Origin of the sequence: Silvania sp. (genome assembly GCF_051656365.1) — a bacterium.
In the GTDB taxonomy this organism is placed as follows: Bacteria; Pseudomonadota; Gammaproteobacteria; order Enterobacterales; family Enterobacteriaceae; genus Enterobacter; species Enterobacter hatchlandensis.
The window spans coordinates 56260-170776 of the sequence record NZ_JBOGBT010000035.1; the positions used below are offsets into that span (position 1 = coordinate 56260).

Genomic DNA, 114517 nt, shown 5'->3' on the forward strand with positions numbered 1-114517 from the left:
GGCTTGAAAATCCGACCAGCGAAGTGCTGGCAAAGTGGATCTGGGATGAGATGAAGCCGCTGGTGCCGCTGCTGAGCAGCGTGATGATCAAAGAGACATGTACAGCTGGCTGTGTTTATCGCGGCGAGTGAAAAAAAAGCCCGGATATCCGGGCTTTTTTCTGTCAGGCAATATTCAGATACTTGTGCGTCTGCATCGACAAACGCCAGTTGCGCGCGATACAGGTTTCAATGCACAGACGCGTGGCGTCGTCTTTCTGGCTGATTGGCTGCAGGGCAATGATACGCTGCTTTTCGTCGTTCAGCGTCGCCAGCAGTTCATCCAGTGCTTCAATATCACGCACGCGGCCCACCGGGTGTTTGATCTCATCGGCACGTTCCAGTGCCTGCGACAATACGTCGTACCCGCCGCGCATATTCACTTTCGGCGATACCGTCACCCAGGTGGCGTGCGAGCAGCGCACTTCGTGGGTGCCGCTGGTTTCAATCTGGCAGCTGTAGCCGTTCTTTTCCAGCAGATCCGTGAGCGAGGTTAAGTCGTGGATGCAGGGTTCCCCCCCGGTGATCACCACATGGCGGGCGGTCCAGCCCTGACGACCAATGATTGCCAGCAGATCTTCTGCACTGCCAGCGCCCCATTTATCGCTCTCTTTGGTTTTGGCCAGAATACTGAACAGCGACACTTCCCGATCTGCGAGTTTATCCCACGTATGTTTGGTATCACACCAGGCACAGCCAACCGGGCATCCCTGTAATCGAATAAAAATAGCAGGAACGCCGGTGAAGTAACCCTCGCCTTGCAGGGTCTGGAACATCTCGTTAATCGGGTACTGCATAGTCATCTCAGTTTGGGGATAAACGTTAAGTATCGCAGATCCCCGCCTAAGTATCATGCCCGATCGGTGCTTTAGGACTCAATCGCCGCCACGAAACGCGCGGTGATCTGCTGAGGACGCGTAATTGCACCACCTACCACCACCGTGTGTGCGCCTAATTCCAGGCAGCGCGCGGCCAGTTCTGGCGTGTCGACATTGCCTTCTGCCACAACCGGAACTGTCACTGTCGCCAGCACGTCGCGTAAAAATCCGCAGTCGTTTTCGCGCAGCACGCGCCCCTGTGTATCCGCCGTATAGCCGTGAAGCGTGGTGCCCACGCAGTCGAAGCCCAGCGCCTGCGCCGTTTTGGCCTCGGCAACCGTGGCGATATCGGCCATCAGCAATAACGACGGATAGCGGGTGCGGATTTGTTCAACCAGTGCAGCAAGTGACTCCCCGTGCGGACGCGGGCGGTCGGTCGCGTCGAGGGCAATGATTTCCGGCTCGACTGCCATCAGCTCGTCGATCTCTTTCATCGTCGCGGTGATAAACACCTCGCTGTCCGCATAATCACGCTTGATGATGCCGATCACCGGCAACGAGACGGTCTCTTTGATGGCGGCGATATCCACCACACTGTTAGCGCGAATGGCGACCGCCCCGCCCTGCGCCGCTGCCAGCGCCATGCGCGACATGATAAATGAACTGTGCAGCGGTTCATTTTCCAGCGCCTGACAGGAGACGATCAATTTGCCTTTCAAAACATCCAGTACCGTTTTCATTACGCTAAACTCTCTTCGACTTCGTTTTTAATGATGGTGACGTGCGGGCCGTAAATGACCTGGACCCCATTGCCGCGAACGATGACGCCGCGTGCGCCAGTCGCTTTGAGTGCCGCTTCGTCGACCTTGCTGCCGTCTTTTACCGTCACGCGCAGACGCGTGGCGCAACAGTCCACCTCTTCCAGATTGTCCCTGCCCCCTAATCCCGCAATCACCGCCGCCGCACGTTCGCTCTGGGGAAGTGTGTTTTCGACGACTGTCTCTTTCTCACGGCCCGGTGTGGCAAAACCAAAGCGGTTAATCATGAAGCGGAAGGTGAAGTAATAGAGAAAGAACCAAGGAATGCCGACCAGCGGGACGTACATCCAGTGGGTTTTGGCTTCGCCCTGAAGGACACCAAACAGGATAAAATCGATGAAACCGCCCGAGAACGTCTGCCCGATGGTGATATGCAGAATATGGGCGATCATGAACGCCAGCCCATCAAAGAACGCATGGATGACGTATAAAACCGGGGCCACGAACAGGAATGAGAATTCAATCGGCTCGGTGATCCCGGTCAGGAACGAGGTCAGCGCCGCCGAGAGCAGCAGGCCCGCGACGCGTTTTTTGTTCTCCGGTTTCGCCGTGTGATACATCGCCAGACACGCGCCCAGCAGGCCAAACATCATGGTGATAAAGCGCCCGGACATAAACCGCGAGGTGCCGATGTAAAACTGCTGGGTGTTCGGATCGGCAAGCTGCGCGAAGAAGATGCGCTGCGTGCCTTCGACCAGTTGTCCGTTGACGATTTCACTTCCGCCGAGCGCCGTGGTCCAGAACGGCAGATAGAAGATATGGTGCAGGCCAAATGGGCCGAGCATCCGCAGGATAAAGCCGTATAAGAACGTGCCGAGATAGCCGGTGGCATCCACCAGCCCACCGAGTCCAAAAATCATTTTCTGGAAATGCGGCCAGACCACCGTCATCAGCGCGCCGACCACAATCGCCGCCAGTGAGCTGATAATCGGTACAAAGCGCGAGCCGCCGAAGAAACCGAGGAACTGCGGCAACGCGATTTTGTTGAAGCGATGGTGTAACGTGCAGGTTACGAGGCCAATCACCACGCCGCCGAACACGCCGGTTTCGAGGGTCTGAATGCCGAGCGTCATCCCCTGACCGACCGCGCCGGGATTCTCATGCGCCAGCGTGCCGGTGAGGATCAACAGTGCATTAATGGTGGCATTCATCACCAGGAAGGCGAGCAGTGCCGCCAGACCGGCGGTGCCTTTGTCAGTTTTTGCCAGCCCAACGGCCACCCCTACGGCAAACAGCACTGACAGGTTGGCAAACACAATCGAACCGGCGCTGCTCATAATCGTAAATATGGCCTGAAGCCAGCCGACATCCAGGAACGGGTACGCTGTTAGCGTATTGGGGTTGGACAACGCCCCGCCAATTCCCAGCAGCAGGCCCGCTGCGGGTAATACCGCTATCGGCAGCATGAACGATTTACCGAACCGCTGCGCCTTTTCAAACCATGCCCCGGAGGAGGCACCACTGAACATTTGCATCATATTTTCATTTCCCCTGCTAATGGTGAAAATTTTTACCATATTAAATACACAAACTGAAAATTATCACCAAAAATCGGGAAGCTGATCATACTTTTTTAAAATGACTGGCATCTCTCACCCGCTTTCCGCCACACTAGCCCCAGAGAAACGCATTAAGGATCTTGCATGTCAGAAAATGAAAACCTGCTGCTGAGGCTGCGCCAGGGCCTTTCCGGATACAGTCCCACTCAGCAAAAACTGGGCGAATTCGTGTTAAACGATCCTGCAAAAGTGCTCTATCTGACGATCACCGAACTGGCACGCGAAAGTGAGACCAGCGAGGCGAGCGTGACGCGCCTGTGCCGCGCGCTGGGGTGTAAGGGATATACGGAGTTCAAAATGGCGCTGGCGCTGGACGTTCAGCGGATACAAGCGCCGAGTCGAAAAGGCGATGAGATTGATGAAGTGGTTGAAGAGTCGGTTCAGGCGTTACGCGACACCTCGCAGCTGCTCGACAGGGATATGCTACTAAAAGCGGCGCAGGAGCTGCATCAGTCGCGCTCGGTCTATATTTACGGTGTCGCGGCCAGCGCCATTATTGGCGACTATTTGCATTACAAACTGCTGCGTCTGGGAAAACCGGCTCAGCTGTTCAGCGATATGCACCGGGCGTCGATGAACGCGACGACGTTAAGCTCTGATGATCTGATTGTGGCGATTTCGAGTTCCGGTTCGACGCGCGATCTGCTGCACGTGGTGAAGCTGGCACGTAAGCGTGGCGCTAAAGTGCTGGCCTTGAGTAACACGCCACGCAGTCCGCTGGCGTCGATAAGCGATATGTTGCTGGTGGCAGCAAAACCGGAAGGGCCGCTGAGCGCGGGGGCGCTTAACGCCAAAGTGGGCGTGATGCTATTGGTGGAGCTGCTTGCGACGTCACTGATTACGCTCGACGATCGCTACGGCGATATCAGTCAGCAAACGGCGAGTGCCACCCTGCCCTTGCTGCTGTAAATCAGCCATAAAAAAACCCGCCGAAGCGGGTTTTTTCTTAAGAGTGAAAGCTCAGTAGATTACTGACCTTTGATCTCTTTGCGACCGTTGTATGGCGCTTTTTCGCCCAGCGCTTCTTCGATACGAATCAGCTGGTTGTATTTAGCAACACGGTCAGAACGGCTCATAGAACCCGTTTTGATCTGGCCAGCAGCGGTACCAACAGCCAGGTCAGCGATGGTCGCGTCTTCAGTTTCGCCTGAACGGTGAGAGATAACGGCAGTGTAGCCAGCGTCTTTCGCCATTTTGATCGCAGCCAGAGTTTCGGTCAGAGAACCGATCTGGTTGAATTTGATCAGGATGGAGTTAACGATGCCTTTCTCGATACCTTCTTTCAGGATCTTGGTGTTGGTTACGAACAGATCGTCACCCACCAGCTGGATTTTGTCGCCCAGAACTTTAGTCTGGTAAGCGAAGCCATCCCAGTCAGATTCGTCCAGACCGTCTTCGATAGAGACGATTGGGTACTGTTTGGTCAGGTCTTCCAGGAAGTGAGTGAACTCTTCGGAAGTGAAGGCTTTGTTGCCTTCGCCAGCCAGAACGTATTTACCGTCTTTGTAGAATTCAGATGCTGCACAGTCCATCGCCAGGGTGATGTCGGTGCCCAGCTCGTAGCCTGCTGCTTTAACCGCTTCAGCGATTACAGCCAGTGCTTCGGCGTTAGAGCCCAGGTTAGGTGCATAACCACCTTCGTCACCAACAGCGGTACCCATGCCTTTAGACTTCAGAACTTTAGCCAGGGTGTGGAACACTTCAGAACCCATACGGATGGCTTCTTTCAGCGTTTTCGCGCCAACAGGCTGAATCATGAACTCTTGAATATCAACGTTGTTGTCAGCGTGCTCGCCGCCGTTGATGATGTTCATCATCGGAACTGGCATGGAGTATTTGCCTGGGGTGCCGTTCAGTTCAGCGATGTGTTCGAACAGTGGCTGACCTTTAGAAGCTGCTGCTGCTTTGGCGTTTGCCAGAGACACAGCCAGGATTGCGTTCGCACCGAAGTTAGATTTGTTTTCAGTACCGTCCAGGTCGATCATGATCTTATCGATGCCAGCCTGGTCTTTGGCGTCTTTGCCAAGGATTGCCTGAGCGATTGGGCCGTTAACCGCGCCAACAGCTTTGGTTACGCCTTTACCCAGGTAACGGGATTTGTCGCCATCGCGCAGTTCCAGCGCTTCGCGGGAACCAGTAGAAGCACCTGACGGCGCAGCTGCCATACCGACGAAACCACCTTCAAGGTGAACTTCAGCTTCAACGGTAGGGTTACCACGGGAGTCGATGATTTCACGACCGATGACTTTAACGATTTTGGACATTAGATTTTCCTCAGTACAAGTTAAACTAAAACTCCAGACAAACAGCGCGTACCTTAGGTACGCGCTGCCGTTCTAACTTTTCTTACTTCGCCTGACGCTTCTGGAACTCGTTGGCGGCTTTCACAAAGCCAGCAAACAGCGGATGTCCATCACGCGGCGTGGAAGTAAATTCCGGGTGGAACTGACAGGCAACAAACCACGGGTGGTTCGGCACTTCGATGATCTCGACCAACTGATCATCCCCGGAGCGGCCCGCAATACGCAGACCGGCAGCTTCAATTTGTTTCAACAGCAGGTTGTTGACTTCATAACGGTGACGATGGCGTTCAGTGATGACCGGTGCACCGTACATCTGGCGTACCAGGCTGTCGTCAGAGACCTGACAAGCCTGAGCACCAAGACGCATTGTGCCACCCAGATCGCTCTTCTCGGTACGGACTTCGACGTTACCTTCTTCGTCGCGCCATTCAGTGATAAGCGCCACAACAGGGTACTTACAGTCTGGCACAAATTCCGTTGAGTTGGCGTTTTCCATGCCCACCACATTACGAGCAAATTCAATCAGCGCAACCTGCATACCCAGGCAAATACCGAGGTAAGGAATATTGTTTTCACGCGCATAGCGTGCGGTAGCGATCTTGCCTTCAACGCCACGGTAGCCGAAGCCACCCGGGATCAGAATAGCATCCAGATCTTTCAGAATTTCTACACCGCGGGTTTCAACATCCTGCGAATCAATCAGCTTGATGTTGACGGTTACGCGATTTTTCAGGCCACCGTGTTTCAGCGCTTCGATAACTGACTTATAGGCGTCCGGCAGTTCGATGTACTTGCCGATCATACCAATAGTCACTTCACCTGCCGGGTTCGCTTCTTCGTAAATAACCTGCTCCCATTCAGACAGGTTAGCTTCCGGACAGTTCAAGCTGAATCGTTTACAAATATAATCGTCCAGACCCTGTGATTTCAACAGGCCCGGGATTTTATAAATGGAATCGACGTCTTTCATTGAAATAACGGCTTTTTCTGGCACGTTACAGAACAATGCAATTTTCGCACGTTCGTTAGCCGGCACCGCACGATCGGAGCGGCAAACCAGGATATCAGGCTGAATACCGATAGAGAGTAATTCTTTCACGGAGTGCTGAGTTGGCTTGGTTTTCACTTCACCGGCAGCAGCCAGGTAAGGTACCAGCGTCAGGTGCATGAACAGCGCGTGTTCACGACCGATATCAACCGCCAGTTGACGAATTGCTTCGAGGAACGGCAGGGATTCGATATCACCTACGGTACCGCCGATTTCAACCAGCACCACGTCGTGACCTTCGCCACCCGCAAGGACGCGCTCTTTAATGGCATTGGTGATATGCGGGATGACCTGAACGGTTGCGCCCAGATAGTCGCCACGGCGTTCTTTACGCAGAACGTCGGAATAGATACGACCCGTAGTGAAGTTATTGCGACGGGTCATTTTGGTGCGAATGAAGCGCTCGTAGTGACCCAGGTCCAGATCGGTTTCAGCGCCGTCTTCAGTAACGAACACTTCCCCGTGTTGGATAGGACTCATGGTGCCAGGATCGACGTTGATATACGGATCCAGTTTCATCATGGTCACGTTGAGGCCACGGGCTTCAAGAATGGCTGCCAGGGAGGCTGCGGCAATGCCTTTACCCAGAGAGGATACGACCCCGCCGGTCACAAAAATATAGTTCGTTGTCATGCTGAACCTGAGAAGTTAGGGTGAAACGATGGAATAACCAGGACGGGAAAGCAGTATACCCGATCATAGCAGACGCCACAAACTTTCATTATTCCTCCTCTTCATCAGGCTCAAACAAACGCAGGGAGTGAGAAAATAGCCCCTTTGGGGTAAATGTTTTTGACGCAAATCAAGCGCTTGTCATTTAAAAAATCACACAAATTGCGCTTGATCGCAAAAACCCGTTAGAGATCATATTCCTGGCGTTTTACTTCCTGCCAGACTTCTTCCATCGCCTCGAGGTCAACGCCGGTCATTTCCAGCCCGCGCGCGGCAATGATGCGCTCCACTTCGCGGAAACGACGCTCAAACTTGAGGTTGGCTTTCTGCAGGGCGGTTTCGGCTTTTACCCCTAAATGACGCGATAAATTCACCGTCGCAAACAGCAGGTCGCCCATCTCCTCTTCCAGCTTTGCCTGATCGATGACGGCCTGCTGCGCTTCGTGCATCACTTCGTCGATCTCTTCGTGCACTTTGTCGAGCACCGGCCCGAGGGAAGTCCAGTCGAACCCCACCGTCGAGCAACGTTTCTGGATTTTATGCGCACGCATCAGCGCCGGCAGGCTGAGGGGGATATCATCCAGCGCCGAATGCTGTGCTTTTTCCGCACGCTCAGCGGTTTTGATTTGCTCCCAGCGGGTCAGCACGTCGTGACTGGTTTCTGCGGTCGCATCGCCAAAAATGTGCGGGTGGCGGCGTTCCAGTTTGTCGCTGATGGCGGCACAAATATCATTGAAATCAAAGCGCCCTTCTTCCTGGGCCATTTGCGCGTAGAACACCACCTGGAACAGCAGGTCGCCCAGTTCACCGCGCAGATCGTCAAAATCTTGACGGGAGATGGCGTCCAGCACTTCGTAGGTCTCTTCCAGAGTGTAAGGCGCGATGGTGGCGAAAGTCTGCTCTTTGTCCCATGGACAGCCGGTTTGCGGGTCGCGGAGGCGCTGCATAATGCCAAGCAGGCGGTCGATTTGGGTCATGAGTCATTCCTGATAAATAAGAAAAGCCGGGGGCGGCGACACCTGACCCGGCCTACAAAAGATGGCAATCTTATCCGCCGTGAAGACGACGGGCGTCAATCACATCCGGCACCTGGTTCAGCTTGCCGAGCACTCGGCCCAGCACCTGCAGGTTATAGATTTCAATCGTCATGTCGATGGTAGCGAGCTGCTGGCGGGTATCGCTGCGGCTGGCGACCCCCAGCACGTTCACTTTTTCGTTAGCCAGAATAGTGGTGATGTCGCGCAGCAGGCCGCTGCGATCGTTGGCCGCAACCCGCACCACCAGCGAATAGCCCGCGGAGTAGCTCTCGCCCCATACCGCATCGACAATACGTTCCGGCGCATGCGACTGTAAATCTTCCAGCTGATCGCAGTCCGCCCGGTGAATGGAGATCCCGCGCCCTTGGGTGATAAAGCCGACGATCTCGTCCCCCGGGATCGGCTGACAGCAGCGGGCAATGTGGTGCATTAAATTGCCAACGCCTTCGACCACCACCCGACCATTGTCTTTACTGCGATGCGGTGGCGTGTAGGTCTTCTGCTGCAGCAGCTTCAGCGCCGCCGCATCCTGCTCGGCTGCACTCGGTTTGTTGAACTGCGCCTGCAGGAAATTAACCATCTGGTTGAGACGAATGTCCCCACCGCCTATCGCCGCCAGCAGCTCCTCCAGCTCGTTAAAGTTGTAGCGGGGCAGCAGGAATTTCTCTGCCTCTTTCAGGTGGATGCCCAGGTGCTCCAGCTCATTGTCGAGGATCTGGCGACCCGCAAGGATGTTTTTGTCACGGTCCTGCTTACGGAACCAGGCGTGAATTTTAGAGCGTCCGCGGCTGGTAGTGACGTAGCCCAGGTTCGGGTTCAGCCAGTCACGGCTGGGGTTCGGCTGTTTCTGAGTGATGATTTCTATCTGATCGCCCATCTGCAGCTGGTAGGTGAACGGCACGATGCGCCCACCGATTTTAGCCCCGATGCAGCGGTGCCCCACATCGCTGTGGATGTGGTAGGCGAAGTCGAGCGGCGTCGAGCCCGCCGGAAGATCGACGACATCACCCTTTGGCGTAAAGACGTAAACCCGGTCGTCAAAGACCTGGCTGCGCACTTCGTCAAGCATTTCGCCGGAGTCGGCCATCTCTTCCTGCCACGCAATCAGCTTGCGCAGCCAGGCAATACGATCTTCGTGGCCGGAACGCGCGCCGCTGGAGGTGCCCTCTTTGTACTTCCAGTGCGCAGCAACACCCAGCTCGGACTCTTCGTGCATCTGTTTGGTACGGATCTGGATTTCAACCGTTTTGCCGCCCGGCCCCAGCACCACGGTATGGATCGACTGATAGCCGTTCGGTTTTGGGTTCGCCACGTAGTCGTCAAACTCGTCCGGCAGGTGGCGGAAATGGGTATGCACGATGCCCAGCGCGGCATAGCAGTCCTGCAACCGTTCGGCCACAATTCGCACCGCACGCACGTCAAACAGCTCATCAAAGGCCAAATGCTTCTTCTGCATTTTGCGCCAGATGCTGTAGATGTGTTTCGGGCGGCCATAGACTTCTGCTCGCACGTTTTCTTCTTTCATCGCCTTGCGCAATCCACCGACGAATTCGTCGATGTAATGCTCCCGGTCGATACGGCGTTCGTGCAGCAGTTTCGCAATGCGCTTGTATTCCGCCGGATGCAGATAGCGGAAGCAGTAATCTTCCAGCTCCCATTTCAGCTGCCCGATCCCTAAGCGGTTCGCCAGCGGCGCGTAAATATTGGTGCACTCTTTGGCCGCCAGCACGCGCTCATCTTCCGGCGCGTCTTTCACTTCGCGCAGATGGGCCACGCGCTCCGCGAGCTTGATCACCACGCAGCGGAAATCGTCCACCATTGCCAGCAGCATACGGCGGACGTTATCCACCTGTTCAGCGGAGACGGAATCCGTATGCGCGGCTTTCAGCTGGCGAATGGCCGCCATATCTCGCACGCCGTGGATCAGTGCGACCACAGATTTGCCGACGCTCTCACGCAGAACGTCTTCGCTGACCACATCTGCATCAGCCAGCGGGAACAGGAGCGCCGCCTGCAGCGTTTCAATGTCCATATTGAGCATGGAGAGGATTTCGACCATCTCCACACCGCGCCACAGCAGCAGATCCGCATCGGGATGCCCCTGGGTAGTGCGCAAACAGTAGGCCCAGGTTTCGGTTAAACGTTCACACGACTGCTGGCTGGAAATTCCCAGACTGGCGATCCATTTTTGTGGGTCAAACTCTCCAGCTTTATTGAGATGTGCACTTCTTACCGCAACCATCGTCCTCTCCTTTAGGGACCCGTGCCTGTCGAATTCGACAAGCCGAAATTCATCAGTTAAGCGTGAACAACGCCATTGATTCCAGATGCCCAGTGTGCGGGAACATATCCAGCATTGCCAGACGCTGAATCTGGTAACCCGCGGCTAATAATGACTCACTGTCCCGGGACAGCGTCGCCGGATTACAGGAAACATAGACCACACGTTTTGGCGCGAGTTTAATAATATGCTGCATCACGCCAGGGGCACCGGCACGCGCCGGATCCAAAAGGATTTTATCAAAGCCGTGCTTCGCCCAGGGCTGCTGAGTGACATCCTCTTCCAGATTCTCGTGAAAAAATGTCACATTGTGCAGCGCATTGTGAACCGCGTTGTCACGCCCTTTCTCCACCAGCGCCGCCACGCCTTCGACCCCGACCACGCTTTGCGCTCGTTTTGCCAGCGGCAGGGTAAAATTGCCCATCCCGCAGAACAGATCCAGCACCCGGTCGTCTGGCTGAATATCCAGCCAGTCCAGCGCCGTCGCCACCATCTGCTGGTTAACGCCATCGTTGACCTGAATGAAATCGCGCGGACTGAACGATAAGCGTAGCCCGTCTGAATCGTACCAGGGCGCTTCACTTGTTACGTGCTCAAGTATGTCGCTTTGCGGGGCGAGATACAGCGCGAGGTCATGAGAATGCGAAAAGCGTTCCAGTTTTTCGCGATCGCGGGCAGAAAGTGGCGCGGTGTGGCGTAGGACCATCATCGGGCCGCCGTTCGCCAGCACCAGTTCAACGTGCCCCAAATGGCGAACGCCCTGCAGCTCAGAAAGGCATGCGCGCACCTCTGGCAGCAATGCCTCAAGACGGGGCACCAGAATGGGGCACTGTTTGATATCGACAATCTCGCTGGCGTTAGCCTTGCGAAAGCCCATCTCCAGACGCGCGGTTTTCGGCAGGTAATTCAGGCTCAGGCGCGCCCGGCGGCGGTAGCCCCAGGGGTCACCGGCGATAATCTCATTAACGTCATGCTTCATCAGTCGCGCGAGGGCGCGGCTTTTACTGCGCTCCTGCAGCGCAACGCTGGCATGCTGCTGCTGGCAGCCGCCGCAAACGCCAAAGTGTGCGCAGCGTGGTTTAACGCGTTCCGGGCTATCATTAAGCCGGCGTTTGACCTGCCCGCGCGCGTACTGCCGTTTCTCTTCCGTCAGGGTGATTTCAGCTCGCTCATCCGGCAGCAGGCCGGGAATAAACAAGGCCTTACCGTCATGGCGCGCCACGCCCTGACCGAAGGGATCGAGGTCGGTGACATCAACAGTTATGATCTGACGCGTCGTCACGCGTCGCTTTGCAGAGTAGAATTGCGCCATTACCGGGTATTTTCTCAAATGAACATATTGACTCTAATTGTCCCATAACGGAACTCCATGACCAACTACAGCCTGCGTGCGCGCATGATGATTTTGATCCTCGCCCCTACCGTACTCATTGGTTTGCTGCTGAGCACCTTCTTTGTGGTTCACCGTTATAACGACCTGCAACGCCAGTTAGAGGATGCGGGGGCCAGCATTATTGAACCGCTGGCCGTCTCCAGTGAATACGGCATGACCCTGCAAAACCGGGAGTCTATTGGCCAGCTCATCAGCGTTTTGCACCGTCGCCACTCGGATATTGTGCGCGCCATCACCGTCTATGACCAAAATAATCGCCTGTTTGTCACGTCCAATACCCACATCGACCCCGGTACGATGAAGATCCCCGACGGCATGGCGTTTCCCAGGCGTCTGAGCGTTATCCATCAGGGCGACAGGATGATCCTGCGCACGCCGATCACCTCGGAAAGCTATTCACCTGATGAATCAGCCAGTTCAGATGCCAAGCCCGACAACAATATGCTGGGATATGTGGCGCTGGAGTTGGATCTCAAGTCCGTGCGCCTGCAGCAGTACAAAGAAATTTTTATCTCCACCGTCATGATGCTGTTCTGTATCGGCATTGCGCTGATCTTTGGTTGGCGACTGATGCGCGATGTTACCAGCCCGATCCGCAACATGGTGAATACCGTCGACCGGATCCGTCGGGGCCAGCTCGACAGCCGCGTTGAAGGCTTTATGCTCGGCGAACTGGATATGCTGAAAAACGGCATCAACTCGATGGCGATGTCGCTGGCGGCGTACCATGAAGAGATGCAGCATAACGTCGATCAGGCCACCTCCGACCTGCGTGAAACCCTGGAGCAGATGGAGATCCAAAACGTCGAGCTGGATCTGGCCAAAAAGCGTGCCCAGGAAGCGGCGCGCATAAAATCAGAGTTTTTGGCGAACATGTCCCACGAACTGCGCACCCCGCTAAATGGGGTAATTGGCTTTACCCGTCTGACCCTGAAAACCGAACTGAATCCAACCCAGCGCGACCACCTGCATACCATTGAACGCTCGGCCAATAACCTGCTGGCGATCATCAATGACGTGCTCGATTTCTCCAAGCTGGAGGCAGGCAAGCTGATTCTGGAAAGCATCCCGTTCCCGCTGCGTAATACGCTGGATGAAGTGGTGACCCTGCTGGCGCACTCCTCCCACGACAAGGGGCTGGAGCTGACGCTGAACATCAAAAATGACGTGCCGGATAACGTAATAGGCGATCCGCTGCGCCTGCAGCAGGTGATCACCAACCTGGTAGGGAACGCCATCAAATTCACCGAAAGCGGCAACATTGACGTGCTGGTTGAAAAGCGCGCCCTCAGCAATACCAAGGTGCAGATTGAGGTGCAGATCCGCGACACCGGGATTGGCATCCCGGAACGCGATCAGTCCCGGCTGTTCCAGGCCTTCCGCCAGGCGGACGCCAGCATTTCGCGCCGTCACGGCGGTACCGGACTGGGGCTGGTGATCACTCAAAAGCTGGTGAAAGAGATGGGCGGGGATATCTCCTTCCACAGCCAGCCCAACCGGGGGTCGACCTTCTGGTTCCACATCAATCTTGACCTGAACCCGAACGTGCTGACCGATCGCCCGGCGATGGATTGCCTGCAGGGTAAACGGCTGGCCTACATCGAACCCAACGCCGCAGCGGCGCAGAGTACGCTGGATGTATTGAGCACCACACCGCTGGACGTGGTCTACAGCCCGGCGTTTTCCGCCCTGCCGGTGGAGCATTACGACATTCTGCTGATGGGGATCCCGGTGACCTTTACCGGCGAGCTGACCATGCAGCAGGAACGGCTGGCAAAAGCGGCCTCGATGACCGATTACCTGCTGCTGGCGCTGCCGTGCCACGCGCAGATAAACGCCGAAGAGCTTAAGCATGACGGCGCAGCAGCGTGCCTGCTTAAACCGCTGACCGCCACGCGCCTGTTACCGACGCTGACGGAATATTGCCGCCTGAACCACTACGTTGCGCCAATTGTCAGCAATGAAAGCAAACTGCCGATGACCGTGATGGCAGTGGATGACAACCCCGCCAACCTGAAACTTATCGGCGTTCTGCTTGAGGATCAGGTGCAGCACGTCGAGCTGTGTGAGAGCGGCCTGCAGGCGGTTGAACGTGCCCGACAGACGCAGTTTGACCTGATTCTGATGGATATTCAGATGCCCGGCATGGACGGTATTCGTGCCTGCGAGCTGATTCGCCAGCTCCCGCACCAACAGCAAACCCCGGTTATCGCCGTGACCGCGCATGCCATGGCGGGCCAGAAAGAGAAGCTGTTGAGCGCCGGGATGAACGACTATCTGGCAAAACCGATTGAGGAAGGGAAGCTGCACAACCTGCTGCTGCGCTATAAGCCGGGCCCGGTGACGGGCAACTGGATTGCGCCTTCCGAGACGCCAGAGGCCCCTGCCAACACCAGCGAGACACTCGACTGGCAGCTGGCTTTACGCCAGGCGGCGGGAAAACCGGACCTGGCCCGGGAGATGCTGCAGATGCTGATCGCCTTCCTGCCGGAGATCCGCAATAAAGTGGAAGAACAGCTGGTCGGAGAAAAACCGGAAGGACTCACCGACGCGATCCATAAGCTGCACGGTAGCTGCGGCTACAGCGGCGTCCCGCGCCTGAAAAACCTGTGCCAGTTGCTGGAACAACAGCTGCGCTCGGGAACGCCGGAAAGCGAGCTGGAGCCGGAGTTTCTGGAGTTGCTGGATGAGATGAATAATGTCACGCGGGAAGCGATGAAGGTGCTGAGGGCGTAACAACCCTCTCCCATCGGGGAAAGGGTGATCGTGTGGATATCGGCCTTCGTTAAACCTCCATCCCCACTTTCAATACCGCGGCAATATTTCTGGCCGCCATCCGCACGTTTTCAGCCGCGTCTTCCAACGCCTCCTCCAGCGTGCAGACGGTATAGATCACGCTAAAGACCGCGTCGATACCGTGTTCGTGAACGACGCCAACGTCTGCTGTCAGGCTACCCGCGAGGCCAATCACCGGTTTGTTGTAGCGTTTGGCAATTTTTGCCACCCCGACCGGAACTTTGCCATGAACGGTCTGGCTGTCGATTCGCCCTTCGCCGGTGATCACCAGATCGGCATCGGCTACCTGGCTGTCCAGGTCGAGCGCATCGGTAACAATTTCAATACCCTGGCGCAGCTGCGCGCCGCAGAATGCGTATAGCGCTGCCCCCATTCCGCCTGCCGCTCCGCCGCCTTCCAGTTTGAGCACTTCAACGTCGAGGTCGCGGGCAATGATCTGCGCATAGTGCGCCAGTGCGCGATCGAGACGTTCGATCATCTCCGGCGTGGCCCCTTTTTGCGGCCCGAATATCGCACTCGCCCCGCTTTCACCGGTCAGGGGATTAGTGACGTCACAGGCGACTTCAATCCGACACTCTGCCAGCCGTTTATCCAGCCCGCTGATGTCGATACGCGCCAGCTTTTCCAGCTCGCTGCCGCCAGGGCCGATTGGCTCACCCCGTTCATCCAGCAACGCGGCACCCAGCGCCTGCACCATGCCTGCGCCGCCGTCATTGGTGGCGCTGCCACCAATGCCGATAATAATGTGTTTAACACCCGCATCCAGCGCATGGCGGATCAGCTCGCCGGTTCCCCAGGAGGTGGTGATCAGTGGATTGCGTTGGGCAGGAACCACCAGCTCCAGACCGCTGGCCGCCGCCATCTCGATAAAGGCGCTTTTCTGGTCCCCGGAGCGGCCATAAAAACCGTCAACATGCTCGCCCAGCGGCCCGGTTACGCGCACCTGAATAATCTGCCCCTGCGTGGCGGCCACCATCGCTTCTACGGTGCCTTCGCCCCCGTCAGCAACCGGCAGTTTGACGTACTCTGCCGTAGGGAAAATCTCGCAAAACCCCTCTTCTATCGCCGTCGCCACTGCCAGGGCGCTCAAACTTTCCTTGTAGGAGTCCGGTGCGATAACAATTTTCATAAGCCGTCCTTACGCATGTTGACTACCCTAAGCATACACCCGGAACGAAAGAGAAAATGCCAGCTCCCGCAGGAACCGGCACTCGTCTTAGCGCACCATGCAAGGGCGCTTGTTGTTGAATGTCCACTCCGGAATCAGGTACTGCATCGCCATCGCATCATCGCGCGCGCCCAGACCGTGCTGCAGATACAGCTCGTGCGCCTTCATTACCTGATCCATATCCAGCTCAACGCCAAGGCCAGGAGTGGTTGGCACCTGCACCATGCCGCCTTTGATTTCGAACGGCTGTTTGGTCAGACGCTGGTTGCCTTCCTGCCAGATCCAGTGGGTGTCAATCGCGGTGATGTTGCCCGGTGCGGCAGCCGCCACATGGGTAAACATCGCCAGCGAGATATCAAAGTGGTTGTTGGAGTGGGAGCCCCAGGTCAGGCCGAACTCGTGACACATCTGCGCCACGCGTACCGAGCCCTGCATAGTCCAGAAGTGCGGGTCCGCCAGCGGAATGTCGACTGACTGCAGCGACAGCGTATGGCCCATTTGACGCCAGTCGGTGGCGATCATGTTGGTCGCGGTCGGCAGGCCGGTGGCGCGACGGAATTCCGCCATCACTTCACGCCCGGAGAAACCCTGCTCAGCGCCACACGGATCCTCTGCGTAGGCCAGCACGCCTTTCAGCTGTTTACCGATCCGAATCGCCTCTTCCAGCGACCAGGCACCGTTTGGATCCAGCGTCACGCGCGCCTGCGGGAAGCGCTTCGCCAGCGCGACAATCGATTCGGCCTCTTCTTCACCGGCCAGCACACCGCCCTTCAGTTTGAAATCGTTAAAGCCGTACTTTTCATAGGCCGCTTCCGCCAGACGCACCACTGAATCCGGGGTCATCGCCTCTTCATGGCGCAGGCGATACCAGTCGCACGCCTCATCCGGCTGGCTCTGATACGGCAGCGGGGTCAGCTTGCGGTTGCCGACGAAGAACAGGTAGCCCAGCATCTCGACTTCAGTGCGCTGCTGCCCGTCACCCAGCAGCGAAGCCACGTTTACGCCCAGGTGCTGACCCAGCAGGTCGAGCATTGCAGCTTCAATACCGGTGACCACGTGAATGGTGGTGCGCAGGTCAAAGGTTTGCAGCCCGCGTCCACCCGCATCGCGGTCGGCGAATTCGCCGCGCACCGCATTGAGGATATTTTTGTAGGCACCCAGGGTTTTACCGACTACCAGCGGGATGGCATCTTCCAGCGTTTTGCGGATCTTCTCGCCGCCCGGGATTTCACCCACGCCGGTATGACCGGAGTTGTCTTTGATAATGACAATGTTACGGGTGAAGAACGGGGCGTGCGCGCCACTCAGGTTCATTAGCATGCTGTCATGGCCGGCAACCGGGATAATCTGCATGGAGGTGACAACAGGCGTAGTAAATGTGCTCATAATTCAATCCTTTAATCAGTGACGACCGAACACCGGGCGTTTACGGTCAAATGTCCAGCCGGGAATAAGGTACTGCATCGGGCCTGCGTCATTACGCGCGCCGCCAGGCAGCTTCTTGTACGCTTCATGCGCTTTGTGGATCTGATCCCAGTCGAGTTCCACGCCAAGCCCCGGTGCATCCGGTACGGCGATCTTGCCGTCTTTTATTTCCAGCGGGTTTTTAGTCAGGCGCGCTTCGCCTTCCTGCCAGATCCAGTGGGTATCAATGGCGGTCGGCGTGCCTGGCGCGGCAGCGCCAACATGGGTGAACATCGCCAGCGAAATATCAAAGTGGTTATTGGAGTGACAACCCCAGGTTAAGCCCCAGTCGTCGCACAGCTGCGCTACACGAACCGCACCGGAGAGCGTCCAGAAATGCGGATCCGCCAGCGGAATATCTACCGAGTTAAGCATGACCGCATGACCCATCTCACGCCAGTTCGTGGCGATCATGTTGGTTGCCACCGGCAGACCGGTGGCACGGCGGAACTCCGCCATCACCTCACGCCCAGAGAATCCCTGCTCTGCGCCGCACGGATCTTCGGCGTAGGTCAGGACATCGCCCAGGCCTTTGCACAGCGCGATGGCTTCATCCAACAGCCAGGCCCCGTTTGGGTCGACGGTAATGCGGGCATCCGGGAAGCGTTTTTTCAGGGCGCGGGCGCTGTCGATCTCCTGCTCGCCCGGCAGAACGCCGCCTTTCAGTTTGAAATCTTTAAAGCCGTAGCGATCCTGCGCTGCTTCAGCCAGACGGACCACCGCCTCGCTGGAGAGGGCTTCCTGGTGACGCAGACGATACCAGTCGTGGCTGCCAGGGGAGCGGTCCAGATACGGTAAGTCGGTTTTGGTGCGATCGCCCAGGTAGAACAGATAACCGAGGACGGTGACTGCATCGCGCTGCTTGCCGGGACCGAGCAGTTCGCACACCGGTACGTTCAGTGCTTTGCCAAGCAGGTCGAGCAGCGCAGCTTCCAGCGCCGCCACGGCGTTAACCCGCAGTTCAAATGTCCAGGCACCTTTACCAAAGGTATCGAAATCGGCGGACTGATTGCCTTTGTGGACGCGCTGCACCACTTTGTTCAGGCGGGCCACTTCCTGGCCGACTACCTGCGGGATGGCATCCACCAGCGTCTGGTAAATCACCTCTCCGCCAGGGGCTTCACCCACGCCGGTATTCCCGGCGTTGTCTGTCAGTACGACGATATTGCGGGTAAACCAGGCGTTATGTGCGCCGCCGATATTCAGCAGCATGCTGTCCTGACCGGCGACCGGAATCACCTTCATTTCCGTCACAACGGGACTCGATTGCATACTCATCATGAGCGCTCCACAACAGGTTTCAGCTCGATACGTTTGATATCACCCACCAGCACCAGATAGCTCAGTACCGCCACCAGGGCATGAATACCGACGTAGATCAGCGCGCCATTGAACGATCCGGTGGTGCCGACGATGTAGCCAATCGCAATCGGGGTCACGATACCGGACACGTTACCGAACATGTTGAACAGACCGCCGCTTAAGCCGCTGATCTCTTTCGGCGCAGTATCTGCCATCACCGCCCAACCCAGCGCACCGATACCTTTACCGAAGAAGGCCATCGCCATAAAGCCGATAATCATCCACTCGGCGTCAACGTAGTTACACACCACCATCGACATGGAGAGCAGCATACCGAGCACGATCGGCGTTTTACGCGCAATATTCAGTGAACCGGTACGACGCATCAGCCAGTCGGAAATCACCCCACCGAGCACGCCACCGATAAAGCCGCAGATGGCCGGAACCGAGGCAACAAATCCGGCTTTCAGAATTGACATGCCGCGAGCCTGCACCAGATAGACCGGGAACCAGGTGATGAAGAAGTAGGTTAATGCGTTGATGCAGTACTGGCCGAGATAGATCCCCACCATCATGCGGGAACCCACCAGCTGTTTAATTTGACCCCATTTCTGACTGAACGGGACTTTCTCTTTACTGCCGGCCTGGTCCATGTTGATCAGCGCGCCACCGGCGGCGATGTAGTCAAGCTCTTTCTGGTTTACGCCAGGGTGCTGGTTAGGTTCGTGGATCACTTTCAGCCAGACGAAGCTGATGATAATGCCCAGACCACCCATGAAGAAGAACACGTGCGACCAACCCACTTCGTGCGTCAGCCAACCCATGATAGGGGCGAAGATCACCGTGGCGAAGTACTGTGCGGAGTTAAAAATGGAAACTGCCGTTCCCCTCTCCTGCGCCGGGAACCAGGCCGCGACAATGCGACTGTTGCCCGGGAAGGACGGCGCTTCTGCCAGCCCTACGAGGAAGCGCAGCGTAAAGAGCGCAACGATGATGCCAAAGCCGTTAAAGATATCAACGAAGCCCTGCAGCAGGGTGAACATGGACCAGATAAAGATGGACCAGAAATAGACGCGTTTTGAACCGAAGCGATCCAGTAACCAACCGCCCGGGATTTGGCCAATAACATAGGCCCATGAGAATGCGGAGAAAACGTAACCCATCCCAACCGCATCCAGACCGATATCTTTTGCCATTTCTGAACCGGCAATCGACAGCGTGGCGCGGTCGCCATAGTTGAAGGATGTGACGATAAACAGCATCACCACAATCCAGTAGCGAGCATTTGTGCGCTTTTCAGCGCTGCTTGCAGCCTGGCTTAATGTACTCATTATTGCACTCCTGAATCATAGCTTTTTCGCTACGTTCATTCTGAACAACGCGACCTGTAGGGTACTCAGAATGACGTGTTTGTGTTTTTTGCAGTTTTCAACGTTAAGGTCGTATCGCCTTGCTTACTGCATTTTTATTAACTGGCGAGAAAAGTATAAGAAAGGAACAAGGCCACCCTCACCGTGCAACAACACAACATTGGTACAGTCATGTTCAGTTGTTTATGGCAAAAGCCCAGGCCAATGGAAGAGACTTCACGGAAATGAAAACTGCATGGCAGTAAGCGGCAGGCGAGCTGCAGGGAATCTCGGGAGTGTGAATCAGGTCGCTTGACGCAGTGAAAATGCCTGCTAATGCCCCTGATTACGATAGGGATTTGAGGGCGATTGCCCAAAGCTAACTCGATTCAGTGACCTTACACTTTATGCAAGGTCGTTTTGTTAACTGGCAACGGGCTCTGGCCCCCCGCATCCGGGAGGGCCAGAGCTTATTTTAACAACGTACCCCAGTTTTCTACCCAGGGATTGGATTCGCTTTCCGGCTCTGGGTGTTCAGAGGCATCAATCATCAGCATTTCACCCACGCGCTGGGCGCTTTGCTCTTGCAGCAGGGCATCGAACTGCTTACCGCCGCCGCAGAAATTCGCGTAGGTGCTGTCGCCAAGGGCGATGATGCCGTAGCGCGTCTCGGGCTGATAGCCGAGCGTAGTTTTGATGCTCTCAAACAGCGGCACGATACTGTCTGGCAGATCGCCCTGTCCGGTTGTCGAGGTGACCACCAGTACATAGTCGCTCTGGTATTTTTGCCAGTCGGCCAGATCTGAATCTTCATAGACCGTGGCTTTATGCCCCATTCCCGCGAGAATGGCTTCGGCCTCTTCTGCCACCAGCAGCGCATTGCCATACATCGTACCGACAAAAATTCCGACTACAGCCATGTTTTACTCCCTGATTAGACGCGATTACCGATCATCCTGAACGTTGGCGACTTCAAACTCAACCCTTTCATTTTCGGGGAGTTGCCCGCACCAGCCAAACTGTGACAGCGCCTGCATCCACACCGCGTCCAGCCCGGCGCGAATGATCAGCGGCTCGTTGGTAAACGGATGCGTCAGGCTCAGCTGGCTGGCGTGCAGCATCAGGCGATTGCAGCCAAAATGCTCTGCGGCACTGCGATTCTGCCGCAGGTCGCCGTGTTTGCTGTCGCCGATAATCGGGTGGCGCAGATGCGTCAGATGACGACGCAGCTGATGCTTGCGGCCGGTCTTCGGTTCCAGTTCAACCAGGCTGTAGCGCGAGGTCGGGAACTTGCTGACGGCGACCGGCATTTCGGTGGTCGCCAGGCCGCGATAATCCGTCACCGCAGGCTGCGGGCCTTTGTCATCACGAGCAAATTTATCGGCGATTTTATCCAGCTCTTCGACCAGCGGATAATCCAGCGTTGCCGCATCGGTCAACCAGCCGCGGGTGATGGCATGGTAGCGTTTCTGGATCTGGTGCTGTTCAAACTGCTGCGACAAGCGTCGACCGGCCTCGCTAGACAGCCCCATCAGCAGCACGCCAGATGTGGGTCTGTCGAGCCGATGGGCAGTAAAAACGTGCTGACCAATCTGATCGCGCACGGTCTGCATCACCACCACTTTTTCATCCCGATCAAGCCAGCTACGGTGAACCAGCCAGCCTGAGGGTTTGTTGACGGCGACTAGCCACTCGTCCTGGTAAAGGATTTCGATCATGACGGCTCGCCAAATAACGCATCCAGCGCCAGCAGTTCCGCTAACACGACATCGCGGGCCGGGTGGGCGGCATCCAGCGCCATTTCATAATAGGGGGCAATGGCAAAGCCGTTTGGCAGCGGGTGACCGCCGTCAATTAAGGCGTGCATGCGGGGGATGAGCACCCACTGCAGCCATTCAAACGGCTCCAGGGTATCCATGCAGAAGGGTTGCGTACTCTCAAATGCGTCAGGCTGCGGCGCCGTCACTTGCCACAGTTGATGATCGCGCAATAGAGCTTCGAGTGCGTGCAGCTGTGCGCGCACGCTGTCGGGATGCGTCATGGAAAACCTCAACTGAAAAACTGAACGGCGCGCAGCATAGCAAAGACCGCGCAGAAATAAAAAAAAGGGAGCACTGTAAAAACAGTGCTCCCGGTTCGTTTCGCAGCAATCCAGCTACTTTTGGTGCTCCCTGCTCGTCCGTGACAACTTTTCCTCTGACCCGAAGGTCTGGTCTTCCCTCGACCGCTGCTTCCTGCACACATCATCCTGATGTGTCTGTTTCATCCTGAAACGTCCTGGTCTTCCTGACCCACCGGACATCCGTACCGGCTCTCATTCTCCTTCCTGGAGGTGTCCTTTAACGCGTCCTGCGTTATCCTCTTGCTTCTTCCTGAAGCCTTCCTTGTTGCGCCTTCCTGACGTATCCAAATTAAGAAACGCCATCATCCTGATGTTCGTTTCTTGCGTCGCTGTCCTGTCGACAGACATAGAATCCCTTATTCCGCTTCGTCTTACAAGGTACCCTGTAAGCCAAATTAAAGTGATAACGCAAGCCATCCACGCGCAGCAAAAAAATAATTCATTGATATTATTGATTATTATTAGATTAAGATTGATGTGACGTTCGATTTATTGCGTCGATCTCTCACAGTCTTTGTAAGAGATCTCTCACAAGCACAGTAGTATTCTGGATTACACGACGGGATGAAGGTGGTTGAGGAAATCCGCAAGAGAATCAGAGAGTACCTGGCGGGTTCGCGTACCAATCGTCTCTTTGAGGACCTCGCCCGTAAGATTACAGACGGAGATAATATCCAGTTCGCTGTCCAGCGTGGCGATGAAGAACGTCGGCGACAGCTTCAGGCGTTTTTGCGTGACCAGATGCCCGATCAGGTTCTCCTGCACGCGCAGGAAATCGTCTTCGCTCCAGGTTTGCAGCAGCATCAGCGTTTCATTTTCGAAGCGAGCGCACATATCCCCGGCAAACTGTGTGGTATAGAACGCGATTACGGCTGGTTGTACCACAATATTCATCGCGCGTTCAATTGGCTTTACATTCTGCTCTGCCGTAAACGGCTGCGGCTGCCAGATGACACTGTCTGTGGAGGCGGTAATAATGCACGGCGAAGGGATGCCGGACAGCGCTTCGCTCTGGGGCCAGGTTCCTTTTTGTTCATGCCATGCGTCGCAATAGCGCGCGGTAAACGCCTTCAAAGCCGCAGCAGTCTCTTTATCCACCGGTTTCTCTCTTTATATAAGCCAGGATACACTCAGCCGTATAGTTTACCTTTAAAGTGACAATGAAACATGTCTTACGAAAACCATGATGCCTTATCGGGCTTAACGCTGGGCAAAACCACTGCCTACCGTGATACCTACGATGCCAGCCTGCTGCAGGGCGTCCCGCGCAGCCTCAATCGCGATCCTCTGGGCCTGAAAGCCGATGCCCTGCCCTTCCACGGCGGCGATATCTGGACCCTGTATGAACTCTCCTGGCTGAACGCCCGCGGCTTACCGCAGGTGGCGGTGGGTCACGTTGAACTCGATTACACCAGCATCAACCTGGTGGAGTCCAAGAGCTTTAAACTGTACCTCAACAGCTTTAACCAGACCCGCTTTGACAGCTGGGAAGCGGTTCAGCGTACGCTGGAGCGCGATTTACGTTCCTGTGCACAAGGCAACGTAACGGTGGCGCTGTATCGTGTTGATGAACTGGAAGGTCAGCCTATCGCCCACTTCCACGGCACCTGCATTGACGAGCAGGATATTGCGATCGACAACTACCAGTTTGACACCGCCTGGCTGGAAAATGCCGCCAGCGGCAAAGTGGTGGAAGAGACGCTGGTCAGTCACCTGCTGAAATCCAACTGTCTGATCACCCATCAGCCCGACTGGGGTTCGGTACAAATCCAGTATCGCGGGGCAAAAATCGACCGCGAAAAGCTGCTGCGCTATCTGGTCTCTTTCCGTAACCATAATGAATTCCACGAGCAGTGCGTCGAGCGCATCTTCAATGACATTCTGCAGTTCTGCCAGCCAGAATGCCTGAGCGTCTACGCGCGCTATACCCGACGCGGCGGGCTGGACATCAATCCATGGCGCAGCAATACCGATTTCGTACCGGCAACCGGCCGTTTAGTGCGTCAGTAACAGAAATAATTTCACAATATGCGCGGTAGCTTCCGCGCTTTGGGTTGTGAAAGGTCATAAGCCAGGGCTATTGTAATCAACAGGGAAAGACGATAAACGTCCCATAAGGAGCTCACTTGATTACACATATTAGCCCGCTTGGCTCAATGGATATGTTGTCGCAGCTGGAAGTGGACATGCTCAAGAGCACGGCCAGCAGCGATCTTTATCAACTGTTTCGCAACTGTTCACTTGCCGTTCTGAACTCCGGCAGCCTGACCGACAACAGCAAAGAGCTGCTGTCCCGCTTTGAAAGCTTCGATATTAATGTCCTGCGCCGGGAACGTGGCGTGAAGCTGGAGCTGATCAACCCGCCAGAAGATGCCTTTGTCGACGGACGCATCATCCGTGCGCTGCAGGCCAACCTGTTTGCGGTGCTGCGCGATATCCTGTTTGTTAACGGCCAAATCAGCAATGCCGGGCGTTTCCAGCATCTGGATCTGGACAGCTCAGTCCACATCACCAACCTGGTGTTCTCCATTCTGCGTAACGCGCGTGCCCTACACGTAGGGGAAGCACCGAACACCGTCGTCTGCTGGGGCGGGCACTCCATTAACGAAAACGAATATCTGTACGCCCGTCGCGTAGGGACCCAGCTGGGCCTGCGCGAGCTGAATATCTGCACGGGCTGCGGCCCCGGCGCGATGGAAGCGCCAATGAAAGGTGCGGCGGTTGGCCACGCTCAGCAGCGCTATAAAGAAGGGCGCTTCATTGGCATGACCGAGCCGTCGATCATTGCCGCTGAGCCGCCTAATCCGCTGGTCAACGAACTGATCATCATGCCGGACATCGAGAAGCGTCTGGAGGCGTTCGTGCGTATCGCTCACGGGATTATCATCTTCCCTGGCGGCGTGGGTACGGCGGAAGAGCTGCTGTATCTGCTGGGTATTTTGATGCATCCGGCCAACAAGGACCAGGTACTGCCGCTGATCCTGACCGGCCCGAAAGAGAGCGCCGACTACTTCCGCGTGATGGATGAGTTTATCGTCCACACCCTGGGGGAAGCCGCACGTCGTCACTATCGCATTATCATCGATGACCCGGCAGAAGTTGCACGTCTGATGAAAAAGGCCATGCCGCAGGTGAAAGAGAACCGCCGCGACACCGGGGATGCCTACAGCTTTAACTGGTCAATCCGTATCTCCCCGGATCTGCAAATCCCGTTTGAACCGTCGCACGAGAACATGGCGAACCTGAAACTGTATCCCGATCAGCCCGTTGAAGTGCTCGCCGCCGATCTGCGTCGCGCGTTCTCCGGCATTGTGGCGGGTAACGTTAAAGAGGTGGGCATCCAGGCCATTGAAGAGTTCGGCCCGTATAAAATTCATGGCGACCCCGAGATGATGCGGCGCATGGACGATCTGCTGCAGGGCTTCGTCGCTCAGCACCGTATGAAGCTGCCAGGCTCTGCCTATATCCCTTGTTACGAGATTTGCGCGTAGTCTTTTAAGCCCGGCGCATCAGCCGGGCTAACAATCCTCTCTTCCACAGCCGGGTAAGGCCTTTTCGCCGCCCGGCTTATTTATTCCTGTCAGCCACATAGCCCGCCATTCAATATAATTTTCACTTATGTTTTTGCTATTTCATAACACAACGCAAACGATTACCTCACAATTGAAACCGTGTCTTATCATCCCTGAACGCCAGATACCGCCAAAAAACACTATAAATGAGCATCTTTACAGCGTAAGTCACCTATCTTTAAGGGCGCTCTATCTCATCGCATGTCGTTAATGGTAGCCTTCGCGACCATTAATTTGCCATGACGTTTCCTTAGCAGACAAATGGTCTAAATATATCCACATCAAAAGTGGATTATCGCATTTGGGATCACGATCACTGATAGATCCATTACGAAAATGTATCTTTCCGCCCGCCAAAAGAGACGGGTAAAAATTATATAAAAACCGTCACTGAACGAATTTCATATTACCGTCAGGCCGTTTTTCATCGGATTTGACTTGAAACCTGACATTTAGCTACTTCCTGGAGACACAATGGAAACCACCCAAACCAGCACCGTTGCTTCGATTGAATCCCGAAGCGGATGGCGTAAATCAGATACCATGTGGATGCTTGGCCTGTACGGTACAGCAATCGGCGCTGGTGTTCTTTTCCTGCCTATTAACGCGGGCGTTGGCGGATTAATTCCGCTGATTATCATGGCGATTATCGCTTTCCCGATGACCTACTTTGCACACCGCGGTCTGACCCGTTTTGTGCTGTCCGGTAAAAACCCGGGTGAAGACATCACCGAAGTTGTTGAAGAACATTTCGGTATCGGCGCAGGTAAACTGATTACCCTGCTCTACTTCTTCGCGATTTACCCGATTCTATTGGTGTACAGCGTCGCCATCACCAACACGGTGGATAGCTTCATGACCCACCAGCTGGGAATGACCCCACCACCGCGCGCCATTCTGTCGCTGATCCTGATCGTCGGCATGATGACCATCGTGCGCTTCGGTGAGCAGATGATCGTGAAAGCGATGAGCGTGCTGGTGTTCCCGTTCGTTATCGCCCTGATGGTGCTGGCGTGCTACCTGATCCCACAGTGGAACGGTGCGGCGCTGGATACCCTCTCCTTCAGCAGCGCATCAGCAACCGGTAACGGCCTGCTGATGACCCTGTGGCTGGCGATCCCGGTTATGGTGTTCTCCTTCAACCACTCCCCGATCATCTCCTCCTTCGCGGTCGCAAAGCGTGAAGAGTACGGTCAGGGCGCAGAGAAGAAGTGCTCCAGCATCCTGGCACGCGCTCACATCATGATGGTAATTACCGTTATGTTCTTCGTCTTCAGCTGTGTACTGAGCCTGTCCCCGGCGGACCTGGCAGCAGCTAAAGCCCAGAACATCTCGATTCTTTCTTACCTGGCGAACCACTTTAATGCACCGGTGATTGCCTGGATGGCACCGATCATCGCCATTATCGCGATTACTAAATCCTTCCTCGGCCACTACCTGGGCGCACGTGAAGGCTTTAACGGCATGGTGATTAAATCCCTGCGCGGTAAAGGCAAAAGCATTGAAATCAGCAAACTGAACAAAATCACCGCGCTGTTTATGCTGCTGACCACCTGGGCAGTGGCGACCATGAACCCGAGCATCCTCGGCATGATCGAAACCCTGGGCGGTCCGATTATCGCGATGATCCTGTTCCTGATGCCGATGTACGCGATTCAGAAAGTACCCGCGATGCGTAAATACAGCGGCCATATCAGCAACGTCTTCGTTGTGATTATGGGTCTGATTGCCATCTCCGCTATCTTCTTCTCACTGTTCGCTTAATTCCTCTCGCGCCGTCTTCGGACGGCGCACCCTTCTCTACACACGGAAAGCAAGAGACGCATCATGATTAGCGTTTTCGATATTTTTAAAATCGGCATTGGTCCTTCCAGCTCGCATACCGTCGGGCCAATGAAAGCCGGTAAACTCTTCACGGATGATCTCATTTCACGCGGCATTTTGCGCGATACCACCCGCGTGGTGGTTGATGTCTATGGCTCCCTGTCGCTCACCGGCAAAGGCCACCATACCGATATCGCCATCATTATGGGGCTGGCGGGCAACCTGCCGGATACCGTTGATATTGACGCGATCCCTGATTTTATCCAGGACGTGAATACCCATGGCCGACTGCTGCTGGCCAAAGGCGAACATGAAGTTGAATTCCCGGTTGATCGCTGCATGAATTTTCATGCTGATAATCTGTCGCTGCACGAAAACGGGATGCGGATCACCGCCCTGGCCGGCGACAAAGCGATTTACAGCCAGACTTATTACTCCATCGGCGGTGGGTTTATCGTCGATGAAGAACACTTTGGTCAGAGCAACAGCGCGCCTGTGGCGGTGCCGTACCCGTATAAATCGGCGGCAGACCTCCAGCGCCATTGCCAGGAAAGCGGCCTGTCGCTCTCCGGCCTGATGATGAAAAACGAACTGGCGCTGCACAGTAAAGAAGCGCTGGAACAGCACTTTGCTAACGTCTGGGATGTGATGCGCGGCGGTATTGAACGCGGTATCACCACCGAGGGCGTTCTGCCGGGCAAACTGCGCGTCCCGCGTCGTGCGGCAGCGCTGCGCCGGATGCTGGTCAGCAGCGACAAAACCACCAGCGATCCCATGGCGGTCGTGGACTGGATCAACATGTTCGCGCTGGCCGTCAACGAAGAGAACGCTGCGGGTGGCCGCGTGGTCACCGCGCCAACAAACGGCGCCTGCGGTATCGTTCCAGCGGTGCTGGCCTATTACGACAAGTTCATTCGCGAAGTCAACGCCAACTCACTGGCACGCTACATGCTGGTTACCAGCGCCATCGGCTCGCTGTACAAGATGAATGCCTCTATTTCAGGCGCAGAAGTCGGTTGCCAGGGTGAAGTGGGCGTGGCGTGTTCCATGGCGGCGGCTGGCCTTGCTGAGCTGCTGGGCGGTAGCCCGATGCAGGTCTGCATTGCCGCAGAAATTGGCATGGAGCATAACCTCGGTCTGACCTGCGATCCGGTCGCGGGTCAGGTACAGGTACCGTGCATCGAACGTAACGCGATTGCTTCGGTGAAGGCAGTCAATGCTGCACGTATGGCCCTGCGCCGTACCAGCGAGCCGCGCGTCTGCCTCGATAAAGTCATCGAAACCATGTACGAAACCGGGAAAGACATGAACGCCAAATACCGCGAAACCTCTCGCGGCGGTCTGGCGATGAAAGTGGTCACCTGCGATTAAGTCCAACAGGAGCTTCGTTTTGCGAGGCTCCTTCTCGTTCTTCCCGCCTCTCGTAGTTTCATCCCGCCGACGGTGTTACCCTTCATCCACTGGATTTAAGAGGGATTATCTGTGGCTGTTCATCTACTTATTGTCGACGCGCTGAATTTAATTCGCCGTATCCACGCGGTACAGGGCACGCCCTGCAAAGATACTTGCCTGAACGCGCTGGAACAGCTTATTCGCCACAGTCAGCCCACCCACGTGGTGGCGGTGTTCGATGACGAGGCGCGTAATACCGGCTGGCGCCATCAGCGTTTAGCGGACTACAAGGCCGGACGCGCGCCGATGCCGGAAGATCTGCATGCCGAAATGCCGGTCATCCGCGCGGCCTTTGAGCAGCGCGGCGTGCCCTGCTGGGGCGCACAGGGCAACGAAGCCGACGACCTCGCCGCCACGCTGGCGGTAAAAATCGCCGGTGCCGGGCATCAGGCCACAATCGTCTCCACCGACAAGGGCTACTGTCAGCTGCTCTCACCGACCATCCGCATCCGCGATTATTTCCAGAAGCGCTGGCTGGATGCCCCCTTTATCGCCGCCGAATTTGGCGTATCACCCCAGCAGCTGCCGGACTACTGGGGTCTGGCGGGGATCAGCAGCTCAAAAGTACCGGGCGTAGCGGGCATTGGCCCGAAAAGCGCCGCGCAGCTACTGAAGGATTTTCAGGATCTGGAGGGGATTTACGCGCGACTGGATGAAGTGCCAGAAAAGTGGCGCAAAAAACTGGAGGCGCACAAAGAGATGGCCTTTATCTGCCGCGACGTGGCACGACTACAGACTGATTTACAGCTCGACGGGAATTTACAGCAGCTGCGTTTAGCGCGGTAATTTTGGCCCGGTGGCGCTACGCTTCCCGGGCCCGGGAGATACATCCCTCTTCGTCAAAGAAGAGGGTTAACACTATCTCTCGTCGCGACGTCCGCCTGTGGCAGCCCACCAGCGGCGAACATGCACGGTCACCTCTTCGCGGTCGTGATAGAGCTGGCGCGCCTGAATGACCACGTTAATACCGTGTTCATCCATCTGCTCCTGAATGTAAGCCAGGTTCTGAGAGACTTCCTCATAGCGTTTTTTCATTGGCAGCTTGAGGTTAAAAATGGTCTCGCGACACCAGCCATTGACCAGCCAGGAGGCCATCAGTGCCGCCACTTTCGCGGGTTTTTCTACCATGTCGCACACCATCCAGGCGATGTTGTTGCGCGTTGGACGGTAGCGGAAGCCATCTTCACGCAGCCAGGTCACCTGCCCGGTATCCATCAGGCTTTGCGCAATAGGGCCGTTATCAACGGAAGAGACCCACATGTTGCGTTTCACCAGCTGATAGGTCCAGCCGCCAGGACAGGCGCCCAGATCCACCGCATGCATCCCGTTTGCCAGGCGCTCATCCCACTCGTCGGCAGGAATAAAAATGTGGAACGCCTCCTCCAGCTTAAGGGTGGAGCGGCTCGGCGCATCAGAAGGGAACTTCAGACGCGGGATCCCCATATAAAACGGCGAGTTGTTGTTGGTGTACGAGTAGCCGGTGTAGCAACAGCCAGGCGCAATAAAGAACACATGCACGACCGGGCGCTTTGGCGTTTCGTAATTGGTGAGAACGCCGACGTCACGCAGTGCGGCACGCAGTGGCACGGTGAACTTGCGGCAGAACTTCATCAGCTCTTTGCTTTCGTTGGTATCGGCAACTTCAACGCGCAGATCGCCACCTTTCTCCACCACACCCTGCAACATACCAACAATCGGCGTGATGCGATCTTCCGGCGGAAGATCCTTCAGCAGTTCACCCGCAACAAACATCTGGCGAGCAAAAATCAGCGAGCTAAACGGCAATTCGCGAACCAGTTTGTCCGCGTCCTCTACCTGATAGCATTCGAAAACGACATAGCCAGCATTCTCTTTGACGCGGGCAAAACCAAACACCTCGCGCTGCGTGGCTTTATCCGTGATTTCCGCGGCACACTCTTTTTCAAAACCCGGGCGACAATATAAGACAACTTTATTCATGAACAACGCCCTTGCGTTTAAGACGGAAAGAACCGATTAACATTAATACCCACCCGACCAGGAAGCTGACGCCGCCGACCGGGGTAACAAACGCCCACAGGCGTAAATGTGACAGCGCAAGGCAGTACAGGCTACCGCTGAACAGCACGGTACCCAGCGCCATAAATACGCTGCTCCAGTAAAACCAGATACTGATGCGACGCTGCATCGCCACGGCCAGTCCGAAGATGGCCAGCGTATGAAACGCCTGATATTCCAGGCCGGTGTGGATCCAACCCATCTCCACAACGCCCAACGATTTTCGTAAGACATGTGCGCCAAAAGCCCCCAGCGCAACAAAAATAAAGCCACTGACTGCGGCAAAAATCAGCATAAAACGGCTGGTCATGTGTCTGTCCTAAAGTAGTGCGCGTCCTGCACGCAAAAGAGAGTATTACTCGTAGCGAAAGCGAAATTTTTCCTGCTCGTTTGCCGCCCTGGCCAGGATCCACTGGCGAAACGCGGCTATTTTACCCAGTTCTGCCTGACTGTCATGACAAACCAGATAAAACGCATTCTTACTGACCAGAACATCATTAAAAGGACACACCAGGCGCCCTGCTTCTATTTCGGACTGCGACATCACGTTATTCGCCAGCGCAACGCCCTGACCGTGGATAGCCGCCTGCAGCACCATCGCACTATGGCTAAAGATCGGCCCCTGCTGCACGTTGATATGATTCAGGCCCAGCTGGCGGGTATAGGTTTGCCAGTCACGACGAGAAGCATCGTGCAACAGCGTATGCTGCGCCAGATCGGCCGGCGTTTTTAACGCCTTCTCACCCGTTAACAGTAGCGGTGAACAGACCGGCAGCAAATATTCTGCGTACAATTTTTCGACACGCAGGCCAGGCCAGTTGCCACGACCATAGAAAATGGCCACGTCGACGTCGTCTGCCAGCTTGTCTTCCTGGCGGTCGACAGCCTGGATTCGAACGTCGATCCCCGGATAAGCTGAGTTAAAGCTTGAGAGTCTTGGCACCAGCCACTGGATGGCAAAACTGGGCAATAAACTGACCGTCAGCGCGCCTTTTGCGCTCCGCGCCTGAAGCTTGCGGGTCGCGTCGGTTAGCTGGGAAAAGATCTCTTTGATATCCTGGAAATAGCTCTGCCCCTCTTCCGTCAAAAGGAGGGAACGATTGCGGCGGCGGAACAGCTTGAGGCCCAGGAAATCCTCGAGAGACTTGATTTGATGGCTGACTGCGGCCTGAGTCACAAAAAGCTCATCAGCCGCGCGCGTGAAGCTTAAATGACGCGCAGCAGCATCAAATACACGTAATGCATTCAGTGGTGGTAATCGCTTTGACATGGTTATCTGGCTTAGATGTTAACGGCTTTTAACAAACAGGAAACAACGTTTAACCTATTAGTTTTTTTTATCTGAGCCATTATAATTTGTCCGTTGAGGAACTACCAGCAAATACCTATAGTGGCGGCACTTCCTGAGCCGGAACGAAAAGCTTTTATTGGAATGCGTGTTCTGATGAGCTTTTGGCTTACGGTTGTGATGTTGTGTTGTTGTGTTTGCAATTGGTCTGCGATTCAGACCTCGGTAGCAACGCTACCAATTTTTCACTTCCTGTACATTTACCCTGTCTGTCCATAGTGATTAATGTAGCACCGCCCAATTGCGGTGCTTTTTTTTGGCTGCTATTCCATTAATGTTCCAGTTCAACCATCTCTTTTACATCACCACGGTTGATTTGCTGTTTATTCCCGTTCGCATCTTTATACGAGATCATCCCGGTTTCATTGTCGGTTTGCGGCTTACCGTCTGCAACAATGGCACGACCGTCGTTGGTATGCATCACGTAGTTAGGGCTTGAACAAGCGCTCAGGGCAAAGGTAAACATACAGGCAGAAACAATAGCGATAGACTTTTTCATGTTCTTCTCCTTCAGCAATTAATGCTATATGAACCATGTTTAAAACAGGCTAAGACATTCTCCTGACTCTATTTCAGCATAACCTGCTTCCTCCGTACCGCTTGCACAAACAGACAATTCCGATAGAGATCAACCTCCTTGCCCTGCTGCTCAATTTGCGCGACGATCTAATGACGATAAAGAGGAATTCCATGAACGCATTCAGCCCTGCCCATTTTCGCGCGCAGTTTCCGGCGCTGGCCGATGCCGGTGTCTATCTTGATAGTGCCGCGACGGCACTCAAGCCGCAGGCGGTCATTGACGCGACGCACCAGTTTTACAGCCTAAGCGCAGGCAATGTTCATCGCAGTCAGTTTGCCGAGGCGCAACGCTTAACCGCGCGCTACGAAGCGGCGCGCGATCAGGTCGCCAGCCTGCTAAATGCCAAAAGCGGCAAGAACATTGTCTGGACGCGGGGCACCACCGAAGCCATCAATATGGTAGCCCAGTGCTACGCCCGCCCGCGCCTGCAGCCGGGCGACGAGATTATCGTCAGCGAGGCGGAACACCACGCGAACCTGGTGCCGTGGCTGATGGTGGCCGAACAGACCGGTGCCCGGGTGGTGAAGCTCCCCTTGGGCGCAGACCGCCTTGCCGATGTCGCCCGCCTGCCCGAGTTGATCACCCCGCGCAGCCGTATCCTCGCACTGGGGCAGATGTCCAACGTCACCGGCGGCTGCCCGGATCTTGCCCGCGCCATTAGCATCGCCCACGCCCATGGCATGGTGGTGATGGTGGACGGCGCGCAAGGGGTGGTGCACTTCCCGGCGGACGTGCAGCAGCTGGATATCGACTTCTACGCGTTCTCCGGGCATAAGCTGTACGGTCCGACCGGTATCGGGGCACTGTACGGGAAAGCGGAACTGCTGGAACAGATGACGCCGTGGCTCGGCGGCGGCAAGATGATCGCTGAAGTGAGCTTCGACGGGTTTAAAACCCAGGACGTGCCCTATCGCCTGGAAGCAGGCACGCCGAACGTCGCCGGGGTGATTGGCCTGAGCGCGGCGCTGGAGTGGCTGGCGGATATCGATCTGCAGCAGGCTGAGAGCTGGAGCCGCGGGCTGGCGACGCTTGCCGAAGACGCCCTGCAAAAACGCCCCGGTTTTCGCTCTTTTCGCGTGCAGGATTCGAGCCTGCTGGCGTTCGATTTTGCGGGTGTCCATCACAGCGACATGGTGACCCTGCTGGCGGAGTACGGCATTGCCCTGCGCGCCGGTCAGCACTGTGCTCAGCCGCTGCTGGCGGCACTCGGCGTCAACGGGACGCTGCGCGTCTCGTTTGCTCCTTATAACACCCAAAGCGATGTCGATGCGCTGGTTGCCGCCGTCGATCGCGCCCTTGCCCTACTGGTGGATGAATGACAAGCCCAACTCTGGCCGGACACCCGTTCGGCACCGTCATCACTGAAGAGACGTTAAAACACACCTTCGCCCCGCTGAATCAGTGGGAAGACAAATATCGCCAGCTGATCCTGTTGGGCAAACAGCTGCCTGCCCTTTCCGATGAACTGAAAGCGCAGGCAAAAGAGATCCCCGGCTGCGAAAACCGCGTCTGGCTTGGCGTCACGCCTGTAGGGGATAAGCTGCACTTCTTCGGTGACAGTGAAGGACGGATTGTTCGCGGGTTACTGGCGGTTCTGCTGACGGCTGTCGAGGGGAAAACGGCGGCGCAGCTGCTGGCCGAAAGCCCGCTGGCGCTGTTTGATGAACTGGGATTACGCGGTCAGCTGAGCGCCTCGCGCAGCCAGGGGCTGGCTGCGCTGAGTGAGGCAGTGCTGGAGGCGGCGCGTCAGGCCTGACGCTCGGCCTTCGCCATCATCTTTTTCAGGGCGTGAGATACCGCAATAAAGCCAAACGTCGCGGTCACCATGGTGGCCGCGCCAAAACCGGAGGCACAGTCCATCCGCTTTGGCCCTTCAGCCGTGCTCTTCATGGCGCACACCGAGCCGTCCGCCTGCGGATAAACCAGCGCTTCGGTTGAGAAGACACAGTCCACGCCCAGCTTGCCTTTGCTGTTTTTCACCACCCCAAAGTCGCTCTTCAGCCGCTCGCGCAGTTTGGCCGCCAGCGGATCCTGAATCGTCTTCGCCAGATCGGCCACCTGGATCTGCGTCGGATCAATCTGTCCGCCCGCACCACCGGTGGTCACCAGCGGAACTTTGTTGCGACGACACCAGGCGATCAGTGCCGCTTTAGGCCGCACGCTGTCGATGGCGTCGATCACATAGCTGTAGCCTGCGCCCATATACTGCGCCACGTTCTCGGCGGTGACAAAATCGTCGATCACCGTCACCCGGCATTCCGGGTTGATCTGACGGATGCGTTCCGCCATCACCTCAGACTTGGCCAGCCCGACGCTGTCACGCAGGGCATGAATTTGACGGTTAGTGTTGGTGACGCAGACGTCGTCCATGTCGATTAACGTAATGGCGCCGATCCCGGTACGTGCCAGCGCTTCCGCCGCCCATGAGCCCACGCCGCCAATCCCGACCACGCAAACGTGCGCCCCGGCAAACAGCTGCAGGGCTTTTTCACCATATAAACGCGCGGTGCCACCAAAACGCTGGCGCCAGGCTTCGCTCATTACCACAGACATAAGACCTCAGATGTAAAAAGGGTGAGAGTTTCCTCTCACCCCAGCCCTCTGTTAATAAGAGGGAGGAAAACAGTGCCGAAATATTATCATACTCAGCCGCTAAAAACGCTGCCTGCCCCCGGCGCGGTTTTCAGCACCCAGACGCGTCCATAGTGGTTATACCAACCCGCGCGGTGGCCTGCATCCGGGCCAATCCCCTGGTAGATGTCAAAGTGCTGGCCTTTGATTGCGCCGCCGACGTCCAGCGCCACCATCAGGCGCAGCTCGTACTGGCCGGAGAATTTACCGTTGTGATCCAGCGTAGGCACTTCTGCCAGCAGGGTGGTGCCCGGCGGGATCACGGTCTTGTCAGAGGCTACCGACGCTCGGCCAATCAGCGGTACGGCACTCGCGCCCTTCACCGGGGCAAAGTTTTGCGGCTTAAAGAAGACGAAGGACGGGTTTTGCTCCAGCAGCTCGCGCACTTCATATTCGCTGTGCTTTTCGCCCCACTCGCGGATCGCCTGCATCGACATGTCTTCTCGCTTCACTTCGCCACGGTCGATCAGCACCTTGCCGATGCTGCGATAGGCGTGGCCGTTCTTACCGGAGTAGCTAAAGAAGTTAAGCGGGCTGCCGTCGCCAAAATCAATATAGCCGCTGCCCTGCACATCCATAATGAAGTTATCCATCAGCGAGTTGCTGTAGGCGAGGATGTAAGTCTCATTCAGCGCACCGGAGTAAATCTCGGCACGGGACGGCAGACGACCGCGTTTTGGCGGCATGCGGTAGATGGGATACTTGAACTCACCCTGTGCGGTATGGCGCGCCTGCACCACCGGAGTGTAGTAGCCGGTGAACTGGACATTACCGTAGTTATCGGTGCCTTCCATCTGCCACGCATCGAGACCGTACTGGCGCATGGTGCGGGTATCGCCCCCGGCACGCAGCCAATCCTGCACAGCATTATAGATAGCGTTCTGCGAACCATACAGCCGTGGTGAGGCGCTGCGGATCTGACTCACCTGTTCCGCATAGTCGCCGCCATTGATTGGCGCGCCCACGGCGTCAGGCTGATTCACTAAAGAGAAAGGCTGGGTGAATTTCCCATCTTTATATTGCTGACCGCGATCGGTCGGTTTGGAGGAACAGGCTGCAAGCATTGCTACCAGTGCGCCCGTCATCAGATACTTCGCCCAACGTCCTTTCATTGTCTCTCGTCTTTAAGTTGCCCGTTTCTGCGAAATGAAGATAACAAACCGGCAGGGGTATTGAAATGCGATTACATCCCCTTAGCTAAATTTTGCGCAATAAACGCTCTGATTGTTGCCAAATTGTTCAAACAAAGCTTAATTTGATGAATATTACCAAAAAGGGTTGCAACAAAAAGTCATCCGAGTATAGTGCGCATCCACGGACGCGGGGTGGAGCAGCCTGGTAGCTCGTCGGGCTCATAACCCGAAGGTCGTCAGTTCAAATCTGGCCCCCGCAACCAATTAAAATTTGATGAAGTATTTTTCTACAGAGTAGAAAGACGGACGCGGGGTGGAGCAGCCTGGTAGCTCGTCGGGCTCATAACCCGAAGGTCGTCGGTTCAAATCCGGCCCCCGCAACCAATACTTCTAAAAACAAATAACACCCTCAAGGGTGTTTTTTTGTATCTGCAGTTTGTCATTTTACCGGGCGTTAACCCGGCATCCTGATTATCCTCTTCTGGCTAACGTCGCCCCGTCAGAGAAGTATGCCTTTATCCCCGCCAGAATCGACTCCGCCACTTCCTGCTGGAACGCCGCCGTTTTGAGCTTACGCTCCTCTTCCACGTTACTGATAAACGCCGTTTCGACCAGAATCGACGGGATATCCGGCGCTTTCAGCACCGCAAACCCCGCCTGCTCGACGCTGTTCTTATGCAGTTTATTCACCCTGCCCAGTTTACCCAGCACCGCTTTACCAAACTTCAGGCTGTCGGTGATGGTCAGGGACTGCACCATATCGAACAGGGTGTGATCGACATAGCGATCGCCGCTCTTACTGACGCCACCGATCAGGTCAGAGGCGTTCTGCGAATCTGCCAGCAGTTTTGCAGCCGTACTGGTTGCCCCTTTGGTCGACAGCGCAAACACCGACGATCCGCTGGGCTGACGGCTGGTAAAGGCGTCCGCATGAATAGAGACGAACAGATCCGCGCGCTGCTTTTGCGCTTTGGCAACGCGCACCTTCAGCGGAATAAAGACGTCTTCGTTGCGCGTCATGTAGGCGCGCATGTTGCTTTCTCTGTCGATCAACGCCTTCAGGCGGCGGCCGATCTGCAGCACCACGTCTTTTTCACGCGTATGGTATTTGCCCACCGCACCGGAGTCTTCCCCGCCGTGACCAGGATCGAGCATGATCACAATCGGGCGATCGCGTCCGGCTTTCCCCGGCTTCGGACCGCTTTGTGCAGGCGGAACCTGCTTTTCGAGATCGCCTTTGTTGTAATCTTCGAGCAAGGCCAGAAGCGGATCCTGAATATCCGTCGCGTTCGCCGGATAGAGATCCATCACCAGACGCTCTTTAAAACCGGCTACCGGCGCAAGAGCGAACAGTTGCGGCTTCACGTTCTGCTTCAGTTCAAACACCATCCGCACGGTATTCGGATCAAACTGCCCGACGCGCGCTGACTTGATGTAAGGATCGTCACCACGGATCTGCGCACTCATGCCTTTCAGAACCGAGTTCAGATTTACGCCTTCAATATCCACCACCACGCGCTCAGGATTGCTCAGCGCGAACTGCTTATAGTTCAGGATCCGGTTTGACTCGACCGTGACGCGGGTATAGGTCGACGATGGCCAGACGCGTACCGCTACCACCTGACTGACGGCAGCAAGCCCCACCTGACTTACGCTAAGTAACCACATGGCCCCGGCCCCTTGTAACAGGCGGCGACGACTTAATGCTTTACTGGATCCCGACATGCTTCTCCCGAGCAAAGATATCGAATAAATTCTCATTACGTCCAAATTGACCGAAAACTTTAACGAATGATGCATAAGCTGTCACCCAGAAAAGGGTAAACAATCATACGTTAACCTACGGTTTGGTCTGATTTTCTTTGTTACGGCAAAAAGTTTGGCTTGCGCGCAAGGCGATATTCGAATAAAAATACAAAAATTACGAATAAACATTCATTAAAGGGGTTGTGCCGTGGTGAAGGAACGTCGAATCGAACTGGTCCAGGGTTTTCGCCATTCTGTTCCCTATATCAATACCCATCGGGGAAAAACGTTTGTCATCATGCTGGGTGGCGAAGCCATTGAGCATGAAAACTTCTCCAGCATAGTTAATGATATCGGCCTGCTGCACAGCCTGGGTATTCGCCTTGTGGTGGTGTATGGCGCCCGTCCGCAGATTGAAGCCAATCTGTCCGTTCATCAACACGAACCCCTTTACCATAAACACACCCGCGTCACCGATGCCAAAACGCTGGAGCTGGTTAAGCAGGCTGCCGGTCTGCTGCAGCTGGATATTACTGCGCGGCTGTCGATGAGCCTGAATAACACCCCGCTGCAGGGGGCGCACATCAACGTGGTCAGCGGCAATTTTATTATTGCGCAGCCGCTTGGCGTCGACGACGGTGTAGATTACTGCCACAGCGGGCGTATTCGTCGTATTGATGAAGAAGCCATCCACCGCCAGCTGGACGGCGGTGCGATTGTGCTGACCGGCCCGGTCGCGGTCTCTGTCACCGGCGAAAGCTTTAACCTCACGTCGGAAGAGATTGCCACCCAGCTGGCCATCAAACTGAAGGCTGAGAAAATGATCGGCTTCTGCTCCTCGCAGGGGGTAATCAACGAGCTGGGGAATATCGTCTCTGAGCTGTTCCCTAACGAAGCCCAGGCGCGGGTAGAAGCGCTGGAAGAACAAGGGGATTACTACTCCGGCACGGTGCGTTTCCTGCGCGGTGCGGTCAAAGCCTGCCGCAGCGGCGTGCGCCGCAGCCATTTGATCAGCTACCAGGAAGATGGCGCCCTGCTGCAGGAGCTGTTCTCCCGCGACGGTATCGGTACCCAGATTGTGATGGAGAGCGCCGAGCAGATCCGTCGTGCCACCATCAATGACATCGGCGGGATCCTCGAGCTTATTCGCCCGCTGGAGCAGCAGGGGATCCTGGTACGTCGCTCGCGCGAGCAGCTGGAGATGGAGATCGACAAGTTCACGATCATTCAGCGCGACAATCTCACCATCGCCTGTGCAGCGCTGTACCCCTTCCCGGAAGAGAAGATTGGTGAAATGGCCTGCGTGGCCGTACATCCGGACTACCGCAGCTCATCGCGCGGCGAGGTGCTGCTGGAGCGGATCGCCGTTCAGGCGCGCCAGCAGGGCCTGAGCAAGCTGTTTGTGCTCACCACCCGCAGCATCCACTGGTTCCAGGAACGCGGTTTCTCGCCGGTGGATATCGATTCCCTGCCGGAATCCAAAAAAGAGATGTACAACTATCAGCGCCGCTCAAAGGTGCTGATGGCGGATTTAAGCTAACTCGCCGTCACCGCTCAGGCCGGGCATACGCCCGGCTTTTGACTGACTCACATCGCTTCAAAAATGGCACTCAGGCCGCTACGCCGCTCCGTACGGGTGACAACAGCCTGCGCCAGCACGCCTTCGTCGGCATACAGTGACAGCCGCTGACGGGCGCGGGTGATAGCGGTGTACACCAGCTCCCGCGTCACCACGGGTGACATTTGTACCGGCAGGATCAGCGCCGCATGATCGAACTCAGAACCCTGAGATTTGTGGACCGTCATCGCCCAGGCGGTTTCATGCTCCGGCAGACGGCTGGGTTGGACGGACTTGACGCTGCCGTCCGGCATCTGGAACCACACGCGCAATCCCTGACCTCTCTCCAGCGCAATCCCGATATCGCCGTTGAACAGCCCCAGCGCGCTGTCGTTGCGCGAAATCATCACCGGCCGCCCCTCAAACCAGCGAGAATACGGCTGATGGCTGATCCGGCGTTTTTGCACCAGCACCTGCTCCAGCTTCTCATTGAGCCCGGCGACGCCAAAGGGCCCATCGCGCAGGGCGCACAGCAGCTGGTAGCGTCCGAATGCGGTCAGCACCTCTTCCGCAGGCGCCTGCTGGTGGACGGTGTCAAGAAAATGCCGGTAGCCCAGCAGAGCATCCTCGAGCATCGCCATATACTCTTCGCCACTCTGCAGCTGCTTTTTCTCGATATCGTTGAATCCGCCGTCAAACACCGCACGCATGGCCTGTCGATCGCCGCGGTTCACCGCTGCCGCCAGCTTGCCGATACCGGAATCGCTGCCAAAACGGTAGCTTTTTTGCAGCAGGCACAGGCTGTCGCGCAGCGCACCCGCCACCGGGCTGACGTTGCCTTCCATCTGACACCCGGTCAGCTCAGACAGCTCCTGTGCGCGCTGGGCGGTAAAGCCCGCGCTGGCCCAGGTACAGATATCACCCAGCACCGCCCCCGCTTCTACGGAGGCCAGCTGATCGCGATCGCCGAGGAAAATCACCCTTGCATGGGGCGGTAAAGCGTCGATCAGGCGCGACATCATCGTCAGGTCGATCATCGAGGCTTCGTCCACCACCAGCACGTCCAGATGCAGCGGATTCCCGGCATGGTAGCGCAGACGCTGGCTGCCGGGCTGCGCGCCGAGGAGACGGTGCAGCGTGCTGGCCTCGGCCGGGAACAGCTTGCGCTGTCCGTCGGTCAGGGGCAGCGTTTGCAGCGCCCCGCCCAGCGACTGCGTTAAGCGCGCGGCAGCTTTCCCGGTAGGGGCAGCCAGCCTGATGCGGCACCGCCCTTCCCCCGCCATCTGGATCAGCGCCGCCAGCAGCCTGGCGACGGTGGTGGTTTTGCCGGTTCCCGGCCCGCCGGAGATCACCGAGATACGGCGGGTTAACGCCACCGCCGCCGCTACCTTTTGCCAGTTGACGGCTTCGTCAGAGGCAAACAGCGCGTTCAGGGTGCGCTGCATTTCGCGACTGTCATGCACCAGCGGCTGGTTGGCCTCGCTAAAGAACCCGGCCACCGCCCGTTCGTAGCGCCACATCCGGTTGAGATAGAGCCTGTCGCCAATCAGCACCAGCGGCGTGGGCAACTCGCCGTTACTGACCGCCGGCGAGCGCAGCAGCGTCTGGGGCCAGTCCAGCGAGTCGTCGTGCAGCGCAAAACAGGCCTGCAGTAGCGCAGGGGTTTTCGCCTCTGCCCGCAGCTGCGACAGCGGCAGGCAGACATGCCCTTCTCCCGCATCGCGACTTAACAGCGCCGCCGCCAGCATCACGGCGGGTTCATCGTTACCCGCCACCATCATTGCGAATTGAACGTCCAGGCGACGCAGCACCCTCTGTTCTACGGCTTCCAGTAGCAGTTTCTGCATCGTCATTGCGCAAGCTCCTCTTTGCTGGCGGCAAATAGCCTGTCCATGCGATCAATTAACACTACATCCGGACGGGTGGCAAAGCACCCTGCGCCCGGCGCGCTGCCGTCCACCCCGCGTAAAAAGAGGTAGATAACGCCGCCGAAATGCCGCTGATAGTCGTAGTCAGCAATGCGGTGACGCAGGTAGCGGTGCAGCGCCAGGGTATAGAGCTGATATTGCAGATCATAGCGGTGGGACTGCATCGCTTTGGCCATCGCCTGCGGGGTATAAGACTCGCTGTCTGCCCCCAGCCAGTTGGATTTGTAGTCCAGCAGGTAGTAGCGGCCGTTGTGACGGAACACCAGGTCAATAAAGCCTTTCAGCATCCCGCGCACCTGGCGGAAATCGAGCGGTGGGCACTCCTGTGAGAGTGGATCGTGCTCGCGGATCAGGGCATCCAGCGCATCGGCGGTCAACGGCCCGGCGATGGGCAGATAAAACTCCATCTCCACCTGCTTGTCCGCTTCGCGAAGCTGGTTCAGAGCGATCCCCTCTTCGTTGAGCGGTGCCTGCAGAATCTGGTTTACCCACCCGGTCAGGACGGGCTCCCAGCGGACGTCATAGCCGCCTTTTTGCAGCATCTCCAGCATCCACTCGGGGTCGACTGGTTGCGTAAAATCGAGTTCCTCAAACAGGCTGTGTAAAAAGGTGCCCGGCGACGCGCCACGCGGGAACTGGTGCGGGGTCAGCGCCGGCTCCGGGGCCACGTCGCCAACGCCTGCGGCATCGACGTCGAGCCGCGGCATCAGATCCTGGGCGACGCTGTGCCCGTGCTGCTGCAGGCCGGAATAGCTGGTCACCCGCCAGTCATCGTACAGCACGCGGGCAATCTGCCGCGCCTGCAGATCCGGGGTTAGCGGCGCCGGCATCTGCCAGCGGGCGGTGTCGGCGACCCCGGCCACCTGCAGCGCAATGTGCTCATTGCACAGGGTTTGCAGACACTGACGCAGGCCCACCGCGTCTTTCGGCTCGCCCTGCTGGATCAGCCGCCCGAGCGCGCTCAGATGGAAATCGCTCTCGCCAGATTTGTCGCCGCGACGGCGAAACAGCGGCGCGACACCTAAGCTGCAATGCCATACGGATCGCGTCAGCGCTACGTACAGCAGGCGTAGGTCTTCCGCCAGCCGTTCGGCTTCGGCAAGCTCTACGCTGTCGTCGGCCTGGCTTAAGTCAAGCACTGCTTCGAAGGTTTTGCGATCGTGATAAAAGGCCTGGTCCTGTACGCGGTAATTGGCGATAAACGGCAGCCACACCAGCGGATACTCCAGCCCTTTCGATTTATGGACGGTGACGATTTTGACCAGATGTTTGTCGCTTTCAAGGCGCATCTGCTGGCTGGAGGCGTTGCTGTTCGGATCGGCGATATGCTGCGCCAGCCAGCGCACCAGAGCATGCTCGCTCTCCAGCTGGGTTCCTGCCTCCTGCAACAGTTCGCTGATGTGCAAAATATCGGTCAGTCGGCGTTCGCCCCCGGCTGTGGCCAGCATGTTTTCGGCGATGTTGCGCCGGGTCATAATGTCACGCAGCATCGCCATTACCCCGCGCTTCTGCCAGCGCTCGCGGTAGCGGGTAAACTCTTCCACCGCCTCATCCCACAGTTCTTCACTGTTATTGAGGGTGTCGATGTCGAGCGCGGTCAGGCCGAGCATCGAGCTTGCCAGCGCGCTGCGCAACGTGCTTTCGCGCTCGGGTGCCAGCACCGCCTGCAGCAGCCAGAGCATCTCCTGCGCTTCCAGGGTTTCAAACACGCTGTCGCGATTGGAGAGATACACCGACGGAATGTGCAGCAGGGTCAGCGCGTCACGCACCAGCCCCGCTTCCAGACGGCTGCGCACCAGCACCGTAATGTCAGACGCCTTCACCGGCTGGGCTTCATCGCCCCGGTAGAGGATTGCGTCGCCGCGTACGCCCGCACTCAGCCAGTCGCGGATTTGCGCCGCGCAGTGCTGGGCCATAAAGGTTTGATAATCTCCGACGCCGCAGCCTTCGCCTTCCATCAGCCAGACGTTCATCGCGGGCTGTGTTTTGCCGTGCAGTTCAAAGCGCAGTCCGGCATTTCTGGCGGCGAATTTGACCGGCTGAAAGGGGATTTCACGGAACATAAAGGCATCGTTCATCTGTGAAAACAGGCTGTTCACGCTCTCGACCATTCCCGGTGCCGAGCGCCAGTTGGTGTCGAGGGTGTAATGGGCCGCAACTTCGCCACGCGCCTTCATGTAGGTAAAGATATCCGCGCCGCGAAACGCATAGATAGCCTGTTTGGGATCGCCAATCAGCAGCAGCGCGGTGTCCGGCTGCTGGCGCCATATACGGCGGAAAATACGGTACTGCTGGGGATCGGTATCCTGAAATTCATCAATCATCGCCACCGGGAAACGGCCCCGGATCGCCGCCGCCAGCGCGTCACCGTTTTCACTGTTCAGGGCGGCATCGAGGCGGCTCAACATATCGTCAAAGCCCAGCTCGCCGCGACGACGTTTTTCACGCGCGACGGCTTCACGGATCTCCGCCAGCGCGCGGGTGATCATCAGATCGTTGAGGGTCAGCGGCTCAGCCAGCAGGGTGTCGATAGCGGAAAACAAAGGATGTTCCGGCACCACGCCACCCGCTTTGGTGCGTTCCGCCAGGAAGGTCTGGGAGAACTTTTCCAGCGCGTCGGGCAGCTGATAGCTGTGCTTCTCCTCCTGCGCCCAGGCGGTAATACGTTCGACATATTTTGCCTGATTACCACGGTTAAACTTGCGCCGATCGATGGCGGAATTTTCGATAACGGCGTCGATTTCGCCCACGCTTTCAGACCACTTTTGTTTCATCCCGGCGATGAGAGCGACGATCTTCTCATGGCGGGAGGCCAGCGTTTCATCCGCCGGTGGTGGCGATTTGATGACGGGAGCTTCCCCCTGCAGATAGCGATCGATGGCCCGGAGCAGCGCTTCCGGGCCTTTCCACTGATTGTGAACCGCTTCGGCAATATCGCGCGGCAGCGGGTAGCAGTGGCGACGCCAGAAGTCCGCACAGGCCTGATAGCGTAAGGCTGACTCGTCTTCAATCAGCTGCTGCTCAAACAGCATCCCGGACTCGAAGGCATTGAGGCTGAGCATGCGCTGGCAGAAACCGTGGATAGTGAACACCGCGGCCTCATCCATCTGCCGTTCGGCCAGCAGCAGCCATGCCGCCGCCTGCTGTTTATCGACGATCTCATCCAGCAGACGGGCATATAAGGGGTTATCGGTGCTTTGCCGTAGACAGGCGATGCGCAGCTCATGAATGTTGGCGCGAATACGCCCGCGCAGCTCTTCTGTTGCGGCTTCGGTGAAGGTCACCACCAGCAGCTCTTCCACGCTCAGAGGGCGGGAAAAGGCTGCGCTGTCGCCCAGTTTGAGCAACAGTCGCAGATAGAGTGCTGCGATGGTAAAGGTTTTTCCGGTTCCCGCTGAGGCCTCTATCAATCGTTCCCCCTGTAACGGTAAACGTAGGGGGTCAAGGGACTCAGCGGTATCGGTCATTCGTTCTTACTCCTGGGCATAGATTGCTGCAATTCACTCACGCTCTTCCAGACGGTCCAGCCTTTCGGTTGGGTATCGGTGGCTTGCTTACTCTGGCTACCGGACACCTGCGACAGGATAGCCATCCCCTGCGGGGCAACCACCGCCTGATGGAAGAAGTCGGCCACTTTCTGCGGCGTGAGCTGTTTGATCTCGGCCACTACTTTATCACGCGAATCGAAGCGCATATTACCCCGATCAAAATCTTTGCTGATCCTTGAGGCCTCTTCACCCAGGGTTTGTGGCGGCTGAGTGACCTGGGTAATGACGGCCTGCTGGATCTGAGCAAATTCTTCAGGTTTTAAGGCTCTCAGCTTCGCTTCTGCCTGCGGGAAGAAGGCCTGGAAACGCTCCCAGAGATAGGCTGGCTGCTTATCGCTGCTTTGCAGCAGGAAGCCCATTCCCCACTGGCGACCAACGTTCATGGAGAAGGCGAACACCGCATAGCCGAGCTGCTCTTCGGTGCGCAACTGGTTGTAGAACCACGGCTGAACGATTTGCCCCAGCACTGCGCTGTACGCCGAGCTGGCATATTCGTCATAGCCCGTTGGGACAAACACCGCCGCCAGCGCAGAATCGGTGCTGCTGCCTGCTTTATCGAAAATGACGTTCTGCTGTTTATCCACCAGCACGTCCTCGTTACGGCACCATTCGTTACCGTTGGCACCCAGCTGGCTGCGGACGTTTTGCGCCAGCGTTTTGGCCTGATCTTCGCTCATGTTACCGACGACCAAAAACTCCGGTCTGGCGTTGGTTTTCAGGGCTGCCCGATACGCCATCACCTCTTGCAGCGTGATGGAAGGCAGCAGCGCCCGGCGCTCTTCGCGCTGGAAGTAAGGAATTTGCGACAGCATCTGCACCGGCATAATGGCCTGGTCGAAGGCTTTACCCTTCTCGGCAGAGTCCATCATCTGGGTATACCAGGATTTCGCCTGCGCCAGCTGATCGTCGGTTGCGGTGTAGCTGAAATACCCATTCAGCAGCGCCTCGAACAGCTGCGGTAAACGCTGAGTGTAGCCGTTGGCATTGAGCATCAGGCCATTGTTGGCATTGGTGGAGAAACTGATCCCACCTACCGCCGCCTGGTTGCTGAGCTGATCCAGCGCGATCCCGGCCAGGTAGTCGTTCAGGGCAAACAGCACCTGATTTTTGGCGCTATCCATCGCCTGTGGATTACGCAGCACCATGCTGACGTTGGCTTTCGGTTCGCTGGCAAAATAGCGGCTCGGGGTGTAAACCACGCGCAGGTTGGACTCATCCACAATCAGCTGCGGCTGCGGATAGTCTTTCACAGGTTTAATCAGCGTGAAGTCTTCCGGAATATAGGGGTTCAGTTCCGGCAGCTTGAGCGCAATCCCGGCGGCTTTCTGCTGCCAGTCGGCGAAGGTGTTTTCGCTGATTTTGTCCACCTGATACTCGGCATTCACAAAGTAGGCGGTTTTGTTATGCGGTTCGTTCGGGCTGATGTACCAGATACGCGCATTCTGCGGCGTCATCATTGCCAGACGAGCTTTTACAGCGTCGGCATCATACCGATCCGCAATGTTAACGGCATCCAAAGTATGCGCGACCGGCACGCGGATCATGGTGTCAGCCAGCCACTCGACATAGTCCATATCGCGGGTGATTGACGGGTAGCGGAAGTCGAGATCCAGCACGTGCGCCAGCTCGTCAAAGTAGCGTTTATCCACGCCTTTTTCACGCAGCAGCGAGAGATAGCTGAAAATGGCCGCGACAACTTCATCCCGGTGAGCCAGCCCTTTGTCGGTTAAGGTGGCGGAGATCGCCAGTACGCCGCTGTTGCCGTTGACAACAGGATCGGAGTCGGCGCGAATGCCTTCCACCAGCCCCTGATTTTGCAGCCAGTCAGAGAGCGTGTCAGGGCTACGGTTGCCGATCAGGTAGTTCACCAGTTCATCGGTTTTACTGCGGAACTGGGCGGTGTTGTTATCAATACGAAACTCGACGCGCAGCACCTTGCGCGGCATCGCAGGAACGTAATGAATGATTAAGCCTTTCTGCGCATCAGTCACCACCGGTACGGTGGTTTCCGGTTTGGCGATATCTTTATTCGGCACCCGGCCGTAGGTCTGGGCTGCAAGCGTTGCCAGCTCAGGCAGCGGTTTGTTGCTGTACACCACGGCCTTCATCAGGTTGGCGGAGTAATACTTGTCGCGGAAGGTATGCAGCGCGTCGAGAACCGGGCTGTCAGGTTTGTCGCTCAGCGTCTCGAGATTACCACCGGAAAAACGCGAGCCAGGGTGCGCCGGGTTAATGGTTTCTGCACTGACCTGGGCCATGCGCATCCCGTCCCGGGTGCGAGCCATGGTCAGCTCGGCGTTAACGGCATTACGTTCGCGATCGGCATATTTTTTATCCAGCAGCGGTGCGGCAATGGCGTCCGCAAGGCGATCGACTGCGCCTTCCAGCGCATCGTTTTCCACTTCCAGATAAAAGGCAGTACGGTACGGCGCGGTGCTGGCGTTATGGCTGCCACCGTGCATTTTTAAAAATTCGGCAAGGCTGTCAGGCTGCGGATACTTCTTTGAGCCCATCAGCGTCATGTGCTCAAGATAGTGCGCAAGGCCAGGATGAGAGTCAGGATCTTCCAGCGAACCGACCGGCACGACCAGCGCCGACAGAGATTTAACGGCCTGTGGATCGGACACCAGCAGCACGATCATCCCGTTATCAAGACGGATCGCCTGATACTCACGGGTATCTTTATCGCTTTTGCGAATCGTTTCCTGAACGGGTTGCCAACCGGTGTTTGCCTGACTGAGGGGTGCCCAAAGGGCGACGAACAAAACCAACGTTTTCAATAAGGTGCTGCCTGACATTCACTACCTCTTCATCATGGACATCATCATTAACACACTTCGTGCCGGGCAAGCCAGCATCTCTTAATGGCGGTACATCAGTCCATGACAAGATGGGCATCATAAATGAATGCCCAAATCTGCGCAATTTTTATACAGACGTCAGGACGATTTAAATCTATACAACGGTAACAGGTAGCGCCGGGCCTCATCGGTGATGGCATCGAAGTATTCTGGCTCAAGGGTTCGCCACAGGCGTTGATACCAGACATCCTCTCCTTCTCCGCGCACCATCATGTTACCTTCGTAGGCCTGCAAAAATTTACTGCGCGCTTTTTGCAGAGTGGCCTCATCCGTTAACATGGCATCATTCGTGGCGTCATAACAGGCTTTAATCCACGCCCCCCCACTTTCTGGCAGCAACAGCAGCGGTTTATTCATCCCCTGCTTAAAGCCTTCGATAAACAGCGAGAGATGCTCCATCGCCTGCACGGCGGGCAGCGCCGGGAAACGCCATTCACCGTCTTTGCGCACGAACAACCGGCTTTCACCTTCACCGCCGCTCGCACAGTAGACAAGGTGTTCCAGCCAAAGTTGCAGACCTTGTGAAACGCTGAGCATCGATGGCCGCCAGCGCAGCAGCCCGTCCGCCTGCACATGCTGCAGCCAACCCGTCAGATTGATACCGTTGCAGTGAAGATCGATCTCCATGCTTTTGCCCGGCTGGCGGCACTCAATCACCCTGCCGGCCAGCGCTTGCATCTCCTGACACTGGGCATCCCAGGCGATTTCACCAAAGGCACCGTAAGGGAGCTGACCCGCCGCACGATAGCGACGGAACAGCACCTGCGCGTCTTCCTCCTCCACCAGCGCATTCAGCAACTGCTGGTTGAGCTGATAGCGGCTTAACCCCTCGAGAGTAAACGGCTCTTCATCCGGGATCTCGCTCTCTTCAGAGCGGAAGTTAACCTGCAGGCGCATCTGGAAAAAAGCGCGCACCGGGTGGGCCCAGAAGCGCTGGAGCTGCTCAAAGGCCAGGGTATCAACCTGCCGCGGCGCCAGGGTCTGGATAAAATCGCTGTGGGCTACCCCTTCTCGCTTCGCCGCCGGGAGCCACTCCCGGGCGTAGCTCTGCTGCTCGTTGTGCTCATAGTTCACGGCATCAAACGGCATCCGGCTGTGACAGCAGGTGATATGCGCTTTCACCCGCCGTTCACTTTCATCACAGTTAAGCGCTTCGTCGCCCGGCAGGTAATGGCTTTGTCCAATATAGTCGACCAGCTCCTGTACCAGCACCGAGGGGAAACGCTCACTGTTATCCTGAATAGAGCGTCCGATATAGCTGATGTACAGTTGCTGCTGGGCGGAGATCAGCGCCTCGAGGAACAGGTAGCGATCATCATCCCGACGGCTACGATCCCCACGCTGCGGTTTTTGACTCATTAAATCAAAGCCCAGCGGTGCCAGCGCACGCGGGTAGACCCCGTCGTTCATGCCCAACAGGCAGACGACCTTAAAGGGAATAGAGCGCATTGGCATCAGGGTGCAGATATTGACCGGCCCGGCCAGGAAGCGCTGGCTGATCCGCTCCTGATCGAGGCGCTGGGTGAGTTCATCCCGCAGCAGCGACAGCGGGATCGCTTCGCCATAATGCGACGAGAGCCCCTCTTCGATAATGGCCTGCCACTGCTGCTCAATGAGCGCCATCGCGGCTTCGGTTTCCTGATCCGGCAGGAAAAAGTCATTCAGCATCTCGCGGCAGACCGGCAGCCAGGCCTCAAGCGGCCGCGTCTGCATTAGCTCCCGTCGCCAGCGGTTAAGCTGCATCAACAGCGAGGCCAGATGCCCCACCAGCTCGGCAATTAACCCGCTGGATTCGTCATACGGCAGGACGGCATTCCATTCGCCCTGACTGCTCTCCATGGCGTAGCCGAGCAGCATGCGCGTCAGGCCAAACTGCCAGGTGTGCTGGCCGGTAACGGGCAGTTCAAACTCCTGCACGTTGTCGTCATCCATCCCCCAGCGCACGCCCGACTCGTTGACCCACTGGCGCAGGTAGCGCAGGGCGTCTTCATCAATATCAAAGCGGGCCGCCAGTACCGGAACATCCAGCAGCGCCAGCACGTCTTCAGGAACAAAGCGGCTGTCCGGCAGGGAAAGCAGGCTGACAAAGGCCTGCAGCGCCGGATGCGACTGGCGCGCACGCCGGTCCGATATCGCAAACGGCAGATAGCGATCGCCGGTGGCGCTGCCGAACACGGCCTGAATATAGGGGCTGTAGCTGTCGATATCGGCCACCATCACCACGATATCGCGCGGCGTGAGCTCAGGATCGTCTTCCAGCATCGCCAGCAGTTTGTCATGCAGCACTTCGACTTCGCGCTGCGGGCTGTGACAAAGGTGCAGCGTCACGCTGCGATCGTCGGGGTCCAGCAGGCGTTTGCTGTCGCTGCGGGCGAACTCCTTCGCATTGATGCCCTCCACCGAGCGCTTCTCAAGATCCAGAATATCCAGCTGCACGTTATGCAACAGGCTGTCCGGGGTGATCTCGGCAAAGGCATCCACATCCCCTTCACCGGAAGCGGTCAGTTCGGAGAGCATGTAAATATAGTCGCGCCCCAGCTTTCCCCACGAGGCCAGCAGTGGGTTAGGTAAGTTTTGCACACCCGCGTCGTCAAAGAGCTGCTCCGCCGTACTGCTGTCTTTAAACAGCGGCACCGTGCGCTCATCAAACAGGCGGCGACGCTGGCGCGTCACAATCCGGGAGAGCCAGCGGGCATCCTGAATATCGCCCCAGTAATGGCGGCAGGGGTTGGTGAACAGAATATGGATATCAATGTGTCTGCCCAGCGCATTCAGCGCCTTCAGGTAGACCGGCGGCAAAGCGGAGATGCCGCAGATAAAGACCCTCGACGGCAACCCGGCGGGCGTCTCGGTTGCTGTGTCCAGCGTGCTGATAAAACGATCGTAGAGATTTGCACGGTGCCACTGGGGCTGGCCCAGCTTTTCGGTGTGTTCGACCAGCGCCTTCCACAGCGGTGCCTGCCAGATTTGAGCCTGGTCGAGGCCATCGATCAGTTCGCCTGCTTCCCAGCGCGTCAGCCATTCCGGGCGATAGACCAGATACTGGTCATAGAGATCCGCCGTCCGCGACGCCAGTTGGAACAGCTTCCGCTTGTCGGTATCGTCGTTAAGGTAGTGGCGCAGCATGGTGAATTCATCCTGCGGCAGCATCTCAGGCAGTAGCGACATCAGCTTCCAGCTCATGCTCTGCTTGTTGAATGCGCTCTGTTTCGGGATCTCCGGCAGCACGCGGACAAACATATCCCAGATAAAGCTGGCGGGCAGCGGGAAGTCGATATTGGCGGCAATACCAAACTTTTGCGAAAGGGACATCTGCAGCCACTGCGCCATACCGGTGCTCTGAACCAGGATCATTTCCGGTTCAAAGGGATCGTCGAGCCTCTGTTGCTCGACAATAAATTCCATCAGCGCTTCCAGCACGTCCAGACGGTTTGAGTGGTAGACCCTTAACATCGCTGCTCCCAACTACTGGCTAACCGGGCAGTGCAGGCGTGTCATCTGACCCCGCCGACCCAGAGGAGAAATAAGTGTGACCGAGATGCTGACACATCCGGCCTGTGTTGTCTGCATTCGGTTCACCTGCCAGCCCGCGGGGAGTTCTGCGGGCGTGAGCTGCGACTGATTCCAGACCTGACGCCAGACCTGGCGGTACTGCTCCAGCGCCACGAACCGGCTGGCTAAAACACGATGATAGCCCGCAAGCGCAGTGACCACGATAACCATTAGCATCATGGCGAGTAACACTTCCACGATGCTAAACCCCTGCTGTTTCGCTACGGTTGCTGACACAGCGCACTCTCCTTAAGCGGGCAAAAGTCACTCCAGCCGTGCGGCAAAAAGACAACACCCTCGGCGCTCACCTCCCCCAGCCGCCACAGCGTGATGCCACCACTGCTGGTGATAAGCACGGCGCGCTGCGCCAGGATACGCAGGCAGGCGCGCCACGGCTGCTGCGGATGCTGCTGGCACGCCGCGTCCGCATCCGTCGGCCAGGGAAGCGTTCTGCCCCACTCCAGCGCCGACTGGGCTGTCGCCTGATGGTAAAGGGCCTCGCTGTCGGCCCTGACAATGCGCATCAGGGCATCAAGCTGCTGGTTGAGTCCGGTCAGCATCAGGCTGCCCAGCATTAATAGCAGGAGCACCAGCGCCAGCGACGACATTCCCTGCTGGCGGCTCATAAGTTAAACCCGGTGACACGATGATGCGCTTCAAGGTTACCGCCACGCGCTCCTTTAAAAGAGGCACCCAACGCGATGCTTAACTCTGGCGCGAACCCCGCCCGCATGATGCGCTGCACCTTAAAATGCACCACGGTGAGCCTGGCGGGATCGGTCACTCTCTCCCATCCCTTGCCGCTGCACTGCGTAGCGCCCCGTAGCGTCTCCAGTGCGCCATCGTTGAGGCGAAACCCCGTCTGTTCCGCAGCGGTTGGGGGCGTCGTCTCCCAGCGGCCATTGCTGTTCTCGTCCCACTGCACAATGATGCATTCGCCGCCCTGAGCAATCTTTAGCGCCTCGCCCTGGCACTCGCCCGCGCAGTAGCCCGCCCGCTGCAGGTGCTTACCGATGCCGGCCATCCGCAGCCAGACCTCCTCTTCACGTTCCTGCTGCTGCGTCTGTAGCAGTATCGCTCGCTGCAAACCGGGTAAAAACCGCGCCGCGCTCATCAGCAGGACGCTGCTTATCGCCATCGCTATCAGGACTTCGGTCAGTGAAAATCCCTGCTGGGTTACTGGCATGCGAATCCTCCCTTGCCGTTGCACATGCGGATGCGCCCCCAGGACGAGACGATAATCAGCCATTCGCCGGCCTGGCTTTGCAGGCGAATTCGCCCCGCCCAGGCGGTATCCCGCAGGCCATAAAACCCCAGCGCGGGCGTAATCTCGGTGATGTGAATATCCGGCCACAGCGGGATGAGCGCAAAGGCGCTGTCGGCCTGACACGTGGGGATATCGGTTTTGAGCAGACACCACTGCTGGCCGTCCTGCTTTAGCGCCACGACGTGATCCCGATTATGTCGCCAGGCGTCGTTGCGCAGCACTACAAGAAAATCCCGCACCTGGCGCGCCGTCTGCCAGAGTTGCTGCTGTTGCTGCCAGCGTCGCCAGCCGTACAGACCCGTCGCGCTGAGCGTAACGATGAGTGCGACGGCGACCAGCATTTCAATGAGCGTAAAGCCCTTTTCCTTTTTCATGACGCCAGTGTGACGGGGCAAGAACAGCAATTCGAGGCGCAGTTCAGAGATTGTCGAGGCGGGTTCAGCACTTTCTTGCGGTTTGCAGCGCGTTGCGTATAAGCCGGAAACAGGCTCGCAAAACCATAATTTGGGCATAAAAAAACCGGCACACAAGGTGCCGGTTATGTCAGGCTTGCGATATCAGATGGCCACAGGGGCTTTGATGCCCGGATGCGGGTCGTAGCCCTCGATGTCGAAGTCTTCAAAGCGGTAGTCGAAAATGGATTCCGGCTTACGCTTAATGACCAGCTTGGGCAGCGCACGCGGCTCGCGGGACAGCTGAAGATGGGTCTGTTCCATATGGTTGCTGTACAGGTGGGTATCCCCGCCGGTCCAGACAAAATCACCCACTTCCAGCTCGCACTGCTGAGCCATCATATGCACCAGCAGTGCATAGCTGGCGATGTTGAACGGTAGGCCGAGGAACACATCGCAGGAGCGCTGGTACAGCTGACAGGAGAGCTTGCCATCCGCCACATAGAACTGGAAAAACGCGTGGCACGGTGCCAGCGCCATTTTGTCCAGCTCGCCCACATTCCAGGCAGAAACGATAATACGGCGCGAGTCCGGATCGTTTTTCAGCTGGTTCACCACGGTGGTGATCTGGTCGATATGGCGGCCATCCGGCGTTGGCCAGGCGCGCCACTGCTTGCCGTAGACCGGGCCCAGATCGCCATTATCGTCTGCCCACTCGTCCCAGATAGAGACGTTGTTCTCACGCAGGTACGCGATGTTGGTATCGCCCTGCAGGAACCAAAGCAGCTCATGAATGATTGAGCGTAAATGGCAGCGCTTGGTTGTCACCAGCGGAAAGCCATCCTGCAGGTTGAAGCGCATCTGGTGGCCAAAAATGGAAGTCGTACCGGTACCGGTGCGGTCATTTTTTGCCGTGCCCTCATCGAGCACTTTTTGCATCAGTTCAAGATACTGTTTCATGATGACTCAGGAGACCTGTTGCTGTGGACGACGGTACGCCCAGACCATCATCGCGATACCCGCGACAATCATCGGAATAGAGAGGATCTGCCCCATGCTGATGTACTGTACCCATTCACCAGTGAATTGCTGATCCGGCTGGCGGAAGAATTCCACGATGATACGGAAGGCACCGTAGCCAATCAGGAACAAGCCAGATACCGAGCCCGTCGGACGCGGTTTGCGGATAAACAGGTTCAGAATGATAAACAGTACCACCCCTTCCAGCGCCATCTCGTACAGCTGTGACATATGACGCGGCAGGGCACCGTAGGTGTCGAACAGCGACTGCCACTCAGGATGTGAAGGTAGCAGAGCAAGATCTTCGGCACGCGACTGCGGGAACAGCATGGTAAACGGCACGCTCGGATCGACGCGGCCCCACAGCTCCCCGTTGATAAAGTTACCCAGACGACCAGCTCCCAGCCCGAACGGGATCAATGGCGCAATAAAATCAGCCACCTGGAAGAAGGTACGTTTGGTGCGTTTCGCGAAGATCATCATCACCAGGATGACGCCAATCAGGCCGCCGTGGAAGGACATGCCGCCATCCCAGACGCGGAACAGATAGAGCGGATCGCTCATGAACACCGGGAAGTTGTAGAACAGCACATAGCCGATGCGCCCACCGAGGAAGACGCCGAGGAAGCCTGCGTACAGCAGGTTTTCTACTTCGTCTTTGGTCCAGCCGCTGCCAGGGCGTTTGGCGCGACGGCCTGCCAGCCACATAGCAAAGACGAACCCGACCAGATACATCAGGCCATACCAGTGAAGCGCTACGGGTCCAATTGAGAAAATGACCGGATCGAATTCCGGAAAATGCAGATAGCCACTGTTCATCTGTCACCACAAGATGTTGATATTCCGCTGAAAGTGGACAGCGGTAGAGACGTGCGCGAGGGGTTGCCTGCGCTCCAAAGTTGCGAATCATAGCACAAGCGGGCGGGGAGGATGCGCCCGAGATGTAAAAGATGTGTATAGAGACGTCGCACGTTTGTATCCCTCAGCCCAGCGCTGAGGGATACCCGTTGTTAACGCCCGCCGCGGATCAAACCGCCCATTCCGCGACGCTCCATAAAGGCCGCCACCTGGTGGCGTACTTCGGTTGCCAGCTGGGCTTCCAGACTGCGGGTCGCCAGCAGCTGCGCCTCTTCTAAATCAATGTGGCGCAGCAGGTACTTCACGCGGGCCACGGAGCGACCGTTCATGGACAGATGATGGAAACCGAGGCCAATCAGGATCGCCACGCACATGGAGTCCCCCGCCATCTCGCCGCACAGGCGCAGGTCGATGCCGTGGGTTTGCGCCTCGCGGGCAATCATCGCCAGCGCCCGCAGCATCGCCGGGTGCAGGCTATCGTAAATGCTCGCCACGCGGGTGTTGTTGCGATCCACCGCCAGCATGTACTGGGTCAGGTCGTTGGTGCCCACCGAGATAAAGTCAACGCGATTGGCCAGCTGTGGCAGCATAAAGACCATCGACGGGACTTCGAGCATCACCCCCAGCCGGGGTTTTGGAATCTCGTAGCCGATCATCTCTTCGACTTCGCGCCCGGCACGTTCGATCAGTCGTCGGGCTTCGTCGATTTCGTCAATGCTGGTCACCATCGGCAACAGAATGCTGAGGTTCCCGGTCGCGGCATTGGCGCGCAGCATGGCGCGCACCTGAATAAGAAAGATCTCCGGCTGATCGAGGGTGATGCGAATGCCGCGCCAGCCCAGACAGGGGTTTTCTTCGCTGATCGGCATGTACGGCAGTTGCTTATCCGCGCCCACGTCCAGGGTACGCAGCGTCACCGGCTTGTCGTTGAACATCTGCAACATGCCCTGATACTGCGCTACCTGCTCCTCTTCCGAGGGGAAGCCGCTCTGCAGCATAAACGGGATTTCGGTGCGGTAAAGACCGATGCCATCGATGCGCCCGCCAAGCTTCTCTTCATGCGCCGGACTGAGACCGGCATTGAGCATCACTTTGATCCGCTCGCCGCTTTTCAGCGCCGCAGGCTGATTAACATCGTCTTCTGCCAGACGGCTCAGCTCGTTCTCTTCGCTGATAAGTCGCTGGTACTCCTGCAGCAGAACCGGCTCAGGATCGACCAGCAGCTCACCGCGATAGCCGTCCACCACCAGCGTGCGGTGGTGCAAGGCCGACGGCTGGATATCCGCCCCCATGACGGTCGGGATCCCCAGCGCGCGCACCATAATGGCGGCGTGCGAGTTGGCCGCACCGTCGCGAACCACAATCCCGGCAAGTCTGTCCTGCGGCAGTTCCGCAAGGGTGGTGGCCGAAAGCTCATCGGCCACCAGCACAAAGCGCGGCGGCCAGGTGTTCGGCCCCTGAATGGTGTCATCGAGATGGAACAGCAGGCGCTGGCCCAGCGTGCGCAGGTCTCCGGCACGCTCTTTAAGATAACCGTCGGTTAAGGTGGCAAACTGCTCAGCGAATTTCTCAATGCTCTTTTTGACTGCCCACTCGGCAACCGACCCGTTATCCACTTCGGTAAACAGCTCTCGACGCAGTCGGGCATCAGAAAGCAGGTGGGAGTAGAGATCGAAAATGGCGGCGGTTTCTTTCTGCGCACCGGCGGCAAAACGTTTGCTGTAGCGGCGAAACTCGTTAGCCGCCTCTTCCAGCGCACCGGTAAGACGCTCGCGTTCAAGCGCAGTATCCAGCGTGGACGCTTCGTAAACCTGTTCCATCAGCGGCAGGGTGGCATCCATCCAACCTTCGGCAATCGCCACGCCGGGCGACGCGGGCAAGGCACGAATACGCGTCTGTCGGTACTGACCAAACAGCGCCGTTAACTGAGACTGGGAGAGGATCGCCGCCATTTGCGTGGCCAGCGTAACGAGGAAAGACTCTTCACTTTCATCGTATTGCCGCAATTCACGCTGCTGGACCACCAGCACGCCAAGCAGCTGGCGGCGCTGGATAATCGGCACGCCAAGGAACGCCCGAAAGCGTTCTTCTCTTACTGCAGGAATATATTTAAAGCTGGGGTGCTTCTGTGCATCGGCAAGGTTGATGGGTTCAGCCAGACGCCCGACCAGGCCCACTACGCCTTCATCAAAGGCGAGCGCAACGGTACGACCGCGCGGTTTTTTCAGTCCGCGCGTCGCCATCAGGTAATAGCATCTGCGGTCATGGTCGGCCAGATAAACCGAACAGACTTCGGTTTCCATTGCAAGGCAGATGTCAGTGACCAGAATATCCAGCGCCTCGTTGAGCCGTGGAGCACTGGCCACCTTCTCGACTATTTCGCGCAGGCGGGTGAGCATAATGTGCGTAGCTTAACCTCTTTTACGTCGCCAGGCAGGTGCGCTCTGTGGTTTAGGAGGGGCCTCCTGAAGCATCATCACAGCACTTGCGAACTCTTTCATCACCCTGCGGTAAACGTCGCGCTTAAACGACACGACCTGACGAACGGGATACCAGTAGCTAACCCAGCGCCAGCCATCGAATTCAGGCGTGCTGCTGGTTTGCATATTGATATCCGCATCGCTGCTCACCAATTGCAGAAGAAACCACTTCTGTTTCTGGCCGATACATACCGGCTTTGTGTCCCAACGCACCAAACGCTTCGGTAACTTGTAACGCAACCAGTTGCGGGTCGAAGCCAGAATGCGGACATCCTTACGGCTTAAGCCAACTTCTTCGAACAGCTCCCGATACATCGCTTGCTCTGCGGACTCTCCCGGGTTAATTCCCCCTTGGGGAAATTGCCAGGAGTGCTGACCATATCGCCGGGCCCACATAACCTGCCCCTGGCGATTACAAATTACGATACCTACGTTCGGGCGGTAGCCATCGTCATCAATCACCGGACTACCTCAAACTAAACCTGATATATGAATGATTGTTTCACACTCCAGTGAGGCGGTAAACCACTCTCTTACGGGCCTGGAGCCGAATAACATTTGAATAACTCACAATTATCATCAGAGTTATAAACAGATGAGCGGTCGGATGCGCAATTTTATTCACTTTTTCTGTGGATAGAGTTGTGAAGAAGTTCGTGATTACCGATGGACAACCTAAACTGCCCCGGATAATGCAGAATTTTCTTATCTTAATAAAATTCTATATTTCATTTAGTTAGCGTTATAAAATTGCAACAAACAACGTATAGTGTGATACAGGTCACTCTTAAGATCTGCGCGTTGATGAAAGATCGAGCAGCGTCGGTTTTATCCACAGATTGTGCCAATAAGTTAGTCACATTTTGTCGAGTTTTTCGATTTTCATCGCACGTCAAGGCTGTAAATGGAAACAGTAGTGGGGGTTATTCCCAGTTATCCCACTTTTCTGTGGATAAGTAGGTGTAAGATCCTGTTTATTGCCAGTGACCAGATTTGAACAACCTGAAGCTCAACCGCTAGCCCGCCACAAAGTTTGACTTAAAAATATAGATAAATCATCAACCTGGCACAAGCAAAAAGAAAAAGTTAAACTCTCTCTGTGCGGTGGAAAACTACCGGTCATTTTTTAACCAACGGATACATTATCATGCTTCCCCTCGTCCCGATGTCCTCACCTCCTGAAACGGAAGCGGCTTTACTGCAGCAGGCACAACGTCTGGCGGGTTACTCGCTGGGAGAACTTGCCGCACTCGCCGGCCTGCCGATCCCGGCGGATCTTAAGCGCGATAAAGGCTGGATAGGCGTGCTGCTGGAACTGTGGCTCGGGGCCAGCGCAGGCAGCAAACCCGAGCAGGACTTTGCCGCCCTGGGCGTGGAGCTGAAAACCATCCCGGTCGACAGCCAGGGCCGACCGCTGGAGACAACGTTTGTCTGCGTAGCGCCGCTCACTGGCAATACGGGGATCACCTGGGAAAGCAGTCATGTGCGGCATAAGCTCAAGCGCGTACTGTGGATGCCGGTCGAAGGTGATCGTGCGATCCCGCTGGCGGCGAGGCGCGTCGGTGCACCGTTAATCTGGAGCCCGAATGAGGAAGAGGATCGTCAGCTGCGGCTGGACTGGGAAGAGTTGATGGACATGATTGTGCTCGGTCAGGTTGAGCGCATCACGGCCCGCCACGGTGAAGTGCTGCAGCTTCGGCCAAAGGCGGCAAACAGCAAAGCCCTCACCGAGGCAATTGGCGCACGCGGCGAGTCGATTTTAACCCTTCCGCGCGGTTTTTATTTGAAAAAGAACTTCACGGGTGCCCTGTTAGCACGTCACTTTTTGCTGAATACCTGATTTTTGGCGCGATTTGTGATGTTTTTAACAGAATCGTCGGCTTTTTAAGATTTTCCCTCTTTCGGGAAACCCGCTCAGCAGTTATTACTACACTAAGATCTAACACGAACCAGGTGAGGTGATAAAAATGAAAAAATGGGCAGTGATAATCTCGGCTGTTGGTTTAGCGTTTGCCGTTTCTGGTTGTAGTAGCGATTATGTTATGGCGACCAAAGATGGTCGCATGATCCTGACCGACGGCAAACCCCAAGTCGACGATGATACCGGTCTGGTCAGCTACCGCGATCAGCAAGGTAATAATATGCAGATCAACCGCGATGATGTGTCGCAAATTATCGAACGATAATGCGTAAGGTCAGCGGCTGGCTGGCCTTTTGATTTTTCTCTTCCCCTTTTGCTTCCCCTCTGCCATGTTTATATCCCGCTGTCGGGAGGTTCCTGACGCCGTTAACATGTCCAATAAGGAAGCCGGCTATGCATTATCACCGTATCCCCCATAGTTCTCTTGAGATAAGCCAGCTGGGGTTGGGCACGATGACATTCGGTGAACAAAATAGCGAAGCCGATGCCCATGAACAACTCGATTACGCCGTCAGCCAGGGCATCAACCTGATCGACGTCGCTGAAATGTACCCCGTGCCGCCGCGCCCGGAGACCCAGGGATTAACCGAGACCTACGTCGGCAACTGGCTGGCGAAACGCGGCAACCGCGAAAAGCTGATTGTTGCCTCTAAGGTCAGCGGCCCTTCCCGCCTTAATGACACCGGTATCCGCCCGAATCAGATCCTCGATCGCAAGAACATCCGTGCAGCGCTGGATGACAGCCTGAAGCGCCTGCAGACCGATTATCTCGACCTCTATCAGGTGCACTGGCCGCAGCGTCCAACCAACTGCTTTGGCAAGCTGGGCTACAGCTGGAGCGACGGCGCGCCGGTGGTGACGCTGCTGGAAACCCTGGAAGCGCTGACCGAATGCCAGCGCGCCGGGAAGATTCGCTACATTGGCGTCTCTAACGAAACGGCCTTTGGGGTGATGCGCTATCTGCATCTGGCGGATAAGCACGACCTGCCGCGCATCGTGACCATCCAGAATCCTTACAGCCTGCTGAACCGCAGCTATGAGGTGGCGCTGTCGGAAGTTACGCAGTATGAAGGCGTTGAGTTGCTGGCGTACTCCTGCCTGGGCTTTGGCACGCTGACCGGTAAGTACCTCAACGGCGCACAGCCTGCAGGGGCGCGTAATACGCTATTCAGCCGCTTCACCCGCTACAGCGGTGAGCAGACGCAGAAAGCGGTGGCGGCCTATGTGGATATCGCCAAACGCCACGGGCTCGATCCAGCGCAGATGGCGCTGGCCTTTGTCCGTCGTCAGCCGTTTGTGGCCAGCACCCTGCTGGGCGCAACCACTCTGGAACAGCTGAAAACCAACGTGGAAAGCCTGCATCTGACGCTAAGCGAAGAGGTGTTAGCGGAGATTGAAGCGGTGCATCAGGTGTATACCTATCCAGCTCCCTGATAAAAGCAAAAAGGCAACGTCAGTTGCCTTTTTTACTGTTTGCGCCCTCTCCCGTGGGAGAGGGTTAGGGTGAGGGCATCAAGCCGCACATGACGTTTACCGACGTCGCTGCCATAGCCACAGCGCCGCGATCGCCAGCGCAAACAGCCCACCGAATCCGACGCCAATGCCCACTACCGGCACACCCACTTTCACGGCCAGCGAGTAAACGCCCAGCATCAGCAGCATGGCGGCGTTCTCACCCAGGTTTTGCACCGCAATGGCATTGCCTGCCCCGACGGTATGCTTGCCGCGCTCCTGCAGCAGAGCGTTAAGCGGTACCACGAAGAACCCGCCGAGGATCCCCATCAGGAACAGCAGCGCATACGCCGGTAACAGCGCGTGCTGCAACGAGAACAGCAGCACCACCACGCCAATCAGCACCCCGGCTGGCATGCAGCGGGCGACCGTTTGCAGCGTCACCAGCTTTGCCGCCGCACCCGCACCGACGACGATCCCCACCGCTACCATCGCATTAAGATAGGTTGGCGTGGCGTTGTCCGTGATCCCCAGCACCGTCGGCACCCACAGCACCAGCAGGAAGCGCAGCGTGACCCCCGCCCCCCAGAACATGCTGGTGCCAATCAGTGAGAAGCGGGTTTCGCCGTTATGCCACAGCACCCGGCAGGCGTTGAAGAAGCTGGCGGTCATGGGGGTGAAGCGCCAGGACTGACCCGGACGTGCCGCCGGCAGCTTAGGAATAAACAGGTTCGCCACCACTGCCCCGGCATAAACCACGGCGCACACGCCCAGCGCGGCCAGCACATGCCAGTCAGCCAGGATGCCGCCAGCCATCGAGCCCAGCAGGATCGCCGCAATGGTCGACGACTCCATCAGACCGTTAGCTTTAACCAGCTTATCGCCAGTAGTGAGTTCCCCCAGGATGCCATACTTGGCAGGTGAATAGGCCGCAGCCCCGATCCCCACCAGCGTGTAGCCGATAAACGGGTTCACCCCGACGCAGATACTGGCTGCCCCCAGCAGCTTCAGGCTGTTGGCGAACATCATCACCCGGCCTTTGGCAAAGCTGTCCGCCACCTGGCCGACAAAGGGGGCGAAGACGATATAAGCCCCAACAAACACCATCTGCAGGATCGGCTGGCTCCAGTCCGGGTACAACTGCGACTTCAGCAGCGCCAGGGTGGCAAACAGCAGCGCGTTATCGCCAAAGGCCGAAAGGAACTGCGCGGCGGTAACCGCCATCATCCCCTTCGACCAGATGGAGGTGTTAGTGGGTGCTGACTCACTCATGATGCGACTCCGCCTGTTCAACCATGCCTTTCAGGGTGACAAAATCCGGTTTGCCGCTGCCCAGCAGCGGAAGTTGCTTCAGATAGCGAATATCGCGCGGTACGGCCAGCTCCGGGATACCGTGCTCGCGCGCCCGCTGGAGCAGCTGCTCGCGCGTAAGCTCGCTGTCGGTGGTAAACAGCACCAGCGCCTCGCCTTTACTGGCATCGGCTTTTATCGCTGTCGCGTGCATTTTGTCAGCCGATACCGACAGCGCCAGCTGCTCGACCATCTCCAGCGACACCATCTCGCCCGCGATTTTGGCAAAGCGTTTAGCCCGGCCCTGGATCTGCACGTAGCCCTGATCGTCGAAGCGCACGATATCGCCGGTGTCATACCAGCCGGTTTCCACCTCTCCCTGGGCGTTTTCCGCCGTTGGCGCTTCCAGCACCCCGGGGTTTTCCACCCGCAGATAGCCGTTCATCACGTTCGGGCCTTTCAGCTGCAGGCGACCGCCCTCTTCAATACCCGGCACTTCCAGCAGCCGCGCGTCCATTCCCGGTAAAATACGCCCGACCGTGCCGGGCTTCGCCGCCATCGGCACGTTAATAGAGACCACCGGCGCGCACTCGGTCACGCCGTAGCCTTCCAGAATGCGCAGGCCAAACTTGTCCTGCCAAAGCTGACGGGTGCTCTCCTGCAGTTTTTCCGCTCCGGCCACCACGTAGCGCACACGGTGGAAGTCATACGCATTGGCAAAGCGCGCATAATGGCCCAGGAAGGTGGAGGTGCCAAAAATCACCGTACAGTTACGGTCATAGGTCAGCTCCGGCACAATGCGGTAGTGCAGCGGGCTGGGATAGAGAAACACTTCCGCACCGGTCAGCAGTGGAGTGAGAAGCCCCACCGTCAGGCCGAAGGAGTGGAACAGCGGCAGCGCCGACATAAAGCGATCGTCGGCGGTAAAGTCGGCGATGGTTTTAATCTGTTCGACGTTAGCCAGCAGGCTTTTGTGGCTGTGCACGACCCCCTTCGGGTTCCCTTCGGAGCCGGAGGTAAAGAGGATAATGGCCGCATCTTCCGGCTGCTGTTTTACCTGCGCCAGGTGCGGGGCCAGAAGGTGGGCAAAGATCCACAGCTTGTCACCGGTGGTGACCTCGGCTTTGAGATCTTCCAGGAACACCCAGCGTACCTGGGTCAGCTGTTCCGGCAGGTGCCAGAGCTTGCCTTTATCGAGGAACGTGCGTGAGGTAAAGACCGTGTTGATCTGCGCGGCAGTAATGGCGCTGCTCAGCCCTTTTACCCCGGCGGTGTAGTTCAGCATCGCCGGGATGCGCCCGCGTGAAACGGCGCCAAAAATCACCGCCGCGCTGATGCCCGCAGTGGGCAGCATCAGGCCAATCTTTTCGCCCTGCTGGCTGTATTTTTCAAGAATACGCCCGACAAACAAGGTCTTGGTCAGCAGCTTGCGGTAGGTGTCGGGAGCGAAGTTAATGTCGTCGATGCAGTGTTTCTTTGCACCAAAGCGGGACATCGCCGTCAGCAACGACTCGTACAGCGTTTCGCGTGGGCGCACCGCCATTCGGGCTTCCATCATAATCTGATGCAACATTTCACCGGCGATTTTACGCCGATCGCGGGCGCGGGGCGCTTCGGGCATCGGCAACGACGTTGGCGGCAGCAGATGCAGGGTAATGCGCGGAAACAGGCGCTGTTTCACTCGCCCTTTCAGGCGGCTGAAGTGGGTCAACTCGGCCCCTTCGATGCGCAGCGGCACCACCGTAGCGCCAGATTTCGCCGCCACAAAACCCGCTCCGTCATAAATTTTCATCAGCGAGCCGGTTACCGAAATCCGCCCTTCGGGGAAGATCACTACCGGACGCCCCTGCTCGATCAGGCGCACCAGATGTTTGATCATCATTGGCCTGGTGGGATCGAGCGGAACAAAATCAATCAACTTCGTTAACCAACGCATGTACCACTGCTGGCTGACGGAGGTATAGACCGCAAACACCGGGCGCACGGGCAAAAATAGCGCCAGCAGGATGCCATCAATAAACGAAACGTGGTTGGGGGTAATAAGAACGCGATCGGCGTGTAATGACCGGGTGTCGCCAGTCAGACGCACACGAAAGAGAATACGGAACAGCGTGCGGAAGAACCCAAATAGCATTTCAACTCCCTGTGCCAGTCAATTTATCGGGTTGCGGAAAATTGTGGCAGATTACACGAGAAGTGTAGCAGGGGCGACAGCTGTGTTCAGACAAAAAAAAACCTGCGCATCTGCGCAGGTTGGTGCAAGTGATGAGTACGCAGTACGTACTAAGAATTCTCACCAATCAATACCTCTGGGATCTTGATTGTGGCGTTTGCCCCCTCACTTCTCCAGCGGGAAAAAGCAACAGCCTGAGGCAAAGTGTAACTAATGATTCCGATTAACATTCTTCTGTTACGCTTCGCTGTGTAACGATTACACGCTTTCCTATGGGGTGCATCACGTTTGTGAATTGCCCCTCGGCCGCAAGCTTGAATACACCTCGCTTTTCCGCAACACTAGTTGGTGTGTAAACGCTTACCCCAAAGAGAAGGTATCGAATGGCGACAATTAAGGATGTGGCCCGGCTGGCTGGTGTTTCTGTCGCCACTGTTTCGCGTGTCATCAATGACTCACCGAAGGCCAGCGAGACATCCCGCAAGGCGGTGCTCACCGCCATGGAATCGCTCAACTATCATCCCAATGCCAACGCCCGCGCCCTCGCTCAACAGTCCACCGACACCGTCGGGTTAGTGGTCGGGGATGTCTCGGATCCGTTTTTCGGCGCAATGGTCAAAGCCGTAGAGCAGGTCGCCTATCAGACCGGCAATTTTCTGCTGATCGGCAACGGCTATCACAACGAACAGAAAGAGCGTCAGGCCATTGAGCAGTTGATTCGCCACCGCTGTGCGGCGCTGGTGGTGCATGCTAAAAAGCTGACGGATGAAGAGCTGGTGCATCTGATGAAGCAGATCCCCGGCATGGTGATTATCAACCGCATAATCCCCGGCTACGAACAGCGCTGCGTGGCGCTTGATGACCGCTACGGTGCCTGGCTCGCCACCCGCCATCTGATCCAGCAGGGGCATACCCGCATCGGCTATCTGTGCTCGAATCACCCCATTTCCGACGCCGACGATCGCCTGCAGGGCTACTATGATGCCCTGCGCGAAAACGGCCTGCCCTGTAATGACCGACTGGTGACCTACGGTGAACCCGATGAGAGCGGCGGCGAACAGGCCATGACGGAACTGCTGGGACGCGGACGTAACTTTAGCGCCGTCGCCTGTTACAACGACTCGATGGCGGCCGGGGCGATGGGGGTGTTGAACGACAATGGCATTGATATTCCGGGTGAGATTTCGCTGATTGGCTTCGATGACATTCTGATTTCTCGCTATGTGCGTCCACGCCTGACGACCGTGCGTTACCCGATTGTCACTATGGCAACTCAGGCCGCCGAGTTAGCGCTGTCACTGGCCGATAAGCGCCTGCCGCCGGACGTGACGCATATCTTCAGCCCGACGCTGGTGCGCCGTCACTCGGTCACGCCACCGGCGGAATCCGCCAGCGAATAGCGGTAAAGATGGACTGTTTTGTTCGGGTACTCCAGCGCATCGCCGATGTAGTGCCAGCCGTAACCTTCATAAAAATTGCGACAGGCCGACCAGAGATGCAGGTCGCGATGCCCGGCCTCGGCGGCATACGCCTGCACGTGTCGCTGCAGCTGCCCTGCCAGCCCTTTTCCACGCGCCTGTTCATCCACGTACAGCGCCGCCAGCCACGGGAAGAGATCCTGGCGGGTGATCAGATCGCAGCGCCAGAGTCCCACCGTGCCGAGCAGGCGCTCGCCCTCGGTGGCGATAAAGGTCAGCGGCAGCGCACCCGGGGTCTGACTGTGGGCCACTACGCTTGCAAAAAACTCACGCGGCAGTCCGTCACCAAACGCCTGCCACTGCCAGTCGATGACCTGTTCAGCGTGTTGGGGCGCCCTGTATAGCGGTTGAATATTCACACCAGTTTGCCCTGGAAAATAGGTACGGATTCAAACAGGTAGCCGTCAAAATCCGGGGCATCTTCGTCAGACAGCTCCAGCAGGCTCTTTTTCACGTTTTCCAGATGTTGCCACATCGCCTGCCAGGCCCCCATCACGTCGCGACGGCGCAGCGCAGCCAGAATGGTCTGCCTGTCGCCCAACCACTTCAGGCGATACGCCCGGCTGGCAATATGCACGTTAAACTGTTGCCACAGCGGGCTGCTGTCCATGTGGTGCCAGACGCTTTCGACGGTCGCCAGCAGCATCTGATTCTGCGTGGCCCCCGCCAGCACCAGGTGGAACATCTTGTTGTTGTCCTGGCTGTTGTCGTTGGCGGCGATGGCGCGCTGCTCCTGCTCGATGATGCGACGCAGATTGTCGATATCCGCGCGGGTCGCCATTTTGGCGGCAAAGGCGGCAATATTGCTTTCGAGCAGCTGGCGCGCCTGCAGGATTTCAAACGGGCCGACGTCGCTTTTTAACAGGCGCTCTTCCTCGTTCTCGTGCTCCTCGGGGATACGCATGACGTATACGCCGGAACCCTGGCGGATGTCCACGGTACCCTGCAGTTCGAGCATCAACAGCGCTTCACGCACGATGGTGCGGCTGACGCCGTAGGTTTCCGCCATATTGCGTTCCGGCGGCAGGCGTGAGCCCACGGGATAGTGCCCCTGGATGATTTGGTCGCGAAGATCCTCGCCTATCTCCTGGTACTGTTTCTTTTCCGCCGGGACGACTGCCTTATCCACGTTATCACCTGTGCTGTGAGTTAATGCGCAGGCCGGGCATCCTCCCGGCCAGTGTGGGCGCTATGTTACCAGAACCGCCGCAATCTTCGCCTACTTCCATTCGTCATCGACGTTCAGGGTCAGCATGCGCTCATCGCGCAACTGGCGGAACCAGCTGGCCGATTTTTTGGCCCGCCGGGCGCGGTTGTTATCAAGGTCGATTTCAATCAGGCCGTAGCGGTTTTTAAAGGCATTCATCGGCGAGACGTTATCGGTAAAGGCCCATAGCATATAGCCGTGGCAGTTGGCCCCCTCCTCACGCGCCAGCAGCGTATAAAACAGATGCTCGCTGATAAAGTTGATGCGGTAGTCGTCGGCAATTACCCCGTCGCTATTGCGGTACTGCGCTTCGTTTTCGACCCCCATTCCGCTTTCGGCCACAAACCAGTCGATGTTGCGATAGTCGTTTTTAATCCGCATCGCCATGTCGTAAATAATGCGCGGGGCAATCTCCCAGCCGCGCGACGGATTCATCCGCCTGCCCGGCAGCTCAAACGGCTCATAGTAGTACGCCGGGTGGAACGGCGTCTCAGGATGCCAGGCGCGGGACGGGGCTTTAACCCGGTGCGGGTAATAGAGGTTAATCCCCAGCTCGTCGACGGTGTTATCGGCGATCAGCGCCAGCTCATCGTCGTTGTAGTCCCACTGCACCTGATGTTTATCCAGCAGGGTAAACAGTTCCTGCGGGTAGCGCCCGTGCACCAGCGGATCGAGGAACACCCGGTTGTAGAACAGATCGTAGATCTCCGCTGCCTTTACATCGTGAGCGGCGCGGGAACGGGGATACGTGACTTCCGGGTTAAGGATGCAGCCCACGCTGCCTGCGTAGCCTTTGTCGCGGAACAGCTTCACTACCTTCGCCGTCGCCAGCACCTTATGGTGATTCCACTGCATCCAGGTACCGGTGTTCTGCTCGTACGGCCAGCGCAGCGCATCCAAATAAACCCGGGTCTGCACCACAATCGGCTCGTTAAAGGTAAACCAGCGCTTCACCAGGTGATGATAGCGGGCAAAGACCTGTTCGGCGTAGCGGGTGAACAGCTCGACCACGTGCTTCGACGCCCAGCCACCGTAGGTGTCCAGCAGCGTGCCCGGCAGCTCGTAGTGCTCAAGGCAGATCATCGGCTCAATGCCCTGACGCTGCATCTCGGCGAACAGGGCGTCGTAATAGGCGGCGTACTCCTCATCCACCGTCGCGGTTTCATAGTCGGTGAGAAAACGCGACCAGTTGATCGAGGTGCGATAGTGGGTCAGCCCGGCCTGCTTCATCAGGGCCACGTCTTCACGAAAACGGTTGATGAAATCGGTGGCCACCGCCGGGCCATAGCCGTTATGCCAGACCTGACGATCGTTTTTGTACCACTGGTCGATCCATGAATCCTGTCCTGCTTTCTTGCCGCTCCAGCCCTCGGTTTGCCAGGCGGAGGCGGCTGCCCCGAGGATGAAATCCTCAGGGATGGTTATCTGTTTTATGCTCATACGTTATTCGTCGCCTGTTGGTTTTGCGCCTGCAGTGCTGCCTGCTCGGCACGGCGTGAAGCGATCTTCACAAACGGCAGATAGATAAGGACGGCGGTGATGATGCAGATACCCTGCGTGACCACCGCGCCCATTGAGCCCGCGGTAGAGAGCCAGGCGTTAATCAGCGGCGGCGTGGTCCAGGGCACCATCACCACCGCCTTCCCGGCAAAGCCGGTAACGGTGGCGAAGTAGCCGATAGAGCCGGTGACCAGCGGGGTGATGATGAACGGGATCGCCAGAATCGGGTTGAGCATGATTGGCATACCGAAAATCACCGGTTCGTTGATGTTAAATATACCAGGGCCGATGGAGAGCTTGGCGATCTCCTTCATCTCTTTACGCCTGGTGCCAATCATTACCGCAATCAGCAGGCCGATGGTTAAGCCCGAGCCGCCGATGCTCATGTACACATCCCAGAACGGCATGGTGATGATGTTCGGGATCTCTTTGCCCTGCTCAAAAGCGCTCATGTTGACGGTGATGGCCCCCAGCAGCAGCGGCTCGCGGATCGGTTTGATCATCTGGTTGCCATGAATGCCGATCACCCAGAACAGCTGGGCAACAAACATCAGCAGCAGGATGCCCGGCAGGCTTTGCACCACGCGCTCCAGCGGCTGTTGCACGACCTGGTATACCGCATCGTACAGATACATGCCGGTTGCCTGGTGGAAGACAAAACCAAAGGTGGCGATGGCGGTGGTGGTAATAATGGCCGGGATCAGCGCCGAGAACGAGGCCGCCACGTTTGGCGGTACGGTGTCAGGCATTCTGATTTTCAGGCCCGGACGCCCCTCGAGCCAGCAGTAAATTTCCACCGACAGGATGGCGATAAACATCCCGAGGAACAGGCTGCGGGTGTCGGAGAACTGGCGCATCAGCACATCTTTAACCATGTGCATTTCACCATCGACCATCATCTCGACGGTGGTTGGCGTGACGCAGATAAAACAGATCACCGCCAGCAGGCCGGGGAACAGCGACTTGATGCCGTTAATGCGCCCCAGCTCAATGCCGATCAAGAACACCGCGCCGATATTAAGGAAGTTCAGCGTGGCGTAGTTGAGCGCACTGGTGATCGGCTTTAAGGTGGCCAGAAACGAGAGCGATTCAAAGCTGGCTAAGCCGTTTTTCGGATCCAGCACCATGTTGGAGATCAGCACCGAGAACGCGCCCACGATGATGACCGGCATTAAGGTGATGAAGGCAGATTTTATCGCCATGATATAGCGATAACTGTTGAACGTAGTGGCGAAACTGCCCAGCGAATTGATCAGTTTTTCCTGTAATGCCATCGGGTAATACCTCAGTAAAAGGGCTTTTTATTGGGATAAGGTGGACAGCCTGCTTCTATTGGCATACCAAAAATAGCTTCTGATGATAATTTGTTCTGTGATTAAGCTCTCAACGCGGAAAGAGGTATTCCAGAGTGTGATTTACCGCCACTTTGGTATGCCACTTTCACCCACAACGATCGCCGTAGCCAAAAAGCGTGATCCTGATGGGGGTTTTGCCCTTCCCGCCCGGCTTATGCGCCAGACCGTCTGTGATAAACTGCCGGGCATAACGGGGAAGCAGGAATAATCAATGGCAACAATGCTGGATGTCTCACTGCGCGCGGGCGTGTCGAAAGCCACGGTGTCGCGCGTACTGAACGGCACGGGTCAGGTCAAAGAGAGTACGCGTCAGCAGGTCTTTCGCGCGATGGAAGAGCTGGGCTATCGCCCTAATTTCCTGGCGCGCTCGCTGGCGAACCGCACCAGCAACAGCATTGGGCTGGTGGTGTCGACCTTCAACGGTTTTTACTTTGGCCGCCTGCTGCAGCAGGCTTCTCGCCAGACCGAATCACACGGTAAGCAGCTGATTGTCACCGACGGGCACGATACCCCGGAGCGGGAAGAAGAAGCCGTGCAGATTCTGGCCGATCGCCAGTGCGACGCCATTGTGCTGTATACCCGCTTTATGAGCGAAAAGGCGATCATGAAGCTTATCAACAGCGTCTCGATGCCGCTGGTGGTGATCAACCGCGACGTCAGCCAGGCGCGAGAGCGCTGCGTGTTCTTCGAGCAGCAGGACGCCGCCTTTAAAGCGGTGGAGTACCTGATTAGCCAGGGCCATCGGGAGATCGCCTGCATGACCGTCCCCATCCACACCCCGACCGGCAAGGCGCGCCTGATGGGCTACCGCCAGGCGCTGGAAAAACATGCCATTGCCTGGGATGAGAGCCGGGTGAAGTATGGCGATGCGGGCATGACCCGAGGGTATGAGCTGTGTCAGGAGCTGCTTAACGAAAAGGTGTCGTTCAGTGCGCTGTTTGCCTGCAACGATGATATGGCGCTGGGGGCCTCAAAGGCGCTGCACCAGGCCGGGCTGCACATTCCGCAGGACGTGTCGCTGTTTGGTTTTGACGATGCGCCGTGCGCGAAGTGGCTGGAGCCTGCTCTGTCGACGGTCTATCTGCCGATCGACAATATGATCACTACCGCTATCGATCAGGCGATTCGGCTGGCGAGCAGTCAGCCGATCGAGGCGATCCCGCCCTTCACCGGCACGCTGGTATTACGCGATTCGGTGGCGACGGGACCCTGGTTTTCTCAGAACAGTTCGAGGGCGAGCAGTTCCTGAATGGTCTGGCGACGGCGAATCAGACGCGCCGCGCCGTTATCGAACAGCACTTCCGGCAGCAGCGGTCGGCTGTTGTAGTTCGAGGACATGGACGCCCCGTACGCGCCGGTATCGTGCAGCACCAGATAATCCCCCGGCGCAACCGCTGGCAGGGCGCGGGTTTCCACTTTTCCGCCTTCCTGCTGGGTAAAGACATCCCCGGATTCGCACAGCGGACCCGCCACTACGGTTTCTACGCGCGGTGCCTGGGTTAAATCACGACCGTCGGCGGCCAGCGCCGAAATGTGGTGATAGCTGCCGTACATTGACGGGCGCATCAGATCGTTAAAGCCCGCGTCGATCAGCACGAAGTGACGGCTGCCCATCGCCTTCACGCTGCGCACCTGTGACACCAGCACGCCCGATTCAGCCACCAGGAAACGACCCGGCTCGATCTCCAGTTTCACCGCATGACCCAGGTGGGCGGCGATTTTGTCGCGCGCGCCGTTCCACAGGCCATAGTAGTGATCGGTGTCGATCGCCTCTTCCCCTTCGCGATACGGGATCGATAAGCCACCGCCTGCGGAGATCGCCTCCAGATCCTGGCCAAACTCAATCACCTGGCGCACCATCGCACCGCATACCTGCTCAAGATGGCCGTAATCCACGCCGGAGCCGATATGCATGTGAATGCCCACCAGCGTCAGGTTATAGCGTTGCAGCACCTCCAGCGCCGCCGGCAGGTCGCTGTACCAGATCCCGTGCTTGCTGTTTTCGCCGCCAGTATTGGTTTTTTGACTGTGGCCGTGACCAAAGCCTGGGTTAACGCGCAGCCAGACGCGATGGCCCGGTGACACCTGACCCAGCTGCTCGAGCATATCCACCGAACCGGCATTCACCGGGATCTGCAGTTCATGGACCCGGGCCAGCGTCGCGCTGTCGATCAGATCGGCGGTAAAGACAATTGCATCGCCGTCGATCTTTGGATCGTATCCGGCGGCCAGCGCGCGCTCGATTTCACCCAGCGACACGGAATCCACCTTCACGCCCTGCTCGCGCATCAGGCGCAGAATGTGGATGTTAGAGCAGGCTTTCTGGGCAAAACGCACTACGTCGAACTGATGCAGGGCCGCAATTTTCTCGCGGATAATCTGTGCGTCGTACACCCACACCGGGCAGCCAAACTCAGCAGGCAGGCGCAGCAGATTGTCGGCATTCAGGTCGGTGTCGGTATTGTTCAGCGGGCGTGGCATGGTGCTCTCCGGGAGGCTATTTTTTTATGATTACGCCACAGTGCGAAGGGAATAAAAAATATCGTTTTATCGCCAGTCTATGCAAAAATGATATGGATTACGCTCAGACAGGTTGCGACTATGCCCGCTGTAAACTTACGCCACATTGAGATTTTCCACGCCGTGATGACCGCCGGTAATCTGACCGAAGCCGCACGCCTGCTGCACACTTCGCAGCCAACGGTAAGCCGCGAGCTGGCGCGCTTTGAAAAGGTTATCGGGTTGACCCTGTTTGAGCGCACGCGCGGACGCCTGCATCCCACGGTTCAGGGGCTGCGGCTGTTCGAAGAGGTACAGCGATCCTGGTACGGGCTGGACCGCATCGTCAGCGCCGCCGACAGCCTGCGCGAGTTTCGCCAGGGCGAGCTGTCCGTCGTCTGCCTGCCGGTCTTTTCCCAGTCGTTTTTACCCGCCCTGTTGCAGCCGTTTCTGGCCCGCTATCCGGACGTGAACCTGACGATTGTGCCCCAGGAGTCGCCCCTGCTGGAGGAGTGGCTCTCGGCCCAGCGCCATGATTTAGGCCTGACCGAAACCCTCGCGACCCCGGCGGGTACCACACGTCACGAGCTGCTGTCGCTGGATGAAGTCTGTGTTTTACCCGCCGGGCATAAGCTTGCGGAAAAAGCGGTGCTGACCCCGGCGGATTTTCACGGCGAGAACTACATCAGCCTGTCGCGCACCGACAGCTACCGGCAGCTGCTGGACTCGCTGTTTGCCGAGCATCAGATTAAACGACGGATGGTGGTGGAGACCCATAGCGCGGCGTCCATCTGCGCGATGGTGCGGGCCGGGGTGGGGATTTCGGTGGTGAATCCGCTGACGGCGCTGGATTATGCCGACAGCGGGATCGTTGCCCGCCGGTTCAGTATTTCGGTGCCGTTCACGGTCAGCCTGATCCGCCCCCTGCACCGCCCGGCCTCGGCGCTGGTCGACACCTTTAGCCAGCATCTGCAAGCGGGTCTTGGTGCCTTTACCCGCCCGCTGGAACAGCTGTTAGCGTGAGAGCATAAACTCCACCGCATCGGCGGCGTGGATCGCGGCCGTATCAAACACCGGGATCGGGCTTTCCACCGCCGGGACCAGCAGGCCAATTTCTGTGCAGCCGAAGATCACCCCTTCTGCTCCTTGATCCGCGAGCTGCTGGATCACCTCGAGGTAATAACGGCGCGAGGCGTCGCTGAAGGTGCCGAGGCACAGCTCGTCGAAGATAACCTGATTGATGCGCGCCCGGTCGGCTTCGTCTGGTATCAGGGTTTCAATGGCAAACTGCGACGTCAACCGCCCGCGGTAGAAATCCTGCTCCATGGTGTAGCGGGTACCCAGCAGCGCTACGCGAGTCATGCCGGTGGCGGTAATGGCCCGGCCGGTAGCATCCGCGATATGCAGGAACGGCAGCGAACAGCGCGACTCAATCTGTTCCGCCACTTTGTGCATGGTGTTGGTACAGAGCAAAATACCCTCCGCCCCTGCCCCCTGTAACCCCAGCGCGGCACTGGCGAGGATCTCCCCGGCTTTATCCCAGTCACCGCTGGACTGGCAGGCTTCAATCTCGTGAAAATCGACGCTGTGTAGAATCAGGCTTGCCGAATGCAGCCCGCCCAGACGTTGTTTTATCCCTTCGTTAATCAGACGATAATAAGGAATGGTGGATTCCCAGCTCATTCCTCCCAGCAGGCCGATCGTTTTCATCTCTTTCTCCGTTGCGGTTTTCCCCAGTGAAGCAAACTTGTGATCGAGTTTCCAGTTCTCTGTTTCCACATTTCCTTTTACCCGCGTCTGGGATAAATTAAATGAAACATCGTTTCACTATAAAAAGGACACAGGCATGTTTATTTTCCACAAAGAGACCTCTCTGGAAGATCTCGGCAATGGCGTTTCACGTCGAATTCTGGCGCATGACGGCAAAATGATGGCGGTAGAAGTCAATTTTGAACAAGGCGCAGTAGGCCCGATGCATAACCACCCGCACGAGCAGCTGACCTATGTTTTATCCGGCGAATTCGAATTCACCATCGGTGAAGAGAAGCACGTTGTCACCGCTGGCGATACGCTGTACAAGCAGCCGCATATCATGCACGGCTGCGTGTGCCTGAAGCCCGGTACGCTGCTGGATACCTTTACCCCGGTTCGCGAAGACTTCCTGAAATAAAAAATCAGGCGATGCGCAGGCATCGCCTTTTTGGCCTCTGACCATAGCCACTCATCATTCCGCTGAACAACAATTCAAGTTACTAATCATTTCGTTGCTACTTATTCTGATGTTACCAATTTGCTACCAATATTAGTCGTTTGTAACTGTTGGCCATAACTCCCAGAATACATGGGCTCTGGCCGTTGTTTTTACCGGTTTTTTTTCAGTGCCTTTCCCCACACACCGCTAAAAATGCCACGCATCTCACCTTATTGAAACGCCGTTTCGACCTCGATCACATTTCCACTATTTATAGAATGACGCCGATTGAAATCAGAATAAAATAAATTAAAACGATGTTTTACAATTTGAAAACGATGGTTCATAAGTTTTAAAAAATTGCGACACCGGGCAAATTTCCGTTTTAAACCATTAATTACCAGGTAGGTATGTATGAATGAAAACAAGATGCTGGGGCTGGCGTGGATATCACCCTACATAATAGGGCTGATACTCTTTACCGCCTTCCCCTTCGTATCATCTTTCTTTCTCAGTTTTACTGATTACGACTTGATGAGCCCGCCGGTATTTAACGGCATTGAGAACTATCGCTACATGTTTACAGAAGACACCCTCTTCTGGAAATCCATGGGCGTGACCTTTGCATATGTCTTTTTAACCATCCCGTTAAAACTGGCATTTGCACTGGGCATTGCGTTTGTTCTGAACTTTAAACTGCGCGGCATCGGCTTCTTCCGTACCGCTTACTACATTCCGTCGATCCTCGGCAGCTCCGTCGCCATTGCCGTTCTGTGGCGCGCCCTGTTTGCGATTGATGGCCTGCTTAACAGCTTCCTTGCCGTGTTTGGTTTTGACGCGGTGAACTGGCTTGGCGAACCGTCTCTGGCGCTGATGTCCGTCACCCTGCTGCGCGTCTGGCAGTTTGGTTCTGCGATGGTGATCTTCCTGGCCGCGCTGCAAAACGTACCGCAGTCTCAGTACGAAGCCGCGATGATCGACGGTGCATCCAAATGGCAGATGTTCATGAAAGTGACCGTGCCGCTGATTACGCCGGTTATCTTCTTCAACTTCATCATGCAGACCACGCAGGCGTTCCAGGAATTTACCGGACCTTATGTTATTACCGGCGGTGGACCAACTTACTCCACTTACCTGTTCTCGCTGTACATCTACGACACCGCATTCAAGTACTTTGATATGGGTTACGGCGCCGCACTGGCCTGGATCCTGTTCCTGGTAGTCGCTGTCTTTGCCGCTATCGCCTTCAAGTCTTCGAAATACTGGGTGTTCTACTCCGCCGATAAGGGAGGCAAAAATGGCTGATATTCAACAACTCTCCGAGGCGAGAAGCATCGCAGAACGTGAAGTGGCGCGCACGCTGCGCCGTGAAAAAATCAACGCCGGTATTCGCTATGTGATCCTGCTGTTTGTGGGTCTGCTGATGCTCTATCCGCTGGTGTGGATGTTCTCGGCGTCGTTCAAACCGAACCACGAGATCTTCACTACCCTGGGGCTGTGGCCTGCACATGCCACCTGGGACGGCTTTATCAACGGCTGGAAAACCGGTACCGAGTACAACTTCGGTCATTACATGCTGAACACCTTCAAGTATGTGATCCCGAAAGTGATCCTGACCATTATCTCCTCCACCATCGTGGCGTACGGTTTTGCCCGCTTCGAGATCCCATGGAAGAAATTCTGGTTCGCGACGCTGATTACCACCATGTTGCTGCCAAGTACCGTACTGCTGATCCCACAGTACCTGATGTTCCGTGAAATGGGCATGCTCAACAGCTACATGCCACTGTACCTGCCGCTGGCGTTTGCCACCCAAGGGTTCTTCGTCTTCATGCTGATTCAGTTCCTGCGCGGCGTACCGCGTGACATGGAAGAAGCGGCGCAGATCGACGGCTGTAACTCTATCCAGGTGCTGTGGTACGTGGTGGTGCCGATTCTGAAACCGGCCATCATCTCTGTCGCACTGTTCCAGTTCATGTGGTCTATGAACGACTTTATCGGGCCGCTGATTTATGTCTACAGCGTGGATAAATACCCGATTGCACTGGCTCTGAAAATGTCCATCGACGTCACCGAAGGTGCCCCGTGGAACGAAATTCTGGCAATGGCGAGCATCTCCATTCTGCCATCTATCATTGTCTTCTTCCTGGCACAGCGCTACTTCGTACAGGGCGTAACCAGCAGCGGAATTAAAGGTTAAGAGGGAAATATCATGGCTGAAGTTATCTTCAACAAACTGGAAAAGGTTTACTCCAACGGCTTCAAAGCGGTACATGCTATCGACCTGAAAATCGCTGAAGGTGAATTCATGGTGATTGTCGGTCCGTCCGGCTGCGCCAAATCCACTACCCTGCGTATGCTGGCCGGCCTGGAAACCATCAGCGGCGGCGAAGTCCGCATTGGCGACAAAATCGTCAACAACCTCGCGCCAAAAGAGCGCGGGATTGCGATGGTGTTCCAGAACTATGCGCTGTATCCGCACATGACAGTACGTGAAAACCTGGCCTTTGGTCTGAAGCTGAGCAAGCTGCCAAAAGCGCAGATCGAAGCGCAGGTTAACGAAGCGGCCAAAATCCTTGAACTGGATGAGCTGCTGGATCGTCTGCCGCGCCAGCTCTCCGGTGGTCAGGCGCAGCGTGTGGCCGTAGGCCGTGCGATTGTGAAAAAGCCAGACGTGTTCCTGTTCGATGAACCCCTGTCGAACCTGGATGCGAAGCTGCGCGCCTCGATGCGTATTCGTATCTCTGACCTGCACAAGCAGCTGAAAGCCTCCGGCAAACCGGCGACGACCGTGTACGTAACGCACGACCAGACCGAAGCGATGACCATGGGCGATCGCATCTGCGTGATGAAGCTCGGCCATATCATGCAGGTGGATACCCCGGACAACCTGTACCACCGACCAAAAAACATGTTCGTTGCCGGCTTTATCGGCTCCCCAGAAATGAACATCCGCGCCACCAGACTGGTGCAGCAGGACGGTCAGCTGTCTCTGACCATTGGCAACCAGACCATGCCGTTAAGCGCAGAGCTGAAAGAGAAAGTCGCCAGCTACGCCGATAAAGACATGTTCTACGGCATTCGCCCGGACTTTGTGTCGATCTCCGATGAGCCATTCGCACAAGGCGGCTGCAGCGGCGAGATGGTTCGCGCCGAAAACATGGGACACGAATTCTTCGTTTACCTGAAAGTTGGCGAGTACGAACTGACTGCCCGAATTCCTTCCGATGAAGCTAAGCCGATGATTAACAAAGGCCTTCACCGTAAGGTGTACTTTACGTTCGACATGCATAAGTGTCATATCTTTGACGCGAAAACTGAACAGAACATCTCTCTCTAACTGGAGTTATAAAAATGAAAAAAGTGCTTTTAAGCGCAGCAATCTCCGCCACTCTGGGCCTTACTGCTTTGCCATCGATGGCGCAAGATGTTGATTTACGTATGTCCTGGTGGGGCGGCAACGGCCGTCACCAGGTCACACTGAAAGCGCTGGAAGAGTTCCACAAACAGAACCCGGATATCACCGTGAAAGCGGAATATACCGGCTGGGATGGTCACTTATCTCGCCTGACCACCCAGATTGCGGGTGGCACCGAGCCGGACGTGATGCAGACTAACTGGAACTGGCTGCCGATCTTCTCCAAAACCGGCGACGGCTTCTACGACCTGAACAAAATGAAGGACGTGATCGACCTGAGCCAGTTCGATCCGAAAGAGCTGCAGTCCACCACCGTTGACGGCAAGCTGAACGGGATCCCAATCTCCGTGACCGCGCGCGTGTTCTACTTCAACGATGAAGCGTGGAAAAAAGCGGGCGTTGAATACCCGAAAACCTGGGATGAGCTGAAAGCCGCCGGTAAAGCCTTCGAAGGCAAGCTGGGCAAACAGTACTACCCGGTGGTGCTGGAGCACCAGGATACGCTGGCGCTGCTGAACTCTTACATGATTCAGAAGTACAACGTGCCTGCGGTCGACGAGAAAGCGAAAAAACTCGCCTGGAGCAAAGAGCAGTGGGTTGAGTTCTTCCAGACCTATAAATCACTGGTTGATAGCCACGTGATGCCGGACACCAAGTACTATGCGTCGTTCGGTAAGAGCAACATGTACGAGATGAAGCCGTGGATCGAGGGTGAATGGGGCGGTACCTACATGTGGAACTCCACCATCAAAAAATACTCCGACAACCTCAAGCCGCCGGCTAAGCTGGAGCTGGGCAGCTATCCAATGCTGCCGGGCGCTACCGACGCGGGTCTGTTCTTTAAACCTGCGCAGATGCTCTCCATTGGTAAATCGACTAAAAACCCGGAAGCTGCAGCGAAAGTGATTAACTTCCTGCTGAACAGCAAAGAAGGCGTTGAGACCCTGGGTCTGGAGCGTGGCGTACCGCTGAGCAAAGTGGCGGTGAAATACCTGACTGAAAGCGGCGCCATCAAAGAGAGCGATCCGGCGGTTGCGGGCCTGCGTCTGGCGCAGTCTCTGCCAACCAAACTTTCCGTATCGCCATACTTTGACGATCCGCAGATCGTTGCCCAGTTCGGTACCTCTCTGCAGTACATCGACTACGGCCAGAAAACCGTGGAAGAAGCCGCAGCCGACTTCCAGCGTCAGGCTGAACGTATCCTGAAACGCGCAATGCGCTAATTACGGTCTTATATCAATACCCTGGCGCTTCGGCGGCGGGGTATTTTTTTATCTGAAGGGTCACAAAAGGACTGAAAAATGAAAGGCAAAATCATCCCGCTGTCATTTCGCACGCGTCAGGACAGCATTACCGGACACGACGTTATACGGATGACGCCCCCGCACATTATTTGTCACCGCAACTACTTCTATCAGAAATGTTTTACCCGTGATGGCGGCAAGCTGATTTTTGGCGGCGCGTTTGAAGGCCACTGGAACTACTACCTGCTGGATATCGCCAAACAACAAGCCACCCAGCTGACCGACGGTGCCGGGGACAATACCTTTGGCGGCTTCCTCTCGGCTGACGATCAATCGCTCTGGTACGTAAAAGAGAGTCATCAGCTCAGGCGCGTCAGTCTCGACACCCTGGAAGAGCACGTGGTGTATGAGGTCGACAGCGACTGGGTCGCCTACGGCACCTGGGTGGCGAACAGCGATTGCACAAAGCTGGTGGGCATTGAGATCAAAAAAAGCGACTGGCAGCCGCTCACCGACTGGCGCAAGTTCCGCGATTTTTACTTCACCAACCCGGAATGCCGCTTAATCAATATCGATCTGCAAACCGGTGAACGTCGGGTGATGCTGCAGGAAAAACGCTGGCTCGGGCACCCGATTTACCGTCCGTTCGACGACAATACGGTGGCGTTTTGCCACGAAGGCCCCCGCGATGCGATTGATGCGCGGATGTGGCTGATTAACGAAGACGGCAGCAACCTGCGTAAGGTGCGCCAGCACGCGGCGGGCGAAAGTTTTACCCACGAATTCTGGGTGCCGGACGGGTCTGCGCTTTATTACGTGGCGCACAAAGAGAACGATCCACAGCGCTACCTGTTCAGCGCCGATCCGCAGACGCTGGAAAACCGCCAGCTGATGGCGATCCCGCCCTGCTCCCATCTGATGAGTAACCACGACGGTTCGCTGATTGTCGGCGATGGCGCTCCGCACAACACCGGTGATATCAGCCTGAACGATCCGTTTATCTGGGTGTTCGACATCAACAAGGGTACGCAAACTGCGGTGTGTCAGCATAACACCAGCTGGAAAGTGCTCGACGGCGATCGTCAGGTGACGCACCCGCACCCGTCGTTCTCGCCGGACAATAAGTGGGTGCTGTATACGTCGGATGAAGAAGGGATGCCTGCGCTGTACCTCGTTGCGGTCTGATGCCCTCACCATGCCCTCTCCCACGGGGTTGACCAATCCCCAGTAATTTTGAATCTTAAAGCAACGGAATAACGACAAGAGAATAAATCACTTACAGCAATACCCTGGTCCGGCTGAAAATCGCCGAAGCGTTTCCTGTAGGCCGGGGCGAGGCGCATGCTCCCCCTCACCCCAACCCTCTCCCTGAATGGAGAGGGGGCCTACCGTACCAATTTTTTTGTGGGGGGCCCTCAGCCCACGGGGAGAGGGTCGTCCTGGCAATCCGCTACAGGCCGATATCGCGTAACTTCTCCCCGCTCATTAGCTTGCGTTCGATGTGTTCCAGCGTCACGCCTTTGGTTTCTGGAACCAGCCAGAAGGTGATCCCGATAAATACCACGTTCAGCACGGTATAAAGCCAGAAGGTTCCCGCTGCGCCGATAGAATCCAGCAAGGTCAGGAATGTGGCTCCGATGATCATGTTCGACACCCAGTTGGTGGTGGTGGAACAGGTGATCCCGAAGTCACGGCATTTTAATGGCTGAATTTCAGAGCACAGGATCCACACCACCGGGGCGGCACTCATGGCGTAACCCGCAATGCACATCATCGTCATCCCCACGGACAGCCAGGATAGGCTGCTGGAGGCGGTACCGTTAGCAAACTGCATCAGGCAATACCCGAGGATCAGCGTCCCCAGCGCCATCACGCTAAACCCAATTTTGAGCGCGGGCTTACGGCCCGCTTTATCGACGGTAAACACCGCAATAAAGGTGGCGAACATAAAGGTCAGCCCGACCACCAGCGTAGCGACCATCTGCTGTTCGGTGGTGGTGAAACCGGCCATTTTGAAGATGCGTGGCGCGTAATACATGATGATGTTCATACCGGTAAACTGCTGCATCGCCTGCAACAGCATGCCGAGAAATACCGCCCGGCGCACGTTGCGGTTGATTTTGAACAACGCCCAGCCGCCCTGCTTCAGCTTGAGGCTTTCGCGGATCTCGTTCAGCTCTTCACGCGCTTTCTCAGAGGTATCGCGCAGCATCCGCAGCACTTCTTCCGCCTCGACGTGACGCCCTTTTTGCGCCAGCCAGCGTGGGCTGTTGGGTAAAAAGATGACCAGCACAATCAGCAATACCGCCGGCAGCGCCAGCACGCCCAGCATCGCGCGCCAGTTGCCGCTGTAGCTGAAATACGTATCCGAAAGAAAGGCCAGCACGATTCCCAACGTCACCATCAGCTGGTACATGCTGATCATTTTGCCGCGCACGTTCTCGCTCGCCATCTCCGAGAGATAAAGCGGTGCGGTGTAGGAGGCAATCCCCACGGCCACGCCGAGCAGCACGCGCGAAAGCAGTAACGCCTCAACCCCGGTGGCAAACGCAGAGCCCAACGAGCCGGCCACAAACAGAATGGCGCCCACCATCAGGCTGTATTTTCGGCCCAGACGGAATGAGAGCCAGCCATTGAACAAGGCCCCCAATGCCGCGCCCAGCATCATACTGCTCACCACCCACTCCTGCAGGCGGTTGCTTAACGTAAAGTGATCGGTAATAAAAGGCAGCGCACCGGCAATGACGCCGATGTCCAGCCCAAACAGTAAACCGGCCACCGCAGCGGAAATGGAAACAAACTGGTTCATCCTTCGGGTATCGCGAAGGGCGCGGGGCATAAAAGTAGCGTTGCTGATAGATGTCATATTTTCCTGCCTGAACAGCGTAAGACGTTAAACGAAATTACGAGAAAGCCAGAGAAAGTGTCAGGGCGTAAAACGTGAAGATATGGATTTATTGGCTGGCAGGTGTCGTTCTGTGATGGACATTACAATTTCAACTCAGGATGAATTTTCACCACTATTTGTTAATCACCTAATTTATAAACAATATATTTGTGATGAAGGTCATTTTACTAAAACACCTATGGATTTTTCTCTTTCCATCATATGGACAATGAATAATTGCGGGCAAAAAAAACCTCCGCCCGTGGGCAGAGGTCTTTCGGCAGGGGCGAGAATTAACGCGCCAGCCAGCCACCGTCAACCGCTACGGTGTAGCCGTTGATGTAGTCAGACGCGCTGGAGGCCAGGAATACCACCGGCCCCATCAGGTCACTTGGCAGACCCCAACGACCCGCAGGGATACGCTCAAGGATTGCCGCACTGCGCTCTTCGTCAGCACGCAGCTGCTGGGTGTTATTGGTCGCCATGTAGCCCGGTGCGATCGCATTCACGTTAATGTTGTGCTGCGCCCACTCGTTCGCCATCAGACGGGTTACGCCCATTACGCCGCTTTTAGATGCGGTGTAAGACGGAACGCGGATGCCGCCCTGGTAGGAGAGCATGGACGCGATGTTGATGATCTTGCCGCCGTTGCCCTGCGCGATGAAGTGCTTCGCAGCAGCCTGCGCCATGAAGAACACGCTTTTGATGTTCAGGTTCATCACGTCGTCCCAGTCTTTCTCGCTGAAGTTGATCGCGTCGTCACGACGGATCAGGCCAGCGTTGTTGACCAGAATGTCGATATGACCGAATTCAGCCACCGCGCGCTCCAGCAGTTCAGGGATCGCGTCGATTTTACGCAGGTCAGCGGTCAGGCTCAGGAAACGACGGCCCAGCGCGGTCACGCGCTCGATGGTCTCCTGCGGCTCAACGATGTTGATACCGACGATGTCACAGCCCGCTTCGGCCAGACCCACTGCCATACCCTGGCCCAGACCGGTATCACAACCCGTAACGACCGCAACTTTACCCTGCAGAGAAAATGCATCCAGAATCATTTTTGTTCCTTAGTCTTTCAGCGCCTGAACGAACAGGCAAGTTTATGCTTAACTGTCCGCGACTAGCGCAGATCCTTGACGGCCACGTGGTCCATATCATCGAAGACCTGGTTTTCGCCAACCATGCCCCAGATGAAGGTATAGGCACGCGTACCTACGCCTGAGTGAATTGACCAGCTTGGGGAGATGACCGCCTGCTCGTTATGCATAACGATATGGCGCGTCTCCTGCGGCTGACCCATCATATGGAATACACAGGCGTCTTCTTCCATATTGAAGTAGAAGTACACTTCCATGCGGCGCTCATGGGTATGGCACGGCATGGTGTTCCACAGGTTGCCCGGATCCAGCTCGGTCAGACCCATGCTGAGCTGGCAGGTTTCCAGCACATCAGGAACGAAGTATTTGTTGATGGTGCGGCGGTTGCTGGTGAGGTTGTCACCCAGCGTGACCGGAGAAACATCCGCAGGGGTCACTTTTTTGGTCGGATAGGTGGTGTGTGCCGGGGCGCAGTTATAGTAGAACTTCGCTGGCTTGCTGCTATCGACGCTGGCAAAGACCACTTCCTGCGCGCCTTTACCCACATACAGGGCATCGCGTGCGCCGATTTCATAGCACTGACCGTCAACGGTGATGGTGCCCGGGCCGCCGATATTAATCACACCCAGCTCGCGACGCTCCAGGAAGAAGCTGACGCCAAGCTGTTTGCCCACTTCGCCACCGACAGAAACCGTTTTGGCCACCGGCATGATGCCGCCGACAATGATGCGGTCAATGTGGCTGTACACCATGGTGTACTCATCCGCGACAAACACTTTCTCGACTAAAAACTCATTACGCAGCCCCTGGGTATCCAGCGTTTTCGCATGCGCACTGTGGATGCTTTGTCTGACTTCCACATTAACCTCCAGAATTAATCGGCCTTAACGACCAGGATAATTTACAAAACGACGTTCCGTTTTCTTGATGGACACATATTATCTGCTGTGAAATAGGTTTTCAATTACATTTAAAACGTTGTTTCACTTTTTCTGTTTGTTATTGTCAAAAATGCAGTTCGGATCACGATTGTTAGGGGATTGACGAACAGCCTCCACGATTGATACTTAATGGGTAGCTTAAAATAACAATTAAAAACAGCATCTTATAAAAATCATCAAAAATGTCCTTGGGGAACACTTTTATGAAGTCTGCTAAAAAAACATTCCGCTGAAGACTGGCTTTTCCTTCAGAAGTGCGCCACCAGTCACACACATTGAAACGATGTTTTGATATTTTAACACCCAGTTTTTAAACTCATATTTTATCGATCGGACCGCAGGGCGATCCCTGCCGTCGAATTCAAGGAGTGCATCATGGCAAAAGGTATGCGGGTCAAACTGAACTATGACGTCAGCCGCGATCCGGATACAGGCGTGGAAATTACCCGCCTGACCCCCCCTGAAGTAACCTGTCACCGTAACTACTTCTATCAGAAGTGTTTTTTTAACGATGGCAGCCATCTGCTTTTCGCCGGGGAATTCGACGGTCACTGGAACTACTATCTTCTCGACGTGAATAAAGCTGAAGCGGTGCAGTTGACCGAAGGCTCAGGCGACAACACTTTTGGCGGCTTCCTGTCCCCGGATGATAAATCGCTCTACTACGTTAAGAATGATCGCACCCTGCTGGAAGTCAATCTCACCACTCTGGTTGAGCGCGAAGTGTATCGCGTCAGCGATGAGTGGGTCGGCTATGGCACCTGGGTGGCAAACAGCGACTGCACCAAGCTGGTGGGGATCGAAATTGCGAAAAGCGACTGGACGCCGCTGAACGACTGGAAAATCTTCCACGACTTCTTCCATAAAGGCCCGCACTGTCGTCTGCTGCGCGTAGATCTGCAGACCGGTGAAAGCAGCGTGATCCATGAAGAGAAAAACTGGCTCGGCCACCCGATCTACCGTCCGTTTGACGACAGCACCGTCGCGTTCTGCCATGAAGGCCCGCACGATCTGGTCGACGCGCGCATGTGGATGGTGAATGAAGACGGTAGCAACGTGCGTAAAGTGAAAGAGCACGCGGAAGGCGAAAGCTGCACCCATGAATTCTGGGTGCCGAACGGCTCATCGCTGATGTACGTTTCGTACCTGAAGGGTCAGCAAGGCCGCACTATTTACAGTTTCAATCCGGACACCGGTGTTAACAAAGCCGTTATGCAGATGCCAGCCTGTTCTCACCTGATGAGTAACTTCGACGGCACGATGCTGGTGGGCGATGGTTCCGGTACGCCGGTGGATGTGAAAGACACCAGCGGTTACACCATCGATAACGACCCGTATTTGTACGCCTTCGATGTGGCGAAGGAAGCTTACTTCCGCATCGCCCGTCACGATACCTCCTGGGCAACGGTGGCCAATAGCCGCCAGGTGACCCATCCGCATCCATCCTTTACCCCGGATGATAAAGCGGTTCTGTTTAGTTCCGATAAAGACGGCAAGCCTGCGCTCTATATCGCGAAACTTCCTGAGCAACCTGAACTGTTGCGTGAGTAATAAAAGTTTGTGTTTCTGTAACTGGCCTTGCCCTCCTTTATGGAGGGCTTTTTTTTGGCCTGCGCTCCCTGACAAATAATGAAGACAGTAACAGGAAGGGCATATATTGCGGGCATAAAAAAAACCGGCTCATCTGAGCCGGTTAATCCCGGAGAGGTATGACTTTTTATTAGAAGGAATACGCTACGCCGACACGGAAACGGGTTTGACGCTCGTCGGTGGTTTTCACACCCACGTTACCCACTTCGGTATACGGGGACCAGTTCTTATCCAGTTTGTACGCCAGCTTGACGTTATATTCCTGGGAGTAATCTTTGTTGTTATTACGGATGTTGCCTTCGGAACTTTTCGCGTAAACATAGTTCAGCTCGGTACGGAAGTCGCCCATCACCCAACCTACCCACGCATCGCCGCGGTTAACTTTGTCATCTTCTCTGTCAGGAGTAGAAGGATAACGGGTGTATTCATAGCGGTAACGACCGGAAATGTAGAAACCATTGTCGAAGCTGTATTGCGCTTGCAGGAAGGGTTTATAAATTGTATTGCTCTCTTTACTTTCGACCGTAAAGCCCGGAGTCAGAGAGATATTTTTGTCTGCTTTCCAGCGCCAGCTGATCTGATCTTCGTGGCCGTTACCTACCATATCTGAGAACGGCTGGTCAGTTTTATCGCCACCCGATTTCCATTTAGCTTCGACAGAGAAGCCAAAACCATTATCAAAACGATGCGATACCGACACGCGGTCGGCGTTGGTGCCAGTATCGATGTATTCGTGACGCAGATCGACGGTTACAGCTTGAGCTGCGAAAGATGCGCCAATAAGTGAAGCGAGGACCAGAGATTTCTTAAACATGAAAAACCCTCAATTAAAATTACGTTTCGTTTTTATGGAACTGCATTTTATTTTTTAATAAACGTAATTTTAGTGATCCTGATCGAAATTATTTGTTTCATTTTTTTTGGCAAGGCAGGGCGTGACTGTCATCAACAAAAGAGGGGTCTTAAGGGGGATTAAAACGATCGCGATCACACAAATCCATTATTCAAATGAGAGTGATTACGTTTAGAATTAATAGAAATCTTAAGAATGTACTGAGAGAGGTAAAAATATGACAGGGGTCACAAAAGAATAAGCCTCCATAAATGGAGGCTTATATTTTGATGTATATCAACGCAAATTATCGTTCTATTGCCAGCGCCACGCCCTGCCCGCCGCCAATACACAGCGTCGCCAGCCCTTTGCGGGCATCGCGTTTTATCATCTCATGCACCAGTGAAACGAGGATCCTGCACCCTGATGCGCCGATCGGATGCCCCAGGGCAATGGCTCCGCCGTTAACGTTCACCCGGCGTTCATCCCACTCCAGCATTTTGCCCACCGACAGCGCCTGTGCGGCAAAGGCTTCATTCACTTCAATCAGATCGACATCCGCCAGCTGCCAGCCTGCCCGCTCCAGACAGCGGCGGGTTGCATACACCGGGGCGATCCCCATTAAGGCCGGATCCACCCCGACGCTGGCGAAAGCTTTGATGCGCGCCAGCACCGGTAAATTCAGCGCTTCGGCTTTGCTTTCACTCATCATCATCACCGCGGCTGCCCCGTCATTAATAGAAGAGGCGTTGCCGGCAGTCACCGAGCCGGTCAGTTCAAAGGCCGGGTTCAGCAGCGCCAGCCCTTCGGCGCTGGCATCCGTGCGCGGCTGCTCATCGGTATCTACCAGCTGAGCCTCGCCACCCGGCTTTTGCGCACTCACCGGCACGATCTCATCGCGAAAGCGACCCGAATCGATGGCAGCACGCGCTTTATGCTGCGAGCTCAGGGCATAAGCATCCTGCAGCTCGCGGGTGATGCCATATTCCCGCGCCAGGTTTTCGGCCGTGACGCCCATATGGTAATCGTTGAACGCATCCCATAAACCGTCGTGCACCAGGCTGTCGATCAGCTGGCTGTTGCCGAGCTGCGCCCCGGTGCGGCTGTCGGTCAGGACATGCGGGGCGCGGCTCATGTTCTCCTGGCCCCCGGCAATGACCACATCCGCTTCCCCGCACTGGATCGCCTGCGTTGCCAGGTGCAGCGCCTTCAGGCCGGATCCGCAGACGTCGTTAATGGTAATGGCAGAGACGGTGTTAGGCAGTCCGCCTTTCAGCGCGGCCTGGCGGGCAGGGTTTTGCCCGGCGCCTGCTGTCAGCACCTGGCCCAGAATCACCTCATCGATCTCGTGTGCTTCGATCCCGCTGCGCTCCACCAGCGCCCGGAGCACCACGCTGCCGAGATCGACTGCCGAGTGACGCGCCAGCGCCCCCTGGAAACAGCCGATGGCGGTGCGCAAGGCACCCACTATCACCACCTCTTTCATCTCTACCTCTGCGCAAAATGACACCGGCCATAGTAGAGGATTGTTATCAACAATTTGTGTAATTGTTTAAAATAAGTGAGTTTTATCACAAAGGATCCGCCGTCGGCGAAGCGGCATGAGAGGTACGGCTTTATTTTATTGGCGAGAGGGTTTGCTTTATCACGCCTTAACGATAAGTTAAGAGATGCAAACACGCGTTTACACTGGAGTAACAAATGTCCGACTGTATCATTCCAGAAATAAAAGAATCAGAAGAAGAAATCATCGCTATTCGTCGTTATTTACACGCCAATCCTGAATTAAGCCTCGAAGAGTTTAATACCAGTAATCTGGTCGCTCGCCAGCTTGAAGGCTGGGGATATCAGGTGACCCGGGATATTGGCAAAACCGGCGTTGTCGGTTCCCTCAGCAAAGGCGATGGCAAGAAATCCATCGGCCTGCGTGCCGATATGGATGCCCTGCCGATCCTCGAAGCCACCAATTTACCCTGGGCCAGCACCGTGCCCGGTAAAATGCACGCCTGCGGTCACGACGGTCATACCTCTATTTTACTGGCCGCCGCCAAATATATTGCCTCTGACAGCTGTCAGTTTAACGGCACCGTGCACCTTATTTTCCAGCCTGCCGAAGAAGCAATTGGCGGGGCTGATTTAATGATTAAAGAGGGGCTGTTTGACCGCTTCCCCTGTGACCGTATTTTTGCCCTGCACAATATGCCTTACCTGCCGACCGGTAAATTTGGCTTCTATGAAGGCAACTTTATGGCCTCTGCCGATACCGTAAAAATTACCCTGCAGGGTTACGGCGGTCACGGCGCCCATCCGGAACGCACCGTCGATCCGATTGTCACCGGCGCGGCATTGATCATGTCCCTGCAAAGCATTGTGGCGCGTAACGTGCCGCCGGGAGAGACCGCGGTGGTGACCGTCGGCACCTTCCAGGCTGGTATCGCCTCTAACGTGATCCCTGACAGCGCAGTGATGGAGCTGACGGTGCGTTCAATGAAGCCAGAGATCCGCGAGTTGCTGATCCGCCGTATTCAGGAGATCACCGACTTCACCGCCCGCAGCTACGGGGCCACCAGCGAAATCGAAATCTATGACTCCTATCCGGTGCTGGTGAACGATGCAGAGCAGACGGCGTTTGCCCGCCAGCTGGCCATCGAGTTCTTCGGTCAGGATGCAGTCCTCGACAGCGTTTCGCCGTCCAACGGCAGCGAAGATTTCGCCTTTATGCTCCAGCAGCGTCCGGGCAGCTATTTCTTACTCGGCAACGGGGAGAAAGGCGAAAAAGGCGGCTGCATGGTGCATAACCCTGGCTACGACTTTAATGACGAAATCATCACCACCGGGGCCTCATTCTTTGCCCGTTTAGTTGAAAACTATTGCCGTTAAGACAGGGACATATAATGAAAAAATATCTTTTACCGCTGGTGGCATTAATGGCGGCGTCATCCGCTTTCGCAGGCGAGATCAAAGAGCTGCGCTTTGGCGTGGATCCAACCTTTGCCCCTTTTGAATCCAAAAATCCGCAGGGCGAGGTGGTCGGTTTTGATATCGATCTGGGCAATGCGATCTGTAAGCAGCTGCAGGCGAAATGCGTCTGGGTTGAAAGTAACTTCGACGGCATTATTCCGTCGCTGAAAGCGCGTAAGTTTGATGCCATCCTCTCCGGGATGTATATCACCGAGAAGCGCAAAGAGCAGATTGCCTTCAGCGATAAGATTTATAGCGGCCCTGCCTTCCTGGTGGCGCGTAAAGATAGCCTGCCGGGCAACAGCGTCGATCAGCTGAAGGGCAAGACGATTGGCGTGGAGCAAGGTTCCGCCCAGGAAACCTATGCCAACCAGCAGTGGCGCGGCCAGGGTGTCAACGTGGTGGCTTATCAGGGCGCTGACCAGGTGATTCGGGATCTTGAGTCCGGGCGTATCGACGGGGCCGTACTCTCCGGCGTGATGGCGGAATACAGCTTCCTGAGCCAGCCGCAGGGCAAAGCGTTTGCCTTTGTCGGCGGCGCGCTGCAGGACGATGCCCTGTTTGGTGCCGGAGCGGCCATTGGCCTGCGCAAAGAGGATGACAAGCTGCGTCAGGAGTTGAACGGCGCGCTCGCCGCGATCCTCGCAGACGGAACCTACAAAAAGCTCGCCTCGCAGTACTTTAGCTTCGATATTTATACTGGCAAGTAATGACACTCCGCCCTTCAGCCTTTGAAGGGCGGAGATTTCCAGTGCTGCGTTAAAGCGGGCGAGTATCCATTTAACGGATCCTGCTCAGGAAACGGCAGCGCAACGATACGCGCCAGCATTGCCGGTGTCGCAGCCTGCTTACAGAGATCGGCATCCGTCCCCGGCGGATAAGCCCCCACCACCAAAAAATCGCGCGTTGCCGATAAACGACAGTGCCCGGTGCCCGCAGGCAATAAAAGTGCGTCCCCCGCTTCTACCTCGATCACTTCTCCTCCTGGCCCACCCATCAGCAGGCGCGCCGCCCCCTGGGCAATACCTAAAACTTCATGAGCAGTAGAGTGGTAATGGTGATAGTCGAAAACCCCGTTGCGCCACTGGGGCGGCCAGCCGTTATTGGCAAATCGGTGTTCAAACCGGCTTGCAATATCGCCATCCGGTATCGCCCCTTTATAGATCAATACCGGCAAATGGGGATTATTCGGCATCCAGTCCCGGGCTGAAAGCATCAGCGTCTGTGGCGTAATCGTATTTTTAGCGCCCATGGGTCTTCTCCGTCGATCAACACACGTTGTTAAGTGTAGATCGTGTTGACGGTGGTCTTGATCACAACGGATCCGCCTTGTGCTGCAGATAGTGCCGCAGCCAGTTTCCGGCCGTCCCCGGCGGGGAGCGTTTATTCCACACCAGATCGATCGCTACCGATCGCGGCCAGCCCGGCACGTTGAGCTGCACCAGCGTTTTTGTCGGGGCAAACTCCTCCACCAGCGCGCAGGGCAGCGCGCACCAGCCGAAGCCCTGCACCGCCATGCTGAGCAGCATCAGATAGTTGGGCGCCGACCACACTGGCCCCTGCGCCAGCACCGGCTCGCGTTCCATATAGGTGTTCAGCCGCAGCTCGCGCCAGCCGTGCAGTTCATCGGCTGCTGTCTGCCTTTGCGCCGCCAGCGGATGGCCCACCGAAGTATAAATCGCCATATGGGTCTGCATCGGCAGGCGGATCGCAGCGATGTCGGTGGGATAACTTTCCCGCGCCTCGGTCAGGCCGATGTGCGCCCGCCCTTTTTGCAGCAGGTCGATGACATCTTCTTCTTCGCCGACCAGGCATTCGAATTCGGTGTGGGGAAAGCGCTCATCAAAGCGGAACAGCAGATCTTCCAGTACATCCGGGTGCAGCGTATCCGAGAGCACAAAGGTCAGCCGCGCTTCGGTCTCTTCGCTGAGCGACACCGCCAGCTCATCCAGCCGCGCGCTGGCCGCCAGAATCGACTGAACGTAGCCCAGCACCTGCTTGCCCTGGGCAGTGAGCACCGGCTGGCGGGCGCTGCGATCGAACAGCACAAAGCCGAGATCGTCTTCCAGATGGGCGATGGCAGTGCTGATAGTGGACTGGCTTTTACGCAGGCGGCGAGCGGCAGCGGAGAAAGAGCCTGCCGCCACCGTTTCAACAAACGCGGTTAACGCTTCGGGTGAGTAGCGCATGAGGTATCTACTTTATCGATGGAATCTAACTTTTATATATCAGTTTTATCGATAAAAATAGCACCAGATTTTGCCCATCCCGGCAAGTTAATGAGGTATCAGAGTATGCAGCACAACGACATTCAGCGCAGAAAACTGCCGGAACGCATCTTCCACGCCGTCTGTTTTGAGGGGATTGCCACGGCAATCCTCGCCCCGACCACCGCCTGGCTAATGCAGCGCCCGATCCTGGAGATGGGCGCGTTAACGATTATTCTCGCCACCACGGCGATGATCTGGAACATCATCTACAACGCCGGTTTCGACAGAGTGTGGCCACGACATAAAGTGGCCCGCACCGCGAAAGTCCGCGCCCTGCACGCCCTCGGCTTTGAAGTCGGGTTTATTTTTATCGGCGTCAGCATCGTGTCGATGGTGCTGGGGGTAAGCCTGCTGCAGGCCTTTACCCTCGAGATCGGTTTCTTTATTTTCTTCCTGCCGTACACCATGTTCTATAACTGGGCCTACGACACCCTGCGCGATCGCCTGATGGCGCGACGCCAGCAGCAGCGGACGATCGCTGACTAATCTTCCCGGCCGGAAATCCTTTCCGGCCCTCCCCTCACAGCGTCAACTGCGCCATGCGCTCAGCATTATGGTAAAATAGCCTCCTTTTTTGTTGGTTTTATAGTTGATACGTTTCTCTCATGTCGAAAATCTGGTCTAAAGAAGAGACCCTCTGGAGCTTTGCCCTTTACGGCACTGCCGTGGGCGCAGGAACGTTGTTTCTGCCTATCCAGCTGGGGTCCGCAGGCGCTATCGTCCTGCTCATCACTGCCCTCGTGGCATACCCACTCACCTACTGGCCCCACAAAGCGTTATGCCAGTTCATCCTCTGTGCAAAGACAAAGGCCAGTGAAGGGATCACCGGGGCGGTCACCCACTATTACGGGAAGACCATCGGGAATCTGATCACTACGCTCTACTTTGTCGCCTTTTTTGTAGTGGTGTTAATTTATGCCGTGGCAATCACCAACTCGCTGACCGAACAGCTGGCCAAACACATGACGGTGGATACTACCGTGAGGGTGCTGGTCAGCCTGGGCGTGGTGCTGACGTTGAATCTGATCTTCTTAATGGGGCGGCATATCACCATTCGGGTGATGGGCTTTTTGGTCTTCCCGCTGATTGCGTACTTCCTGCTGGTGTCGCTGTACCTCACCGGCAGCTGGCAGCCTTCGCTACTCACCAGCCAGATGACGTTCGATCAGCACACCCTGCACCAGGTATGGGTCTCGATTCCGGTGATGGTCTTTGCCTTCAGCCACACCCCGATTATTTCGACCTTTGCCGTCGACCGCCGGGAGAAGTACGGCGATGCCGCCATGGGTAAATGCACCCGCATCATGAAGGTGGCGTACCTGATCATCTGCCTGAGCGTGCTGTTCTTTGTCTTTAGCTGCCTGCTGTCGATCCCGCCGTCGTATATCATCGCGGCCAAAGACGAAGGGGTGACGATCCTCTCTGCGCTGTCGATGATGCCCTCCTCCCCGGCCTGGCTTGGGATCTCCGGCATTGTGGTGGCGATTGTCGCAATGTCGAAGTCGTTTCTCGGCACCTACTTTGGCGTGATTGAAGGGGCGACGGAGATCGTGAAATCCTCGTTGAATCAGGTGGGGGTCAAGAAAAGCCGGGCCTTCAACCGGGCGGTGTCGATTATCGGAGTTTCACTGATCACCTTTGCGGTGTGCTGCATTAATCCCAACGCCATCTCGATGATTTACGCCATCAGCGGGCCACTTATCGCCATGATCCTGTTCATCATGCCGACGCTGTCGACGTATCTGATCCCGGCCCTGAAGCCTTATCGATCCATCGGCAACGTGCTGACGCTGATTGTCGGGATAATGTGCGTGTCGGTGATGTTTATCGCTTGAGATGGTACAGCACATGAAGCGCAAGGCGGTGCTCAGGGGGAAGCGACGGATGCAGAAAATAGCTCTGTTTGGTCATCCCCAGGCGCAGCATTAACGATTCGGAAGAGACGTTGTGGATGGAGGTAAATGAAACCACCTCATTCAGCCGCAGTTCCTGAAAGGCAAAGGCCAGGCAGGCCGTTGCCGCTTCGCAGGCAAACCCCTTGTGCCAGAATGGTTTCGCCAGACGCCAGCCAATTTCGGTACAGGGCGAAAAGGGAAAACGATCGGGTTGATGATGCAGCCCGACCGTACCGAGAAAGGTTCCGCTGACCTTCTCCTCCATGGCCCAGAATCCCCAGCCGTTAAGATCAATGAGTGCGCTAAAACGTTCTGCCAGCGCATCGCTCTCTTCCCGGCTCAGGGGAGCGGGGAAGCACCCCATCACCTCCGGATCGCTGTTCAGGGCGGCAAAGGGTACCCGATCCTCTGGTCGCCATTGCCGCAGCCGCACGCGGGGTGTTTCAGGCGCGGATATCATCATATTCGCGGGTCTTATCAAATTCGTGTTTTGCAAACGGGCACAGGGGAATGATTTTGCGATTTTCTGCACGCATCTTTTCCACCACCTTCGCCACCAGCAGCTTACCTACCCCCTGCCCTTTCAGGCTCTCATCAACATCCGTATGCTCAATAATGCTGAGGTGCTCGCCGGTGGGAACAAAGACAATCTCCGCAACCTGATTGCCGTCGGCGTCGTTCACGTAATACTTATTATGGCCTTCCTGAATTTCCATAGTGTCTCGCTTATTTGTGGCGGTATTTGAGTGCGCCGCTCGGGCAGGTGTCAATCACACGTACAACGGTTTCAACATCCACTTCATCCGGGATGATCCAGGGTTTACGTTTCAGATTGAATAGCTTACCGCTGCCGCGCACGCAATTACCCGCATGCTGACAGATACCGGTATTAAAGTAGACGTCAATTTTTTCACCGGTATAGGCCCGGTATCCTGCGTCCAGGAGATCGTTATCCATGACATTGCCTCTGTCGTTTTTTTACGTTCGCAGTAAGCATAGCCCTTTGCTTTGGGAAATCGGAAATGAAATTTAAAAATAAACAACAATTACCTGTGATGTCTTTATTCACGTTGGATAATGAGGGGTTACTTTTAACAGAGATACAAGTTGTCCATGAAACACCTTTCGCCACTCATTATAGTGCTGAGTTTAACGTCGCTAATCGGGTGCAGCACGCCGGCACCGAATAAAGTCGTGCAGATTAATGCTCTGCAAATTCCGTTTATTCTCCCAGGTACACATACATTACCGGCATCACATACCGCCTTACTGTATAAAAGCAATAAACAGGATATTGATTCTCTTACTGGTGCGCTTAAAAAACAGTATCTACAGGATGTTAAAACCAAAGATATTTTTGCCCAGGATAGCGATATACAGCCCGTCTACGCTTCCCTTTCAAAACTTGAGGCGTTAGGCATGATTAATCAGCAGTACCTGAAAGAGCAGAATGAAGTTGGGTTGCAGCAAATTCACCTTGTGTTGAACCCCATTATTCGCGGTTAAAAAAAGGCCCGACATCGCAATGCCGGGCCTGTTTAAATAGCGAGGTTTTTTACTTGTCGGTAATTTCTACCACCACACGACGATCCGGAGACAAGCACCCAATCAGCGCATTGCCGCTCTGACCATTACACTGTGACCCCGTTACCGACTCACTTTCGCCGCGGCCTTCTGCGGAGACGTTTTGTGCCGGAATGCCCAAAGAAACCAGCTCATCGGCAACAGCTTGCGCACGGCGCGAGGAGAGTTGCTGATTGTAGTCAGACGCGCCGAGGCGATCGCTGTAGCCAACAACTACTGCCGACTTGCCGTCAGCAGGCTGTAAGCCAGGGCTGTTATACAGCTGACGAATGGCAGCATGCCCTTCGCTGGTGAGGGTGGCGGAGTCATAGCCGAACATTACATCGGACTTAAGATTAAAGTGCTGCGGCGCGGGAGCCGGTGCCACAACAGCCGCAGGCGTCGCGACAACGGGGGTATCGTCATGCTGGCCGAAACGGTAAGTCAGCCCGGCCGTGACCGAACTGACGTCGCTACTTACACCGATCTGGTTGGCATTACCCACGTTGCTCACCCACTGATACTCAACGCGGCCTGCCCAGTTTTTATTAAAGGCATACTCGGTACCGACGGCCGCCAGCGGGCGCACGCCGGTTTCAAAGCGGTTATGGCCGCTGACGTCAGATTCTGCGCGGTAGCCCATCGCCCCGGCGCGACCATACAGGTCCCAATTTGGCGTTACGGCATAGCTGGCTTTCAGGGACATCTGAATACCCTGACTTTTCATTCTGGCGCCAGAGCCACCTTGATGACCGTTGATCTGCATATTCCCTAAATAGTCGTAACCACCTTCAACCGCCAGCCATGGGTTAATCTGGTAGCCGGTATAAATACCGCCGCCCACATTATCGCGATCGATATCAAAATGGTTTGTGCCGCTATTGTTTTCGCGTGCTTTTGCACCGGTGTTGGTATCGAAATAGTGCGACCAACCGAATTTTGCACCGCTGTACCAGGTGCCGGCATCACCCGCAGCAAAAGCGGCGGTGGTTGTGAAAGCATTCGCAATAATTAGCGCAACAATCGTCTTCTTCATAATAATCCCGTTTACACTTACCGTAGACAAATTTATTGATATATTTCAGTCGGCAAACGATATAGCGAAACGCAGACGAGGTTAATGCAAATTCTGTTTAATTTTAAATTTCCCTTCAGAACGACTCGGGCAAGGCTTTTAGTTCCTGCAGATATCCGCCGCGCTTAAAGGTGATATATTCTCCACGCTTCAGGGCCGACAGCACATTTAATATACTGCTGCGTGAAAGGAGGGTTCGGTCCTGAATATAATCCAGAATGGATATTCGCATCCGGGCCTCTTCCGGCAAAGTCATCATCTCCAGCAGGTGGCTACGTATCACCGAATAGGTCCGCTGCTGCATCACTAAAGCATCGCGGTAAAACAGATAAGCAGTATGGTAAGAGAGCACGGCTGCAGCGTCTTCCCATAATCCTTGCTGGCGAAAGCATTCCACCGCCTGTTCTGCATCGACACGCAGTATGGTCGATTCAGATTCCGCGCGCAGAATATGCCCTTTCGTCGGCTGGATCATCTCCGCAATGCCAAACAGATGCGAGTCGTAGACCGTGACAATTAGCAGGCCATCGGAAGCGCGCAGGATCGACAGCGCCCCCTGCAAAAACAGGTACAGCTGCGGGCGGCCTTTATGGGTCCACGTCATTCTTTTACGCGGAACAACCTTCATTTTTTCAGCAATCGGCTCAAGCACGGCAGTTAAACGCTGCACGGACGCTTCCGGACGGATGGGGGGAATGAGATGCATAACATGACCTGATAGCAGGGGGTAATAGCCAGTATAGTCCAGTTATATCTGCTGGTTACAAGATGCAGGATGTAATGAAGAGTGACAAGGATGTCAGTGAGTGAGATAGAAAAGCTGGAGCGGCGAAGGGCCTAGAACAAACCACAATAAACTCAGGCATAGAGCCAAACCATGTGTTTTAAAAATTAGTTCTATACACTTTCCTATACACACTCGATCGCTGCTTGGCGGTTTTTCGGCTCTAAAACCGGCTCTCCCTTCCCCACAGTCGCTCTTAAATTCCACACTCATGCAAAACGTAAGGCTTCCCAGTATCGCCAACCTTTATTTTTGAATTCTCTATATAAGCAGAAAAACACCGTTTTTCATGGGATAACGGGATAACTTCAAAATAAACAAATACTATCAATAAGTTAAGCAGAAAATCTTATCCCAAGGTTATCCCAGTTATCCCAAAACAGCACCGATTATCCCAGCCTTATGTCGATGCGTACGGCTATTGGGCAATGTTTTGAGTGCTGCCTTAGTAGCGCAAGTAACATTTAATTGAAATCCAACGAATAGGCGTACAAAAACGCATTTATGTTTTCTCCCAAAAGCGCCCCTCAAAGGTTCAGGAAATTCTGATCACTTTATTTTCTGGACTGATCAGTGAAAATTTAATGACTCGTCTTTGCGCCGGTTATTCCTTTGGAATCCTTACCTGGTGCGGGTTGTCAGGTTTTTGTATTAAGAAATGCGGCCAATTGACGAAGTGATCACATGCATTTTGATCACTTCCATTTTGATCACATGATCAGGCACTTTTTTGATCATCTGATCAAAAGTGCGGATGATTCGTTGCTCTTATGAAAGGTGAGTTAGCGGCAGTCGCGCGCAAGTTTGGCAATGGTAGTAATTCTACTTTGCGCGGCGCCATCGTTTATCCTCCTGCTGGTGGTCATCAGCGTCGTAGCCAGCCAAGTGAAATTGTTCACTGGCTGGCGCTGGTATGAATGGGCTTCGGCAACTATGCGTTACGCTTGAATACTGGAGTAGCGACCTATGACTCCCTCCTACTGCGGCGCTTCGATTACCCCGTTCGCCAGCAACCGGAGCAATCCCATATCTCCCCCCATTGCGCTGGTATTGTAATAGCTCTTCTTGAACAAAAGGGGAGTAAGAAGCTATGGGATTTGAGCAAGAGTCTTCGGTCACTAATTTGATCGTTAACCCAGGAAAGTGGGTTTCAGAAGCACAATTGATGGCCCTTAAAGGCATCAAAAAAGGCACCCTGAAAAAGGCAAGAGCGCAAACCTTCCTGGAAGGTCGCGAGTACAGACACGTGTCATCTGACGGTCAACCTTGGGATAACAGCCCATGCTTTTACAATATCGAAGAGATTGACCATTGGATCGAGCGGCAATCTATGGCTCGCCCAAGTAGGAAAGCCAGAGAGTCTTTTTGATGGTAACCACCTTTCGGTGGCAACCTGCCTGGCAACCTCACGTTTGGCAACCGGCGCTTTGCCGGATAGGTTTGGAACCCACGCCAGTGGAAACCTGGCGTTCTGGTTACCACAGCTGGTTACTGGTGCTGGTTTAGTACTGATCACCTCGCGCGCCGCGGTGCTGGTTTGTTCCATCGATATGCTGGGCCGGTCATCATTTCGCGGTACCGCCGAGATAATGCCGCCCCCTCTTCAAGTTGGCGCTTCAGTTCCCGCAGTTCTACCGGTTCGAGCTGATGACCGTCATGCTCGAGCTTGGCGATGGTCAGTAACTCTATTTCGCGTGGCGTCATGAATTCTCTCCCTACTGATGGTGCTCAGCATTGTAATGCCCGCCAGGAGATACTTCACTGGCTGGAGCTGTTCTGCATAAATGCTGACGGCTTCGCGGTAGGTCGCAGGGAATCCTTCACGCGGCCATACACACTCAAAATCCTTGCTTCTTCAGCTTATCGATTAACCGCACCGGCCCATTTCCATTGCCGCGGCGGGCTGTATTCAATCGCTGATTTTTTTTGGAAGGAGAAACGTAAATAGCATCTGGGCTTACTTTGTATTCTCTCCCATGAATTTCCGGCGCCGGGTAGATACACCCATCCCGAGCCCAGCGGCGCAAGGTTGATAATGACGGTGGGGTTTCATAAACACGGGATGCCCATTCCTGAAGATTTAGTAGTTTTGCCAAGAGAGCCTCACTTTTGCATTTGTAGAGATCATGATGCGGCGCAGAATATGGCTCAACTTTATACAGAAGGTAGCTCGTTAATTGTGCTCGTTGCAGTATTTTTGCTGTTAACCTCTTTTTGTTAACCGGCGTTTCGGTGGAAACTTGTTTGGAAACCTCTCGTTTGGCAACTGCTTTATCCGGCTGCCGGACCGGTGACCAACTAAAGGCATCCAACCCACCCCTTGCCGTTCTGGTGGATACCTGTGTGGATACCTCACGTTTGGATACCGGCATCTGATATTCCGGTATCAAACTCCCAAAAAGTGAGAGTTTGCCTGGCACCACCCTCCACACATCCGGCAGACTGGCTCGCACTGGTAAACAGGCCTAACCCTGCGAACCTGAGTGCGAACCTGCAGCTGCGAACCACCGAAGATGCGTTACCCTGGCTGGTGGCCACACTGGATATTCATTAGGCCCGCCGCAACCATAACAATTCATAACAGGCGCTGCGCACTAACAATGACTAACAGGGTGACGCGAAGCCCTAGTTTCCCCTAGCGGATAGCTGCGCACCTTAAGTTATCTGAAGCCCCCTCGATAGCCCTTTGCGCAGTAGCAATGTCAGCTTTTGTCACCCCTTCATGGGGTAAGGCAGAATTGCGCAGTTTGCAGATTACTGCGCAGTGCGCAATTTTGCGCAGCTCTTTGCGCAGATTTAGGGGGCTCTCTCTGGCGTAATATTGGGCCACCAGCCCTTATCTGATGGGCGTTGTCGGGGTGATCTCAGCAGGGATGGCGGCATCGTGCTGCGCAGTTTGAGTGGCAGGAATCGTCAGGTGGTGCGCAGCGCAAAATGCGCAATTTCGCTGCGTACCTGTTTGCGTACCGCGCACCGTATTTTTGACGAGAATAACTGGCCTTTAGACCTTAAGCCTCTTCTGGCGCGGCTTTGAAGTAAGTGAGGCATTTAAACTCGTCAAGAACAGTCAAATATTTAGAGTGCTCGACAGTGCGTACCTTACTGCGTACCGCCATCCTGCGTACCAGCATCAGCCCGGCGCTTTTCCTCCAGCCAGCGGCGATATCCCTCACGCTGCCTAGCCTTCCCCTCCTCCGTTCTGGCGCCAGTGCTCATGCCGCCGTGAAACTTACAGCGCCCATTGGCATGAATATCCGTGCGTTTGCAGGGAGTGCCGGCTCTCGTCATGGCTTCGCACTTCATACCCTGTAAATCGTCAGGGAACTGGCGCAGCGGCGGCCTGGCGGCATAATCAAAGCCTGATGCTTCCCATACCTTGTGCTCGGCTGCGCGCTGTTCATCAAGGGCTTTTCTTCTTGCTAATTTATGGGCTCGTTCTTCCACGCAGGTTCCTCGACTTAATAAGCCACCAGCAAACACTGGCAGCTTTGTCTATTCAGATGTCCTCACTAATGATGCCGGCCGATATGATGGCGCCGCCAATCTCACGCTCGCCATAAAGCAGCGCTACCGGATTGCCCATCGCCAGGGTATTCACTGAGCCGCCAAAGGCGTAAGAGGGTTTGTTATCGGGATCGTCGCGCCCTTGCAGGCCTTTGGGTTGTGGTGAGAGCATTTGGAATACACCACCCGCCATCATACTAACGCCTGCCATAATCAAATATGGGGACGCACCTGCAAGAGGTGTGAAGCTCAATATAGCACCGGCAACAACCAAAACCGCCCCCAGTATGGTCTGAAAGACCCCTGCTTTCTTCGAACCCTCCATAACCGGCGCAATGCGAATGTCGTTATCGCCGCCGAGGTTCCGGTAGTCTTCGACACCAATATTCCGCTTCCCGCGAAACACCGCGAACGTCATGCCGTTCTTTTTGGCGTTATAGAGGTATTGCTCCAGTCCATCAAAGTTAATACACAGGGCTTTCACCGCCTCTGCCGATGTCTGAACTGCCAGCTTGTGAACGCGCCCAAAACGCGCACCGAGTGCGCCATAAAGACGGATCGTCGTTAGTCTTGCCATATTGTTTTACCTTAGTTAACCGTCTGCTGACTGGCCTGCTTCGCTGGGTCAGCATCAGCCAGAAAAGTGAAATTAGCGAGTGATGTTCCGCCCTGGCCGATCACATCAAGTTTAAATGCGGTGATCTCGTCCGGGTATGTCATGCAAAGCCGCTCGAGCTCGGCGAGTAGTTTTTTAAGTTGTTCGGTCATATCTCAATATCTCCGTTGATAGAGCCACCAGCGCGCATCACTGTGCATTGCTGGTGGCGTATACCTAATCAAGCCCTGGCTTTATCGTTATAAATCTGACCGCCATTTCTCAGAGCGCGGCGGATCCCTTCGCTAACCTCATATTTGATTCTGTCACCAAGTGCTTTATCCAAAGCCGCGGCGTTTGAAGATGATGAGGTCTGCGAAGTCGAGTTCCCTTTGTTATCGACGTATATATCCACGTTTATCTGTGGAGAGTTCCCTCCGCTACCCTGCGCTCTTACACCCAATCGACCTGCTGAATCACGCGTAAGCGGCATAATCGCTTCCGGGCCCGCCTCACCAAACACGCCGCCTTTAGCGAACTTAGACGCCCCCTGGAAGGTGAAGTGTTGCGGTGAATCGTAGATCCCGTTGACATACTGGTGAAGTCCTGGCGATTCGAGTACGGCACCATTCGCAAAAAGACTTGTCCCGGAGTTTGCTGCATTGGCATAGGCCCCGCCCGGTGTGGTACCGCCGCCAGCAGCTCCATTTATCCAGCCCAGGGCCTGCTGGATGCCATAGACGATCAGCAGCCGGCTGGTTACATCCGTGATCATCTTGAGTATCGAGCGGGCAAACTGTTTGAAGTTTGCCGTTCCTGTGGTCGCAAGGTCAGATAGCATGTCGGATAAGCCGCTAAACGTTGCCCCAGCAACACTTCGCACGTTCTCATAGGTGTTTGTGGCTGAGTCGGCGTAATCTGCCCAAGCGCGTTTGGCACCAGCCTGCCAGTCCTGCCGCAGTTCGTCCTCTTTACGGTAGGTCTCTTCCTGATCCGCGAGAACCTTCCTCTGGGCCTCTGGGTTAAAGGCATAGGCTTCAGTCAGGCGCTGGCGGGTTGCCGCCCGTTCAGCCTCCCTCGCAGAGGTTCCTTGTGCGGACGCAGCAATCTCGGCCTGTTTAGCAGCCTGCTGCTGCCCAAATTTGATTGCCTGATCAGCCAGGGTGTTTAGCTTCTGCTGTTTGGCAATCTGATCGCCCAACCCGGCGTTTATGTCAGCCTGGGAGAGGAGCCTTTCTCTGCTGGCCAGCAATGACTTCTCATCGAGGGTAAGCGCCCGCCCTTTAGGGTCGTTCGCGGCGGCCTCGAGGATGGTGATTTTCGAGATCAGCTCCCACTGCTGCTTACGCTGCTGGCTGATCACGTCGTTTATATCGCGGTGTTCCTGCAGGGTTTTCAGTTGAGCCTGCAGCGTAAGAGTCTCTGCGCTCGAGCTGTCAAAACCACGATCGCCGGCAGAAACCTTAATTGCCGGTGTCTTAGCCGTTTTGGCGCTCTTATACATCTCGTCGATGCCTTTGCGCGCCCGGGCGATATCGGCATCTGACCAGAGGGTTACGCGTTGCGCCTCTGGTGCGAGCTGGGTCGCTTTTGCCTGCCGGGCATTTTCGGCAATCAGTTTGTTGAGGCGAGCCACTGCCTGCGAGTGTTTCTCTGTGGTGGTGGTACCGGCATCAAGGTATTTGTTCAGCTCCTGCTGGCCAGCTATCGCTGCTTCATTGGCTTCCTTAGTCTTACTAACGGATGCGGCATATCCCTCTTGGGATCGCGTGACAAACTCCATCGTTTTGATGTTTTCGATCAGGGCAGATTTGTCCACCATCATCGAGTTGTTCTTGAAACGCCCCCAAATACCCTCTTTGCTGTTTGCTTCAATCTCAGCAAGAATGTCTTTCATAGTCTGCAGCTTAGAAATATCACTATTGCGGCCAACGTTCAAAAGCTCATCCCACATGCTTTTCGCAGCGCTGCCCACCCTGTTTATTGCCCGCTCAATAATCCCCATATTGTCGAGAATTTGGGTGCTACGCTGCTGCTCAGCCTGACTGTAGGCTTTGGCAGCGGCCTCCGCCGCGCCCTCTTTGTCTCCCCGGCGCTCCAGCGATGAAATGTATTCGTACTGGCTGGCAGTCAGGTAGTGCATGGTGGAGTTCAGCTCTTCGGAAGCCTTGGTAGGACTGGCGTAAAGCTTCTGGAAATTCTTCACCGTGGCGTCCACGGACTGGCCCGTTGCCCGCTCCATTGCCATTGCCGCGCGGGTAACTGATTCGAGCTGTTCAGGCTTGAACGTACCAGCACCAGCAACCTGTGCGAGTGCGCGGGCCACTGCCGATACCTTCCCGCTGGCTCCGCCAATCTTGAGCGCCATATCCGCGAGCTGCCCGGCAGATTCAGCTGAATAGCGCCCGGTCAGTATCAACTGCTTGTTGAACTCCGTGGCCTCCTGTGCTCCCTGATACCAGGCGGTTGCCAGCGCCCCCGCGCCAACGGCCAGCGCACCGATCCCAAGTGTCGCCGGTGTAAGGGCTCCCGCCAGTGTGCGGAGATAACTTCCGACACCTGACACCGCTCCTTTCACACTACCAAACTGGTCTTTAATCTGCCCGCCCTGCTGGAGCAGGATCAGGAACGGAGACTGACCACCAGCCAGCTGAGTAGCAATATCAGTGAATTGTGCGGGAAGGGTACGCAAAGCGGCATTATATTGGCCGATAGAGATACCAGCCCGCTGCGCGGCCAGTTCCTGCCGGGATAGAGCCTGCGGCATGGCATCGGCGATCCCGGTCAGTTTCCGGCGTGTGTCCTCCAACTGCTGATTGAAGTGCTCGAACTGCGCGCCGTTGATGCGCCCGGCTTCGAAGTGTGCCACCAACTGCGCGTACTGCTCATCCAGCGAGTTGAACGCTCGGATCGTCGGGTCGATGGATCCCAGCAGGTTCTTCAGCGCCGCGGACTGCTTCTCTGCGGCTTGGGTAGCGGCCAGCTCTATCTGGGCGCGCGCTGCCGCCTCGCCGGTATCGGTTAATTTCAGGCGGGTTTGATCAAGGAGTTTTTGATAATGCTCGTACTCTTCGCTATCCAGCCAGCCTTTGCTGAATACGGCCTTTAGGTGATCCTGCTTATCTTCCAGCCTGCCAAGCGCGGCAACGGTCGGGTCGATGCTCTCCAGGAGGCCTTTAATTTCCTGGTGCTGGGCCCGAAGGGCTTCAGCCCCTTCTTTCGCAGAGGGCTTAACTCGTTTCGTCGCATCTGCCAGAGCGTCAGCGCCAGCCACGGCGCTGGCCGCCGCCTGGCCGAGTTTATCCAGTTCATTGCTGGCCGTTTTCAGATCGGATACGTCGGCCCGGAGAGTGATTGAAGCTATTTGGTCTGTCATCAGACCTCCTGTTAATGATATCGGTCACGAACGCCTGACCAGGCGGCCGGTGCTGCCGATCCGATTCTATGACCATGTGCCTGGCTGACTGCCTGTCCCCACGCCTGCAGCACATCATTGAGTGCGCCGGGATAGTTATCCGCAAACAGCCGGGCCGTATCCGCGTTAAACGGCATATCGGCCTCCCAGTCTGCAATCATGAAAAGCAGCGCTTCGGCGGTGGTGGGGGTGGGTTGATTCGGAGCGGCATGGAGTTCGGCAAGGGAGGGGATCTTAAACGTCAAAGTAAGCGGGGCGGGTTCGCCGCCCGGCTTAGTGACGTAGACGGCTTTTTTCACCGTCTCCATGACTGCTGCCCCAGCGTTGTTTTGATCAGGTCGTTCACAGCCTGATTTACGACATCGACATTGGCTGTGCTGCTTTCCACCTGGATATAACTGCGATCCCCCACTGACACGTTGAGGTTTTCCAGCTTCTTGCCCAGGGCATCCGGTAACTCGCCGCCGAAACGGTGATTAATGGCGGCCACCAGCTCGGTGCGGAATGCTTCGCTTTTATTGATGCCATGTCCCTGCCAGAGATGGCGCTGATCTACCTGAATATCTAATTTCATACGTAACCTTCCTGTTTGAGAATTTTTTCCATCAGCCCGCGCGCAATAGCGTTAAGAGTCGGGGCCACGTTGAGAGGGGATTTGCTGCGCTCGCCGTCCTGTATGCGCTTGATGACTTCCATCTGCTCTTTGGTAAGCAGGATGGGTTTGAAGTTCGGGTTGTACGCCATAACTGACCTCACTGTATATTTATCAGGGTCAATAATATTTCATAAAACGCAACACAACCACAATTCATTGCGAAAATCGGCACAATAGGCACAAAAAAAAGCCACCTGCTGGTGGCTCGATTTCACGCTACTTCAGAAATATTTTTTGAGCTCAGTCATGAAAGGCTCACGGACTCCGCTTGGTAACTGATTCTTAACACTATCAATATCTGTCCATGTATGATTCCAAACTTCTGCAGGATCCATTCCCGGGTGCGCTAGTTTTAATTTCTCCGCGAGGGTTTTAACTGCCCCACCATTAACTGAAAACCCAGATGAGCCATCCCTTACAAAGAACTCATCAAAACTCATATCTGTTGCTTTGAATTCTGCAGCTCGCTTACTGGCGATGGTTTCGGCGACCATACTCCCGCAGTGCTTACACTTGATAGCTTCGCTCTGGATCAGCTCCGCGCAAAACGGGCATTTCACCAGCCCGGCTGCAGAAGATGAACCTTTGCCAAAAATCAGCATGAGAACGCCCACCAGCACGATCAGCCCACCAATAATGATGTGGTTTTGCCGTGAAGCCATCAGGCCGATATTGTTCACCCTGCCATATCCGGTATCAACGCTGACATCGATGTTTAACGCCACCACTACCCAGAGAACGCCGATCACCAGCGCGAAAAAACCCAGCTTTTTCATTTTGTTTGCCCTGCTGTGAAAGAATACACGCATCATATCAGGGGGATTTTGCACCCCCTATGCAATTTTTATTTCCCGTCAGCTATCCAGATCCGCGGTCCCGCCCACCAGGTTAAGCAGGATGTCGTCGAGCTCTTCCCTCGCTTCGCGCCGTTCGCTGGCCAGCAACCATTTCAGCACGTCCACGGCCTCGCGCTGGTGGCGGGGCCGGAGAGTTATCAGCTTTTTATCCAGCCAGTCCTCCCGGTCGCTGACCTCCTGCCGATGCTCCGCGCCGTACTGCCAGCCCAGCTCCTTGCTGGCGGTGTGGCGCATCTCATACAGCCAGTTCCAGTATTCGAACTCACGCACCACGTCAGAAAGGGTATGCGGATCGGGCAGAACGTCGCAAAAACCGCTGTGCGCTTCGCTGCGGGCATTCTCAACCTCAAAATAGCGATCTGCGCCGGATATGGAGTTGCTGGGCGCCTCCTCCTCAGTCATGCCAAAGCTGTCACCCACCAGCAGCGCCGACTGGTCAATCAGCAGTTCTGCGGCCACCGGCTCCATAGCGGCATCATAGCTGCCGTAATGCGCCCTTACCTGGCGGGCGCAGTCGATGTTGCTTCTGGCCAGACTGAGGAAGTGCTGCGGGTTATCCATAAACAGCGTGCCGAACGCCACGTTTAGCAGGTCTGTGCCATTGAGCACCAGCCAGTCCCGGTACCGCTTCTCTGCGTCCTTCGGTTTGATGTTCAGCTTCTGCAGGGCTTCCTCGGCGGCGGCCAGGTGCGCCGGTTCGTTCAGCCGGATCACCTCCAGTACCCAAAGATAGGCGTCGGTCTGCTTATGCCCGGTTACCACTTTCTGCGGCGGTAGCGGCTTCACAGTCGCCAGTTCGCTGCTGTGTATCGGGGCCGGGATGGTGAACAGCGCCGCGTGGGCTGGGTTGTCATCAAACAGGCCGCTGCGTTTGCAGACGGCGCGCACCGTAGTGGTTTTGATGCCCAGCTCACCAGCAATACGGCCATAACCCAGGCCCCGGAGTTTAAGGCGGATGATCTCCGCCTTTTGCTCTGTAGTTAGGCGCATCCTGATACCCCCTTTTTTTTCGTGGCTGCCAGGGTAACAAGTGCCCGTTGCTGTTGCTCCACCGTCACTTCCCCGGCGGGATCCCCGGCAAGGTTATAGCGCGGCCCACCAGCGGCCAGCGCTTTCAGATAGGATGTGCGCCGGGTGTAGATGGCGATGGCGGCCCGCACCCTGGCCCCGCCGGTAATGCCCCGGGCGCGCATGTCGGCGGCTATCAGTTCGGCAGCACCCACCACCAGCGGGCGCGGCGCGTCCAGATTGAATGCTGTAGGCCAGTGAGTAATCAGCAGCTCCATCTTTTTGCGGTTGTACCGACTGCGCTTTGTGCCTGCTGCTGCGCCAGCGCCTGCATGAGCCGCTTTCTCTGCTGAGTCCGTGTTACGGGGTGGTTTTGCCGCTGCGCCTGTTGTGGCGCGTTTCAGGCTCAATACCGGGCGTTTCTGTTCTTCCATTTTCGGCATCCTCAGAAGGGGATCTGATCGTTGTAGGGCTGGCTCTGGTCATAATCGTCGTAGCCCTGCGCTGGTGGTCGCGGTTCCTGCGCGCGGCGCAGCGCGTCGGTTGCCTGCCCCTGCTGGCCTTTCTTCCCGCCCGGGCGCGCCGTTCTGGCGCTGATCACGCTGTCGGCGATCACCTGATACCCGGTCTGTGTGCCGCCGTCGTTACCCGTCCACTGGTTCACCTGCATATTGCCTGCCACGCTCACCAAGTCGCCCTTCTGGTGCTTTGCCAGCGCCTCGGCCTGTCTGCCGAACGCGGTAATCGCCAGCCAGAAAGTGGCCTCGCCGTTCTCTGCTTTCTGACACGGCAGCGTCACCGCCATGCGGGTAAACGCCATCGGGTTGCCATTGCCGGTGGTGCGGCTCTGTACATCCGCTACCAGCCGACCGTATGCTGAAATTTGTGCTGTCATGGGTGAAATCCTCACGCTAAAGAGATAAACCGGCACGTTTCAGGCTGTTATGCGGGATAACCTGGGATAACTCTGGGATAAACTCATAAGCATTAAACTCCTGTTATATAAGTAATCTCTTGTCAGTTATCCCGCTATCCCACTTATCCCAGCCATTTACGCACGTATAAGGGAATTGCTACTGGCTGGATTAATCCTCTTCGACATCCACCAGCACAACAAACCTTTGCTGCGTGCCGTTAATGCTGATGGTTCTACTATCCAGCCGCCCCTTCTCTTTCCGAACGAGCATGCCGGCATCTTCCAGCGCCTCGCCCCCCAGTTTTTTCTGGATACCGCAGAGGATCTCCACCTCAAACACGGAAGGGATGATGTGGTACTCCTTACGCCCGTCCTCCCGGCGACCATCCACCAGATACCCGGCAAGGTTCTGGATACGCTGTGCGTGGGTCTGATCCATATTCCCGTTAACCTTGCTGGTGGTGTAAGGCTGGAATCGTGAGAGGCCATAACGCTGGATGAAGTCACGCGCACGCGTAACCACCTGGTGCTTTTCACGATTGCCCAGGCCATAGCTTTCCAGCCAGTCATTAAAGCTCCGGCGAACGGCGGCACTGCACGCACTGGCGCACCACCCGGTTAATGGTGCTGACAACGTGGCGGCAGCATCCAGCAGGGCAAATCGCGTGGCCACACGTTTAACCTGCGGCGACGCGCCTACGGGCAGACTGTTTATCCACTCTTCTTCTCGAGCATTCACCATCCGGATGGCGGATTCTTTATCCGCTGCCAGGAGTGCGATCCACTCGCGCCCGACAGCACCGCAGTAGCGGGCCGCTTCACGCTTAATGGCACGGGAATGCTGATCGCCATCATCCATGCCGTTGAATTCCACCGTATCCACGAAGGGTACACTGACCAGGCGCACCAGTTGCCCGGCTTTAGGGCTGATCCCGCTTTTCAGCATGAAGGTTTCGAAATCCTCTTCGCCGGTACTAAGTGCGGCCACCGTCCATCGCAGCACGGCGCGGTTACCGCCTTCTTTGGCCCCTTGTACTTTGCCCACACCGTTAAAAAGCGTGTATGCGCTGGTGGATACCTGCCGGGCATCACCGCCCTGGCCGATCTCGTCGATAGGCAAAAAACCGTCATTGCGCGATGCGGCTTCCACCGTCATCCCATAGGCGGTAGTAAACCAGGAGAGTTTCAGCATGTCAGGCACACCATAGATGCTCGATGCGGCCTCGACCGTCGTGGTCTTACCTGCCGATGACTGCGCAAACAGGTGAATGCCGAAGCAGGATCCGCCCGCCAGTGAGTTGAGAGGGGCGGCTAATGCCACTAGCGCACCCAGCATCATCGACTGATTGCCTCGCATCAGTGCCGCCACGTTCTCACGCCACTGCTTTGCGTTGCCACGCACTACATAGCCCGCCACCGCCGATGTTCCACCACTGAACGCAACCGGCATATCAGGCTGTCCGACAATCTCCCCGTCTGGCATGACGTAAGCACCGCAGTGCCAGCCGGCGGTTTGCGTGATAGTCCATTGAGTACGTTCACCATGCCGCTGCAGGTAATCACCCAGGATATCGAGCAGGGATTTGCGGGTCGTAATATTTACCCCGCGGGATCGCAACCTGGCCCATCCTGCAGGCTGCCCGACCTCACGGCGTGGTACCGCCTCAAACATTACTGCGGCGCTGCCCTCTGGCCGGAGCCGGATTACCAGATAGCTTTCACGTCCGTCCTGGCCGATCCCTACCGTCGCCAGCTCATCGCACAACCACGTTTCTTTCTCGTCGGTCTCTCCGGTATCCCGGTTATATTTCGGCTCAACCCAGTACAGGCCGCCATGCCGAAGACTCACATAAGGCTTTTGCACGTTTGGTTTATGCCTGGTATGAGAGCCAATCTCAATTATTTCCGCTGGCACAGTCACTTTTTCTCCTTGCGGCAGGTATAGCGATTCGTTGAATGTTGCGCTGGCTGACTGGAGACCATCACGCTGGCGCAGATCATCCCAGTCGGCCTTTTCTTCGCCCGGCGGTAGCGCCACCTGTCCGGAGACGAGTTCAGCGGCGCGTTCTGCGCTGATTCGTCCGGTGTTCACCATGGATTTCCCCTGCTCATCCAGTTCTCCCGGCGCGTGCCAGTCGTTATCCGCGGCAATGACGATCTGTGCCTGCGGGTATTGCTGGCGCATCACCTGCGCCACGGGCAGCAGATTCCCGGCGTCAATCGCCACCACCGCCAGCGCGTCGGGGCGCATCAGGTGAACAGACAGGACGGTTGCGAGCCCTTCACCGATAATCACTGTCTGCGGCGAATGAGCGGGGTTAATGACGTGATATGCCCCCTTTTTCGCCGAACCGGTAAGCAGACGTTTTTCACCATCAGCCGTAATGGTCTGCGCGGCAGCTGTTGCGCCGGATTCATTCACCAGGGTCAGTACCAGGGCCCCATCAGGCAGGATCGGATAGGTAAACCCGGGCAGCCCCTTGCCAGCCAGGTAAGCGGATTCAGCAGGTTGTGCCTGCGCCGTCAGCGCCGTCAGCTTAGAAGAGAAGCGCGCCGTGCGCGCCGCCTGCTCCAGGGCTTGCTGCTGCGCCAGCGCCGCCCGGCGTTCTGCCTGGTCCTTTTGCTGCTGGGCACCACCCTGGCTGGTGGAATTGCGTACGTCCTGCACGTTCATCCCCAGCGCATCAGCCACCAGCTGAGCGGCCCGGGTGGCGTCACAGCTGTTCACTTTTTTCACCAGCTCCAGTCCGTCCCCGGCACCGCAGTTATTACAGAAGTGCGCACCACGCCCGTCATCATCGAATCGGAAACGGTCTTTACCACCACAGGCAGGGCATGCAACCTGCGCACGGGGCGAGGCGGGAACGTCGATTCCCATCAGCGAAAGAACATCAGGCCAGCGCCCGGCAGCGGCATCGGATACCTGCCGGATCATGTCGATACTACGCATGGAAAATGCCTCCTTTCGACAGGCTGTCGCTCATATCCCGCAGCATATCCAGCCAGATTTCATGGCCCCATTGGGTCAGCAAACCATTAGCCAGGCAGCCGGTCAGCAGCTCCGTGGCCACCGCCTCCCAGTGGGTGTATTCCTGTTCAATCGGAGAGAGCATCCAGCTATCCACCAGCAACAGAATCCCGCTTTCACCGTCAGTTACCGCCACGTGGACGATCTGCCCGTTCACTGGCAGGGGAAACCACTCACCGCCATTCTCCTGGCGCAAACGCAGAAGAACCGCAGCAGCAAACTCGTTAACCAGCATGGTCAGGCGCGCATTGTGGGCTGTACGCTTCACTTGGTTTCCTCCGGCGGGGTGATCGTATAGCCGCAGCGTTTGAGGAACTGGACCATACCTGCAGGGGTAATCAGCACTTCCTCTTCAGAAAGCGGGCGAGCGGACGCTATGCCGTTGTTGGTATAAAGCTGCCAGCGGCTACCAGCCGGGAAGCTGGCAACGGTCGCAGCATCAGCGCGACGTACGAGATCGTAAATGTCGTTCATTCGCCGAACCCCGCATCGTTCAGGTTATCCCAGACGGTATGGGCCAGCCGGCGGCTGAGGGAAAGCAGTGTTTTGAGGTCGGTTTCATCTACCTTATCGCTGACCATTTCAGTGGCGATCAGCAGCGCGCACAGCTCTGTAGTGGTTTCGATTGTGTTCTGTCGCTCGGTTCTGTTCACGCTGCCACCTCCTGGCGGATGCGTCCGGCGAAGAAACAGACGTGATCGCGCGCCAGGGTACGGCGTGCTTCTCGTTCAGATACAGCAGAGATATGGTGAATAACAGGTTTGATTGTCGGGCAATCGCGGCGAACTGCGGCGATAATCCAGATAAATTGCGGATTCTGGGTAGGGGTAGTAGCCATCATGATGGCAGCCTCCTTGTACTTAATTAAGGAGTCACCACCAGAGTTTCCACGCTCGAGGGTGGTGACACTGACAGGGGTGGAAATACCGGCGTACAAGGGAACCGGCCAGCCTTTCGGCTGCCCTATCAGCGCCACCATAGAAGAATATCGACCCTGTTGGGCAATATAGAAATATGCTGGGGCTGCGACAATAAAAAAGACGCTCATGGCGTCTACAGTCGCCTTGTACAAATTCGGGTTTCCACGCCCGGCACCAGATTTTGCTGGCGCGGGATAACCATACACTTGTCGTATTGACACAGGCAAGCCCTTTTTGTGCATGGGGTGCATATTGTGGTTCACGGCATTATTCATCGGCTTCGCCCTCAACTTCCGGCAGTTGCGGCTGGTGGTCACGCCAGAGCTGCGCTTCCTCATGGCCCAAGTTCTCCTTCTCCTTCCGGCACGCCTGCATGTCGTGGCCACGCTTACTCGCCTTGCGGGTGTACTTCGCTTTGCGGCGCGTGAAGTCATTCAGGAACGCGAACGGCACTCCGTAGGAACCTGTTTTACGGATGGATGGGATCACTTGGCGGAATACCCAGTTACTGAACCGGTGCGCGAACGTGCCCGGCGTAGTGGCTTTGCGGCTCCTGGAGATCAGTTTGTAGAAACCGGATTCTGCCACAGCGTTTACCACCGGATTACCCGGGCCAGCATGAATACCCTGAATTGAAGTTAGGGTATTCTCATCGCTGTCCAGAGCCGCTACAGCTTTCGAAGGGTTGCCGATCTCCAGCGCCTTGCATACGTCCGCCGCAACAAACCATGGCTCCCCATCGATTTTGACGATCCGCACTTTGGCACCCTCAAACCTGATCACTGAAATATCGCTTTCACCAGCCCGGTAAATATCCTTCTGGCTGGCTTCAGAGTGAGCGAGGTCCTGACCGGCTAAGGTCATATTATTTTTCATCAGGATTTTCCTTATTCGGTGACGTTGTCCGGGTACAGTTTCAGAATGTCTTCAACGTCCAGCTGGTTAAGCGGCTGGTGGCCATTAATAACTGCGCTGGCATTAACCAGGGCGATCACCTTCTGCACGTCTGCGCGCTTAATGAAGCGGTAACGGAAATGGCTGCCAATACCATCAGGGTTAGCTTCGTCGATACGCTCAAATTGCATATCGAGGCGACGCTCCAGATCCGTAAGGTAATTCCGGCCAGAGGATAGGCGACAATGCCGCAGGATTTCATTTTCAGTGATGCCGTCAGCGCCAGAACGCAGAATCAGCAAACGGGCTTTATGCTTCTTAGGCACTGGCTTTGAATAGAGCGAATGGCTATCATGACCACCAGCAATATTAATTTGCGCATCAGGTACAGGTTTGTTTTGTTCACTATGACGCTCGGTAGCACGGGCGTTTTTTATTTCCATTACGCCACCTCGCCACGAGATTCAGCGATACGCTGATTTACCCACTCATCAATTTCACTCTCTACGAACGCGATAGCGCGAGAGCCAATTTTAATGGAGGAAGGGAAGCGCTTCTCACTAATCAAGCGATAGATCCACGCCTTACTGTAACCAGTGCGGCGCTGAACTTCAGGAAGGCGTATGAGTGACTTAGACATATTTACCTCGTGACGTCTATGGTGGTGTACGAGGCATATTTCAGCAGAACAAATCTTTCTAATGTGGAAGTTTCAAAAATTTAAATGGAAGTAAGATGAGTTCACTTTTGGAAGTATGTTTACTGAATTGGAAGCATGTTTATTGAACTGGAAGCGATCTGCACCGCTTGGCAGACTGTTTTGGAAGTGACAATCGCCAAGCGCCTGCAGATGGAAGTCATGAATCTGGTAATTTGGAAGTATGCTGCTTTAGCGCGTCTCGAACTAAGTTTTCTAGTGCTCTCCCAGTCACATCCACCCCCGCCCCAAATCGATTAATCGCTTGCGCGGCCCCACGTGCTACAGCCGACACATTGAGTTCGCCACCTCGCTTAAAGCTTTCACCAGATTTGCTTAATGCGATCGCCATTCCAGCAATCATCATTAAGGCTGTATCTCTTCCTTTAAAGTTATCCCACTCACAGGACTGTTCGGGGATATCAACAAATTCCTGATGATGTGATTGTGATG

107 protein-coding genes, 2 tRNA genes and 1 pseudogene (2 of these 110 running past the window's edge) are annotated in these 114517 nt (G+C 56.0%); 33 read left to right on the plus strand and 77 right to left on the minus strand.

Going from position 1 to position 114517, the window contains the following annotated elements:
- Positions 1–131, plus strand: the 3' portion of a protein-coding gene (gene queD / locus ACRDD5_RS06455) for a 6-carboxytetrahydropterin synthase QueD (protein ID WP_438676255.1). Its footprint begins 232 nt before the window's first position; the window shows 131 of its 363 coding nt (coding positions 233–363); the start codon falls outside the window, past its left edge; the stop codon is at positions 129–131.
- A gap of 32 nt (positions 132–163) precedes the next feature.
- Here queD and queE read toward each other — a convergent pair whose 3' ends face one another.
- The 3 genes from queE to ACRDD5_RS06470 form a co-directional block, all read right to left on the minus strand.
- Positions 164–835, minus strand: a complete 672-nt coding sequence (gene queE / locus ACRDD5_RS06460) for a 7-carboxy-7-deazaguanine synthase QueE (RefSeq protein WP_438676256.1) — start codon at positions 833–835, stop codon at positions 164–166.
- Between the two features lie 71 nt (positions 836–906).
- Positions 907–1596 carry an N-acetylmannosamine-6-phosphate 2-epimerase gene (locus tag ACRDD5_RS06465; protein WP_438676257.1) on the minus strand — a complete coding sequence of 230 codons (690 nt, stop codon included), beginning with the start codon at positions 1594–1596 and terminating at the stop codon, positions 907–909.
- Positions 1596–3152 (minus strand): PTS transporter subunit EIIC, encoded by a 1557-nt coding sequence (locus tag ACRDD5_RS06470; protein WP_271281695.1) that lies wholly within the window; start codon positions 3150–3152, stop codon positions 1596–1598. The genes ACRDD5_RS06465 and ACRDD5_RS06470 overlap by 1 nt, the downstream gene beginning before the upstream one ends.
- Positions 3153–3317: 165 nt before the next feature.
- Here ACRDD5_RS06470 and ACRDD5_RS06475 point away from each other — a divergent pair, with 165 nt between their 5' ends.
- A complete protein-coding gene (locus ACRDD5_RS06475) occupies positions 3318–4142 on the plus strand; it encodes a MurR/RpiR family transcriptional regulator (RefSeq protein ID WP_438676258.1) in 825 nt (274 codons plus the stop codon).
- Between the two features lie 59 nt (positions 4143–4201).
- On the opposite strand, the gene eno is transcribed toward ACRDD5_RS06475, so the two are convergent.
- The 5 genes from eno to rlmD all read right to left on the minus strand — a co-directional run bounded on the left by eno (position 4202) and on the right by rlmD (position 11886).
- Complete coding sequence (eno, locus tag ACRDD5_RS06480; protein WP_271281693.1) at positions 4202–5497, minus strand: phosphopyruvate hydratase; 1296 nt, start codon at positions 5495–5497, stop codon at positions 4202–4204.
- An 82-nt stretch (positions 5498–5579) separates the two neighbouring features.
- Positions 5580–7217 carry a glutamine hydrolyzing CTP synthase gene (gene pyrG, locus ACRDD5_RS06485; protein WP_271281692.1) on the minus strand — a complete coding sequence of 546 codons (1638 nt, stop codon included), beginning with the start codon at positions 7215–7217 and terminating at the stop codon, positions 5580–5582.
- 224 nt (positions 7218–7441) lie between these two features.
- On the minus strand, positions 7442–8233 hold the full coding sequence (gene mazG, locus ACRDD5_RS06490) for a nucleoside triphosphate pyrophosphohydrolase (RefSeq protein WP_271281691.1): 792 nt from the start codon (positions 8231–8233) through the stop codon (positions 7442–7444).
- Positions 8234–8303: 70 nt separating this feature from the next.
- On the minus strand, positions 8304–10535 hold the full coding sequence (relA, locus tag ACRDD5_RS06495; protein ID WP_438676259.1) for a GTP diphosphokinase: 2232 nt from the start codon (positions 10533–10535) through the stop codon (positions 8304–8306).
- 52 nt (positions 10536–10587) lie between these two features.
- Entirely contained in the window at positions 10588–11886 is a 1299-nt protein-coding gene (gene rlmD, locus ACRDD5_RS06500) for a 23S rRNA (uracil(1939)-C(5))-methyltransferase RlmD (RefSeq protein ID WP_438676260.1), read from the minus strand.
- Positions 11887–11943: 57 nt separating this feature from the next.
- Here rlmD and barA point away from each other — a divergent pair, with 57 nt between their 5' ends.
- A complete protein-coding gene (barA, locus tag ACRDD5_RS06505; protein WP_271281688.1) occupies positions 11944–14703 on the plus strand; it encodes a two-component sensor histidine kinase BarA in 2760 nt (919 codons plus the stop codon).
- 49 nt (positions 14704–14752) lie between these two features.
- Here the strand turns inward: barA and ACRDD5_RS06510 are convergent, their stop codons facing one another.
- The 8 genes from ACRDD5_RS06510 to syd form a co-directional block, all read right to left on the minus strand.
- Complete coding sequence (locus ACRDD5_RS06510) at positions 14753–15892, minus strand: glycerate kinase (RefSeq protein WP_271281687.1); 1140 nt, start codon at positions 15890–15892, stop codon at positions 14753–14755.
- Positions 15893–15979: 87 nt separating this feature from the next.
- On the minus strand, positions 15980–17320 hold the full coding sequence (gene gudD, locus ACRDD5_RS06515; protein ID WP_438676318.1) for a glucarate dehydratase: 1341 nt from the start codon (positions 17318–17320) through the stop codon (positions 15980–15982).
- A gap of 12 nt (positions 17321–17332) precedes the next feature.
- The gene (locus ACRDD5_RS06520) at positions 17333–18673 is read right to left on the minus strand and encodes an enolase C-terminal domain-like protein (protein ID WP_438676319.1); all 1341 of its coding nucleotides are present in this window, start codon (positions 18671–18673) and stop codon (positions 17333–17335) included.
- Entirely contained in the window at positions 18673–20028 is a 1356-nt protein-coding gene (locus tag ACRDD5_RS06525) for an MFS transporter (RefSeq protein WP_271281686.1), read from the minus strand. The genes ACRDD5_RS06520 and ACRDD5_RS06525 overlap by 1 nt, the downstream gene beginning before the upstream one ends.
- 488 nt (positions 20029–20516) lie before the next feature.
- The gene (locus ACRDD5_RS06530) at positions 20517–20966 is read right to left on the minus strand and encodes a flavodoxin (protein WP_271281685.1); all 450 of its coding nucleotides are present in this window, start codon (positions 20964–20966) and stop codon (positions 20517–20519) included.
- A 24-nt stretch (positions 20967–20990) separates the two neighbouring features.
- Positions 20991–21764, minus strand: coding sequence for a tRNA pseudouridine(65) synthase TruC (gene truC, locus ACRDD5_RS06535; RefSeq protein WP_438676261.1), 774 nt, complete (start codon positions 21762–21764; stop codon positions 20991–20993).
- Positions 21761–22087 (minus strand): YqcC family protein, encoded by a 327-nt coding sequence (locus tag ACRDD5_RS06540; protein ID WP_271281683.1) that lies wholly within the window; start codon positions 22085–22087, stop codon positions 21761–21763. The genes truC and ACRDD5_RS06540 overlap by 4 nt, the downstream gene beginning before the upstream one ends.
- A 633-nt stretch (positions 22088–22720) precedes the next feature.
- Positions 22721–23266, minus strand: a complete 546-nt coding sequence (gene syd / locus ACRDD5_RS06545) for a SecY-interacting protein (protein ID WP_438676262.1) — start codon at positions 23264–23266, stop codon at positions 22721–22723.
- 69 nt (positions 23267–23335) lie between these two features.
- On the opposite strand from syd, the gene queF reads away from it, so the two are divergent.
- From queF to xni, 5 genes are all read left to right on the plus strand, one after another.
- Positions 23336–24178 (plus strand): NADPH-dependent 7-cyano-7-deazaguanine reductase QueF, encoded by an 843-nt coding sequence (queF, locus tag ACRDD5_RS06550; RefSeq protein WP_271281681.1) that lies wholly within the window; start codon positions 23336–23338, stop codon positions 24176–24178.
- 116 nt (positions 24179–24294) lie between these two features.
- Positions 24295–25659 (plus strand): nucleotide 5'-monophosphate nucleosidase PpnN, encoded by a 1365-nt coding sequence (ppnN, locus tag ACRDD5_RS06555; protein ID WP_438676263.1) that lies wholly within the window; start codon positions 24295–24297, stop codon positions 25657–25659.
- Between the two features lie 555 nt (positions 25660–26214).
- Positions 26215–27504, plus strand: coding sequence for an HAAAP family serine/threonine permease (locus tag ACRDD5_RS06560; protein WP_271281679.1), 1290 nt, complete (start codon positions 26215–26217; stop codon positions 27502–27504).
- Between the two features lie 63 nt (positions 27505–27567).
- Complete coding sequence (locus tag ACRDD5_RS06565; RefSeq protein WP_271281678.1) at positions 27568–28935, plus strand: L-serine ammonia-lyase; 1368 nt, start codon at positions 27568–27570, stop codon at positions 28933–28935.
- 111 nt (positions 28936–29046) lie between these two features.
- Positions 29047–29802, plus strand: coding sequence for a flap endonuclease Xni (xni, locus tag ACRDD5_RS06570; RefSeq protein WP_438676264.1), 756 nt, complete (start codon positions 29047–29049; stop codon positions 29800–29802).
- Between the two features lie 72 nt (positions 29803–29874).
- On the opposite strand, the gene rlmM is transcribed toward xni, so the two are convergent.
- From rlmM to ACRDD5_RS06590, 4 genes are all read right to left on the minus strand, one after another.
- Positions 29875–30975 carry a 23S rRNA (cytidine(2498)-2'-O)-methyltransferase RlmM gene (gene rlmM / locus ACRDD5_RS06575; protein ID WP_271281676.1) on the minus strand — a complete coding sequence of 367 codons (1101 nt, stop codon included), beginning with the start codon at positions 30973–30975 and terminating at the stop codon, positions 29875–29877.
- On the minus strand, positions 30968–31363 hold the full coding sequence (locus ACRDD5_RS06580) for a DUF423 domain-containing protein (protein ID WP_039029918.1): 396 nt from the start codon (positions 31361–31363) through the stop codon (positions 30968–30970). The genes rlmM and ACRDD5_RS06580 overlap by 8 nt, the downstream gene beginning before the upstream one ends.
- Positions 31364–31408: 45 nt before the next feature.
- Entirely contained in the window at positions 31409–32323 is a 915-nt protein-coding gene (gene gcvA, locus ACRDD5_RS06585; RefSeq protein ID WP_271281675.1) for a glycine cleavage system transcriptional regulator GcvA, read from the minus strand.
- Positions 32324–32672: 349 nt separating this feature from the next.
- A complete protein-coding gene (locus ACRDD5_RS06590; protein WP_438676265.1) occupies positions 32673–32900 on the minus strand; it encodes a YgdI/YgdR family lipoprotein in 228 nt (75 codons plus the stop codon).
- Between the two features lie 191 nt (positions 32901–33091).
- Here ACRDD5_RS06590 and csdA point away from each other — a divergent pair, with 191 nt between their 5' ends.
- Together csdA and csdE are read left to right on the plus strand one after the other, a co-directional pair.
- Complete coding sequence (gene csdA / locus ACRDD5_RS06595) at positions 33092–34300, plus strand: cysteine desulfurase CsdA (RefSeq protein ID WP_438676266.1); 1209 nt, start codon at positions 33092–33094, stop codon at positions 34298–34300.
- A complete protein-coding gene (gene csdE, locus ACRDD5_RS06600; protein WP_271281672.1) occupies positions 34297–34737 on the plus strand; it encodes a cysteine desulfurase sulfur acceptor subunit CsdE in 441 nt (146 codons plus the stop codon). The genes csdA and csdE overlap by 4 nt, the downstream gene beginning before the upstream one ends.
- Here csdE and tcdA read toward each other — a convergent pair.
- A complete protein-coding gene (gene tcdA / locus ACRDD5_RS06605; RefSeq protein WP_438676267.1) occupies positions 34728–35534 on the minus strand; it encodes a tRNA cyclic N6-threonylcarbamoyladenosine(37) synthase TcdA in 807 nt (268 codons plus the stop codon). The genes csdE and tcdA overlap by 10 nt on opposite strands.
- Positions 35535–35626: 92 nt before the next feature.
- Entirely contained in the window at positions 35627–36724 is a 1098-nt protein-coding gene (gene mltA / locus ACRDD5_RS06610) for a murein transglycosylase A (protein ID WP_271281670.1), read from the minus strand.
- 207 nt (positions 36725–36931) lie between these two features.
- Between mltA and ACRDD5_RS06615 the strand changes: the two genes are divergently transcribed.
- Both ACRDD5_RS06615 and ACRDD5_RS06620 read left to right on the plus strand, forming a co-directional pair.
- Positions 36932–37008, plus strand: a tRNA-Met gene (locus ACRDD5_RS06615).
- A gap of 44 nt (positions 37009–37052) precedes the next feature.
- A tRNA-Met gene (locus ACRDD5_RS06620) sits at positions 37053–37129 on the plus strand.
- 87 nt (positions 37130–37216) lie between these two features.
- On the opposite strand, the gene amiC is transcribed toward ACRDD5_RS06620, so the two are convergent.
- A complete protein-coding gene (gene amiC / locus ACRDD5_RS06625) occupies positions 37217–38470 on the minus strand; it encodes an N-acetylmuramoyl-L-alanine amidase AmiC (protein WP_271281669.1) in 1254 nt (417 codons plus the stop codon).
- Between the two features lie 229 nt (positions 38471–38699).
- Between amiC and argA the strand changes: the two genes are divergently transcribed.
- Entirely contained in the window at positions 38700–40031 is a 1332-nt protein-coding gene (argA, locus tag ACRDD5_RS06630; protein ID WP_271281668.1) for an amino-acid N-acetyltransferase, read from the plus strand.
- A 47-nt stretch (positions 40032–40078) separates the two neighbouring features.
- Here the strand turns inward: argA and recD are convergent, their stop codons facing one another.
- The 12 genes from recD to rppH form a co-directional block, all read right to left on the minus strand.
- Complete coding sequence (gene recD, locus ACRDD5_RS06635) at positions 40079–41902, minus strand: exodeoxyribonuclease V subunit alpha (protein WP_438676268.1); 1824 nt, start codon at positions 41900–41902, stop codon at positions 40079–40081.
- Positions 41899–45444, minus strand: coding sequence for an exodeoxyribonuclease V subunit beta (gene recB / locus ACRDD5_RS06640; RefSeq protein WP_438676269.1), 3546 nt, complete (start codon positions 45442–45444; stop codon positions 41899–41901). Before recB ends, recD begins: the two co-directional genes overlap by 4 nt.
- Positions 45441–48323 (minus strand): pitrilysin, encoded by a 2883-nt coding sequence (gene ptrA, locus ACRDD5_RS06645; RefSeq protein ID WP_271281665.1) that lies wholly within the window; start codon positions 48321–48323, stop codon positions 45441–45443. The genes recB and ptrA overlap by 4 nt, the downstream gene beginning before the upstream one ends.
- Positions 48324–48464: 141 nt before the next feature.
- Positions 48465–51839, minus strand: coding sequence for an exodeoxyribonuclease V subunit gamma (recC, locus tag ACRDD5_RS06650; RefSeq protein ID WP_438676270.1), 3375 nt, complete (start codon positions 51837–51839; stop codon positions 48465–48467).
- Between the two features lie 12 nt (positions 51840–51851).
- The gene (locus ACRDD5_RS06655; RefSeq protein WP_271281663.1) at positions 51852–52175 is read right to left on the minus strand and encodes a prepilin-type N-terminal cleavage/methylation domain-containing protein; all 324 of its coding nucleotides are present in this window, start codon (positions 52173–52175) and stop codon (positions 51852–51854) included.
- Entirely contained in the window at positions 52160–52564 is a 405-nt protein-coding gene (locus ACRDD5_RS06660) for a DUF2509 family protein (RefSeq protein ID WP_271281662.1), read from the minus strand. The genes ACRDD5_RS06655 and ACRDD5_RS06660 overlap by 16 nt, the downstream gene beginning before the upstream one ends.
- Positions 52561–53124, minus strand: coding sequence for a prepilin peptidase-dependent protein (locus tag ACRDD5_RS06665; RefSeq protein ID WP_438676271.1), 564 nt, complete (start codon positions 53122–53124; stop codon positions 52561–52563). The genes ACRDD5_RS06660 and ACRDD5_RS06665 overlap by 4 nt, the downstream gene beginning before the upstream one ends.
- The gene (locus ACRDD5_RS06670; protein WP_438676272.1) at positions 53115–53579 is read right to left on the minus strand and encodes a prepilin peptidase-dependent protein; all 465 of its coding nucleotides are present in this window, start codon (positions 53577–53579) and stop codon (positions 53115–53117) included. Before ACRDD5_RS06670 ends, ACRDD5_RS06665 begins: the two co-directional genes overlap by 10 nt.
- 183 nt (positions 53580–53762) lie before the next feature.
- Entirely contained in the window at positions 53763–54557 is a 795-nt protein-coding gene (gene thyA / locus ACRDD5_RS06675) for a thymidylate synthase (protein ID WP_438676273.1), read from the minus strand.
- A 6-nt stretch (positions 54558–54563) separates the two neighbouring features.
- Positions 54564–55436 (minus strand): prolipoprotein diacylglyceryl transferase, encoded by an 873-nt coding sequence (gene lgt / locus ACRDD5_RS06680; RefSeq protein ID WP_438676274.1) that lies wholly within the window; start codon positions 55434–55436, stop codon positions 54564–54566.
- A gap of 191 nt (positions 55437–55627) precedes the next feature.
- Positions 55628–57874: a phosphoenolpyruvate--protein phosphotransferase gene (ptsP, locus tag ACRDD5_RS06685; protein WP_438676275.1), complete on the minus strand. Its 2247-nt coding sequence runs from the start codon at positions 57872–57874 to the stop codon at positions 55628–55630.
- A gap of 12 nt (positions 57875–57886) precedes the next feature.
- Entirely contained in the window at positions 57887–58417 is a 531-nt protein-coding gene (gene rppH, locus ACRDD5_RS06690) for an RNA pyrophosphohydrolase (RefSeq protein ID WP_032613763.1), read from the minus strand.
- Between the two features lie 454 nt (positions 58418–58871).
- On the opposite strand from rppH, the pseudogene ACRDD5_RS06695 reads away from it, so the two are divergent.
- The 4 genes and pseudogenes from ACRDD5_RS06695 to ACRDD5_RS06710 all read left to right on the plus strand — a co-directional run.
- Positions 58872–58946: pseudogene (locus ACRDD5_RS06695) on the plus strand (hypothetical protein); the annotation flags it as partial.
- Positions 58947–59102: 156 nt separating this feature from the next.
- Positions 59103–59795, plus strand: a complete 693-nt coding sequence (gene mutH, locus ACRDD5_RS06700) for a DNA mismatch repair endonuclease MutH (RefSeq protein WP_438676276.1) — start codon at positions 59103–59105, stop codon at positions 59793–59795.
- Between the two features lie 127 nt (positions 59796–59922).
- A complete protein-coding gene (locus ACRDD5_RS06705; protein WP_271281655.1) occupies positions 59923–60141 on the plus strand; it encodes a YgdI/YgdR family lipoprotein in 219 nt (72 codons plus the stop codon).
- Positions 60142–60269: 128 nt separating this feature from the next.
- The gene (locus ACRDD5_RS06710) at positions 60270–61310 is read left to right on the plus strand and encodes an NADP(H)-dependent aldo-keto reductase (protein WP_438676277.1); all 1041 of its coding nucleotides are present in this window, start codon (positions 60270–60272) and stop codon (positions 61308–61310) included.
- Between the two features lie 96 nt (positions 61311–61406).
- Here the strand turns inward: ACRDD5_RS06710 and lplT are convergent, their stop codons facing one another.
- Both lplT and aas read right to left on the minus strand, forming a co-directional pair.
- On the minus strand, positions 61407–62600 hold the full coding sequence (gene lplT, locus ACRDD5_RS06715) for a lysophospholipid transporter LplT (RefSeq protein WP_271281653.1): 1194 nt from the start codon (positions 62598–62600) through the stop codon (positions 61407–61409).
- Complete coding sequence (gene aas, locus ACRDD5_RS06720; RefSeq protein ID WP_271281652.1) at positions 62593–64752, minus strand: bifunctional acyl-ACP--phospholipid O-acyltransferase/long-chain-fatty-acid--ACP ligase; 2160 nt, start codon at positions 64750–64752, stop codon at positions 62593–62595. Before aas ends, lplT begins: the two co-directional genes overlap by 8 nt.
- A gap of 422 nt (positions 64753–65174) precedes the next feature.
- On the opposite strand from aas, the gene galR reads away from it, so the two are divergent.
- Complete coding sequence (gene galR, locus ACRDD5_RS06725; RefSeq protein WP_438676278.1) at positions 65175–66191, plus strand: HTH-type transcriptional regulator GalR; 1017 nt, start codon at positions 65175–65177, stop codon at positions 66189–66191.
- Here galR and ACRDD5_RS06730 read toward each other — a convergent pair.
- From ACRDD5_RS06730 to ACRDD5_RS06745, 4 genes are all read right to left on the minus strand, one after another.
- Positions 66152–66628, minus strand: a complete 477-nt coding sequence (locus ACRDD5_RS06730; RefSeq protein WP_438676279.1) for a GNAT family N-acetyltransferase — start codon at positions 66626–66628, stop codon at positions 66152–66154. The two genes, galR and ACRDD5_RS06730, sit on opposite strands and share 40 nt — an antisense overlap.
- Positions 66625–67398 (minus strand): FCD domain-containing protein, encoded by a 774-nt coding sequence (locus ACRDD5_RS06735; protein ID WP_271281649.1) that lies wholly within the window; start codon positions 67396–67398, stop codon positions 66625–66627. The genes ACRDD5_RS06730 and ACRDD5_RS06735 overlap by 4 nt, the downstream gene beginning before the upstream one ends.
- A gap of 90 nt (positions 67399–67488) precedes the next feature.
- Positions 67489–68916 carry a glycoside hydrolase family 1 protein gene (locus ACRDD5_RS06740; protein ID WP_438676280.1) on the minus strand — a complete coding sequence of 476 codons (1428 nt, stop codon included), beginning with the start codon at positions 68914–68916 and terminating at the stop codon, positions 67489–67491.
- Complete coding sequence (locus ACRDD5_RS06745; RefSeq protein ID WP_438676281.1) at positions 68913–70250, minus strand: PTS sugar transporter subunit IIC; 1338 nt, start codon at positions 70248–70250, stop codon at positions 68913–68915. Before ACRDD5_RS06745 ends, ACRDD5_RS06740 begins: the two co-directional genes overlap by 4 nt.
- Before the next feature lie 292 nt (positions 70251–70542).
- On the opposite strand from ACRDD5_RS06745, the gene ACRDD5_RS06750 reads away from it, so the two are divergent.
- Complete coding sequence (locus ACRDD5_RS06750; protein ID WP_271281646.1) at positions 70543–71580, plus strand: LacI family DNA-binding transcriptional regulator; 1038 nt, start codon at positions 70543–70545, stop codon at positions 71578–71580.
- Here ACRDD5_RS06750 and lysA read toward each other — a convergent pair.
- Positions 71550–72812 carry a diaminopimelate decarboxylase gene (lysA, locus tag ACRDD5_RS06755; RefSeq protein WP_271281645.1) on the minus strand — a complete coding sequence of 421 codons (1263 nt, stop codon included), beginning with the start codon at positions 72810–72812 and terminating at the stop codon, positions 71550–71552. The genes ACRDD5_RS06750 and lysA overlap by 31 nt on opposite strands.
- Before the next feature lie 120 nt (positions 72813–72932).
- Between lysA and ACRDD5_RS06760 the strand changes: the two genes are divergently transcribed.
- A complete protein-coding gene (locus ACRDD5_RS06760; protein WP_438676282.1) occupies positions 72933–73853 on the plus strand; it encodes a LysR family transcriptional regulator in 921 nt (306 codons plus the stop codon).
- Here the strand turns inward: ACRDD5_RS06760 and ACRDD5_RS06765 are convergent.
- Positions 73845–74540 carry an aspartate/glutamate racemase gene (locus tag ACRDD5_RS06765; protein WP_438676320.1) on the minus strand — a complete coding sequence of 232 codons (696 nt, stop codon included), beginning with the start codon at positions 74538–74540 and terminating at the stop codon, positions 73845–73847. The genes ACRDD5_RS06760 and ACRDD5_RS06765 overlap by 9 nt on opposite strands.
- Positions 74541–74676: 136 nt before the next feature.
- On the opposite strand from ACRDD5_RS06765, the gene ACRDD5_RS06770 reads away from it, so the two are divergent.
- The 6 genes from ACRDD5_RS06770 to ACRDD5_RS06795 all read left to right on the plus strand — a co-directional run bounded on the left by ACRDD5_RS06770 (position 74677) and on the right by ACRDD5_RS06795 (position 80868).
- On the plus strand, positions 74677–75000 hold the full coding sequence (locus tag ACRDD5_RS06770; RefSeq protein ID WP_271267144.1) for a cupin domain-containing protein: 324 nt from the start codon (positions 74677–74679) through the stop codon (positions 74998–75000).
- Between the two features lie 435 nt (positions 75001–75435).
- On the plus strand, positions 75436–76326 hold the full coding sequence (locus ACRDD5_RS06775) for a carbohydrate ABC transporter permease (protein WP_271281642.1): 891 nt from the start codon (positions 75436–75438) through the stop codon (positions 76324–76326).
- Complete coding sequence (locus tag ACRDD5_RS06780; RefSeq protein WP_438676283.1) at positions 76319–77221, plus strand: carbohydrate ABC transporter permease; 903 nt, start codon at positions 76319–76321, stop codon at positions 77219–77221. The genes ACRDD5_RS06775 and ACRDD5_RS06780 overlap by 8 nt, the downstream gene beginning before the upstream one ends.
- A 12-nt stretch (positions 77222–77233) precedes the next feature.
- Positions 77234–78361, plus strand: a complete 1128-nt coding sequence (locus tag ACRDD5_RS06785; RefSeq protein ID WP_271281640.1) for an ABC transporter ATP-binding protein — start codon at positions 77234–77236, stop codon at positions 78359–78361.
- 14 nt (positions 78362–78375) lie between these two features.
- Complete coding sequence (locus ACRDD5_RS06790) at positions 78376–79662, plus strand: ABC transporter substrate-binding protein (protein ID WP_271281639.1); 1287 nt, start codon at positions 78376–78378, stop codon at positions 79660–79662.
- Between the two features lie 78 nt (positions 79663–79740).
- On the plus strand, positions 79741–80868 hold the full coding sequence (locus tag ACRDD5_RS06795; RefSeq protein WP_438676284.1) for an oligogalacturonate lyase family protein: 1128 nt from the start codon (positions 79741–79743) through the stop codon (positions 80866–80868).
- Between the two features lie 265 nt (positions 80869–81133).
- On the opposite strand, the gene araE is transcribed toward ACRDD5_RS06795, so the two are convergent.
- From araE to kduI, 3 genes are all read right to left on the minus strand, one after another.
- Complete coding sequence (araE, locus tag ACRDD5_RS06800) at positions 81134–82567, minus strand: arabinose-proton symporter AraE (protein WP_438676321.1); 1434 nt, start codon at positions 82565–82567, stop codon at positions 81134–81136.
- A 296-nt stretch (positions 82568–82863) separates the two neighbouring features.
- Positions 82864–83625 (minus strand): 2-dehydro-3-deoxy-D-gluconate 5-dehydrogenase KduD, encoded by a 762-nt coding sequence (gene kduD / locus ACRDD5_RS06805; protein ID WP_271281637.1) that lies wholly within the window; start codon positions 83623–83625, stop codon positions 82864–82866.
- Positions 83626–83687: 62 nt separating this feature from the next.
- Positions 83688–84524, minus strand: coding sequence for a 5-dehydro-4-deoxy-D-glucuronate isomerase (kduI, locus tag ACRDD5_RS06810; protein WP_271281636.1), 837 nt, complete (start codon positions 84522–84524; stop codon positions 83688–83690).
- A gap of 456 nt (positions 84525–84980) precedes the next feature.
- On the opposite strand from kduI, the gene ACRDD5_RS06815 reads away from it, so the two are divergent.
- Positions 84981–86156 (plus strand): oligogalacturonate lyase family protein, encoded by a 1176-nt coding sequence (locus ACRDD5_RS06815; protein ID WP_271281635.1) that lies wholly within the window; start codon positions 84981–84983, stop codon positions 86154–86156.
- Positions 86157–86325: 169 nt separating this feature from the next.
- Here the strand turns inward: ACRDD5_RS06815 and ACRDD5_RS06820 are convergent, their stop codons facing one another.
- Entirely contained in the window at positions 86326–87009 is a 684-nt protein-coding gene (locus ACRDD5_RS06820; protein ID WP_271281634.1) for a porin, read from the minus strand.
- Between the two features lie 325 nt (positions 87010–87334).
- Complete coding sequence (locus ACRDD5_RS06825) at positions 87335–88513, minus strand: acetyl-CoA C-acetyltransferase (RefSeq protein WP_438676285.1); 1179 nt, start codon at positions 88511–88513, stop codon at positions 87335–87337.
- A 215-nt stretch (positions 88514–88728) separates the two neighbouring features.
- Between ACRDD5_RS06825 and ACRDD5_RS06830 the strand changes: the two genes are divergently transcribed.
- Together ACRDD5_RS06830 and ACRDD5_RS06835 are read left to right on the plus strand one after the other, a co-directional pair.
- The gene (locus ACRDD5_RS06830) at positions 88729–89907 is read left to right on the plus strand and encodes a M20 aminoacylase family protein (RefSeq protein WP_271281632.1); all 1179 of its coding nucleotides are present in this window, start codon (positions 88729–88731) and stop codon (positions 89905–89907) included.
- Positions 89908–89921: 14 nt separating this feature from the next.
- Entirely contained in the window at positions 89922–90698 is a 777-nt protein-coding gene (locus ACRDD5_RS06835) for an ABC transporter substrate-binding protein (protein ID WP_438676286.1), read from the plus strand.
- Between the two features lie 14 nt (positions 90699–90712).
- Here ACRDD5_RS06835 and ACRDD5_RS06840 read toward each other — a convergent pair whose 3' ends face one another.
- Together ACRDD5_RS06840 and ACRDD5_RS06845 are read right to left on the minus strand one after the other, a co-directional pair.
- Positions 90713–91240: a cupin gene (locus ACRDD5_RS06840; RefSeq protein ID WP_438676287.1), complete on the minus strand. Its 528-nt coding sequence runs from the start codon at positions 91238–91240 to the stop codon at positions 90713–90715.
- A 61-nt stretch (positions 91241–91301) separates the two neighbouring features.
- Positions 91302–92177 carry a LysR family transcriptional regulator gene (locus ACRDD5_RS06845; RefSeq protein ID WP_438676288.1) on the minus strand — a complete coding sequence of 292 codons (876 nt, stop codon included), beginning with the start codon at positions 92175–92177 and terminating at the stop codon, positions 91302–91304.
- A gap of 105 nt (positions 92178–92282) precedes the next feature.
- On the opposite strand from ACRDD5_RS06845, the gene ACRDD5_RS06850 reads away from it, so the two are divergent.
- Together ACRDD5_RS06850 and ACRDD5_RS06855 are read left to right on the plus strand one after the other, a co-directional pair.
- Positions 92283–92744, plus strand: a complete 462-nt coding sequence (locus ACRDD5_RS06850) for a multidrug/biocide efflux PACE transporter (protein ID WP_438676289.1) — start codon at positions 92283–92285, stop codon at positions 92742–92744.
- Between the two features lie 119 nt (positions 92745–92863).
- The gene (locus tag ACRDD5_RS06855) at positions 92864–94093 is read left to right on the plus strand and encodes an amino acid permease (protein WP_271281627.1); all 1230 of its coding nucleotides are present in this window, start codon (positions 92864–92866) and stop codon (positions 94091–94093) included.
- Here the strand turns inward: ACRDD5_RS06855 and ACRDD5_RS06860 are convergent.
- The 3 genes from ACRDD5_RS06860 to yjdI are packed head-to-tail and all read right to left on the minus strand — an operon-like array spanning position 94083 to position 95110.
- Positions 94083–94613, minus strand: a complete 531-nt coding sequence (locus ACRDD5_RS06860; RefSeq protein ID WP_438676322.1) for a GNAT family N-acetyltransferase — start codon at positions 94611–94613, stop codon at positions 94083–94085. The two genes, ACRDD5_RS06855 and ACRDD5_RS06860, sit on opposite strands and share 11 nt — an antisense overlap.
- On the minus strand, positions 94597–94869 hold the full coding sequence (locus tag ACRDD5_RS06865; protein WP_271281626.1) for a GNAT family N-acetyltransferase: 273 nt from the start codon (positions 94867–94869) through the stop codon (positions 94597–94599). The genes ACRDD5_RS06860 and ACRDD5_RS06865 overlap by 17 nt, the downstream gene beginning before the upstream one ends.
- A gap of 10 nt (positions 94870–94879) precedes the next feature.
- A complete protein-coding gene (gene yjdI / locus ACRDD5_RS06870; RefSeq protein WP_438676290.1) occupies positions 94880–95110 on the minus strand; it encodes a 4Fe-4S mono-cluster protein YjdI in 231 nt (76 codons plus the stop codon).
- 237 nt (positions 95111–95347) lie between these two features.
- Between yjdI and ACRDD5_RS06875 the strand changes: the two genes are divergently transcribed.
- Positions 95348–95659, plus strand: coding sequence for a hypothetical protein (locus ACRDD5_RS06875; protein ID WP_438676291.1), 312 nt, complete (start codon positions 95348–95350; stop codon positions 95657–95659).
- 49 nt (positions 95660–95708) lie between these two features.
- On the opposite strand, the gene ompA is transcribed toward ACRDD5_RS06875, so the two are convergent.
- Positions 95709–96752, minus strand: coding sequence for a porin OmpA (gene ompA / locus ACRDD5_RS06880; protein WP_438676292.1), 1044 nt, complete (start codon positions 96750–96752; stop codon positions 95709–95711).
- 115 nt (positions 96753–96867) lie between these two features.
- Positions 96868–97497: a winged helix-turn-helix transcriptional regulator gene (locus ACRDD5_RS06885; RefSeq protein ID WP_271281622.1), complete on the minus strand. Its 630-nt coding sequence runs from the start codon at positions 97495–97497 to the stop codon at positions 96868–96870.
- Positions 97498–98665: 1168 nt separating this feature from the next.
- Between ACRDD5_RS06885 and xisR the strand changes: the two genes are divergently transcribed.
- Entirely contained in the window at positions 98666–98944 is a 279-nt protein-coding gene (gene xisR / locus ACRDD5_RS06890) for an excisionase family protein (RefSeq protein ID WP_438676293.1), read from the plus strand.
- A gap of 143 nt (positions 98945–99087) precedes the next feature.
- Here xisR and ACRDD5_RS06895 read toward each other — a convergent pair whose 3' ends face one another.
- The 22 genes from ACRDD5_RS06895 to ACRDD5_RS07000 form a co-directional block, all read right to left on the minus strand.
- On the minus strand, positions 99088–99279 hold the full coding sequence (locus ACRDD5_RS06895) for a hypothetical protein (RefSeq protein ID WP_438676294.1): 192 nt from the start codon (positions 99277–99279) through the stop codon (positions 99088–99090).
- 134 nt (positions 99280–99413) lie between these two features.
- The gene (locus ACRDD5_RS06900) at positions 99414–99947 is read right to left on the minus strand and encodes an excisionase (protein ID WP_438676295.1); all 534 of its coding nucleotides are present in this window, start codon (positions 99945–99947) and stop codon (positions 99414–99416) included.
- A gap of 727 nt (positions 99948–100674) precedes the next feature.
- A complete protein-coding gene (locus ACRDD5_RS06905; RefSeq protein WP_438676296.1) occupies positions 100675–101019 on the minus strand; it encodes an HGGxSTG domain-containing protein in 345 nt (114 codons plus the stop codon).
- Positions 101020–101071: 52 nt separating this feature from the next.
- A complete protein-coding gene (locus ACRDD5_RS06910) occupies positions 101072–101656 on the minus strand; it encodes a tail assembly protein (RefSeq protein ID WP_181819671.1) in 585 nt (194 codons plus the stop codon).
- A gap of 11 nt (positions 101657–101667) precedes the next feature.
- Positions 101668–101847: a hypothetical protein gene (locus tag ACRDD5_RS06915; RefSeq protein WP_181819672.1), complete on the minus strand. Its 180-nt coding sequence runs from the start codon at positions 101845–101847 to the stop codon at positions 101668–101670.
- A 68-nt stretch (positions 101848–101915) separates the two neighbouring features.
- Positions 101916–105050, minus strand: a complete 3135-nt coding sequence (locus ACRDD5_RS06920) for a phage tail tape measure protein (protein ID WP_438676297.1) — start codon at positions 105048–105050, stop codon at positions 101916–101918.
- Between the two features lie 11 nt (positions 105051–105061).
- Positions 105062–105397 carry a phage tail assembly chaperone gene (locus tag ACRDD5_RS06925; protein WP_438676298.1) on the minus strand — a complete coding sequence of 112 codons (336 nt, stop codon included), beginning with the start codon at positions 105395–105397 and terminating at the stop codon, positions 105062–105064.
- Positions 105385–105663: a hypothetical protein gene (locus ACRDD5_RS06930; RefSeq protein WP_438676299.1), complete on the minus strand. Its 279-nt coding sequence runs from the start codon at positions 105661–105663 to the stop codon at positions 105385–105387. Before ACRDD5_RS06930 ends, ACRDD5_RS06925 begins: the two co-directional genes overlap by 13 nt.
- Complete coding sequence (locus ACRDD5_RS06935; protein ID WP_167347883.1) at positions 105660–105833, minus strand: hypothetical protein; 174 nt, start codon at positions 105831–105833, stop codon at positions 105660–105662. The genes ACRDD5_RS06930 and ACRDD5_RS06935 overlap by 4 nt, the downstream gene beginning before the upstream one ends.
- A gap of 132 nt (positions 105834–105965) precedes the next feature.
- The gene (locus tag ACRDD5_RS06940; RefSeq protein ID WP_438676300.1) at positions 105966–106520 is read right to left on the minus strand and encodes a zinc ribbon domain-containing protein; all 555 of its coding nucleotides are present in this window, start codon (positions 106518–106520) and stop codon (positions 105966–105968) included.
- Positions 106521–106598: 78 nt separating this feature from the next.
- Entirely contained in the window at positions 106599–107591 is a 993-nt protein-coding gene (locus ACRDD5_RS06945; protein ID WP_438676301.1) for a helix-turn-helix domain-containing protein, read from the minus strand.
- A complete protein-coding gene (locus ACRDD5_RS06950; protein ID WP_438676302.1) occupies positions 107582–108043 on the minus strand; it encodes a ProQ/FINO family protein in 462 nt (153 codons plus the stop codon). The genes ACRDD5_RS06945 and ACRDD5_RS06950 overlap by 10 nt, the downstream gene beginning before the upstream one ends.
- A gap of 11 nt (positions 108044–108054) precedes the next feature.
- Positions 108055–108504 (minus strand): single-stranded DNA-binding protein, encoded by a 450-nt coding sequence (locus ACRDD5_RS06955; protein WP_438676303.1) that lies wholly within the window; start codon positions 108502–108504, stop codon positions 108055–108057.
- A gap of 190 nt (positions 108505–108694) precedes the next feature.
- Entirely contained in the window at positions 108695–111475 is a 2781-nt protein-coding gene (locus ACRDD5_RS06960) for a DUF927 domain-containing protein (protein WP_438676304.1), read from the minus strand.
- Positions 111468–111821 (minus strand): hypothetical protein, encoded by a 354-nt coding sequence (locus tag ACRDD5_RS06965; RefSeq protein ID WP_438676305.1) that lies wholly within the window; start codon positions 111819–111821, stop codon positions 111468–111470. The genes ACRDD5_RS06960 and ACRDD5_RS06965 overlap by 8 nt, the downstream gene beginning before the upstream one ends.
- Complete coding sequence (locus ACRDD5_RS06970) at positions 111818–112027, minus strand: hypothetical protein (protein ID WP_438676306.1); 210 nt, start codon at positions 112025–112027, stop codon at positions 111818–111820. The genes ACRDD5_RS06965 and ACRDD5_RS06970 overlap by 4 nt, the downstream gene beginning before the upstream one ends.
- On the minus strand, positions 112024–112206 hold the full coding sequence (locus tag ACRDD5_RS06975; RefSeq protein ID WP_181819681.1) for a hypothetical protein: 183 nt from the start codon (positions 112204–112206) through the stop codon (positions 112024–112026). The genes ACRDD5_RS06970 and ACRDD5_RS06975 overlap by 4 nt, the downstream gene beginning before the upstream one ends.
- Positions 112203–112748: a host cell division inhibitor Icd-like protein gene (locus ACRDD5_RS06980; protein WP_438676307.1), complete on the minus strand. Its 546-nt coding sequence runs from the start codon at positions 112746–112748 to the stop codon at positions 112203–112205. Before ACRDD5_RS06980 ends, ACRDD5_RS06975 begins: the two co-directional genes overlap by 4 nt.
- Complete coding sequence (locus ACRDD5_RS06985) at positions 112741–113349, minus strand: BRO-N domain-containing protein (protein WP_438676308.1); 609 nt, start codon at positions 113347–113349, stop codon at positions 112741–112743. Before ACRDD5_RS06985 ends, ACRDD5_RS06980 begins: the two co-directional genes overlap by 8 nt.
- Before the next feature lie 11 nt (positions 113350–113360).
- On the minus strand, positions 113361–113810 hold the full coding sequence (locus ACRDD5_RS06990; protein WP_438676309.1) for a hypothetical protein: 450 nt from the start codon (positions 113808–113810) through the stop codon (positions 113361–113363).
- Positions 113810–114007 (minus strand): helix-turn-helix transcriptional regulator, encoded by a 198-nt coding sequence (locus ACRDD5_RS06995; protein WP_438676310.1) that lies wholly within the window; start codon positions 114005–114007, stop codon positions 113810–113812. Before ACRDD5_RS06995 ends, ACRDD5_RS06990 begins: the two co-directional genes overlap by 1 nt.
- 217 nt (positions 114008–114224) lie before the next feature.
- On the minus strand, positions 114225–114517 hold the end of the coding sequence (locus ACRDD5_RS07000; protein ID WP_438676311.1) for a hypothetical protein. The gene runs 484 nt beyond the window's last position; only the last 293 of its 777 coding nucleotides appear in the window; its start codon lies beyond the right edge, outside the window; it ends in the stop codon at positions 114225–114227.

Bases quoted from the DNA above. Each gene is read 5' to 3' on its own strand.
- ACRDD5_RS06900 (WP_438676295.1), bottom strand. From the start codon at position 99,947: ATGCCGGTATCCAAACGTGAGGTATCCACACAGGTATCCACCAGAACG.
- ACRDD5_RS06930 (WP_438676299.1), bottom strand. From the start codon at position 105,663: ATGAAATTAGATATTCAGGTAGATCAGCGCCATCTCTGGCAGGGACAT.
- ACRDD5_RS06945 (WP_438676301.1), bottom strand. From the start codon at position 107,591: ATGCGCCTAACTACAGAGCAAAAGGCGGAGATCATCCGCCTTAAACTC.
- ACRDD5_RS06865 (WP_271281626.1), bottom strand. From the start codon at position 94,869: ATGGAAATTCAGGAAGGCCATAATAAGTATTACGTGAACGACGCCGAC.
- ACRDD5_RS06660 (WP_271281662.1), bottom strand. From the start codon at position 52,564: ATGAGCCGCCAGCAGGGAATGTCGTCGCTGGCGCTGGTGCTCCTGCTA.
- lplT (WP_271281653.1), bottom strand. From the start codon at position 62,600: ATGAGTGAGTCAGCACCCACTAACACCTCCATCTGGTCGAAGGGGATG.
- ACRDD5_RS06955 (WP_438676303.1), bottom strand. From the start codon at position 108,504: ATGACAGCACAAATTTCAGCATACGGTCGGCTGGTAGCGGATGTACAG.
- ACRDD5_RS06790 (WP_271281639.1), top strand. From the start codon at position 78,376: ATGAAAAAAGTGCTTTTAAGCGCAGCAATCTCCGCCACTCTGGGCCTT.
- ACRDD5_RS06820 (WP_271281634.1), bottom strand. From the start codon at position 87,009: ATGTTTAAGAAATCTCTGGTCCTCGCTTCACTTATTGGCGCATCTTTC.
- ACRDD5_RS06565 (WP_271281678.1), top strand. From the start codon at position 27,568: ATGATTAGCGTTTTCGATATTTTTAAAATCGGCATTGGTCCTTCCAGC.
- yjdI (WP_438676290.1), bottom strand. From the start codon at position 95,110: ATGGATAACGATCTCCTGGACGCAGGATACCGGGCCTATACCGGTGAA.
- ACRDD5_RS06665 (WP_438676271.1), bottom strand. From the start codon at position 53,124: ATGCCAGTAACCCAGCAGGGATTTTCACTGACCGAAGTCCTGATAGCG.
- ACRDD5_RS06475 (WP_438676258.1), top strand. From the start codon at position 3,318: ATGTCAGAAAATGAAAACCTGCTGCTGAGGCTGCGCCAGGGCCTTTCC.
- ACRDD5_RS06885 (WP_271281622.1), bottom strand. From the start codon at position 97,497: ATGCATCTCATTCCCCCCATCCGTCCGGAAGCGTCCGTGCAGCGTTTA.
- csdE (WP_271281672.1), top strand. From the start codon at position 34,297: ATGACAAGCCCAACTCTGGCCGGACACCCGTTCGGCACCGTCATCACT.
- ACRDD5_RS06670 (WP_438676272.1), bottom strand. From the start codon at position 53,579: ATGAAAAAGGAAAAGGGCTTTACGCTCATTGAAATGCTGGTCGCCGTC.
- galR (WP_438676278.1), top strand. From the start codon at position 65,175: ATGGCGACAATTAAGGATGTGGCCCGGCTGGCTGGTGTTTCTGTCGCC.
- ACRDD5_RS06935 (WP_167347883.1), bottom strand. From the start codon at position 105,833: ATGGCGTACAACCCGAACTTCAAACCCATCCTGCTTACCAAAGAGCAG.
- ACRDD5_RS06590 (WP_438676265.1), bottom strand. From the start codon at position 32,900: ATGAAAAAGTCTATCGCTATTGTTTCTGCCTGTATGTTTACCTTTGCC.
- ompA (WP_438676292.1), bottom strand. From the start codon at position 96,752: ATGAAGAAGACGATTGTTGCGCTAATTATTGCGAATGCTTTCACAACC.
- eno (WP_271281693.1), bottom strand. From the start codon at position 5,497: ATGTCCAAAATCGTTAAAGTCATCGGTCGTGAAATCATCGACTCCCGT.
- mltA (WP_271281670.1), bottom strand. From the start codon at position 36,724: ATGAAAGGACGTTGGGCGAAGTATCTGATGACGGGCGCACTGGTAGCA.
- ACRDD5_RS06835 (WP_438676286.1), top strand. From the start codon at position 89,922: ATGAAAAAATATCTTTTACCGCTGGTGGCATTAATGGCGGCGTCATCC.
- ACRDD5_RS06760 (WP_438676282.1), top strand. From the start codon at position 72,933: ATGCCCGCTGTAAACTTACGCCACATTGAGATTTTCCACGCCGTGATG.
- ACRDD5_RS06840 (WP_438676287.1), bottom strand. From the start codon at position 91,240: ATGGGCGCTAAAAATACGATTACGCCACAGACGCTGATGCTTTCAGCC.
- ACRDD5_RS06560 (WP_271281679.1), top strand. From the start codon at position 26,215: ATGGAAACCACCCAAACCAGCACCGTTGCTTCGATTGAATCCCGAAGC.
- rlmD (WP_438676260.1), bottom strand. From the start codon at position 11,886: ATGGCGCAATTCTACTCTGCAAAGCGACGCGTGACGACGCGTCAGATC.
- ACRDD5_RS06970 (WP_438676306.1), bottom strand. From the start codon at position 112,027: ATGAACGACATTTACGATCTCGTACGTCGCGCTGATGCTGCGACCGTT.
- aas (WP_271281652.1), bottom strand. From the start codon at position 64,752: ATGCTATTTGGGTTCTTCCGCACGCTGTTCCGTATTCTCTTTCGTGTG.
- ACRDD5_RS06845 (WP_438676288.1), bottom strand. From the start codon at position 92,177: ATGCGCTACTCACCCGAAGCGTTAACCGCGTTTGTTGAAACGGTGGCG.
- ACRDD5_RS06785 (WP_271281640.1), top strand. From the start codon at position 77,234: ATGGCTGAAGTTATCTTCAACAAACTGGAAAAGGTTTACTCCAACGGC.
- ACRDD5_RS06855 (WP_271281627.1), top strand. From the start codon at position 92,864: ATGTCGAAAATCTGGTCTAAAGAAGAGACCCTCTGGAGCTTTGCCCTT.
- amiC (WP_271281669.1), bottom strand. From the start codon at position 38,470: ATGTCGGGATCCAGTAAAGCATTAAGTCGTCGCCGCCTGTTACAAGGG.
- ACRDD5_RS06745 (WP_438676281.1), bottom strand. From the start codon at position 70,250: ATGGCATTACAGGAAAAACTGATCAATTCGCTGGGCAGTTTCGCCACT.
- ACRDD5_RS06995 (WP_438676310.1), bottom strand. From the start codon at position 114,007: ATGTCTAAGTCACTCATACGCCTTCCTGAAGTTCAGCGCCGCACTGGT.
- gcvA (WP_271281675.1), bottom strand. From the start codon at position 32,323: ATGTCAAAGCGATTACCACCACTGAATGCATTACGTGTATTTGATGCT.
- ACRDD5_RS06915 (WP_181819672.1), bottom strand. From the start codon at position 101,847: ATGACCGAACAACTTAAAAAACTACTCGCCGAGCTCGAGCGGCTTTGC.
- rlmM (WP_271281676.1), bottom strand. From the start codon at position 30,975: ATGAATAAAGTTGTCTTATATTGTCGCCCGGGTTTTGAAAAAGAGTGT.
- pyrG (WP_271281692.1), bottom strand. From the start codon at position 7,217: ATGACAACGAACTATATTTTTGTGACCGGCGGGGTCGTATCCTCTCTG.
- ACRDD5_RS06980 (WP_438676307.1), bottom strand. From the start codon at position 112,748: ATGAATAATGCCGTGAACCACAATATGCACCCCATGCACAAAAAGGGC.
- ACRDD5_RS06540 (WP_271281683.1), bottom strand. From the start codon at position 22,087: ATGACGCATCCCGACAGCGTGCGCGCACAGCTGCACGCACTCGAAGCT.
- ACRDD5_RS06985 (WP_438676308.1), bottom strand. From the start codon at position 113,349: ATGAAAAATAATATGACCTTAGCCGGTCAGGACCTCGCTCACTCTGAA.
- ACRDD5_RS06780 (WP_438676283.1), top strand. From the start codon at position 76,319: ATGGCTGATATTCAACAACTCTCCGAGGCGAGAAGCATCGCAGAACGT.
- ACRDD5_RS06825 (WP_438676285.1), bottom strand. From the start codon at position 88,513: ATGAAAGAGGTGGTGATAGTGGGTGCCTTGCGCACCGCCATCGGCTGT.
- ACRDD5_RS06960 (WP_438676304.1), bottom strand. From the start codon at position 111,475: ATGCGTAGTATCGACATGATCCGGCAGGTATCCGATGCCGCTGCCGGG.
- relA (WP_438676259.1), bottom strand. From the start codon at position 10,535: ATGGTTGCGGTAAGAAGTGCACATCTCAATAAAGCTGGAGAGTTTGAC.
- ACRDD5_RS06775 (WP_271281642.1), top strand. From the start codon at position 75,436: ATGAATGAAAACAAGATGCTGGGGCTGGCGTGGATATCACCCTACATA.
- mutH (WP_438676276.1), top strand. From the start codon at position 59,103: ATGCTTCCCCTCGTCCCGATGTCCTCACCTCCTGAAACGGAAGCGGCT.
- ACRDD5_RS06860 (WP_438676322.1), bottom strand. From the start codon at position 94,613: ATGATATCCGCGCCTGAAACACCCCGCGTGCGGCTGCGGCAATGGCGA.
- ptsP (WP_438676275.1), bottom strand. From the start codon at position 57,874: ATGCTCACCCGCCTGCGCGAAATAGTCGAGAAGGTGGCCAGTGCTCCA.
- ACRDD5_RS06740 (WP_438676280.1), bottom strand. From the start codon at position 68,916: ATGAGCATAAAACAGATAACCATCCCTGAGGATTTCATCCTCGGGGCA.
- ACRDD5_RS06710 (WP_438676277.1), top strand. From the start codon at position 60,270: ATGCATTATCACCGTATCCCCCATAGTTCTCTTGAGATAAGCCAGCTG.
- ACRDD5_RS06815 (WP_271281635.1), top strand. From the start codon at position 84,981: ATGGCAAAAGGTATGCGGGTCAAACTGAACTATGACGTCAGCCGCGAT.
- ACRDD5_RS06765 (WP_438676320.1), bottom strand. From the start codon at position 74,540: ATGAAAACGATCGGCCTGCTGGGAGGAATGAGCTGGGAATCCACCATT.
- ACRDD5_RS06850 (WP_438676289.1), top strand. From the start codon at position 92,283: ATGCAGCACAACGACATTCAGCGCAGAAAACTGCCGGAACGCATCTTC.
- csdA (WP_438676266.1), top strand. From the start codon at position 33,092: ATGAACGCATTCAGCCCTGCCCATTTTCGCGCGCAGTTTCCGGCGCTG.
- kduD (WP_271281637.1), bottom strand. From the start codon at position 83,625: ATGATTCTGGATGCATTTTCTCTGCAGGGTAAAGTTGCGGTCGTTACG.
- ACRDD5_RS06920 (WP_438676297.1), bottom strand. From the start codon at position 105,050: ATGACAGACCAAATAGCTTCAATCACTCTCCGGGCCGACGTATCCGAT.
- xisR (WP_438676293.1), top strand. From the start codon at position 98,666: ATGGGATTTGAGCAAGAGTCTTCGGTCACTAATTTGATCGTTAACCCA.
- ACRDD5_RS06525 (WP_271281686.1), bottom strand. From the start codon at position 20,028: ATGAGTACATTAAGCCAGGCTGCAAGCAGCGCTGAAAAGCGCACAAAT.
- ACRDD5_RS06925 (WP_438676298.1), bottom strand. From the start codon at position 105,397: ATGGAGACGGTGAAAAAAGCCGTCTACGTCACTAAGCCGGGCGGCGAA.
- ACRDD5_RS06520 (WP_438676319.1), bottom strand. From the start codon at position 18,673: ATGAGTATGCAATCGAGTCCCGTTGTGACGGAAATGAAGGTGATTCCG.
- ACRDD5_RS06795 (WP_438676284.1), top strand. From the start codon at position 79,741: ATGAAAGGCAAAATCATCCCGCTGTCATTTCGCACGCGTCAGGACAGC.
- ACRDD5_RS06895 (WP_438676294.1), bottom strand. From the start codon at position 99,279: ATGACGCCACGCGAAATAGAGTTACTGACCATCGCCAAGCTCGAGCAT.
- ACRDD5_RS06910 (WP_181819671.1), bottom strand. From the start codon at position 101,656: ATGGCAAGACTAACGACGATCCGTCTTTATGGCGCACTCGGTGCGCGT.
- ACRDD5_RS06705 (WP_271281655.1), top strand. From the start codon at position 59,923: ATGAAAAAATGGGCAGTGATAATCTCGGCTGTTGGTTTAGCGTTTGCC.
- queE (WP_438676256.1), bottom strand. From the start codon at position 835: ATGCAGTACCCGATTAACGAGATGTTCCAGACCCTGCAAGGCGAGGGT.
- ACRDD5_RS06530 (WP_271281685.1), bottom strand. From the start codon at position 20,966: ATGGCTGTAGTCGGAATTTTTGTCGGTACGATGTATGGCAATGCGCTG.
- mazG (WP_271281691.1), bottom strand. From the start codon at position 8,233: ATGACCCAAATCGACCGCCTGCTTGGCATTATGCAGCGCCTCCGCGAC.
- ACRDD5_RS06950 (WP_438676302.1), bottom strand. From the start codon at position 108,043: ATGGAAGAACAGAAACGCCCGGTATTGAGCCTGAAACGCGCCACAACA.
- lgt (WP_438676274.1), bottom strand. From the start codon at position 55,436: ATGAACAGTGGCTATCTGCATTTTCCGGAATTCGATCCGGTCATTTTC.
- ACRDD5_RS06750 (WP_271281646.1), top strand. From the start codon at position 70,543: ATGGCAACAATGCTGGATGTCTCACTGCGCGCGGGCGTGTCGAAAGCC.
- barA (WP_271281688.1), top strand. From the start codon at position 11,944: ATGACCAACTACAGCCTGCGTGCGCGCATGATGATTTTGATCCTCGCC.
- recC (WP_438676270.1), bottom strand. From the start codon at position 51,839: ATGTTAAGGGTCTACCACTCAAACCGTCTGGACGTGCTGGAAGCGCTG.
- ACRDD5_RS06770 (WP_271267144.1), top strand. From the start codon at position 74,677: ATGTTTATTTTCCACAAAGAGACCTCTCTGGAAGATCTCGGCAATGGC.
- recB (WP_438676269.1), bottom strand. From the start codon at position 45,444: ATGACCGATACCGCTGAGTCCCTTGACCCCCTACGTTTACCGTTACAG.
- ACRDD5_RS06510 (WP_271281687.1), bottom strand. From the start codon at position 15,892: ATGAAAATTGTTATCGCACCGGACTCCTACAAGGAAAGTTTGAGCGCC.
- ACRDD5_RS06990 (WP_438676309.1), bottom strand. From the start codon at position 113,810: ATGGAAATAAAAAACGCCCGTGCTACCGAGCGTCATAGTGAACAAAAC.
- tcdA (WP_438676267.1), bottom strand. From the start codon at position 35,534: ATGTCTGTGGTAATGAGCGAAGCCTGGCGCCAGCGTTTTGGTGGCACC.
- ACRDD5_RS06830 (WP_271281632.1), top strand. From the start codon at position 88,729: ATGTCCGACTGTATCATTCCAGAAATAAAAGAATCAGAAGAAGAAATC.
- queF (WP_271281681.1), top strand. From the start codon at position 23,336: ATGTCTTACGAAAACCATGATGCCTTATCGGGCTTAACGCTGGGCAAA.
- ptrA (WP_271281665.1), bottom strand. From the start codon at position 48,323: ATGTCAGGCAGCACCTTATTGAAAACGTTGGTTTTGTTCGTCGCCCTT.
- ACRDD5_RS06470 (WP_271281695.1), bottom strand. From the start codon at position 3,152: ATGATGCAAATGTTCAGTGGTGCCTCCTCCGGGGCATGGTTTGAAAAG.
- lysA (WP_271281645.1), bottom strand. From the start codon at position 72,812: ATGCCACGCCCGCTGAACAATACCGACACCGACCTGAATGCCGACAAT.
- ACRDD5_RS06940 (WP_438676300.1), bottom strand. From the start codon at position 106,520: ATGAAAAAGCTGGGTTTTTTCGCGCTGGTGATCGGCGTTCTCTGGGTA.
- ACRDD5_RS06465 (WP_438676257.1), bottom strand. From the start codon at position 1,596: ATGAAAACGGTACTGGATGTTTTGAAAGGCAAATTGATCGTCTCCTGT.
- truC (WP_438676261.1), bottom strand. From the start codon at position 21,764: ATGATCGAAATCCTTTACCAGGACGAGTGGCTAGTCGCCGTCAACAAA.
- recD (WP_438676268.1), bottom strand. From the start codon at position 41,902: ATGACGATGCAGAAACTGCTACTGGAAGCCGTAGAACAGAGGGTGCTG.
- ACRDD5_RS06580 (WP_039029918.1), bottom strand. From the start codon at position 31,363: ATGACCAGCCGTTTTATGCTGATTTTTGCCGCAGTCAGTGGCTTTATT.
- thyA (WP_438676273.1), bottom strand. From the start codon at position 54,557: ATGAAACAGTATCTTGAACTGATGCAAAAAGTGCTCGATGAGGGCACG.